The sequence below is a fragment of the Occallatibacter sp. genome, from assembly GCF_035317045.1.
Lineage (GTDB): Bacteria > Acidobacteriota > Terriglobia > Terriglobales > Acidobacteriaceae > Telmatobacter.
In genome coordinates, this window is record NZ_DATHHT010000004.1 from 56,521 (window position 1) to 171,863 (window position 115,343).

The 115,343-nt window shown below is 58.3% G+C and carries 93 protein-coding genes, 1 tRNA gene and 1 pseudogene (2 of these 95 only partly in view); 49 read left to right on the forward strand and 46 right to left on the reverse strand.

Going from position 1 to position 115,343, the window contains the following annotated elements:
- Positions 1-1,305, reverse strand: partial view of an amidase gene (locus tag VK574_RS01845; protein WP_472798099.1) — the 5' portion only. It extends 585 nt beyond the left edge of the window; the window shows 1,305 of its 1,890 coding nt (coding positions 1-1,305); the start codon lies at positions 1,303-1,305; its stop codon lies beyond the left edge, outside the window.
- A 74-nt stretch (positions 1,306-1,379) separates the two neighbouring features.
- A complete protein-coding gene (locus tag VK574_RS01850) occupies positions 1,380-2,894 on the reverse strand; it encodes a glycoside hydrolase family 32 protein (protein ID WP_472798100.1) in 1,515 nt (504 codons plus the stop codon).
- Positions 2,895-3,041: 147 nt separating this feature from the next.
- Here VK574_RS01850 and VK574_RS01855 point away from each other — a divergent pair, with 147 nt between their 5' ends.
- Positions 3,042-3,341 (forward strand): hypothetical protein, encoded by a 300-nt coding sequence (locus VK574_RS01855; protein ID WP_472798101.1) that lies wholly within the window; start codon positions 3,042-3,044, stop codon positions 3,339-3,341.
- Between the two features lie 52 nt (positions 3,342-3,393).
- On the opposite strand, the gene VK574_RS01860 is transcribed toward VK574_RS01855, so the two are convergent.
- Positions 3,394-5,037: an alpha-L-fucosidase gene (locus tag VK574_RS01860; RefSeq protein ID WP_472798102.1), complete on the reverse strand. Its 1,644-nt coding sequence runs from the start codon at positions 5,035-5,037 to the stop codon at positions 3,394-3,396.
- A gap of 116 nt (positions 5,038-5,153) precedes the next feature.
- On the opposite strand from VK574_RS01860, the gene VK574_RS01865 reads away from it, so the two are divergent.
- The 4 genes from VK574_RS01865 to VK574_RS01880 all read left to right on the forward strand — a co-directional run bounded on the left by VK574_RS01865 (position 5,154) and on the right by VK574_RS01880 (position 7,562).
- A complete protein-coding gene (locus VK574_RS01865) occupies positions 5,154-5,531 on the forward strand; it encodes an ArsR/SmtB family transcription factor (RefSeq protein WP_472798103.1) in 378 nt (125 codons plus the stop codon).
- Complete coding sequence (locus VK574_RS01870; RefSeq protein ID WP_472798104.1) at positions 5,528-5,989, forward strand: SRPBCC family protein; 462 nt, start codon at positions 5,528-5,530, stop codon at positions 5,987-5,989. Before VK574_RS01865 ends, VK574_RS01870 begins: the two co-directional genes overlap by 4 nt.
- Positions 5,990-6,039: 50 nt before the next feature.
- A complete protein-coding gene (locus VK574_RS01875; RefSeq protein WP_472798105.1) occupies positions 6,040-6,579 on the forward strand; it encodes a DinB family protein in 540 nt (179 codons plus the stop codon).
- Positions 6,580-6,749: 170 nt separating this feature from the next.
- The gene (locus VK574_RS01880) at positions 6,750-7,562 is read left to right on the forward strand and encodes a DUF899 domain-containing protein (RefSeq protein ID WP_472798106.1); all 813 of its coding nucleotides are present in this window, start codon (positions 6,750-6,752) and stop codon (positions 7,560-7,562) included.
- A gap of 102 nt (positions 7,563-7,664) precedes the next feature.
- On the opposite strand, the gene VK574_RS01885 is transcribed toward VK574_RS01880, so the two are convergent.
- The gene (locus VK574_RS01885; RefSeq protein ID WP_472798107.1) at positions 7,665-10,532 is read right to left on the reverse strand and encodes a glycoside hydrolase family 31 protein; all 2,868 of its coding nucleotides are present in this window, start codon (positions 10,530-10,532) and stop codon (positions 7,665-7,667) included.
- Positions 10,533-10,739: 207 nt separating this feature from the next.
- Here VK574_RS01885 and VK574_RS01890 point away from each other — a divergent pair, with 207 nt between their 5' ends.
- Entirely contained in the window at positions 10,740-13,214 is a 2,475-nt protein-coding gene (locus VK574_RS01890; protein ID WP_472798108.1) for an ABC transporter permease, read from the forward strand.
- 245 nt (positions 13,215-13,459) lie between these two features.
- Complete coding sequence (locus tag VK574_RS01895) at positions 13,460-14,854, forward strand: alpha-L-fucosidase (protein WP_472798109.1); 1,395 nt, start codon at positions 13,460-13,462, stop codon at positions 14,852-14,854.
- Here VK574_RS01895 and VK574_RS01900 read toward each other — a convergent pair.
- The 3 genes from VK574_RS01900 to VK574_RS01910 form a co-directional block, all read right to left on the reverse strand.
- Complete coding sequence (locus VK574_RS01900) at positions 14,851-15,642, reverse strand: DeoR/GlpR family DNA-binding transcription regulator (RefSeq protein WP_472798110.1); 792 nt, start codon at positions 15,640-15,642, stop codon at positions 14,851-14,853. The genes VK574_RS01895 and VK574_RS01900 overlap by 4 nt on opposite strands.
- 39 nt (positions 15,643-15,681) lie before the next feature.
- The gene (locus tag VK574_RS01905; protein ID WP_472798111.1) at positions 15,682-16,443 is read right to left on the reverse strand and encodes a copper homeostasis protein CutC; all 762 of its coding nucleotides are present in this window, start codon (positions 16,441-16,443) and stop codon (positions 15,682-15,684) included.
- 122 nt (positions 16,444-16,565) lie between these two features.
- Complete coding sequence (locus VK574_RS01910; protein WP_472798112.1) at positions 16,566-19,958, reverse strand: TonB-dependent receptor; 3,393 nt, start codon at positions 19,956-19,958, stop codon at positions 16,566-16,568.
- Between the two features lie 285 nt (positions 19,959-20,243).
- On the opposite strand from VK574_RS01910, the gene VK574_RS01915 reads away from it, so the two are divergent.
- The gene (locus VK574_RS01915) at positions 20,244-21,953 is read left to right on the forward strand and encodes a peptide-N4-asparagine amidase (RefSeq protein WP_472798113.1); all 1,710 of its coding nucleotides are present in this window, start codon (positions 20,244-20,246) and stop codon (positions 21,951-21,953) included.
- 75 nt (positions 21,954-22,028) lie between these two features.
- Here VK574_RS01915 and VK574_RS01920 read toward each other — a convergent pair whose 3' ends face one another.
- Together VK574_RS01920 and gyrB are read right to left on the reverse strand one after the other, a co-directional pair.
- A complete protein-coding gene (locus tag VK574_RS01920; protein ID WP_472798114.1) occupies positions 22,029-22,823 on the reverse strand; it encodes a hypothetical protein in 795 nt (264 codons plus the stop codon).
- Positions 22,824-22,955: 132 nt separating this feature from the next.
- On the reverse strand, positions 22,956-25,532 hold the full coding sequence (gene gyrB, locus VK574_RS01925; RefSeq protein WP_472798115.1) for a DNA topoisomerase (ATP-hydrolyzing) subunit B: 2,577 nt from the start codon (positions 25,530-25,532) through the stop codon (positions 22,956-22,958).
- A 681-nt stretch (positions 25,533-26,213) separates the two neighbouring features.
- Here gyrB and VK574_RS01930 point away from each other — a divergent pair.
- The 3 genes and pseudogenes from VK574_RS01930 to VK574_RS01940 all read left to right on the forward strand — a co-directional run bounded on the left by VK574_RS01930 (position 26,214) and on the right by VK574_RS01940 (position 27,699).
- Entirely contained in the window at positions 26,214-27,059 is an 846-nt protein-coding gene (locus VK574_RS01930) for a hypothetical protein (protein WP_472798116.1), read from the forward strand.
- 155 nt (positions 27,060-27,214) lie between these two features.
- Positions 27,215-27,358: pseudogene (locus tag VK574_RS01935) on the forward strand (MEDS domain-containing protein); the annotation flags it as partial.
- 44 nt (positions 27,359-27,402) lie between these two features.
- The gene (locus VK574_RS01940) at positions 27,403-27,699 is read left to right on the forward strand and encodes a hypothetical protein (protein ID WP_472798319.1); all 297 of its coding nucleotides are present in this window, start codon (positions 27,403-27,405) and stop codon (positions 27,697-27,699) included.
- 81 nt (positions 27,700-27,780) lie between these two features.
- Here VK574_RS01940 and rpmA read toward each other — a convergent pair whose 3' ends face one another.
- From rpmA to trhA, 5 genes are all read right to left on the reverse strand, one after another.
- Positions 27,781-28,044 carry a 50S ribosomal protein L27 gene (gene rpmA / locus VK574_RS01945; RefSeq protein ID WP_472798117.1) on the reverse strand — a complete coding sequence of 88 codons (264 nt, stop codon included), beginning with the start codon at positions 28,042-28,044 and terminating at the stop codon, positions 27,781-27,783.
- Positions 28,045-28,077: 33 nt separating this feature from the next.
- Complete coding sequence (gene rplU, locus VK574_RS01950) at positions 28,078-28,404, reverse strand: 50S ribosomal protein L21 (RefSeq protein WP_472798118.1); 327 nt, start codon at positions 28,402-28,404, stop codon at positions 28,078-28,080.
- 353 nt (positions 28,405-28,757) lie between these two features.
- Positions 28,758-31,538: a GH36-type glycosyl hydrolase domain-containing protein gene (locus VK574_RS01955; RefSeq protein WP_472798119.1), complete on the reverse strand. Its 2,781-nt coding sequence runs from the start codon at positions 31,536-31,538 to the stop codon at positions 28,758-28,760.
- Between the two features lie 122 nt (positions 31,539-31,660).
- The gene (locus VK574_RS01960) at positions 31,661-32,023 is read right to left on the reverse strand and encodes a hypothetical protein (RefSeq protein ID WP_472798120.1); all 363 of its coding nucleotides are present in this window, start codon (positions 32,021-32,023) and stop codon (positions 31,661-31,663) included.
- A 127-nt stretch (positions 32,024-32,150) separates the two neighbouring features.
- Positions 32,151-32,789, reverse strand: a complete 639-nt coding sequence (gene trhA / locus VK574_RS01965) for a PAQR family membrane homeostasis protein TrhA (protein WP_472798121.1) — start codon at positions 32,787-32,789, stop codon at positions 32,151-32,153.
- 271 nt (positions 32,790-33,060) lie between these two features.
- Between trhA and VK574_RS01970 the strand changes: the two genes are divergently transcribed.
- Positions 33,061-33,498 carry a hypothetical protein gene (locus VK574_RS01970; protein ID WP_472798122.1) on the forward strand — a complete coding sequence of 146 codons (438 nt, stop codon included), beginning with the start codon at positions 33,061-33,063 and terminating at the stop codon, positions 33,496-33,498.
- Between the two features lie 120 nt (positions 33,499-33,618).
- Positions 33,619-34,107, forward strand: a complete 489-nt coding sequence (locus tag VK574_RS01975; protein WP_472798123.1) for a hypothetical protein — start codon at positions 33,619-33,621, stop codon at positions 34,105-34,107.
- A gap of 34 nt (positions 34,108-34,141) precedes the next feature.
- Here VK574_RS01975 and VK574_RS01980 read toward each other — a convergent pair whose 3' ends face one another.
- Positions 34,142-36,889, reverse strand: a complete 2,748-nt coding sequence (locus tag VK574_RS01980; protein WP_472798124.1) for a GH116 family glycosyl hydrolase — start codon at positions 36,887-36,889, stop codon at positions 34,142-34,144.
- Positions 36,890-37,233: 344 nt separating this feature from the next.
- Between VK574_RS01980 and VK574_RS01985 the strand changes: the two genes are divergently transcribed.
- From VK574_RS01985 to VK574_RS01995, 3 genes are all read left to right on the forward strand, one after another.
- Positions 37,234-38,490 carry a hypothetical protein gene (locus VK574_RS01985; RefSeq protein WP_472798125.1) on the forward strand — a complete coding sequence of 419 codons (1,257 nt, stop codon included), beginning with the start codon at positions 37,234-37,236 and terminating at the stop codon, positions 38,488-38,490.
- 64 nt (positions 38,491-38,554) lie between these two features.
- Entirely contained in the window at positions 38,555-40,417 is a 1,863-nt protein-coding gene (locus VK574_RS01990; protein ID WP_472798126.1) for a VWA domain-containing protein, read from the forward strand.
- A 165-nt stretch (positions 40,418-40,582) separates the two neighbouring features.
- Positions 40,583-40,657, forward strand: a tRNA-Phe gene (locus tag VK574_RS01995).
- A gap of 166 nt (positions 40,658-40,823) precedes the next feature.
- Here the strand turns inward: VK574_RS01995 and VK574_RS02000 are convergent.
- Genes VK574_RS02000 through VK574_RS02015 form a run of 4 tightly spaced genes read right to left on the reverse strand, consistent with a single transcriptional unit; the run spans position 40,824 to position 45,133 of the window.
- Positions 40,824-41,042, reverse strand: coding sequence for a hypothetical protein (locus VK574_RS02000; RefSeq protein ID WP_472798127.1), 219 nt, complete (start codon positions 41,040-41,042; stop codon positions 40,824-40,826).
- Positions 41,043-41,052: 10 nt separating this feature from the next.
- Entirely contained in the window at positions 41,053-42,054 is a 1,002-nt protein-coding gene (locus tag VK574_RS02005) for an FAD binding domain-containing protein (protein WP_472798128.1), read from the reverse strand.
- On the reverse strand, positions 42,051-44,459 hold the full coding sequence (locus VK574_RS02010) for a xanthine dehydrogenase family protein molybdopterin-binding subunit (RefSeq protein ID WP_472798129.1): 2,409 nt from the start codon (positions 44,457-44,459) through the stop codon (positions 42,051-42,053). The genes VK574_RS02005 and VK574_RS02010 overlap by 4 nt, the downstream gene beginning before the upstream one ends.
- An 11-nt stretch (positions 44,460-44,470) precedes the next feature.
- Positions 44,471-45,133, reverse strand: coding sequence for a (2Fe-2S)-binding protein (locus VK574_RS02015; protein WP_472798130.1), 663 nt, complete (start codon positions 45,131-45,133; stop codon positions 44,471-44,473).
- Between the two features lie 419 nt (positions 45,134-45,552).
- On the opposite strand from VK574_RS02015, the gene VK574_RS02020 reads away from it, so the two are divergent.
- Together VK574_RS02020 and VK574_RS02025 are read left to right on the forward strand one after the other, a co-directional pair.
- Entirely contained in the window at positions 45,553-47,295 is a 1,743-nt protein-coding gene (locus VK574_RS02020) for a GMC family oxidoreductase (RefSeq protein ID WP_472798131.1), read from the forward strand.
- Between the two features lie 3 nt (positions 47,296-47,298).
- Positions 47,299-47,898: a gluconate 2-dehydrogenase subunit 3 family protein gene (locus VK574_RS02025; RefSeq protein WP_472798132.1), complete on the forward strand. Its 600-nt coding sequence runs from the start codon at positions 47,299-47,301 to the stop codon at positions 47,896-47,898.
- Between the two features lie 62 nt (positions 47,899-47,960).
- On the opposite strand, the gene VK574_RS02030 is transcribed toward VK574_RS02025, so the two are convergent.
- The gene (locus VK574_RS02030) at positions 47,961-48,605 is read right to left on the reverse strand and encodes a dihydrofolate reductase family protein (RefSeq protein ID WP_472798133.1); all 645 of its coding nucleotides are present in this window, start codon (positions 48,603-48,605) and stop codon (positions 47,961-47,963) included.
- A gap of 148 nt (positions 48,606-48,753) precedes the next feature.
- On the opposite strand from VK574_RS02030, the gene VK574_RS02035 reads away from it, so the two are divergent.
- The gene (locus tag VK574_RS02035) at positions 48,754-49,194 is read left to right on the forward strand and encodes a TOBE domain-containing protein (protein ID WP_472798134.1); all 441 of its coding nucleotides are present in this window, start codon (positions 48,754-48,756) and stop codon (positions 49,192-49,194) included.
- Here the strand turns inward: VK574_RS02035 and VK574_RS02040 are convergent, their stop codons facing one another.
- A complete protein-coding gene (locus VK574_RS02040; protein ID WP_472798135.1) occupies positions 49,195-49,743 on the reverse strand; it encodes a hypothetical protein in 549 nt (182 codons plus the stop codon).
- Positions 49,744-49,845: 102 nt separating this feature from the next.
- On the opposite strand from VK574_RS02040, the gene VK574_RS02045 reads away from it, so the two are divergent.
- The gene (locus tag VK574_RS02045) at positions 49,846-50,274 is read left to right on the forward strand and encodes a TOBE domain-containing protein (protein ID WP_472798136.1); all 429 of its coding nucleotides are present in this window, start codon (positions 49,846-49,848) and stop codon (positions 50,272-50,274) included.
- A gap of 252 nt (positions 50,275-50,526) precedes the next feature.
- Entirely contained in the window at positions 50,527-53,652 is a 3,126-nt protein-coding gene (locus tag VK574_RS02050) for a TonB-dependent receptor (RefSeq protein ID WP_472798137.1), read from the forward strand.
- 28 nt (positions 53,653-53,680) lie between these two features.
- On the opposite strand, the gene VK574_RS02055 is transcribed toward VK574_RS02050, so the two are convergent.
- The 3 genes from VK574_RS02055 to VK574_RS02065 all read right to left on the reverse strand — a co-directional run bounded on the left by VK574_RS02055 (position 53,681) and on the right by VK574_RS02065 (position 60,282).
- Positions 53,681-54,268, reverse strand: coding sequence for a c-type cytochrome (locus tag VK574_RS02055; protein WP_472798138.1), 588 nt, complete (start codon positions 54,266-54,268; stop codon positions 53,681-53,683).
- 216 nt (positions 54,269-54,484) lie between these two features.
- On the reverse strand, positions 54,485-56,014 hold the full coding sequence (locus VK574_RS02060; RefSeq protein WP_472798139.1) for a carboxylesterase/lipase family protein: 1,530 nt from the start codon (positions 56,012-56,014) through the stop codon (positions 54,485-54,487).
- A 383-nt stretch (positions 56,015-56,397) separates the two neighbouring features.
- Positions 56,398-60,282: an Ig-like domain repeat protein gene (locus VK574_RS02065; protein WP_472798140.1), complete on the reverse strand. Its 3,885-nt coding sequence runs from the start codon at positions 60,280-60,282 to the stop codon at positions 56,398-56,400.
- Positions 60,283-61,006: 724 nt separating this feature from the next.
- On the opposite strand from VK574_RS02065, the gene VK574_RS02070 reads away from it, so the two are divergent.
- Positions 61,007-61,219 carry a hypothetical protein gene (locus tag VK574_RS02070; RefSeq protein ID WP_472798141.1) on the forward strand — a complete coding sequence of 71 codons (213 nt, stop codon included), beginning with the start codon at positions 61,007-61,009 and terminating at the stop codon, positions 61,217-61,219.
- A 102-nt stretch (positions 61,220-61,321) separates the two neighbouring features.
- On the opposite strand, the gene VK574_RS02075 is transcribed toward VK574_RS02070, so the two are convergent.
- The 3 genes from VK574_RS02075 to VK574_RS02085 form a co-directional block, all read right to left on the reverse strand.
- Entirely contained in the window at positions 61,322-63,865 is a 2,544-nt protein-coding gene (locus tag VK574_RS02075; protein WP_472798142.1) for a zinc-dependent metalloprotease, read from the reverse strand.
- A gap of 67 nt (positions 63,866-63,932) precedes the next feature.
- Entirely contained in the window at positions 63,933-64,763 is an 831-nt protein-coding gene (kduI, locus tag VK574_RS02080) for a 5-dehydro-4-deoxy-D-glucuronate isomerase (protein WP_472798143.1), read from the reverse strand.
- 182 nt (positions 64,764-64,945) lie between these two features.
- Positions 64,946-65,836 (reverse strand): metallophosphoesterase, encoded by an 891-nt coding sequence (locus VK574_RS02085; protein ID WP_472798144.1) that lies wholly within the window; start codon positions 65,834-65,836, stop codon positions 64,946-64,948.
- Positions 65,837-66,108: 272 nt separating this feature from the next.
- On the opposite strand from VK574_RS02085, the gene VK574_RS02090 reads away from it, so the two are divergent.
- The 3 genes from VK574_RS02090 to VK574_RS02100 are packed head-to-tail and all read left to right on the forward strand — an operon-like array spanning position 66,109 to position 70,413.
- Entirely contained in the window at positions 66,109-67,752 is a 1,644-nt protein-coding gene (locus VK574_RS02090; RefSeq protein ID WP_472798145.1) for an adenosine deaminase family protein, read from the forward strand.
- A 54-nt stretch (positions 67,753-67,806) separates the two neighbouring features.
- Complete coding sequence (locus tag VK574_RS02095) at positions 67,807-69,006, forward strand: threonine synthase (RefSeq protein ID WP_472798146.1); 1,200 nt, start codon at positions 67,807-67,809, stop codon at positions 69,004-69,006.
- A 6-nt stretch (positions 69,007-69,012) separates the two neighbouring features.
- Positions 69,013-70,413 carry a dicarboxylate/amino acid:cation symporter gene (locus VK574_RS02100; RefSeq protein WP_472798147.1) on the forward strand — a complete coding sequence of 467 codons (1,401 nt, stop codon included), beginning with the start codon at positions 69,013-69,015 and terminating at the stop codon, positions 70,411-70,413.
- On the opposite strand, the gene VK574_RS02105 is transcribed toward VK574_RS02100, so the two are convergent.
- The 3 genes from VK574_RS02105 to VK574_RS02115 form a co-directional block, all read right to left on the reverse strand.
- Positions 70,379-70,693, reverse strand: coding sequence for a hypothetical protein (locus VK574_RS02105; RefSeq protein WP_472798148.1), 315 nt, complete (start codon positions 70,691-70,693; stop codon positions 70,379-70,381). The two genes, VK574_RS02100 and VK574_RS02105, sit on opposite strands and share 35 nt — an antisense overlap.
- A 101-nt stretch (positions 70,694-70,794) precedes the next feature.
- Positions 70,795-71,841 (reverse strand): HAAS signaling domain-containing protein, encoded by a 1,047-nt coding sequence (locus tag VK574_RS02110; RefSeq protein WP_472798149.1) that lies wholly within the window; start codon positions 71,839-71,841, stop codon positions 70,795-70,797.
- Positions 71,842-71,851: 10 nt separating this feature from the next.
- Entirely contained in the window at positions 71,852-72,208 is a 357-nt protein-coding gene (locus VK574_RS02115; protein ID WP_472798150.1) for a PadR family transcriptional regulator, read from the reverse strand.
- Positions 72,209-72,319: 111 nt separating this feature from the next.
- On the opposite strand from VK574_RS02115, the gene VK574_RS02120 reads away from it, so the two are divergent.
- From VK574_RS02120 to VK574_RS02130, 3 genes are all read left to right on the forward strand, one after another.
- Positions 72,320-72,856, forward strand: a complete 537-nt coding sequence (locus VK574_RS02120) for an MmcQ/YjbR family DNA-binding protein (RefSeq protein WP_472798151.1) — start codon at positions 72,320-72,322, stop codon at positions 72,854-72,856.
- 189 nt (positions 72,857-73,045) lie between these two features.
- The gene (locus VK574_RS02125; protein WP_472798152.1) at positions 73,046-73,237 is read left to right on the forward strand and encodes a hypothetical protein; all 192 of its coding nucleotides are present in this window, start codon (positions 73,046-73,048) and stop codon (positions 73,235-73,237) included.
- Between the two features lie 554 nt (positions 73,238-73,791).
- Positions 73,792-74,406 (forward strand): outer membrane beta-barrel protein, encoded by a 615-nt coding sequence (locus tag VK574_RS02130; RefSeq protein WP_472798153.1) that lies wholly within the window; start codon positions 73,792-73,794, stop codon positions 74,404-74,406.
- A 281-nt stretch (positions 74,407-74,687) separates the two neighbouring features.
- On the opposite strand, the gene VK574_RS02135 is transcribed toward VK574_RS02130, so the two are convergent.
- Entirely contained in the window at positions 74,688-75,506 is an 819-nt protein-coding gene (locus tag VK574_RS02135) for an ankyrin repeat domain-containing protein (protein WP_472798154.1), read from the reverse strand.
- An 894-nt stretch (positions 75,507-76,400) separates the two neighbouring features.
- Here VK574_RS02135 and VK574_RS02140 point away from each other — a divergent pair.
- The 7 genes from VK574_RS02140 to VK574_RS02170 all read left to right on the forward strand — a co-directional run bounded on the left by VK574_RS02140 (position 76,401) and on the right by VK574_RS02170 (position 81,911).
- Positions 76,401-77,201, forward strand: coding sequence for an SDR family NAD(P)-dependent oxidoreductase (locus VK574_RS02140; RefSeq protein WP_472798155.1), 801 nt, complete (start codon positions 76,401-76,403; stop codon positions 77,199-77,201).
- A gap of 165 nt (positions 77,202-77,366) precedes the next feature.
- A complete protein-coding gene (locus VK574_RS02145) occupies positions 77,367-78,191 on the forward strand; it encodes a hypothetical protein (protein WP_472798156.1) in 825 nt (274 codons plus the stop codon).
- An 89-nt stretch (positions 78,192-78,280) separates the two neighbouring features.
- Complete coding sequence (gene fabZ, locus VK574_RS02150) at positions 78,281-78,877, forward strand: 3-hydroxyacyl-ACP dehydratase FabZ (RefSeq protein ID WP_472798157.1); 597 nt, start codon at positions 78,281-78,283, stop codon at positions 78,875-78,877.
- Complete coding sequence (gene lpxA, locus VK574_RS02155; RefSeq protein WP_472798158.1) at positions 78,874-79,644, forward strand: acyl-ACP--UDP-N-acetylglucosamine O-acyltransferase; 771 nt, start codon at positions 78,874-78,876, stop codon at positions 79,642-79,644. Before fabZ ends, lpxA begins: the two co-directional genes overlap by 4 nt.
- Before the next feature lie 2 nt (positions 79,645-79,646).
- Entirely contained in the window at positions 79,647-80,543 is an 897-nt protein-coding gene (locus VK574_RS02160) for an LpxI family protein (protein ID WP_472798159.1), read from the forward strand.
- A 200-nt stretch (positions 80,544-80,743) separates the two neighbouring features.
- Positions 80,744-81,292, forward strand: coding sequence for a peroxiredoxin (locus VK574_RS02165; protein ID WP_472798160.1), 549 nt, complete (start codon positions 80,744-80,746; stop codon positions 81,290-81,292).
- Positions 81,293-81,461: 169 nt separating this feature from the next.
- Positions 81,462-81,911: a DinB family protein gene (locus tag VK574_RS02170; RefSeq protein WP_472798161.1), complete on the forward strand. Its 450-nt coding sequence runs from the start codon at positions 81,462-81,464 to the stop codon at positions 81,909-81,911.
- 271 nt (positions 81,912-82,182) lie between these two features.
- Here the strand turns inward: VK574_RS02170 and VK574_RS02175 are convergent, their stop codons facing one another.
- Positions 82,183-82,758, reverse strand: a complete 576-nt coding sequence (locus VK574_RS02175) for a hypothetical protein (RefSeq protein ID WP_472798162.1) — start codon at positions 82,756-82,758, stop codon at positions 82,183-82,185.
- 145 nt (positions 82,759-82,903) lie between these two features.
- The gene (locus VK574_RS02180; RefSeq protein WP_472798163.1) at positions 82,904-84,793 is read right to left on the reverse strand and encodes a lytic transglycosylase domain-containing protein; all 1,890 of its coding nucleotides are present in this window, start codon (positions 84,791-84,793) and stop codon (positions 82,904-82,906) included.
- 138 nt (positions 84,794-84,931) lie between these two features.
- Between VK574_RS02180 and lepA the strand changes: the two genes are divergently transcribed.
- Complete coding sequence (gene lepA / locus VK574_RS02185; RefSeq protein WP_472798164.1) at positions 84,932-86,743, forward strand: translation elongation factor 4; 1,812 nt, start codon at positions 84,932-84,934, stop codon at positions 86,741-86,743.
- 396 nt (positions 86,744-87,139) lie between these two features.
- On the opposite strand, the gene VK574_RS02190 is transcribed toward lepA, so the two are convergent.
- The 3 genes from VK574_RS02190 to bamA all read right to left on the reverse strand — a co-directional run bounded on the left by VK574_RS02190 (position 87,140) and on the right by bamA (position 92,124).
- The gene (locus tag VK574_RS02190; RefSeq protein ID WP_472798165.1) at positions 87,140-87,805 is read right to left on the reverse strand and encodes an OmpH/Skp family outer membrane protein; all 666 of its coding nucleotides are present in this window, start codon (positions 87,803-87,805) and stop codon (positions 87,140-87,142) included.
- A gap of 323 nt (positions 87,806-88,128) precedes the next feature.
- A complete protein-coding gene (locus tag VK574_RS02195) occupies positions 88,129-88,788 on the reverse strand; it encodes an OmpH/Skp family outer membrane protein (RefSeq protein WP_472798166.1) in 660 nt (219 codons plus the stop codon).
- A gap of 360 nt (positions 88,789-89,148) precedes the next feature.
- Complete coding sequence (gene bamA, locus VK574_RS02200; RefSeq protein ID WP_472798167.1) at positions 89,149-92,124, reverse strand: outer membrane protein assembly factor BamA; 2,976 nt, start codon at positions 92,122-92,124, stop codon at positions 89,149-89,151.
- 485 nt (positions 92,125-92,609) lie between these two features.
- On the opposite strand from bamA, the gene VK574_RS02205 reads away from it, so the two are divergent.
- Genes VK574_RS02205 through VK574_RS02215 form a run of 3 tightly spaced genes read left to right on the forward strand, consistent with a single transcriptional unit; the run spans position 92,610 to position 94,525 of the window.
- Positions 92,610-93,119, forward strand: coding sequence for a glutathione peroxidase (locus VK574_RS02205; protein ID WP_472798168.1), 510 nt, complete (start codon positions 92,610-92,612; stop codon positions 93,117-93,119).
- A 30-nt stretch (positions 93,120-93,149) separates the two neighbouring features.
- The gene (locus VK574_RS02210) at positions 93,150-93,563 is read left to right on the forward strand and encodes a DoxX family protein (RefSeq protein WP_472798169.1); all 414 of its coding nucleotides are present in this window, start codon (positions 93,150-93,152) and stop codon (positions 93,561-93,563) included.
- A 44-nt stretch (positions 93,564-93,607) separates the two neighbouring features.
- A complete protein-coding gene (locus VK574_RS02215) occupies positions 93,608-94,525 on the forward strand; it encodes a 5'-3' exonuclease (protein ID WP_472798170.1) in 918 nt (305 codons plus the stop codon).
- A gap of 40 nt (positions 94,526-94,565) precedes the next feature.
- Here VK574_RS02215 and VK574_RS02220 read toward each other — a convergent pair whose 3' ends face one another.
- From VK574_RS02220 to VK574_RS02230, 3 genes are all read right to left on the reverse strand, one after another.
- On the reverse strand, positions 94,566-95,387 hold the full coding sequence (locus VK574_RS02220) for a DODA-type extradiol aromatic ring-opening family dioxygenase (RefSeq protein ID WP_472798171.1): 822 nt from the start codon (positions 95,385-95,387) through the stop codon (positions 94,566-94,568).
- Positions 95,388-95,543: 156 nt separating this feature from the next.
- Complete coding sequence (locus VK574_RS02225) at positions 95,544-95,978, reverse strand: hypothetical protein (RefSeq protein WP_472798172.1); 435 nt, start codon at positions 95,976-95,978, stop codon at positions 95,544-95,546.
- Positions 95,979-95,992: 14 nt separating this feature from the next.
- On the reverse strand, positions 95,993-96,439 hold the full coding sequence (locus VK574_RS02230; protein WP_472798173.1) for a hypothetical protein: 447 nt from the start codon (positions 96,437-96,439) through the stop codon (positions 95,993-95,995).
- Positions 96,440-96,610: 171 nt separating this feature from the next.
- On the opposite strand from VK574_RS02230, the gene VK574_RS02235 reads away from it, so the two are divergent.
- Both VK574_RS02235 and VK574_RS02240 read left to right on the forward strand, forming a co-directional pair.
- On the forward strand, positions 96,611-97,222 hold the full coding sequence (locus VK574_RS02235; protein WP_472798174.1) for an RNA polymerase sigma factor: 612 nt from the start codon (positions 96,611-96,613) through the stop codon (positions 97,220-97,222).
- On the forward strand, positions 97,219-97,608 hold the full coding sequence (locus VK574_RS02240; protein WP_472798175.1) for a hypothetical protein: 390 nt from the start codon (positions 97,219-97,221) through the stop codon (positions 97,606-97,608). Before VK574_RS02235 ends, VK574_RS02240 begins: the two co-directional genes overlap by 4 nt.
- Before the next feature lie 3 nt (positions 97,609-97,611).
- On the opposite strand, the gene VK574_RS02245 is transcribed toward VK574_RS02240, so the two are convergent.
- Positions 97,612-98,325 carry an SIMPL domain-containing protein gene (locus VK574_RS02245; RefSeq protein WP_472798176.1) on the reverse strand — a complete coding sequence of 238 codons (714 nt, stop codon included), beginning with the start codon at positions 98,323-98,325 and terminating at the stop codon, positions 97,612-97,614.
- Between the two features lie 69 nt (positions 98,326-98,394).
- Positions 98,395-99,453: an anthranilate phosphoribosyltransferase gene (gene trpD, locus VK574_RS02250; RefSeq protein ID WP_472798177.1), complete on the reverse strand. Its 1,059-nt coding sequence runs from the start codon at positions 99,451-99,453 to the stop codon at positions 98,395-98,397.
- A gap of 189 nt (positions 99,454-99,642) precedes the next feature.
- Between trpD and sucC the strand changes: the two genes are divergently transcribed.
- Both sucC and sucD read left to right on the forward strand, forming a co-directional pair.
- A complete protein-coding gene (gene sucC, locus VK574_RS02255) occupies positions 99,643-100,821 on the forward strand; it encodes an ADP-forming succinate--CoA ligase subunit beta (protein ID WP_472798178.1) in 1,179 nt (392 codons plus the stop codon).
- A complete protein-coding gene (gene sucD / locus VK574_RS02260; protein WP_472798179.1) occupies positions 100,821-101,696 on the forward strand; it encodes a succinate--CoA ligase subunit alpha in 876 nt (291 codons plus the stop codon). The genes sucC and sucD overlap by 1 nt, the downstream gene beginning before the upstream one ends.
- Before the next feature lie 265 nt (positions 101,697-101,961).
- On the opposite strand, the gene VK574_RS02265 is transcribed toward sucD, so the two are convergent.
- The gene (locus VK574_RS02265; protein WP_472798180.1) at positions 101,962-104,034 is read right to left on the reverse strand and encodes a M13 family metallopeptidase; all 2,073 of its coding nucleotides are present in this window, start codon (positions 104,032-104,034) and stop codon (positions 101,962-101,964) included.
- 92 nt (positions 104,035-104,126) lie between these two features.
- On the opposite strand from VK574_RS02265, the gene ndk reads away from it, so the two are divergent.
- Both ndk and VK574_RS02275 read left to right on the forward strand, forming a co-directional pair.
- Positions 104,127-104,543 carry a nucleoside-diphosphate kinase gene (ndk, locus tag VK574_RS02270; RefSeq protein ID WP_472798181.1) on the forward strand — a complete coding sequence of 139 codons (417 nt, stop codon included), beginning with the start codon at positions 104,127-104,129 and terminating at the stop codon, positions 104,541-104,543.
- 78 nt (positions 104,544-104,621) lie between these two features.
- Positions 104,622-105,419, forward strand: coding sequence for a hypothetical protein (locus VK574_RS02275; RefSeq protein ID WP_472798182.1), 798 nt, complete (start codon positions 104,622-104,624; stop codon positions 105,417-105,419).
- A gap of 54 nt (positions 105,420-105,473) precedes the next feature.
- Here VK574_RS02275 and VK574_RS02280 read toward each other — a convergent pair whose 3' ends face one another.
- From VK574_RS02280 to VK574_RS02295, 4 genes are all read right to left on the reverse strand, one after another.
- Positions 105,474-106,142 carry a YceH family protein gene (locus VK574_RS02280; RefSeq protein WP_472798183.1) on the reverse strand — a complete coding sequence of 223 codons (669 nt, stop codon included), beginning with the start codon at positions 106,140-106,142 and terminating at the stop codon, positions 105,474-105,476.
- A 90-nt stretch (positions 106,143-106,232) separates the two neighbouring features.
- Positions 106,233-109,346, reverse strand: a complete 3,114-nt coding sequence (locus tag VK574_RS02285) for an efflux RND transporter permease subunit (RefSeq protein ID WP_472798184.1) — start codon at positions 109,344-109,346, stop codon at positions 106,233-106,235.
- The gene (locus tag VK574_RS02290; RefSeq protein WP_472798185.1) at positions 109,346-110,611 is read right to left on the reverse strand and encodes an efflux RND transporter periplasmic adaptor subunit; all 1,266 of its coding nucleotides are present in this window, start codon (positions 110,609-110,611) and stop codon (positions 109,346-109,348) included. The genes VK574_RS02285 and VK574_RS02290 overlap by 1 nt, the downstream gene beginning before the upstream one ends.
- Before the next feature lie 70 nt (positions 110,612-110,681).
- A complete protein-coding gene (locus tag VK574_RS02295) occupies positions 110,682-112,112 on the reverse strand; it encodes a TolC family protein (RefSeq protein WP_472798186.1) in 1,431 nt (476 codons plus the stop codon).
- Between the two features lie 83 nt (positions 112,113-112,195).
- Between VK574_RS02295 and VK574_RS02300 the strand changes: the two genes are divergently transcribed.
- The 4 genes from VK574_RS02300 to VK574_RS02315 all read left to right on the forward strand — a co-directional run.
- A complete protein-coding gene (locus VK574_RS02300; protein WP_472798187.1) occupies positions 112,196-113,182 on the forward strand; it encodes an aldo/keto reductase in 987 nt (328 codons plus the stop codon).
- 77 nt (positions 113,183-113,259) lie between these two features.
- The gene (locus VK574_RS02305) at positions 113,260-113,868 is read left to right on the forward strand and encodes a Jag family protein (protein WP_472798188.1); all 609 of its coding nucleotides are present in this window, start codon (positions 113,260-113,262) and stop codon (positions 113,866-113,868) included.
- A 24-nt stretch (positions 113,869-113,892) separates the two neighbouring features.
- Positions 113,893-114,987 carry a nucleoside hydrolase gene (locus VK574_RS02310; RefSeq protein ID WP_472798189.1) on the forward strand — a complete coding sequence of 365 codons (1,095 nt, stop codon included), beginning with the start codon at positions 113,893-113,895 and terminating at the stop codon, positions 114,985-114,987.
- Positions 114,988-115,030: 43 nt separating this feature from the next.
- On the forward strand, positions 115,031-115,343 hold the 5' portion of the coding sequence (locus VK574_RS02315) for a VOC family protein (RefSeq protein ID WP_472798190.1). The gene runs 89 nt beyond the window's last position; 313 of the gene's 402 nt are visible here — the first part of the coding sequence; its start codon is at positions 115,031-115,033; its stop codon lies beyond the right edge, outside the window.

A 115,343-nucleotide genomic window follows, 5' to 3' on the forward strand; every position in this document is an offset into this window, starting at 1 on the left:
AGCTCGGCCGGCTGTGCGCGCGGCGTCCCGCTTCTCGCGTTCAGCTTTCTGTTCCTCGGTTTCCCCAGATGGCGGTGGAGGAAGCTTGAAGGGAGGCGGCTGGTCGAAATCGCTCTGGAGATAGCCGACGCGGAAGGATTTCAGATCTGGTCTCGATACCCAATTGAAACGCGCGGGATAGGCGGAACGGTCCTCTCCGTCAGGTCCGTGGATGACGCTAAGCACGAGCGCACAATCTTCGGCGGAGCGAGCGATGGGGCCAAGTTTGTCCATCGTCCAGCTGAGTGCCATGGAGCCGGTGCGGGGGACAAAACCGAAGCTGGGGCGCAGGCCGGTGGCTCCGCAGCGTGTGCACGGGGAACTGATTGAGCCCAGTGTTTCCGAACCGATGGCAAAAGCGACGCATCCGGCAGCCACAGAACTCGCGGCCCCGGCTGAGGAGCCGCTGGAGCCTTGTGTGGGATTCCAGGGATTGCGCGTCTGGCCGCCGAACCACTTGTCGCCCATGGCTAGCGCACCGAGGGTAAGTTTTGCGACGAGCACGGCTCCGGCTGCATCGAGCCGCTTGACCACGGTTGCGTCTTCGTCGAAGGTCTGATGCTCAAAACCGCCGGCTCCCCAGGTTGTGGGGTAGCCTTTGACGGCGAGCAGGTCTTTCGCACCCCAGGGGATGCCGTGAAGCGGGCCGCGATATTTGCCAGCGGCGATTTCGGCGTCGGCCTGTTTTGCCTGCGCGAGCGCGCGCTCTTCGGTGAGCGTGATGACGAAGTGCAACTTGGGGTCGTATCGCTTGAGGCGGGCGATGTACATCTGCGTAAGAGCGAGCGAGGTGATTTTTCGCCCTGAAATGAACGTAGCGAGTTCGCGAATGGTAGCAAAGGCCAGTTGTTCGATCGGAGGCGCTTCCGGTCCATCGACAAGACCAAATACAGGTAGAGCCGTTCCACTCAACGTCTCGTTCTCGCATGGCACGAGTGGTTGTGGAGGCGGAGGCTGCGGATGAAAAACGTAGGCAGGCGCAACGGAGTTGGGCAGTTTCAATTTGCGGATGGCTTTAAAAGAGCCGTTCTGATCGACGAGGCCATCGATCATCATCTTCTTCTGTTCGTCGGTAAAGGGACCAATGCCAGCCATGATTGCGGCCTGGTCCACCATGTCTGGAGTAATCTTCGGAGGCTTTGACTGGTCTGTGTCCGGCGATTCCTGGGCCTGGGAGGCGAGCGTGTAGAGAACTCCGGGGAAAAGAGCAGAAGTGATGCCGGCGCGGCTGCAGGCAGCGAGAAAACCTCGGCGGTCCAGGGGCATTGAAGTGTCCTTGTCAGATGGGGAATGGTGCTTCGCCAACTATAACCGAGCGACTCCGGGATGGGAGGCGATTGTCAGGTAGTCATTCGATCAGTGGAGATGGCCGCGAGTGGCCATTGCGTGAATTTGAGACTTGTTCCCATTATGAGTTCGATTTGGAGTTCAGTTTTGCTGGGGGCCGCATTATATACGCGGCTGATGACGCATTCACGGCCAGCGATGAATGTCTCGATCACCGATGCATCCATGAACATGCGCAGCGCGTCGTCGGATTTGAGTTGGGAGGGAAGCGCAAACTTCGCGGTGCCGCAGGTGATGAGATGGGCGGAAGCATCGACCAGCAACTCCCAGGCCACGGCGCCCTGCGTGACAAGACGGATTGCGATCTTCGATTTCGCATCGCCGAGAGGGAAATGCAGTTCTCTGCGTAAGGTTGCGAGGGTCTCCTTCAGGGGAGAGCCGGGTTGCAGTGTTGACGACTCTTCAGCGCCGCGCAGAGTTTCGACTTCGACAGCCGGGTTCATCTCGAGTTCGCCATCGCTGTTCACGGTGAGAACACGCGGGAGCGACATAGCACCGGACCATCCGGCGGCGGCGAACTGCGCTTCGGGGCGCGTCTCGCGAATCCATCCCCAGAGGATGCGGCGATTGTCTGGTGCGAGGAAACTCTTCGGAGCGTAAAAGGCAGAGCCTTGATCGAGTACTCCGGTGCGCATGGAGAGGTAGCGGTGGCGGAGCGCGTCATATTCACCGGTTGTCCAATAGACCTGGTTCTCGGTGGAGTAGAGCAGGCAGTGGTGGCCATTGATGGAAAAGAAGTCGGGGCACTCCCACATTTCACCGCTGTCGCAGGGGTTGACGGCGATTTTGCCGTTTGGTTTTCCCTGGACGAGTTTGTGCATGTACTCCCAGTGGCGCAGATCGTGGGAGCGATAGAGCAGGACGCAACCGCCAATGCCGCGTTCGCCGGAACCTATGCCCAGATACCAGTCGTCGCCTTCCTGCCACGGGCAGGGATCGCGGAAGCCGGTGACGTAGAGGCCTTGCGGCGGTGTTGCGATAATGGGCGTCTCCAGCTTCTTCCAATGGAGCAGCTGGTCGTCTTCAGCGGTGGCGAGCATCTGCGTTTCCCGGAGCTTGTCGTTGCCATCGTGAATCGTGGTCTCGGATGGCGGTGCATTCTGCACGCCGGTGTAGATGAAGGTGGGCTTGCCGTCGAACACGACCGCCGATCCACTGAAGCAACCTTCGCTGTCAGGGCCGCTGGGGGTGGGTGCAAGCGCGATGGGCTGGTGATGCCAGTGCACCATGTCAGTGCTGATGGCGTGGCCCCAGTGCATGTCGCCCCAGACGGCAGCATGCGGATTGAGCTGATAGAAAAGGTGGTATTGTCCCTTCCACCAGATAGGGCCGTTGGGGTCGTTCATCCAGTTGTGCGGAGGCAGCAGGTGGTACTCAGGCCGGAGAGGATCGTGCGCAATGTCTGCAACCGGTACTGAGAACGCGGCGCTTTGCACGCGGCTTAGCAGCAGACTGCTTGCCGTACCTAATCCAAATGACTTCAAGAACTGACGGCGATGGTGCTTCATCCGGCAGAGTCTCCCCTGCAACTATAACGCCGCGCACGGTGCCGAAAGTTTCTCAATTGCAGCGCAACAGTTCCGCCGATGAGGTGTTTTAACGGGAGAAGCACTTCACCGTGGTGTCGGGTGCTGATTTGTATTCGAGGGTCCATTATGCGTAAAGCACTTGCACTTGCTCTACTGACTGTTCCGCTTGTACTGGCCGGCTGCGCCGATCACGAGAGGGCATACTACTCGGCGCCGTACGCTCCCGCGCAGGAACGATTTGGAGACCGCGGGTTTCACGATGGATTGGAAGCAGGCCGACACGACATGTCGAAAGGCTGGAGGCCTGATGCAGATCGGCACGGCGACTTTCGCAATCCACCAGTACCGAGAGGCGCGGTGGATGAATACCGTCACGGCTTTCACGAAGGGTACGAACGTGCATTTCGCGGCAATGGTTACCGGTAGACATTGACCGCGCGGGCGGCGAGCCTGCCTGAGCCCGGGCTCGCCGCGTGATTCATTTTGCCGTCAGCTTCAACGTGTAGGCGTATTTGCATTGCGCTCCTGAAGGGAGCGTGGCTTCGAGCGCGTCTGAAGTCTGATTAAAGTTGACCTTCTCAGATGAGCCGAGCAACTCAACGTTGCCGATGGCTATGGAACCGCCCTCGTGCGCGCTACCAAGCGTGTGGATGGTCACCTTTCCGTCGGTAGGACAGGCCATTCCGATGGCGTAGACGGTTTTGCCTTTTGCGGTAAAGCGGAAGTCGGCGGGCGTGTACGACTTCACATCGGTATCGTGGAAGGCTCCGCCTTTCACCTGTGTTGGTCCTTCTCCGAAGGTCTTCCACGGGGTGGTGGCGTAGATGGCTTCACCATTGACTTTGAGCCATGCGCCCATCTCAAGCAGCGTGTTGCGGATTTCATCGGGGACGGTGCCGTCGGAGCGGGGGCCGAAGTTGAGCAGCAGGTTGCCGTTCTTGCTGACGATGTCGACGAGTTGATGCACGAGGAATTCGGGCGACTTGAAAGTGTCGTGTTCGACGTATCCCCACGAGCCGTTGCTGATGGAGGTGTCTGTCTGCCAGTGATCGGCGATGATGTGATCCTGCTGGCCACGTTCGAAGTCGCGCGTGCCGGACTTCCAGTTGAGGGAGTAATCCTTGAAATCGACAACGCCGGTGTAGCCGTGAGCTGCGGCGAAGTTGTAGTAGAGGGCTGTGAATTCAGTGACGGCGCGGCGGAAGGTTGGATGCTCGATCCACCAGTCGAAGTAGACAATCTCGGGCTTGTACTTTTCGACGAGCTCGGTATCGCGGGCCAGCCAGTCGCGTGTCCAGGCATCGCTGACCCATGTCCAGTCGTTGTAGAGGCCGTGAGCGTCGCCGGGTGCGGCGAACCACTGATGCGCAGGGCCGTAGAGTGATGCGTATTTAGGATCGTTGACGTCGGAGCGCGTGGTGCGGCCGAAGGAGTAGAAGAAGTTGTGCTCGGCGCGGTGCGAACTGAGTCCGAAATGCAGACCCTCTGCGCGCACGGCTGTGGCGATTTCGGCGAGTGTATCGCGCTTCGGTCCCATTTTCACGACCGTCCAATCGGAGAGGTGTGAGTCGTACATCGAGAAGCCGTCGTGATGCTCGGCTACGGGAACGACATACTGCGCGCCTGAAGCTTTGAAGAGCTTCGCCCATTCGGTGGCGTTGAAGTGTTCGGCGCGGAAGAAGGGAATCAGATCCTTGTAACCCTTCGCGTCGTCGCCATTCGCGAAGTGATCTTTGAAGTTTTTGTAGGCGCCGTTCTTTTCGTCGTACATGTTGCGCGGGTACCACTCATTCTCGGCAGCGGGAACGGAATAGACACCCCAGTGAATGAAGATGCCGAATTTCGCGTCCTTGTACCACTGCGGCTGTTGATACTTGATGAGCGTGGCCCAATCGGGACGATAGGGACCGTCGTGCGCCTGGCGGTCGGCTTCGGCGAGAAGGCGATTACGCTCCGCGTCGTATTTGCTGACCGACTGCTGCCATTCGCGATCGATTTGCTCGGCGGATTTTACGTCCTGCGTGGGGGCAAGAGGATCCGGGCTCTGCGTGGGAGCCTGGGCAAAGAGAAGAGGGAAGGCAACAGAAAGAAATGCAGGCAGAAGAAAATGGCGGATTTTCATACGCGGGAATCGTAATTGATTGGGAATCACGCTGCAAACGCTTTCAATTCATGAGCAAGGAGAGGCTTGAATTTCTCCTTGACATATGCCCATATAGGTATATATTAATTTTCATCATGGCTCGAGCGGCAACAACCTCGGATGCGTTCAATGCAGTAGCGGAGCCGCGGCGGCGAGAGATCTTGCTGCTGCTGGCGGACCGTGAGCACTCGGTGAATGAGATTGTGGCCGTACTTCGTGTCGACCAGCCTTCGGTATCGAAGCATCTGCGCGTGCTGCGGGACGTAGGGCTGGTGCGCATGCGGTGCAACGGACGGCAGAAGTTTTACAGGACTAATGCGGAAGGCATTCGGCCGTTGCACGAATGGGCGTCGGAGTTCGAACGCTACTGGAGCCACCAGTTGAATCGTGTGAAGGAGCGGGCTGAGAAGCTTGCGGCCGCCCGCAGGGATACCGAAACAGGCAAAACCCAAGACACAAAGGAGGATCAATGATCGTAAACGCAACAACAGCTATTGAGGATCTGAACCTGCTCGTGGAGCAGGAGATTCATGTGCACGCATCGCTGGAGGACACGTTCGCCGCGCTGCTGGAACAACTTGGCCCCGGGAACGAAGGCAGAGTGGACACCCCGATGCCGATGGTATTGGAGGCGTGGCCGGGAGGCCGGTGGTATCGCGACCTAGGCAACGACAACGGACATTTTTGGGCGCACGTGCAGGCCATCAAGCGGCCCACACTGCTGGAATTTTGCGGACCCCTGATGATGTCGCACCCGGTGGCCAACAACGTGCAGTACAGGCTGAGTGAAGAGCCGGGTGGAACGCTGATCAAATTTCGTCACACCGGTTTCGGGCTGGTCCAGGAAGATCATCGGAAAGGCGTCGTCGGTGGTTGGAGCCACATCCACGGAAAAGTACGCGAGCGTGCAGAAGGTTCGCTCTCAAAATAACTCTGAACTGCCAGACAAACAGATTTCCCCCAGGACACAAGGAGGTCCCCATGTCGATTACACAAACAGCTATTGCCGATTCCATCGCGCAGGTGCTTCTCGATGAGTTTGAGACGCAGGCGCCGATTACGCGCCGGTTTCTTGAGCGGCTTCCGGAAGACAAGCTCACCTGGAAGCCGCATGAAAAGTCGATGACGGCAGGCCAACTGGCGTACCACATCGCGTCTACACCTGGCGGTGTTGTCCGCTTCGTGCAAACCAGCCCGGCGCAGGCACCGGACTTTGCAACGTTTCCGCAGCCGGCGAGCACGGGCGACATCCTGCAGAAATTCGACGAAAGTGTTGCAGCGGTCCGCGAGATGCTTCCTGCTATCGACGATGCGGCGATGAACGAAACCTGGCGGCTGATGGCGGGAGGGAAGGAAGTGCTTGCGCAGCCCCGCTGGCAGTTCTTGCGCGACGTGATGTTCAGCCACGTCTACCAGCATCGCGGCCAATTCGGCGTGTACCTGCGCATCCTGAATGCCCCGGTGCCTGCGAGCTGGGGACCGAGCGCGGACGAGCCACCGCTGTTCATGCAGCGGGCTTGATCCGGATCGGCGAGGAGGAGCCAATGTGCCCGTTCTGCCTGCTACCGCTGCCGTGGTGGCAGCGAGCGCCTCCGGGACCGGCGGCGTTGCAGCGCTCTTCACCGGCAAGCTGTTGCGGAGAGCGAGTCGAAAAACTTTCACGAATATTACCAGCACGAGGGAGGTTCAACATGGCAACGATGACAACGGCCCCGAAGCTGTCGAAGGTGGTATCGCACAGCGAATGGATTGAAGCGCGCACGGAGTTTCTCGCGAAAGAGAAGGAATTTACCCGGCTCCGCGATGAACTAAGCCGGCAGCGCCGCGAATTGCCGTGGGAGAAGATTGAGAAGGATTATGTATTTGAAGGGCCCCGCGGCAAAGAAGCGCTCGCCGAACTATTCGACGGGCGGAGCCAGCTGATTGTCTATCACTTCATGCTCGGGCCGGGATGGGCGGCGGGGTGCCCGAGCTGCTCTTACCTCTCCGATCATTTCGACGGAATGACGAATCACCTGGCGCATCGTGATGTAACGCTGGCGGTGGTTTCGCGCGCTCCGTATGCGGAGATCGATGCGTTCAAGAAGCGCATGGGATGGAAATTCCACTGGGCCTCGTCGTTTGGTTCGGACTTCAATTATGACTATCACGTCTCGGCAACACCGGCGGAAAAGGGAACCGGGATGGTTGACTACAACTACACAGTCATGGAGTTTCCGAGCGATGAACGGCCGGGAGCGAGCGTCTTCGTCAAAGATGCGGACGGCCAGATATACCACACGTATTCGACCTATGCACGTGGGCTCGACATCCTGGTTGGGACTTATAACTTTCTTGACCTTGTGCCGAAGGGGCGGGATGAGAATGGACTGGCCTTTTCGATGGCGTGGGTTCGTCACCATGACAAGTATGATGGCGGATACTTTGTCGATCCTAGGGCCGAATATGTGCAACCCGCGATGGCAAAACAAGGCTCATGTTGCGGTGGAGAGCACCACGGGTAAATTGATTCGTTCGAACGAGCGGGTGCAGCCAAGGGATCGCGAAGATTCAGCGGGGCGGTGGGATGATACCTGTCCATCGCCCCGCTGTATTTGCTTTCACCGCTACTTGCCGGCGTCGCTGGCCAATTTCTGGGCGCGGGCTAGGGCGTCGGTGCGTTTCTGTGTCTCGGCCTTCATGTCGATTGGGCCGGCATCATGCCGCGGTGGGTGCTGCGCGTACTCGTCCATGCGTTTTTGCCCTTCGGCGACCACAGTACTGACGGCTGCCAAAGCTTTCGGCATCACTTCGTGGAAGTGCGCGACCTCTTTCTGCGCGAGTTCGGGATGATAGCCGAGGCGGTCTCCAGTTTGCATTGCATCGATTAAGACGTCAGGCGGAGTGGCCACGGGCGGAGTCATGTTGAGCGCGTTGTAGGTTTCACGCAAGCGTGCCATCGCACCATTGAAGCCATCGATCTCATTGCGGCGTGCGGTGAGGCCGCCTGCGCGACGGACTTCGATTGTGACTTTCGAGGACGTGCTCAGATGCTCAACAGGAATGATGGTCGTGAGAGTATTGCCTTCAAAGGTCCAGCCGGGCCTGCATCGTGTGCAGGCAGTGGCGACTGGATTCACCGCGGCTCCATTCACCGTGACGTAAGCCGGGGGCCAGTCTGCAGGAAGTCTCAGCGTGTAGCCACGGTCTTTTAGCATGCCGGAAAAGCTGCCTTCCACCGGTCCTATCTCAACACGCAGCGTGTCGCCGGTTTGCGTGGCCTTAATCGGCGTGCGCGTGAAAATGTCGTGTTGATACTCTTCAGCGATGCCGTTGTCTTCGTAGAGCGTATAGCTGGAACTGGCGCCGGGTTCGAGCGGCCACACGTTGACGATGAGCGGATCGACGGGCTTTTCGCCGGTGTAGATCATCTGGGGCTGCATGGGCACAATAGCACCAGCCTTGAGATACACCGGTGTCTGGTCGATCGAGAAGTTGCGATCCACGGATGTTGGTCCGGTGAAGTGTTTGCCCGTCGGCCGTTCGATCCACTCCCCCTTGGGGAGCCAGACCTTCTCTGTCGCGAGGCCCGAGGTTTTGTCGCCCGCCGTTACAACGGGTGAAACCAGCATCTGGTCGCCGAAGAGATATTCATTTTTGTTGTCGTAGGCTTCGCTGGCATCAGGCCAGTCGTAGTAAAGCGGCCGCAGAAAGGCAATGCCGGTATCGTAGGTGCGACGCGCCTCAGTGTAGATGTAGGGCTGCAAAGCATAGCGCAACTGAAAGGTTGCACGAAGAATCGACGAGTAGGGCTCAGGATAGGCCCAGATGCGGCGCTCCGATTCCGGATTCTTGGTGGTATGGGTGCGCAGGATGGGACTGAATGCACCGAACTCGACCCAGCGGGTGAACAATTCCGGCTCGACCGCGCCGGGCATGTGTCCGCCGATGTCGTGGCTCCAGTAGGCATACCCTACGTTCGCAGCAGTTGCGGTGAACCACGGCTGGAAGGCGAGCGAATCCCAGACAGAGACGGTGTCGCCGGAGAAACCAATCTGATAGCGATGGTTGCCGAGGCCGCCCCAGCGATGGAAGAGAATGGGACGCCTGCCTTCGCGTTCCTGATCGGTGAAGTGCACGTAGTTAATCCACCAGGTTGGCGTTACACCGGCCATCTTCGTGTTCTGTTCCTGTTGCCAGTCCAACCACCAGAAGTCGATGCCCTGCTTCTCGAGGGGATGGAGAACGAGATTGAAGTAATTTTCGGCGAACCTCTTGTTGGTGATGTCGTAGGGAATGAACTGCTTTGTGGCGGGATCCATGCCCATGGCTTTGGCCATCGCCGGGTAACTACTTTCCCAAGGCTGAATGCCGGAGGCGGGATGTATGTTCAGGCTGGTCTTGAGGTGATTTGCATGAAGCCGATCCAGGAACAATTCGGGATAGGGGAAGAGCACGTTGTTCCAGGTGTAGCCGCTCCATCCGAGAAAATGTTTCGACTGATCCATGTTGTTTTTGTCGCCCTCGCCCATGGCCTGGAGTTGATCTTTGCTAGTGTGCCATCCCATGTCGATGACGAAGACGTCGAGGGGCGTTGAGTTCTCGTGGAAGTCATGAATGATTTCCTCGATCTCCTGGTCGCTGTAATCCCAGTATCGGGACCACCATGTGCCAAAGGCGAAGCGCGGCGGCAACGGGATGCGACCGGCGACACGGACGTAGTCGCTGAGGGTCTTGCGGTAGTCATGGCCGTAGCCAAAGAAGTACCAGTCCTGACGCTCGCCGGCGGGGCGCTCGATTACCCAGGGCCATGGGCTCTTCTCGCCTTCTCTGAAGTTGAAGTTTGCTGAATCGAAGAGAGGCCGTGTGGAGTCGTCTACAAGTGCCCAGCCGGAGCGGGACACGAGGCCCTGCTCGATGGGTTCGCGCGTTTTGGAGCCGAGCGCGCCGTCTAGTGTTCGCGTTGTGCCCTGCAGGTTTTCAGTGTCGGTCAACCCCGGATGCCAAGCTACCGGCTTGCCATCGACTGTGAGTTCGATCTTGAGGTTATCGGCGGTAAAGGCGCCTTTCGAGTCCGGTGTTCCATCGACCGTGTATGAGAGTTCAAGCGCGTCGGTTTTGATTTGAAGAACTCCGACTTTGCCTGCGTACTCAATTCTCTGTGTAAACTTCGGTACGGGCAGGCGGCGATTGATGAACACGAACGACGCGTGATTTTCAAATTTGCCGTCCGCGGCCCACTCCATGCGGATCAACTGTGGCGTGAGAACGGTGAATCTTGCATTGCCAGAAACAACAAAGGCCTTTGGATCGGCCACTGGATCATCGATGGCCTCCCGCGGTACGCGCTGCATGGTTGCCGGTGCTGCTGTTTGCACGAGCGGCTGATCCTGCGGATGCGACCTCGCTTCCGGCTGAGGCGCCTGCGCTGATATCCCGATGGTTGAACTGACGACGAACCCGATTGCGGCGAAGTGAAGCAAAGAAGTACGCACGGATTTCTCCTTGTTGTTAGTCCATGGGAAGGCTACCACCGGGAGCCGGAAAGCGTGATCCCAGGCGAGGAGCCTCGAGGCGGTGATGGACGGGTTGGAGTAAAACCACATTGGTTTGCGGGGTCGAGTTTTTTGGGATGACGGGCAGCGTTGGTTGCTCTACGATCTCTGAATGCGGATCCGGTTGGGCCCTCATAAGGAAAACCAATGCATACCATCCTCAAGGACGTTCGCTTAGCGCTCCGGCAGTTGCGCAAATCTCCCGGCTTTACGCTGACGGTTGTCCTGACGTTGGCGCTGGGGATTGGCGCCACCACGGCAGTGTTTTCGCTTGTAGAAGGCATTCTGCTCCGGCCCTTTTCGTTTCCAAATCCGGACAGGCTGGTGATTCTGGGCGATCACATCGGCAACGGCGTGAACACGCCGGTAACGGCGCGCGACATTGGCACGTATGCGAGATCTTCTAGTGCATTTTCCTCGATGGGAGGATATGCACTCAGCACCTATGAACTGTCGGGTGGGCAGTTTCCTGAGGAGATTTCGGGCGCGAGGATGACTGCGAGTACGCTCGCTACCCTTGGCGTTCAACCGCAGCTTGGACGCGTTTTCAACCAGCAGGAGGACGACGGGCACCAACCGGTCGCGATCATCAGCGATGCGCTCTGGCAAAATCGCTGTCATCGGGATCCGCAGGTGCTCGGCAGTGCGATTGAGCTCGATCGCAAGGCGTACTCGATTATCGGGGTGATGCCGCGAAGCTTCGAATTTCCTCTCGACGCGGGGAGGCTGAACGAGGCGCAGTTATGGGTGCCGCTGAGCCTGACGCTAGATGAGCTTTCCGATCAGGCGGCAGGATTTTTCGGATATCACATCGTGGCGCGTCTCAGAGACGGCGTGACCTTCGCGGCTGCGGCGCAAGATGCGGACCGTGTGGCCCACGAAATCATGCGCAACTTCCCGGCGACGATGACCCAAATCCGCATTCGCGGAGATGTTACTCCCCTGCATGATTACGCAGTTGGCGAGACGAAGCCCATTCTGCGCGCTTTGTTCGTCGCCGTCGCAGTAGTCCTGCTTATTGCATGTGTGAATGTCGCGGTGTTGCTGCTGGTGCGGGCGATTCGCCGGCGCCGCGAATCGGCGATGCGTCTGGCGCTGGGTGCGCGGGCGTCCACCATCATTCGCGAATCGATGGTTGAGGGCCTTGTGCTGAGCACTGCGGGTGCGATGCTCGGCTTTGTGCTGGCGGCAATCGCGGTTCTCACTTCGCTTGGATTCTTGCCGGATTCGATTGCACGTGTTGATTCCGTTTCCATCGATGGTGGCGTTGCGTTTTTCGCGCTCGCTCTTGCGATTGTGAGCGGGATTGTTTCGAGCATGGCTCCGGCATTCGCCGCGGTGAGGGCCAATATTACCGATACGTTGAAAGATGGCGCGCGGTCTGGTTCCGGCGGCAGGACTCATGCGTGGCTTCGATCCAGTCTGATTGCAGCGGAGATTGCCATCGCCCTGGTTTTGCTGACGACCTGCGGCGCTTTCCTGCGCAGCTACCAGAAGATGCTCGCTGTCGATCCGGGATTCAGGCCCGATCGCGTCCTGGTGGCTGGATTCCAACTGCCGCTGGACGAATACAGGACCTACTCCGCGGCCGACAGCTTCAACCGCGAGGTTGTCGAGCGGTTGTCGAGCAAGCCGGGAGTTGCCGGAGTCGGCATCAGCAACCTCGTTCCAGGAGCTGATTCGTTCGGGCGAGCGGCGTACACCATCGAAGGCCAACGCACGGAGGGATGGAAGCTGCAATTCGCAGTATTCGGCTCAGTGTATGGTGACTACTTCAAGTCATTGGGAATCGGGCTGCTGGAGGGGCGAACCTTTAACGAAGGGGATCGTGCCGACGCGCCGCTGGTGGCCATCGTGAACCGTTCCATGGCCGATCACTACTGGCCGGGCCACAATGCGGTTGGAAAGCGCATGCATGTGGGCAATCCGAAGAAGGGACTGCCATGGGCAACGATTGTGGGCGTTGTGGCGAATACCAAGATGGGTTCGCCGGACACTCCCGATGAGGATCAATGGTACGTGCCGATGGAGCAGCCGGAGATTCTCTATGGCGCCGATCCATCGGCCGATCTTGTGAATCCGACCGGCGGATATATCACTGTTCGCTCGGCGCTGCCGGCGGATCAGATTATCCAGACAGTACGCGAAACGGTTGCCGGCATCGATGCTCTGCTTCCTTTGCAACAGGTGCAGTCGATGTCGGCGGTGCTCGAGAATGTGGAGGCACCGCGCCGCTTCAACACAGACCTGATCACCGTGTTTGCTCTCGGCGCCCTTGTGCTCGCGATTACTGGTATCTACGCCGTGGTCGCGTTTTCGATCTCAATCCGCGCGCAGGAAATCGCAATTCGCATGGCATTGGGAGCGCAGCGCGGCAATATTGCGCGGCTGGTTCTGCTCGCCGGGGCAAAGCTTGCGTTGATCGGTTGCGGTGTCGGACTGGTTGGGTCTTTTGCCATTTCGCACATCGTGAGCGCATTTCTTTTCAATGTCAGTGCTACAGATCCGCTGATTTATCTCGGAAGCGTGCTCGTGATGATCGCGGTGGCATTGCTCGCATCCACGTTGCCGGCGGTTCGCGCTGCTTCCGCAGATCCCGTGGATGCGTTGCGCGCAGTCTAGAGTGAATCGCCAGGTTCTGGGGAAATCGAATTGAAATGCAACGCTGCGATCGGACTCGCGCATGACAGCGCGTCGACGGCCAGCGAGAGTCGGCTGCACCTGTGGTTGCCATCAAGCGATTCGTCTCACGGTCTACGACGAGCAGGCTCATCAGTCCCGCAGTAGCCATCTCTTCCGCGACGGTGCGACAGGTTTCGTCAGAAAAGACATAGGATTGATCTATTAAGGGGTTAAAGGAGCACTCAATGGATCTGGGAACAGGGAAGTGGGCGAGGTTTGCATGGCTTCTTCTTGCGATGGCCGGCATTGGATCGATATCGGCAGCGCAGGATTCGGCCGGAGACATTCGGCCTGCTCCTTATCAGGTGGCGTGGCAGGACTTGGAATTCGGCGTCATCCTGCACTTCTCCACCAACACATTTCTTGATCGCGAATGGGGCGATGGTACGGCGAGTCCCTCGGTCTTCAATCCCGCACAGTTTGATCCCGACCAATGGATGAAGGCGATTCGCGATTCGGGTGCGAAGTATGTGGTGCTGGTTGCAAAGCATCATGATGGTTTTTGCCTGTGGCCGACCGAACAAACGAACTATAGCGTAAAGAGCAGCCCGTGGAAGGACGGCAAGGGAGACGTAGTTGGCGACGTTGCCCGGGCGGCGCGGAAGTACGGGCTCAAATTCGGGGTTTATCTTTCGCCGTGGGATCGGCACGAGCCGCGCTACAAGGATTCTGCGGAGTACGACAAGTATTACAACGCGGAGTTGGAAGAACTGGCGCAAAATTACGGCGATCTGGTTGAGTTCTGGCTGGATGGAGCGGGCAGCGCCGGACACGTCTACGACTTCAAGAAGATTATCGAGACGCTGCGAACTTATCAGCCCGATACGGTTGTTTTCGCGGATACTGGCTTATTTGAATACGGCGACGCGCGCTGGGTGGGGAACGAGGCTGGCGTTGTTGACTATGAGAATTGGAACGTCATCGATCGTCACGGCTACCGGCGCTGGCGACCTGTGGAGGCCGATACTCCGCTGCGCAACTTGCACTGGTTCTGGCATCCGAATGACGAATCTTCGCTGAAAAGTCTCGACACGCTGCTCGACACGTACGACAAGACTGTGGGTCGCGGAGCACAGCTGATGCTGGGCGTTGCGCCGGACAATCGCGGGCTGCTGCCGGACTCGGATGTGAAGCGGTTGGAAGATTTCGGCACGGCGCTCCGCAAGCGAGCAGAAAACAATCTTGCCCTGCGGCAACATCGCGGCAGCCCGGGATTTGAGGCGGCGCTTGATGGGAATCCTGATACGTTCTGGTCTTCGCCTTCCGGCTCGAATAGTTTTGGAGAAGAGATCGACTTCGAACGGCCCATCACGTTTGATCATGCGCTCACGATGGAGTGGCTGAACGATGGCCAGCACATCCAGAAATACGCGATTGAAGTCTGGAGCGATTCCGACAAGGCGTGGAAGCGAATCGCAGAGGGCCAGGCAATCGGCCACGAGAAGATTGATGAATTTCCGCGGGTGACGGCGCAGCGCGTTCGGCTGAATATTCTTTCGAGTACGTCGGAGTCGCATATCCGGGAGTTTCAGTTGTACGACTGGGGCGCTCAAAAGCAGGCAGCAAACCCTCCGCGCTAGACGGCCATGATTTTTACGCCGGCCGCGGAGAATGCGCGTGTGGCTTCTTCCGAGATGCCGTTGTCCGTAATCAATAGATCAATGTCGTTTGTGGGGCAGACGACGGCGGGACTTACGCGGCCCACTTTGCTCGAGTCGGCCACCACGACGATCTGGCGAGCCTGACGGGCCATGGCGCGAAACACGGCTGCTTCGTCGGGCTGAATGAGGGTTGCGCCGTGTTCGGCGTCGACTCCTGTCGCGCTCAGAAACAGGCGATCCATCACTACCACCGCAAGAGCCTCGATCGCCGCGGGACCAACGAGGGAGAATGCCCCGGCCCAGCGCAAATTGCCTCCGGTGAGCATGGTCTGCAGGCGGGCGGTCGAGCTCAGTTCCATCCCGATATTCACGGCATTGGTGACGATCTGAATGTTCTTCCGGTGCAGGAGCTGTCGGGCAACCAGCGTGGTTGTGGTGCCTGCCGCAAAGCCGATGGTTTCGTTTTCCTGGATGAGGGCCGCCGCGGCGCGGGCGATGCGCTGCTTCTCCGCAGCAAACCGGTCTTCGCGAACCTGGAACGAGGCATCGAAGCGAAAGGGCTCGTAGACAGCGTTGCCGCTTCCCGCCAGCATGGCGCCGCCGTGCGTGCGGGTGACCAGGCCATGGCTTTCAAGTCGAACCAGGTCGCGACGGATACTTGCGGGCGAGGTTCCGAGCGTCGACGTGAGTTCGTCGACAGAGGCTTTGCCCTGATTCAGCAGCAGCCGCAAAATCTCTTTGGCTCGTTTATCTGTCTTGGATGACATAGCGGTACGCAGTGAGGGACGATCGGATTGAAACCTGCGTTATTGTAAGCGGGCGCCCGGCTTGGCTTCCACAGCAATTGCATCGAGAGCTGACTTGAAGGCGCGCACATCGTGTTCGAGGACGCGAAAACTCTTGTGGCTGTTGAGTCGCGCTCCGAACTCCGCACCTCCGTCGGAGGGCTTTGATTCCACGTCTTTACTGAGGGAGGTGTGAACCTCGCGAACGCCCGTCATCAGAGCGACGGTGCGCACATTTGAAGCGCGAATGCCGCCGCCAGCCATGATCCCTATCCGACCACCGGCTTTCTGAAGTAGCTGTGCGATCTTCGTTGCGCCCCGCATGGCATCGGGTTTGCCGCCGGAGGTGAGGATGCGATCGGCTCCGCAGGCGATCACGTCTTCCAGAGCCCGATCCATGTCTCTGGCCAGATCGAACGCGCGATGAAAGGTGACCTGAAGCGGGCGCGCAATCTCGATCAATTGGCGCATGCGCGTAATGTCAACGGCGCCGGCCTCGGTGAGTATGCCGAGGACAACGCCGTCGACCTTGCGTGCCTTTGCCTCAAGAATGTCCTTGTGCATGACATCCAGTTCAGGATCGGAGTACACAAAGTCGCCGCCGCGCGGGCGAATAATCACGAATACATCGATTTTGACTGCTGAGCGCACCGCGCTGATGAGGCCGGTGCTCGGCGTAATACCGCCTTCGCTAAGAGCGCTGCAAAGTTCAATACGCTTTGCACCGCCCGTGGCTGCAGCGATCGCCGATTCAACCGAATCGACACAGATTTCCAGGTTCATGACAAGTGTGCCTATTTTCCCAAGTCAGCAGTTCACTTGAAAACAGGTTGGAGCAGTTGAATTCGAGGACAAGTGCAAGAGTTCACACCGGCTGCTGCGGAAAGCGCGCGACAGCCGGCAGGTTAGAAGGAGTACTTGAGCGAGAACTGCAGATGGCGCTCTGTGGATCGAATTGCATTCTGTTGCGCAATCTGCCCCCAGCTGGAGTTGTCAATGTTTGTGCCGGGATTTCCGTAGCTGACGATGTTGAACGCATTGAAGGCATCGAACTGAAATCCGACAAAGTGCTCACCAATTATTCGGAAGTCCTTAATGATCGACATGTCAACGTCATGAAATCCTGGTCCGCGGACTGAGCCGTTGCCCGAGGTACCGAAGGTGTTCTGCGGCGGATCCTGAAAAGCTGATTGTGGGTTTGGAGAGCCATCTGCCAGGAACGGCTGCGCGGAAGGATCATCACCAAACCACTGGTTGATGGTCCGATGATGGATGCGAAGCGGAAGAACCAGGTTTGCGCGCTCCTGGCCGTAGCTCTGCACGTTGCTGCTCACGTTCGTGGTGACCGTGTCCGGGAAACCGGTATAAGAGATGCCCGCCGCCGTCAGTTTCCAACCGCCAAGGGTCTCATCGAACACGCGACCTGAGCTAGCAAGATATTTTCTCCCATGTCCGAATGGCAGCGCATAGGCCACGGTGCCGGAGAAATTGTGCTTGATGTCATACCCCGCCGGACCATAATCTGCACCGCTGTCGTAGTAGTTCGAGAAGCCAGGATCTGCGTTGTAGCCGGAGACGTTCAGCCCGTAGTTGCCCACGGCATTCGTCATTGACTTTGAATAGGTGTAATTCAGAGTGTATTCAAGTCCAGAATGTGAAAGCCGCTGCCGCAAAACAGCTTGAAGCCCGTTGTAGTTCATCTTCGCGCGGGATTCAGTTACCAGAAGGCCGTTGGAGCAGATTTGCGTGGCTGCGGCCGTCTGGCAACCGATGTACTGGTTGTTGTAGAAGGGCGCGGAGGTCGGGTCGTTTGGCGTCTTCCACTGGTTCAGGTTGCCGTAGTCCTCAATGTGTTGGCCGCTCTCACCCACGTAAGCGACCTGCAGTGAGAGCAACCGCGTGAGCGCATACTCCAGCGTGAGGTTGTAGTTGTGAATGTAAGCGGGCTGCATGTTCTGCGGATATACGTTATAGGTGCCGCCGCTGGAAGCTGTCTGATTGAAGGCATTTTGCGTGGTGAGCGGGGCAGGAACATCGCTCCCTGACGGTTGGGAGAGATTGAAATTAATAGCCTGGATGAACGGTGTCATCGAGGTAAGGCGCTGGTTAGAGGAGTTGCCTTCGAAGAAGCTGGTGCCGCTGTAACCACCGCGCACAACAAACAAGTTGTTGACCTGGTAGGCGAAACCGAGTCGCGGCATAATCTGGTGAAAACTCCAGTCATAGCATCCGCGATTCTTGCAGAGCCCGGCTCCCGCAGGCGCTCCCGCAGGGATCCGGTGCGCATAAATCAGCTGGCCGCTCGCTTCGTCGATGTTGCCGGTCTTGTTGTTCTGTTCAACCCACGGCTCGTCCAGCTCATAGCGGAAGCCGTAGCTGACGGTCAGGTTCGATTTCAGCTTGAAATCGTCATTAAGATATGTGCCCACGCGCCACTGTCTCTGCCCCACATTCACACTGGCCAGCGTAGCGGAGACGCCGCTGACGCGCCCGAGCAGAAAGTCCGCGCCGCCGTAACCGCCTACCTGCGTGTCGGAGTCCTTTGTGTAGTTGCCGTTGTACGTCAGCGAACCTAGATAGCCTGAGTTGTTCGCTGTTGGATAGTTGTTCTGGTAGCGTAACCACGACGTGCCGAACGTAAAGTAGTGACGGCCTTTCTGCCAGCTTAGCGCGTCAATGTAGCTGTAGGTATTGTCGATCAATCCACCCCCGAAGACGGGGTTGCCGCCGGCAAAGATGCCTCCACCGATGCTCTGGTATGTGTAGCCAGGCAGCGATTGGCCGGGAAAGGTTATCCCCACCTTCTGGTCGCCGCTTGTTCCAAACTGTCCGGTCGAATCCACCGAGAAGTTCGTCGCCCATACCGTGCGCGTAAATCCGATGCGTGCAGAGTTCACCAGAGATGGGGAGAAGGTATGTACCCAGTTTGCGCCGGTCAGCTTGGTGGGATAGAGATTCGGGCCGTTGAAGCTGATCGGCAGTACCGGCGTGGTTCCGTCGTATGCGGTTGACATCGCATAAAAGCCGCTGAGCTTGTCGCGCGAACTCATGCCGTAGTCGATTTTGATGTCGCCCTGGTTGTTCGCCTTGAAGTTCCTCGTGTGAGCCTGGTAGTTATTTGCTGCAATGCCATCGGTCGGAGTCGCATTAGGCGCGGGATACAATGTGGGGTTCGCAATCAGGAACGCGGCAACCGGATTCAAAATCGGCACGCCCTGGTTGTTCGCGTACGGCGCGTTGTTGTTCAGAGGGTCATACAGCTGAATCGGAGTCGACCCGGTCAACAACTCGGAGAAATCGCCGGTCCGCATTTTTGCGGTCAACACACTCTCCGTGCCGATTCCGCCTTTGTGATACCGCGAACCCAGGTAATCGACGAAGAAGAAGAGCTTGTTATGCAGAATCGGACCGCCGAAGGTGCCACCGAACTGATCCTGCGAAAACGGATTGATCGCTGTGCCTGAATTGTTGTTCTGCCACGAGTTCGCGTTCAGTCGAAAGTCCTGCACATAGCCGTACGCCGATCCGTGAAATTGGTTGGTGCCACTCTTGAGCACGCTCACTACTCCCGCGCCATTCACATTGCCAAATTCGGCCGGTGTGTTTGCAGTGAGCACCTTCACTTCGGCGAGCGAAGCAGGAGCAGGGCTGTAGGCAATCTCGTTGTTGAAGGTCTCGTTCATGTCGATCCCCTCAAGCGTGTAGTTATTGGCCTGTGCGCGGTTCCCGTTCATGTTCACGGAATCGCTGTAGTAGGTGTCGCGCTCTATCTGAGTTGTACCCGTGTTTCCGTAGGTGCTCGTTGCGCCCGGCACGTAGAGAGTGAGCGCGCTGAAATCAAGCCCGTTCAGCGGAAAGTTCGAGATCGTGTTCTCGGTGAAGGTGCTGCTCACGGTGTAATCGGCCGTGTCCAGGATAGGGGCAGCGGCGGAAATCTCGACTGAAGCTGATTCCCCGCCGACGGTGAGTGCCACATTGAACTTGGCGGTCTGAAGCACTTCCAGAGTGAACTCCGCCACATGGGCTGTCTTGAAGCCCTTGGCCTGAACTGTGATGCTGTAATGTCCGGGGGACAAAAATCGGATAGTGTAGGCGCCGGCGGAATCCGTTGTGCCTGGGCTCTCCACTCCCGTATCGACGTTTTGCGCCAACACTCGCGCGCCTGCAACAACCGCTCCGCTCTGATCGGTCACCTCGCCGGTGATGGTGCCGGTCACGGTTTGGCCATGGATGACAGGCACGCACGCAAGCAGAGCAAGCGCGCACCCCACGATAATCCCGAAAAATCTATTTCTCATTGAGACCTCACATGAAAGTTGGTGCAGATGTTGGGGCATATGCCTCTGTCGATCATTTCGAGCCGGGAACTATCCGACGACGTCGATGACCGCGCCGACGGAGTGCGATGAGTTGGCCTGCTTTGCGAACGGCCAATTCTCAGCCGTGGAGCAAATCTACATCTAAATGATCATATTGTCCATGAATTTGATCGGTATGAGCATTTTGTGGAGATAAATTGTCATTTTGCGTGCTATATTTGGCGGCATCTTCGCAAGTCCTGGAAGGAAACCAATCCCATGAAAATGACTTCTTCCCCCACGTTCGGCAGGACCGCGACCGCCGCGGCGCTTGTTTTCGCGTTTGCTGCACTTGCATCAGCGCAGGTTGTAACTCTGCCGACGACGCCGCAGATTGGATCATCCAACCCCATCACCGCCGCGCCGCTGGTGTCGCGTCCCACAACCAAGCCGTGCGTCGTTCCGCTCTTTCAGAATCTCGCTTTTGCCGACTTCACCCCGAAAACTTTCAACTACACTCCGCCTTCGGCCTGTCCCGGACCGTGGGCCAAAGTTGTGTTCACGGCAGACTTTACGGTGACCGCCGGACGGCAATTCGACCGCACTGCCGCGTTCTACCTGGGACACGCCAGCATCTTCTACGGCACCACGGCCGAGCCCCGCAGTGCGCTGAGTCCGTCGTGGCACGTGGAGCACGATGTAACCGACCTGACTGCCCTGTTTGAAATGGCACAAACTGGCGAGGCGAATATTGGCAACTTCGTTGGTGTCTCTGGTGGCGTGACCTACAACGGGATCATCTACGCTAACGCGGCTTTGGAGTTCTATCCTGTGTCGTGGAACGATCCGGCGCCTTTGACTGCGGATGTGGTTGTGCCGGTGAATGGCGGTGGAGGCGACGCCGGAACGCTGAACACCACGACCGATACGATCAGCCAGACGCTGAATTTGCCGACGAATGTGGAGCGCGTTTACCTCGACGTGATTGCGCAGAGCCAAAGCGGCGATGAGTTCTGGTACTTCTGCGTGCCCAACGATCAGACGTCAAACCTTGAGAGCTGCGGCAACACCGCATTCCGCGAGACCGAGATCTGGATCGACGGCAAACCGGCGGGCGTTGCGCCGGTGTATCCGTGGATCTATACCGGCGGAATCGATCCCTACCTGTGGGAACCGATCCCGGGGGTGCAGACACTTGACTTCAAGCCATACCGTGTCGATCTGACGCCATTTGCCGGAGTTCTGTCGGATGGCAGCGCGCACACCGTCGCGGTGAGTGTGTACAACGCCGACAGCTACTTTCTCGCTACTGCGAATCTTCTCGTTTTCGAGGACCGCGGAGCGAAGACGGTCACGGGCGGCCTTCTGACCAACAGTCTCACGGAACCGAATCCAGTGGTCCAGGAAAACATTGTCGCCGGCGCGGGTTCAACGTTCACCGGTTCAGTTACGGTCGGATCGAATCGGAGCTTTACCATCAGCGGATATGTGAACACGTCGCACGGACGTGTTGAAACGACGGTCGACCAAACGGTGCACTTCGAGAGTAAGCAGGAGTTTGACGTGAACGCGAACACCGACGTTCAAAATGCGCAGCAGACTTCGACACTTGACTCGCGGGTAACGACGAAAGGCGGCGTCCTTGCGGGCACAGTGGAGAGACATTTCTCATACCCGCTGAGCATCGACTTCGCGTTCATCGTGAATTCCGACGGCAGCTTCAGCCAGACCACGACAAGTGATCAGCAGGACCTGGTGCACGAACTGCAGAATCCGCACGGATCGAAAGCGATGATCAGCGACCTAAGCAATCACGTGCACGCAACCGACACACTCAAGTGGGATACAAACGGCAACCTCCTCGGGCCGATGGGGGCGCATACTACGCAGACCTATCGCCTGCAGGAACCATCGCGCGGTTGCTACGACCGCACCATCACGGCGGAAAACCAGAAACTGGTTTCCGTCAGCAACGGCCCCGGCTGCAGCCGGTGAGAGTTAAACGTACGCAACAACTCAAGAGGCGACCCCATTCAGAGTTCGCCTCGCGTCACCTCAAAACGTTTGTTCCTAGCGGGTCTGCAACTGCGGTTGATCCGGCTGCTTCTGCTGGGTGATGTGAACGGAATGATCGAGCGTAAAGGTCAGCAGGCTCTCGGCAGGGAGCACAATTTGCTTATTGCCGGTGAAGGCGGTTCCGGCGGTACCTGCGCCTCCGCCTGCGAGAGCGCCGATGGCAGCACCTTTGCCGCCGCCGGCGATTCCACCGATCAGTGCGCCTACGCCTGCGCCTCCGCCAATAAAGCCTGCGGAGCGCTTACCTTTGCCCTGCTCAGCACGAGAAATAGAGCTTGTAGCGACCGGATAGCTGCCCCACCTGGTATGGACTCGTTCCAGCTTGATCGAGAGCAACGCTCCACCTTTGAAGCGTCCTAACGGCTTGGCGTCGACTACCGTTCCCTCCGCGCGCGCGCCCTTCGGGATCACGACGTCGCCGTCTTTTCTGACATCGTTGGCAACCGTGGCGCTGAAGGAGTCGCCCGGTTGTGAAATCTTCGAACCCAGATCGGTGTCAAGCCGAACGCGAATGGCGGTACCGCTCGGAAGTGTGATGACGGCGGGTGGCGGGGGCGGTGCCGGTGCGGCTGCCTGCTGGCCTGCGGTGGCTCCGGACGGGGCAGGCGCAGCTGGTTGCATGGCCGATGGCTCGCCCGAGGCCGGTTGTCCGGCGGCGGGCTGCGAAGTTGCAGTGGGTGAGTTGGCCTGATTTGCCGGCGGAGCGGTGCTGGATTTGCATCCGGCAAAGGAGAGGGTGATTGCAAGAGTGGCTGATGCGCAGAGAACAAAAGTGGAACGGATCTTCATGATGCAGACTCCTTTTCCTTAGGGGACTTCTCGGAACAAAGAAACCGGCAACAAGGAACTTCAGGATCCCGCGGGAACGATGATACCGCCCCGCGGCAATCCGTGAGAACTGCAGAAGGAGGAGGTGTAGGTTTAGATGTCCAGGTTCTTGACGTCGAGCGCATTGTCTTCAATAAATTTGCGGCGCGCTTCAACGTCTTCGCCCATGAGCGTGGTAAAGATCGCCTCTGTTTCGGCGATATCCTCGAGCCTGACCTGCAGCAACGTTCGCCGGTCGGGATCCATTGTGGTTTCCCAAAGCTGCGGCGCGGTCATTTCACCAAGGCCCTTGTAACGCTGCACATCGTACTCCTTCTTGCCCTGTTCAACGATGTAGGTGAACAGCTCACGAGCGGTTGCCTTCTCGACAGGATCGTGCGGGACGCGCGATGCACGCCGGGCCGCTTTCGCCTCTGCCTTCACCTTGGCCGGCGTCTGGCCCTCCTCGAATTCGGTGCCTTCGAGTTCTTCGGCCGCAGACTCTTGAGTTGCCTTCACAGCGTACTCGATCAGGAATGGCGGCTCGAGGTACTGGCTGATCTGCGAATACTTCGACATCATCTGGCGAAACTCGGGACTTGAAGCCAGAGTCCAGTCAACGCAGCGCGAGGCACCCTGGGAGTCGGTGTAGCAAACCGACCAGGTGTGGTGCTCATCGTCTTCCACCGGCTTGCTGATCTTGATTCCCAGATCGCCAGAAATCTCGACGAGCTGGTCGTGGAGTTGCGCGAGCTTCACGGGAACTTCGTTTCCATTTTTCGAAGTGAAGTCGGCGCGGTGGGTCAGCTCAGCGCGCGCGATCAATTCCGTGAGCTTCTCGTTGCGAATACGCTTGTCCACTTTTTCGACAAAGGCAAGGTACTCATTGAGGTAGCCCATGAACCGCGTAAGCTCGGGGCCATCAATGTGGCTGGCGTTTTCGCCATGCCGAACGATCATGCCTTCTGAAGCGCGCTTGATGGCCACACGATTCAGCTCACGCTCGTCCTTCACGTACTGTTCCGACCGGCCCTTCTTGATTTTGAACAAGGGCGGCTGCGCGATGTAGATGTTTCCACGCTTGATCAGATCCGTCATGTGTCGGAAGAAGAAAGTGAGCAGCAGGGTGCGGATGTGCGAGCCATCGACATCGGCGTCGGTCATCAGGATGATCTTGCCGTAGCGAATCTTCGTTGGGTCGAAGTCGTCCTTGCCGATGCCACAACCCAGCGCCGTGATCATGGCGCGGATTTCCTCGTGCCCGAGCATCTTGTCGTAGCGCGCCTTCTCCACGTTCAGGATCTTGCCCTTGAGCGGAAGAATTGCCTGGAAGCGACGATCGCGTCCCTGCTTGGCGGTTCCGCCTGCGCTCTCACCCTCGACGAGATAGAGTTCGCAGCGATCGGGGTTGCGCTCAGAGCAGTCTGCCAGCTTGCCGGGCAGTCCACCGCCATCCAGTGCACCCTTGCGCCGTGTGAGGTCGCGCGCCTTGCGCGCAGCCTCACGCGCGCGGGCGGCTTCAATTGCCTTGTTGATGATTTTGCGGGCAATCGGCGGATTCTGTTCGAGGAACATGCCGAGGCGTTCGTTGACGAAAGCCTGCACGGTTCCAGCGATATCGGAGTTGAGCTTGCCCTTGGTCTGGCCTTCAAACTGCGGCTGGGATAGTTTCACGCTCACAACCGCTACGAGACCTTCGCGAACGTCGTCGCCACTCAGGTTTTCCTTTACGTCCTTGAACAATCCCAGCTGCTGGCCAATGGCGTTTATGGTGCGCGTCAAGGCTGTGCGGAATCCCGAGAGATGCGTGCCGCCGTCCACAGTGTTGATGTTGTTGGCAAAGCTGAAGACGGATTCGGAATAGCCGTCGTTGTATTGAACAGCGATTTCGATTTCAACGTTATCGCGCTGTGCTTCCATCACGATCGGCTTCTCATGCAGAACCGACTTGCCGCGATTGAGGTGCTTTACGAACTCCGCGATGCCGCCAGCGTAGCGAAACTCAGTGCGGCGGGCCTCGCCGGTTTTGGGATCGGAGGTGCGCTCGTCGGTCAGCGTGATTTCGAGCCCTTTATTGAGGAAGGCGAGTTCGCGCAGCCGCTGCGCCAGCGTGTCGTAGTTGTATTCGGTAGCGGTGAAGATCGATTTGTCGGGCAGGAAGTGAACCTTGGTGCCGCGCCGCTTCGAGGTGCCCGCCATGCGCAATTCGCTAGTGGCGGCGCCGCAGCTGAAATCCATCTCCCAGGTGTGGTCATCGCGCCAAATCTCGACATTCAATTCCTGGCTGAGAGCGTTAACGCAGCTCACGCCAACGCCATGCAGTCCACCGGACACTTTGTAGTTGGAGGAATCGAACTTTCCTCCTGCATTCAGCTTGGTGAGCACAACTTGCACAGCGGGCATCTGCTCGCCGTTGGCCAGCGTCATCATGTCGACGGGAATACCTCGGCCATCGTCGACGACGGTGATCGAGTTGTCGACATGGATGGTGACGTCGATTTTTTTCGCATAACCGGCGAGGGCTTCGTCGACGGAGTTGTCTACTACTTCGTAAACAAGATGATGGAGGCCCATCTCCCCGGTCGAGCCAATGTACATGGCGGGACGGAGTCTTACATGCTCCATGCCCTCCAGGACGGTAATGTCTTCGCCGGTGTACTTGCCGTTCAGATCACGTGGTTCAGTCGCCATATTTTTCCATTCGCAGAATGTTCGCCTTCGGCGGTCTTGAGTCGGACCGGTCCGGGCGTGAGTCCGGACCGCAATTTAGGGGATTAACCGCTTGAAACACGAGGGTTTTGTGAGCACTCTGCCTGTATGAATTTTACCATGCGGAGCCGTGCAAAATCGCCGCCGCTGAGGCCTATTACGAGTGCGCAGGCGTAGTAACCAAATTGAGTACTTCAGGGTAGATTACTGAAGAATAATGTTACTTTTGTCACTTACCAGGGCGATACTTTCGATGTAGTTGAAAAAGCTGGACTTAGTCCGGCATTTGCACTACCATAAAAGTGCTAGTAATCCAACATTTTGTTTTGACTTTTCTATGAGGGGGTAACCAAATATGAAACTCGCTTTCCGCGTTTTTGTCCTGTCTGTCGTCGTCGCCGGTGCCGCCGCTGCCTCCGTTTCTTCGAGCCCGAAGCATCTACTTTCGAGCCACCAGTCGGCCACAGCCGGACTGCCGGTTCCGACGTGCGGACCTGGCATGGGATGCACTACCACAACCAGGTAGTCCCATACCGCTTAGCACCAAAGTGCTACACGGCGGGTGCAAGTTTTCATTTGAATCCAAAGGCTGCAAAGACTATTCTGAGAGAACCCTCAGAATGGAAAGGGCCTTGCATGCCTTTGGACTTCACGATATCGCTAATGAGCGTGGTTGAATGCGCTCTCTGGGCAACTCTGGGCTTTCTGTTTTGGAAGAAGGGATTGCAGAAGCGATTTCCCGCATTGAGCGTATACCTCGCTTTGCGCGTCGTCACAACGCCCGTACTTCTTGGGTTGCTTTATGTTCAGGCGCAACCTTGGGGCCGCCAGTATTTCCCATTTTATTTCTACCCCTACTGGGCGGTTTATATCGCAAGCGCGATTACTCTGTTCTTCGTCACGCTCGAAATCTTCCGTTCTGTGCTTTCCGCGTTTTCCGGCCTTATGCGCCTCGGCACCGTTGTCTTCCGCTGGGTCGCACTTGTTTCGGCGGTAGCGAGTCTCGGATCGATCTCCTACACGCACCCTAATGTGTCGTTGATTCCTGACTTCGCTCTCGCGTTGATGCGTTCGGTGAGTATTCTCGAACTCTGCCTGTTGGCGTTCCTTGGGCTGTGCATTAATGCTCTCCAGCTTTCCTTCAAGGATCTCGCAGTTGGTTTTGGTCTCGGCTTCGGTTTCATGTCGGCCAACGATCTGATCTTTGCAGCGTTGATCCCCGGCAATTCGTCACTGAACGCGCCACAACAGATCGCCTATGAGGCGGTGATTCTCCTTTCCGTCGGAATGTGGGTGGTCTATTGTGGAATGCCTGAGCGTGTGCGCAAGCCCGTGGTCATGCCGGCGAACTCAACGATTTACCGTTGGAATGAAATTGCCTCTGCACTGGGACACGGCACGAAAGTTGCCGTACAACAGCCGGCCAACGGCTTCTTCCTCACCGACGTGGAGCGCGTGGTAGAGAAGGTATTGACGCGTAATCTGCAAGGCAACGAATCGAAATCGTAAACCTGGTTGAATTCGTAGAACGGAATGGGCCGAACCTTTGGGTTTGGCCCGTTCTTTTTTGCTGAAGCCAAACCGGTGAAACATTACATCCAAAGAAGACGCAGGCAAACGCTGTAATTTTTTGGTTCGCATGGAACAACAAATTCCCCGCCTACTTGGTCGCCGCGGGCGTCGACGTCGCGGAAGAGTCGGCCAAAAAGCGTCTCGTACTCTCGTCTGATCGCGATCATCTGATCGATGGCTGCCGATTTGACCTGGAGGAGATGATGCGGAGCCTGCAGGATGCTCTGAAGGAGGCGCTGGATGCCGGTTTCGCGGGGCTGTGGACGACGGGCGACATGACATGGGAAGTCGTCCCGACAAAGACTTCTCAAAGCTCCTGGAGTACGAGTGTCGGCTCGAAGAGTTTATCCGTGAACACCCGCAGATCGGCGACGTCTACCAATATCACATCGAAACCATGCCACGAAAAATTTTGCGGGATGGCGTCGTCTCTCACCCTTCGATCTTTATTAATCAGACGCTGTCAATGATCAATCCGATTTACCGCCATTCGGCATCGATTGCCAACGCACAATCCGGGGCGCCGGAACTGGATTCATTCATTCATCGCATCCTGGAGCCGCAAATCCTGGCTTAGGCTTCGTTTTTCGTGAGTCACCGGAGAAAATACGAAGGCCACGGCGAACCGTGGCCTCGAATGCTCAGGTTTGAGCTGATCTTATTCGGCTGCGACAGGCTCGACGGAGGCATAGCGCCCGCGGTTGCCATGATCGGTGAACTTCACGCGACCTGTAACCTTGGCGAAGAGCGTGTCATCTGAGCCGATGCCGACGTTGGTGCCGGGCTTGATCTTTGTGCCGCGCTGACGCATGATGATGGATCCGCCGGTAACGAGCTGCCCGCCAAAGGCTTTCACGCCTAGCCGCTGTGCATTGGAATCGCGTCCGTTTGTGGAGCTGCCTCCACCCTTTTTGTGTGCCATTGCCTTGGTCCCCTTCTAGATCTTTTTGTCCGCTTACTTCTCAGCGGTATAGGTAACGCCATCGGCCTCGATCGCCTTGATGCGCACCTCGGTAAAGTTCTGCCGGTGCCCCTGCATCTTCTTGTACTGTTTTTTCCGCTTCAAATGGAAGACGAGGATCTTGTCGCCGCGGCCCTGTCCGACAACTTCGGCCGTCACCTTGGCGGCAGACGGCTTGGTCACGCTTCCTGCTTCGCCGCTGAAGGCGAGCACGTCGCTGAACTCAACCGTGTTGTTGTCAGAAGCCACGGACTCGATCTTGACTACATCGCCTGGCGCGACCCGATATTGCTTACCACCGGTGCGTATGACCGCAAACATAAACCCTCCAGAGCGTGATCGCGCCGCGGCGGAATCTGCTCTAAGAAATCAAAAGAATTCGGGCGGAAACTTCCAGTCCGCGGTACGCTCGAGCGCCGAAAACCCTGTGGGCGAGCGGTTGGCTCCGCAGCGACAGGCAGGAATCGCCAAACTAGAGTAGTTTACCGGGTTTGCGGGGCGGGGTCAATGCGAGCTCCAAGGATTCACGGCGATCGGTGGTCATCGTAGTTCTCTCAGAACCGGCGGAGTGCCGTCCCATTTGCGGCGACGACCCCGGAAGAGCGGACGCTCACCTCGGGAACTATATCGCTGCTCCTCAGCAGTTTAGAGCGAAGATGGCCTAAGACAGGTTCTTATGCCCTGACCAGAGCCCAGCGCATGGGTTTTGTGGGTGTGCTTGTCCCGGTAATCTCAATCGTCCAGTTTTGTGCGTTCTGGATGGGAAGCCGTTTTCCGTTCGCCTCAATATGCGAGAGTTTGCCCGCTGATTCTTTCGGAATGGCGATGCGAACGGTCCACTTTCCCGCCCGGGCTGGGGCATACCACCCTTCATAACCTCCATTGGACTTCACGACGCCTACCAGCGGCGAGTCGAAGCGATACGAATCCAACGGCAATGCCAGATTCAAACTCAGCCCTTCCGGGGTGAACTCCAGTCCCAACAGCTTGCTGGCGGAATAAAGAGAACACGCGTGCGAGTGGAGATTGAAAACGGGAAAGTCGGTGCCGTGAAAGAAAGGCTCGTTGGCTGCGCCGCCGGGATGCTTGTTCAGCGGAGAGTTATATGAGTCATTGCCGCTCCACACGCCATACCAGATGTCCGGATAAGCATCGGCGTGCGTTGCAAGCGAATTTCTCTTCCACTCCTCCCACGCCATCGCAGGATCAACGCCCATGAGCGCCCAGACGAGGATCTGATTGAGGGAGGGCCAGATGGCTCCCATTTCCAGGGTACCGACATTCGTTCCGCTCTTATCACGCATGTCGGGCCCATCGCTCATCTGGGCCCCTCCCAGGGGACCTCGCCGCAAGAGGTCATTCATAGTTCGCACGAGTTCGCGGCTCTGCGCGTCTGTAGTTGCACCTGCCAGCATGGCCCATGGTTGTGGCTCGATCCATAATGTCGATTCTCCGAGCCAGCCGAGTGTCGGTCCGAGCCACGCCCGTTTGAACCACCGTCCGTTCCATTGCGCGCGGGTTGCCTCGCGATGTCTGTCCGCACTCACTCGAAGCTCTCTCGCCAGACTTGCATCACCGCCGACGAAGTCGAGCATGCGCGCGTATTCGTCAAAGACCCAGGCTGCCATCGCGGAGTTCAAGACGCTTTCGCTGGTATCGATGCATTCCTTGAACGCCTTCTGCGCCCAGGTATAGATGAGCCCGTCGTTCCAGTCGTCCACCTTCATGCGCATGACGCCGTGTTGTCCGACGCCGACATCGTTCACCTGGTGTCGATAGCAGCGTTCGAGCAGATTGCGGACGCTGTCGGTGCTGTCCGCGGTCGCCGACAAGCGCGCAGGAATTTTTTCGTGCAGGAAATCGATGTCGCGCGTCGCCAGCACATACTCGCTGACGGTCCACAGCAACCACTGCGGAAGATCGCTGGCATTGTCGGATGCCATGGGCGCCACGACGCCATGTCCGACGATTCCGTAGGGAAGGGAACCGTCGTCGCGCACTTCCTTTAGGGTGTAACGCATGACGCTGCGCACAATTTCAGGATCGCTGAAAAGGAAGGGGAGACTGTGCTGCAGCGGATCGCGCGGCGCGCCCTGGAATCCCATCGTGTATTGATAGAAGCCGTTCTGATTCAGAATGTGCTCGCCGAAGAAGTCGTCGAAGGTCTGGCTGCTGCGGAGGTAGTAGTGATTCCATGTTGACTCGCGCTTCACCCACGGTTCTGCCGGGACATCGAAGCGCATGCCTTTCTGTTTCCATGTCCGGCTTGACTCCGACAGAATGGTGTCCGCACCCTTCTCGTACTTTGCGATGAGGGCATCGAGCGTGAAGCCCTCCGGAAGATAGCCGTACAAGAATCGAATCGTGCGACTCTGTTGCGGAGCGAGTTGCAGTGTGCGTTCGAGCAGAAGGCACGTATGTTTTTCACCCGTGTCGAGCTTTCCATCGAGGGGCTGCTTTAAGCCAGTGGGATTTGATGGGCCACCCGCGCCGAAGAAGGTAGCGGCATCGGAACTGGATCCGCTCACCGGGCCATCGAGCGAAACAAGGAATGTCTGGGGCAGATCGAGACTTTCGAATTCAGTACCGGGCCTCAGTTCCGCAACCGGCGCGATAAATCCGTTGGGGTTTGCGCGCAGATTTGCCTTTGCGCGCTCCCACGCAGTTTCTTCCTGAGGCGATCGACCCTCGAAATGCTTTGACTCAAGCAAGCCTTTGCTTCCATCGATCTGCGTGACGCGATGGCTGAATCGTCTGCCAAGATCGCGGCGGAGCTTTGTCTGGGTGCCAATCCCGGTCATCGATTCGATGGCAGCTCGATACGAAAACTGATACGGCTGGCATCCCCAATACTCCAGCCAGCGCACGGTGACGGCGGCGTCTGTGTGATTGGTCAGAGTTGCTTGTGAAATCAGTACAGGATCGTCGCCGAATGGCGCCGAGATCACCTGGTCGATGGAATATTTCGTGCCCCGCACTTTCTTGCGGTAATAACCCACGCCAAAGATCCGCTCAAACGCGGCGTTGCTCCCGTCGTAACAGGTGGTCAGCGTTTCTTCACCGTCTGTGAGATAACCCAGCCCGCCACCGAATTGGTGGGTCTCAGGATCGATGTCGTTCAGGAATTTCGGGCAGCCCTCATCCTGGCGAACGCGCACATGGCCGTAGTTGGAGGCAAGAGCGATGATTCGATCGTTGCCGACCTGGTGGACGTGTTCGGTCGGAGTCAGGACTCCGGACTGAACCTGCGTGACAGCCCGGGGATCTGTCGTTTGATTGCAGGTGTACTGGAAGGCGGGCAGTCCGAATTCATCCTCGATCCAAGCGCCAAAGCTGCTCGATCCGTATGCATTCTCGCGCGCACTTGCGGCGTGCCAGAACTCCGCGCCTCCGAGCTTGCTGGAAAGTGCGACTCCCAGAGATCCTCGCAAGAACTCCCTACGTGTTGCTTCCATCTACCGCCCTCTCGACGCAGACATAGTGGCCGACACGCGATTGTAGACGGTGCCGGCCAAGGTCTGCGAACCCGCGAGGTTCGCATCTCAAGATCGGGAACGGTGGTTTTGAAAACGCCTGATTACGACCGCTGCGCGGCGTGCCCCTTGAAGCGGAAATTTCCTGCCTTCACGCGGCGTTGGAACGGATCGCCGTCAGACTCTGTGGGCAACGGAGCGGGGACATCGAGAAAGGAGTAACCTCCCGCGGGCTCAGCTGCTTCGTGCGCTTCGGCTGATATCTCCTGTACATCTTGCGGGGTTTCGATGGATGCGGAAGAATGGGTTTCCTGGGCTGGGTCTTTCGTGGCAAATACGGGCTGCAGCGCGGTGACGAGGTTCTCAACCAGTTTCTTGCGGGCACTCAAGCGTTCGAATGTCTGGGAAATCAGCGTCAAATCTTCGACGGCTTTGTCGTATGCCTTGCGATAGGGATCAGGTGTCATGATCTCGTTCACTCCACGCGAAGTGTAGCATCGGAAATCCTGCAAAAATCAAAGGTCCAATTGCCAGTCCCACCCAAAAGTAATGTGTGATGACTTGTTGCGGTACAAAAGGCAGTCCGGCCCGTTCTCAGGCGTGCGGCACGACGTAAAGCAGGATGGCAAAATAGTGCGCTACGCTTCCGGCAAGTACGAATAAATGCCATGCAGCCTGGAAGTAAGGAATACGATCGAACGCGAAAAACACGACGCCGAAGGTGTAAGCGATGCCACCTGCGCCGAGCCACATCAGGCCCTGGGGACTGAGGGCATGCATCAATGGCCGGGCCGCGAAGACTACAACCCAACCCTGAAAGAGGTAGACAGCGGCGGAAGCGGCCGCAAACCGTCCGACGGCGAAGCTTTTGAAGATGACGCCAGCGATCGCGAGGGTCCATACGATCCCGAACAGAGTCCACCCGACCGGCCCACGAAGCGAAACCAGCGTAAAGGGCGTGTAGGTTCCGGCAATGAGCAGATAGATGGCGCCGTGATCGAGCACATGAAACACATGGCGCGCGCGCGTTCGCACCAGGGAGTGATAGAACGTGGAGCAGAGGTAGACGAGCACAAGCGTCCCTGCAAAGATCGAGCAGCTGACTACAACCCAGGATGAGCCGCGCGAACTGGCCACGATAAGATAGCCGGCACCTGCAATCGCAAGTAGCGCGCCCACGCCATGCGTAATCGCGTTGGCCAGAATGTCGCCGAGGCGGAAATGGGTGTGCACTGCTTGATGATAGCTCTGCGAGCGGAGGGTGGCATGTGATGGCTTCGTTCGGATGAAGCGAATATTCCAGCAAGGTGTTTCGTCCCCACGGCTATACTTGTGACTCAAAACCATCTGCTTTTCCGGGGGAACGAGAATGCGCCCGGTTACTTATCCTCGACGTCTGAAAGCAAGGTCTGCGATATGGTTCTCCGGCTTAGCTTTTGCGCTGCCCCTCGGAACGCTTCACTCTGAATCCGGAAGCCTAGCGGCACAATCGACAGCAGCGGCGATGAATCCTGCCGTCTCGGATACTTTGGCGAACGGACCAATATGGTGGCACCTTGTCCCGGCAAACATCCAGGATAGCCGTACCCACACGACGAGTCTGTACCACACAAATAACGCGATTGATCTTATGATTCCAGAGGGTTGGAAAGTCGTGGGACAAATGGATTGGCCGGCGCAAGGGGGGAGCCCTTCTCTAAAGTTTGATGTCGATTCGCCCGATGGTCTGGTCAGCCTCGGCTACCTGGGGCGTGACTCGTGGAGTTGGAGTGACGACGCAAACACGCGTGCGACCTTGCAGGCCAAAGGTGACAAGGTCGAGCCTTTGCCGCCGACTCTGGCAGCAGATTATCTGCGGACCGTGCTGTTGCCCAAGTTGCGGCCGAACGCCCAGGTGATTGCGATCGAGCCCCTACCGAACGTGACTGAACGCCTTACCTAGGATTTGCAAGGCACGAACATCGGCGCACAAACCAACGCGGAACAAACTCACACCGCTATTCCAAAAAGCACCGGCGATGCTGCGCGAGCACACATTGCCTATCTGCAGGATGGAGTACCAGTGGAAGAATGGGTCAACATTGCTGTTGAGCATCTGCAGCAGCACGCTGACAATACTCCGCCACCGACGCCTGGTGGAACGTTCCAGCTTTACGTTGGTCCGAGCGGTCCCATGATCGACACGTTCATGGTTGTCGAGTGTGACATTTTTCGCGCTCCGGGGGGAAAACTTGATCAATACAGCTCGATCTTAGCCACAGTCCTTCGAAACTGGGGCCAGGACTCAACATGGACTTCGATGGTGTCTGACGAGTATTGGCATGGCGAGTTTGACGACCTGGTCATCTACTTTTCCGGCGGCTACCTGGTAGAGAGCCAGTTTCTCTTTCACGCGGCTGAGGGAGGGAAATATGTAGGGTCAAGTTTCAAATACGCCTGGACAAACGACAAGGGAAGTGAGCTTGTGGTGACCGACACTGCGGATTTCAACCCTAATGGAAAAGTAGGAACAACAAGCTGGATACAACTCAAGTCTGCTAACGGTCAATGAGCTTTAAAAGATATGTATGTATCGAGCTGTAGGGCTAGATGGATTTGGTTGCCGGCGCGTTGATCCGGGCGGTGATGCTCCAATCAATCGAGCGGGTGCCCTCTGCGTCTGTGAATTGCAACTTCTCGATCAGCAATTCGCCTTCGATCATGTTGACCGAAACGGTGTGCCCCTCGAGGGTAATGGTGCCGTAACCGGACGCGGTGGAGAAGAAGCTGACAAACGGATGCACCTTGAGCTTCGGTCCAAAATGCAACGTCTTGTCGACGGCGGAGTAGCGGAAGCCGGAAAGAGCGCCAACCAGCGCGAAACTCGACATGGCGCGTGCGTACCAGTTACCGCACTCGTATTCATTCCATGGATTGCGCGTGCGTCCGTCATAACGGCTTCGCAAGGCCTTGACGATGGTGAGGCCTTCGTCAGCGAATCCTTCATGTATAAGGTGGGATGCTACCTGATATTCAATTCCCGTCCATACTTCATCGGAGTAGACGAAGGGGAGCGTGGGCTTATTGCCCCGCGGCCAACTGCAAAGAAGCAGGCCGGGCTCGTGGCCCATCGCGTAGCCGGGGCGCTGTGCGTTGGCGTGCTGGCTCAGGTCGGCTTTAAAGTTGTTGCGGAAGATGGACTGCAGGGTGGAGCGGATATTCTTCTCGGCGAGCGGCGTGTCGATGCCGTAGAGGCTCGCCATCCATGCCCCGATGACGCCGTCGGATAAGCACCCTGAGCCATATTGATACTTCGGTCCCTCACGCTTCAGCAGTTGTTGCATCTCGCTGCTCTTGTCATCCACGTGGGCGATGGGCTTTGCAAACGACTGATCGTGAAGCTCCTGAAACTCGACCGTCTGCTGGAAGTAGTCGCCATTGAAGAGCGTCTCATCCATGAACTTCGCGGAGCGCTGCGCAAGATCGCCGTAGAGCGCCGCATCTGCGGATTCACCAGCGGCAGTCGCCATCTGCGCCATCGCGGAAAGGGCTCCGAGATAGATGCTGGTGCACATGCCATCGGGTCCCCAGAACTCAATGTCGTAGGTGTTGTGGTGGGGCTCGAACAAAGCGCCGCGATGCTCCGGATCCCACGTGGCAATACCGTAGTCGATGCTGCGCTTGGCCAGCGGGTACATGCGCTTCAGCCATGTCGCATCACCGGAGATCTGCCAGTCGCGAAAGACTTTCATGATGCCGCCGAGTTGGCCGTCGGCTGCGGCGGGGCCGGTGTGATCGACAGGGCCTTCGGGAATCGCACCACGGAAATTCACATGTCCGCGATCGTCCATGGAGCGCACGAGTTCCAAATCGCGCAGGGTACGTTCGAGTTGGGGAAAGAGATGCGGCAGGGCCTGCGCGTAGTTCCAGACATGCGTGCACGATCCGTGGCAGCAGCCAGCGTCGGGAAAGCAGCCTTCCCATCCCCACACGTTTCCGTTGGCCTCGCGAAGAACGGTGGGCGCCTTGAGGATCGCGAGGTTGGCTGAGACAGCATCAAGCACGTAAGCAGGAAACGTGGAACCGAAGACCGCGTTCTTGAACTGGATGGTCCGGGTGCGGAGTGTTGCGTAATTCTGCTCAACATACGCAGCCACATCACGTGCATCTTTCCATTGCGTGGAGTAATACGGATGCCAGGGCGGTGGCGCATCGGCCGGTACAGTCCGGCAGCCCGCCGGCCCTTCAATCACGGCTGCGTTCTGCGCAGGGGAGATTCCGCCTTCGCGCAGATAGCAGTTGGGGAAGTGCCAGGTGATCAAGATAGGGTAGGTTCGCGACTCGCCGGTGCCGAGATGTCCTTCCAGCAGAATGGAAGCGCCGTTGCGGCCAGCATTGTCGACGGTGTTGGATCCATCGTTCGGGGTGAAGGCGCCGGTCGAGACTTCGCGCCAAATTGCCGAAAGGGAGTCGAATTCCCAGCCGGGGCTGCGCAGCCACATCGTTTTGATCCGGGGTTTGGCGCCAATAGCCGTGAGCGTGGCACTGCCATAAGCCTCGGCGTTGGGCGCCTCGCGATTGAAGAGAAAGGCACCCTTACCGGCGATAACGGCATTGGCGCTCGCAGCCTGATCTGGACGGCAACCGGGCGCAAGGTGCGACAGGTGGTAAGAGAATTCGTAGTCGACAGAGCGCGAGGATGTGTTGTGCAATGTGTATTCAAGAATCGCGCAGGGAATGCCCGAGTTCTTGTCGTCCAGGGGAATGAGTGGGTTCCAGGCGATCAGAGAAACGTCCAGCGGAATTGAAGCGTCGGCGAAGCGAATTTCGGCGAACGGGAATTCTCCACGGAAGTTGCATTTCTCGAAGCGGGGAAACCCTTCGGACCCTCCGCGGCGCAAGCCCTGTCCTTGCAATCCCTGGTCGAAGATCTTGAACGGTGGAAAGGGACCTTCCACCAGCTTGGTAACTGGTGCTGGTCCTTTGATATACAAGACAGCAAATCCAGCTTCAGGCGAGTTGGAGGTAAATCCTGCGGGCAGTGCCGTCGTCTCGGGCCTTGTACGGATAGAAAAATCCTGCAATCCGCCTGATCCGTTAATGCAGATGCAACCGGCGCCGAGGCCGCCGATGGGCATGGCCACTTGCGTAGCTCGGTCCCCGCTGAAAGTTCGCTGTGGGCCTGGCTGGAAGAGCTCTGTCGACGAGAAGGGAAGCGATTCGCGGTCGAAAGGTCCGGCTGCCGGGGCTTCGTTTGTCGCAGAAGCGGCATCGCAGGTAGTAGCAGGTACCGCGGCGGCCAGGGCCGCGGTGGAACCCGCAACGAGGAATTCGCGGCGAGTTGGCTTTTTCACGGACATAAAGCTTTGGCGCTAAAGCTGTTGAAAGGGTAACACCGGCCGGGCAAAGCCGACCGCTTCACAACATTTCTGAGACAATTCGCAACCATAATTGCGCTAAAATCAAGGGCTAACGCGGAACCCGGATCACACAGACTGTGAAGATAACATACGATCCGCGCGAGCTGCCGGGAATAGCGACCCCGAAGGAACCGGAGATGGCTCGTCCCTCCTGGAAATGCCGAGACGCTCGTTCCCGAGTGCGGCTCGGGACGTTTGACGCCATGCGTGAGCCTTCAAGTCGGACGACAAGCGCGCGCTCCAGTATGCAAAGACGACCCGGCTCGGTGAGATTTCTGGTGTGCGCGGCAATCCTGGCAGGGCTAGTCATGCCGTCGTATGCGGCCGAGAAGATGACGGTGAGTGAGCTTGAACAAATTATTGCTCAGCACGCGGCGCAGCCCCACGAAGCGGCAAAGAAGCACACCCCCGCTGCCTCAGATGAGATTCCCGATATCGTCAATGGGGACTTGCTGCAGCAACTCGATCAGGACGACGAGTTGCTTCCGCGACTTGCAGGCATCGAGCTGACCGAGCGGCTGAGCACTCTCAAGATGTATCAGCTGATTGGGAAGTACAACCTGGGCATACACACGCAACAAGCGCTGGAGCAGTTGGCCGACCGCGCGGCGCTCAAGAATCTGCCCACGGGCGAACTGCTGCACCGACCGTCTCCTGATGCGGAGGCGCAGCAGACAATGCTGAAGAAGGCGCGCGCCTATGTGCTCGGAGAGCTGTCGCATCTGCCAAACTTCGTGGCAAGCGAAACCACAACGCGATTCGACAACTCCCCCGTGATGCTGAAGTACTTTCAGGCTACGACGGATCAGGCAGGCTTTCATCGCGTGGGAACCGTGCAGGGGCAGATTTCGTTTCAAGATGGAAAGGAAGTGACAGATGGCGCACGCGGCCCCGGAGAAGCCAAGCGCAAGGACATTGGCCTGGAGAGCCGTGGCGAATTTGGAACCGAGGCGGCAGTGGTCTTGATGGACATCGAAAAGGGAACTGTGGTGTTCGATCACTGGGAGCAGTCGATGGTGGGCCCGGCAGCGGTCTATCTCTATTCGGTTCCGCGGGAATCCTCTCACTACGAGGTCGCTGACGCGTGTCAGGACCATGTTTCGTTTCATGACACCCCTGCGTACCACGGCGAGATCGCCCTGGATCCAAAGGCGGGAGCGATTTTGCGCATGACTCTCGAAGCGGAATCGAGGTCCAACGATCCGGTATCGCATGTTGCGAGCGTTGTGGAATATGGTCCGGTTGTGCTAGGGAATCGCCGCTCGATCTGCCCCTTGCGCAGTTTGACGTTCATGGTTGAAGAAGCGAACGGTTGTTCGCACGGGAATCACAAACTGGATAAGCCGGTCGCGATGATCAATCAGACGATCTTTTCCAACTACCATCGCTTTGGTTCGAACGCGACCATGATTTTTGACGAGGCGCAGAACGGGCGAGCCACGCCGGAAGGTACGCATGGAAAGGCGGCGCCCGGCGCAGAGAAGGGCTTACCGGTTGGTCCGGCGCCGAGCGGCCAGAATCGGCGACCGGATTAGAAGATATGCCGGGACGGCAGCATAATGAAGGTGCTAGTCTTTCCGTGCGTTGGAGGGTCCTCATATGAAGCTCATCCACCTGGGTATTGCTGCATTGGCAGCCGCACTTGCAACCTCGTCGATGGGTCAGAGCACCGATGCGGCAACCAGCACGCCACAATCCACGCTGAAGGTGAACAGCCGGGCGGTGCTGGTAGACGTGGTTGTGACTGACAGCAAGGGCAACCCGGTGAAGGGATTGAAGCAGGATGACTTCAAGGTGCTGGAACAGGGAAAGCCGCAGAATGTCGGATATTTTGAAGAACACGGCGCCGACTCGTTGGCGCGCAGCGGCGAAAACAGGGCCTTCCCGCAGCTGCCGCCCAACGTGTTTACCAATTTCTCGCCGCTGCCGACTCCCCCAGCCGTAAATGTTCTGCTGCTCGATGCACTCAACACCCCCATGAACGACCAGATGTATTTGAAGAAAGCGGCGCAGCGTTATCTCAAGACTCTAAAGCCGGGAACGCGTCTGGCCATCTTTACGATGTCGATGAGGTTGAGTTTTATCCAGGGTTTCTCTGATGATCCAGCCGTCCTCGCCACCGCGATGGGCTACCGGAAGAACGACAAGTCAGAACCGGCCATTCTGCTGCAATCGCAAGGCGAATCCGACGCGCAGAATACCGTGGTCGAGATGATGGTTGCGATGGAACAGGCTGGCGGGAATAACATCGTGTTCACCGTACCACCTCAGACCATCGAGGCGTTTCAGCAGTTCATGCAGGAGACGCGTTACGCGCAGGACAGCGATCGCGAATATCGGACGCTGCAGAATCTGAATCAGCTTGCTGCATTTCTCGGATCGTTTCCCGGCCGCAAGAATGTGATCTGGATGTCAGGTGCGTTCCCCGTAGAGTTGTTTGGGCAGACCTCGATGCGCTTTGACGATTCCATCAATCAGACAATCAATCTACTTTCCGCGGCACGCGTGGCGATTTATCCAGTCGATGTGCGGGGCACGAATGTTCCAACCTACTACACCGCTGAAAACTCGCTCGATCCGACGATCACGTCTGCTCCGCAACTTCTGGGACCCCCGCCCGGAGTGACGGCGGATGCTCCCAATGCCGGACAGGGCGGCTTTGCTGGCGGCTTGCAAGACGAGAGCCAGGCGAAGAACTCAAGCAATTCCGCGATGGATATGCTGGCCAGCCTGACTGGCGGCAAGGCCTTCTACAACCAAAACGACCTCTCGGGAATCATTGGAAAGGTTTCAGATCACAGTTCGGATTTCTACACGATTTCGTATTCTCCGACCAATTCGAAGATGGATGGCGGTTTTCGAAAAATCGAAGTGAAGATCGGGGACGGGGAACATTACGCGCTGTCGTATCGCCGTGGATACTTTGCCCGTGATCAGGATTTGCCGGGAGCCGCTCAGACCCGTCAGGATCAAGCGGAGCAGCAAGCATCGCAAAATCCGACAAGGATCGATCCGCTCGAACCTTTCATGGTTTTTGGAATGCCGCAGTCTGAGCAGATTCTCTACAAGACGCTGATTCAGCCGATGCCGCAGAAGGCCGATGCAAGGCCGTCGCTGAAGGGGCCAACGGATCGTTATTCCGTCGATTTCGCGCTCGATTTGGATGACTTGCACCTGAAGCTGGCACCCGATGGGTCCCGCAAGGGCAAGCTAAACCTGTCGATGATCCTTTATGACAGATATGGACAGGTCACGAGCAGGGAAGACCACCTGGTCGATCTCAGCATCAAGCCCGACGTCTATCCGGTCTTCCAGAAGACAGGGGTTCAGATGCATGGCGAAATACAGGTTCCGAAGGGACAATACTGGCTGCGCACAGGGGTTTATGACCAGGTGTCGCGCAAGGTGGGAACGATGGAGATTCCGCTGAGTTCCGTCAAGGAAAGCGTCGCCAGCAAGTAGCTGTGTTGCAAGGATCGAGATTCGGGGCCGACCACGGTTTGGCGCGCCCGATTGTCAGTTGGTATACTACCCAAGTCGTTGCAGCGCACTGTTCGTGGAGCCGCCCACCCTTCTCCGGCCAAGCCGGATTCCCGCGCAGGAAATGCAACTGAAAGTCTGCACTGAGGCCAGGTAGCTCAGTGGTAGAGCGCGGCCCTGAAAAGGCCGGCGTCGGCGGTTCAATCCCGTCCCTGGCCACCATCCTTTTCCATGCATTCCCACGTTAAAACTTGAAGCAACTCTAATTTTGCGCAAGACTTTTCTTCAGCGCTGGTCTCATCATTATCTGTCGGGGTACCAGTGCGAAAACGGAACAAGGACGGCGGCTGCTCTTTGGCAAAGCCATCGCACTGTTAAGTGACTGGTTCTAATCCTCCGCCTCATAGCATTTGCGCCCTGGCACACAGCGGGCAAGATGCACGTAGTTCTCATCGGGCCCTGCGGGACTCAGGGTGTGCAGGCACCAATAGCTTGAAGATGTGTGCACGCCGGGAAGCCAGGACTCTGCGTCGGTCGGAATGGAGCCGTACGGATTCTTGGTTCGCAGGCACTGGCAGGGAAGCGGTTTTGTATCGGCTGTGTTCATAAGGTACCTCCTAGCCCGCCGCGCTCGGGTCGCGGTCCATTTGCCCAGCAGCCAGCAGGACGGTGCGATAGATGGCGACCGGGAAGAGTTGTACTTTGTAGGCGTTCATCGAAAGCGGCTGCACATTGGTCATAGCCGCTTTGCCCGCGGCCCGCGCCACTTCTTCATTAATCGTCTTGCCGGCGAGCAGAGCTTCTGCCTCCACCGAGCGGCGCACCACTGGAGATGCCGCGCCCATGGTGATCACGGCTTTGCGGCAGACGTTGCCGTCCATCTCCAGCACCACGCCCGCATCGGCAATCGCCCAATCAAAGCTCTCCTTCTCACCATATTTCTGATAAGCGGAGCGCGTGCCCGGCGCGGGCTTGGGAATCGTGATGGCGGTGAGCAATTCGTCGGGTTCGACAACGTTGAACTTCGTGGGATTCGCATCGGGCTCGACGTAGAGGTCCTTGATTGCGAGCGTCCGCTTGCCCTTCTTCGCGGATTCCAACTCGACCGAAGCGCTCAGCGCCAGCAGCGCCACGGCAGCCGATGACGGAGCGACCGCGGGGCACGTGCCGTAATCCATGATGGCGTGATACTGGTTGAGCCCCGCGATTGCGAAGCAGAACTCCTTGCCTTTCCTGATGCATTGGAAGTCCGCCGAACGGAAGTACCAGCATTGAACCGGTTGCAGCAGATTGCCGCCCACCGTCGCCATATTTCGTAAATGAGGTGTGGCCGCGTGTCCGCATGCGTCCGAGAGAATCTGATACTTCTCTCGAATCAGAGGATGGTCGCTGATCTCAGCGAGCGTGGTAAGCGCGCCAATCGTCAGTCCCTTCTCCGTCTCATGAATTCCGCGCAGCGAAGGGATGTTGCGGATATTCACAAGCTTTGTCGGCTGGATCGTGCCGTTCTTCATTCGTCCCAGAAGATCGACACCGCCGGCCTTGACGACCGCACCGTCTTTCAACTGCGATAATGCCGCGTCAACCGTGGTGCAATTCGTGAGCGCAAAGCTGTTCATGCCAAACTCCTCCCCGGCACAGGCTGATTCAGCGCGGCCAGAACCACCGCGGGCGTCATCGGCGTCTGGCGAATGCGCACGCCGATTGCGTTATAAACAGCGTTGCCAATTGCGGCTCCAATTGAAACGACGCCGGCTGCCTCGCCGATTCCCGATGCATCCGTGGAACTCTGGCCGATATATGCCTCCACAAGCCGCACATCAATCTCGGGTGTCTCGCGCGATCCGGTGATCTTGTATTGCTCCAGGTTCGGATTCACCATCAGGCCGTAATCCGGATCGAGCAGACGGTTTTCAAATAGCGTGTACGAGATGCCTTGCAGAACCCCGCCATTAATCTGGCTGATCACGTGCCCCGGATTCATCGGGCGTCCGCAATCGTGCACGGAGAGGACGCGCTTGACATGAATCCGGCCGATCTCGGCGTCAACTTCAACCTCCGCAACGTCGACACCGCCGTAGGTCAGATACTTGCTGCGATCGTAGTCCGGTACGCGTTTGGATTGGACCGCGATCTGATCGGTCTTCATTTTGGCGGCGGCTCGTTTGAAGCTGACAGGCTGCATCTTGCCCGACTTGCTGCGAACCTCTCCGTCCACCAGTTCCAGATCCTCGCCGGTCGTGCCGAATGCAGGAGCGACCTCCTCCAGAAATTTCTGTGAAGCCTGCCATGCCGCGTCCCGCACCGCAGGCGTGAGCGAAAGCGTGGTCATGCTGCCGCCGGAACTGGGACCCACCGGGTAATTCGTATCGCCCACTTTCACCGAAATCTTCTCCGGTGGCACGCCGAACTGCTCCGCCATGATCTGGGCCATCACAGTTTTGATGCCGGAACCGATGTCCTGCACAGCGGAGAGTACTTCGACCGATCCATCCTTGTGGACGCGTACCTCAGCGGCAGAATCCATGTTCACGAAGCGATACCACACCGACTGCGCGAATCCAACGCCACGCTTGATGGGACCGCGATCCGAATTGGCCACGGGATTTCGAGATTTCCAGAGCGCGCTCTCGCGAACGACCTGGCGCTCAACTTTGCGCACCGGATGCGTGTCGATCCGCTCACGCAAATCGAGCGGATCAAGATTGAGCTTCACCGCAAGGTCGTCGATTGTCTGCTCCAGCGCGAAAGCTCCTGGCGGATGTCCAGGCGCGCGCATAGCCGCACCCGGACCCGCATTGGTGAATACGTCATTCTCCTCGGTGTGGAGCGAGGCGTACTTGTAGAGGTTCGAAGCGGGACCCGCACATCCCGCCCCGGTTCCGCAACCGGCGGTGCCGTAGCTGACCAGGTGAACGGCAGTGAGCGTGCCATCCTTCTTTGCGCCGATGCGCAGCATCTGGTCGGAACTGGGGCGATTGCCGACAGAGAGATGCTCTTCCTCGCGATCGAGCATCAGGCGGACCGGTGCTCCCGTCTTTTTTGATAAAGCCGCCGCGACCACGCCGGGATTGCCTGCTCCAAACTTCGCTCCGAATCCTCCGCCCATGAACTCGGTGAGTACGCGAATCTGTGTCATGGGAATCTTGAAGAATCCTGCTAGTTCTTCGCGCACGCTGGAAACCGCCTGGGTCGAAGCCCAGACCGTCAACATCTCCGGCTTCCAATCCGCGACCACGCCGTGCGTCTCCAGCGCAGAATGTGTCTGCACTTGCGTCACGTAGTGCCCTTCTACAACGACATCGGCGTCACGCAAGCCCTGCTCTGTATCCGCAACCTTGCGGATGGAAGGCCCATGCACATTGCCGGTTTGCGGAACTCCGTGCGGGCCACCGCCGCCACCCGCGGTACCTCCCTGGTCGGCGGCGCCGGGGTAGACCAGCGGCGCATCTGCAGCGCGTGCCCGGTCGAGGTCTACGACAAAGGGAAGTGGTTCGTACTTCACTTTCACCAGCGCGGCCGCTTCTTCCGCTGCGTTGGGACTGATGGCTGCGACGGCGGCGATCGGCTGCCCTGCGTAGCGCACCACGGGATAATTTGCCTTCTCAAGCGCCGGATCACGCAATGAAGCATTGCCCAGCACATGCTCGATCACGTGCACGGCGCGAATCCCTGGATGGCTCTCTGCCGCGGAAGTATCGACGGAGACGACCTTCGCATGAGGAACGTTGGCATTCACAAATTTCGCATAGAGCATTCCCGGGAGTTGCACGTCGGACGTGTAACGTGCGCGGCCTGTAGCTTTGGCATAACCGTCCCACCGCTCGGGGGATTTTCCGACGTATTTCAGGTCCTTGTTGATCGGCCAGACGGGAGGCTCTGTGGCAGGTACCTCGCGCGGTTCATCGCGAAGCGTGTAGTCCGGCACGCCGACCGGCATGTTCACGGTCGTCTTGTCGGATTTTCCACTCGCTGCGGCCCCTGGTTGCTGGAGCATCGATTCCTCATTCCAATGAGTCGGCATGATCTCCTCCGTTAAGCCTTCCGCGTGTTGCCAGCCGCTTCGAGGGTTGCGGCAAAAATCTTGGGATACGTCCCGCAGCGGCATAAATTTCCTGAAATCGCGTGGCGCACATCCGACTCGGTGGGATGGGGATTCTGTTTGAGCAGCGCCGCGCAGCTCATCACCATGCCCGGCGTGCAGAAGCCGCATTGCATGGCATCGTGTTTCACAAACGCGGCCTGCAAGGGATGCGGTTCACCGTCGACGGAAATTCCTTCAATCGTTGTCACCTCGTGACCGATTGCATCCATCGCCAGTGTCATGCAGCTGTTCACCGGCATCTTGTCCAGCCAGACGGTACAGCCTGAACAGGCACCTCGGTCGCAAATGACCTTGGTCCCGGTCAGTCCGAGATTGATCCGAAGAGCCTCGGCCAAGGTGGTGCGCGGCTCGATCTCCAGGCTTTGCTCTTTGCCGTTGATCTTGAGGCGAACGGGAACTGGACCGGGACCTAGTTCAGTCACACCCGGGTCGGCTGCGGCTGCAGTTTCACGGCTGAATGCCTGAACTCCATCCAGCAAGGCGGTTCCGGCAGCAGTCAATCCAGCGCCCTTCAGAAAGCCCCGGCGGCTGATGCCGTGATTTTCATCTTGATTCTCTGGTAAAGAGCGGGGTGATTTCGTGGGATCGGACATTGACTCCTCCCGAGGACTTTCAGGATTAGGCACCTGGGATGCAGGCGGCTGGTCGGATCGGATTAATGGCACATCTTTCGGAAACAAAACTGCCGACGCAAAAACTATAGCTCCTGACGAGCCGTAACGCACGCGGAATTCGGCAGATCGGCAGAATTTAGCAAAATTGCGACATGATCGTGAGACGCGAGCAGATTTCAGTTCTGATCAGACTCTCCTTTCGCTCCCAACAAAGCCAAAATCTTCTGAAGAAAGGAGAAACAGGTCGCATGCGCAAACCGCCAGAAGATATATTGGTCCATTGCTGGTCTGGAAGAGCGGGAGTGTTTTTGAGTTTCGAAAACTGAGAATTCGCAAGGACCAAAGGCCAGAAGGTGAGGAAACCCTTCGCTCGCACATTTCTTCACCGGAGGGAATCGATGCTGCAATTGAATCCGCTCAGAAAAGTGTATGACGTCTGCATCATCGGTTCTGGCGCGGGCGGCGGCACCGCTGCGAAGGTACTCACGGAAGGCGGGCTGAATGTCGTGATGCTCGAGGCCGGACCGCGGCTGAACCCGGATAAGGATTTCAAAGAGCATGTGTGGCCATATCAGCTTCCTCATCGCGGCGTCGGGGTTGGTGGCAAACAGAGTGGAATAGGCAACGAATTCATGGCGCCCAATGGATTTTGGGAAATTGAAGGCGAGCCATACACGACCGCACCTGGCTCATCGTTTCGCTGGTTCCGGTCACGCATCGAGGGAGGCCGCACAAACCATTGGGGACGCATCGCTCTCCGATTTGGACCAGCTGACTTTCGTGCCCACTCCTCCGACGGAATCGGCGACGACTGGCCCATCACTTACGAGGAACTCGCGCCTTACTACGACAAGGTCGAATCCTACATCGGCGTGTTTGGCTCCAAGGAGAATATCCCCAATGCTCCGGACGGTGTGTTCATGCCGCCACCGAAGCCGCGCTGCACTGAGACCCTTGTAAAGAAGGCCTGCGACAAGCTGAATATCACGTGCATCCCATCGCGCCTTGCCATTCTTACCAAGCCGCTGAATGATCGTGATCCCTGCCACTACTGTGCTCAGTGCGGTCGCGGCTGCAGAACCGCTTCGAATTTCAGCTCCAGCCAGGTGATGATTCCGCCAGCAGTGGCAACTGGCCGCCTGACGATGATTGTCAATGCAATGGCCTGCGAAATTGTGATGGGCGCCAACGGCAAAGTCGAAGCGGTCGCATACATCGACAAATCCACAAAGAGCGAACAGCGCGTCTACGCCAAATCCGTCGTTGTCGCAGCGAGTGCCTGCGAGTCCGCGCGTCTCCTGTTGAATTCGCGTTCGCAGAGTTTCCCCGCCGGGCTTGCGAATTCCTCAGGAGTCATAGGCCGCTATTTGACAGACTCAGTCGGCAGCGATCTGACCGGATACTTCCCTCAACTCGAAAAAATGCCAGTGCACAACCACGACGGCGTTGGCGGAATGCACATGTACATGCCATGGTGGCGTTTTGGGAAAAAGAACGATTTCCTCCGCGGCTACCACATCGAGTTTGGGGGCGGACGCGACATGCCCGGTGTGGGCGGCTTCGACTATGTTTGCGAAGAACAGGAAGGCTACGGCGTCAGCCTGAAACAGAAGTGTCGCAGTTCCTACGGCACATTCATCGGATTTAGCGGGCGCGGCGAGATGATCCCCAATGAAAATTCTTTCTGCGAACTCGACCCCGAAGTGAAAGACAAGTGGGGCATCCCCGTATTGCGCTTTCACTGGCAATGGGGCGACAACGAAACCAGGATGGCTGCGGATATGCAGCAGACTTTCCGCTCCATCATCGAGGCTGCCGGCGGAACCGTTATCGCCGGCACTCGGAGACATCCCCAGAAGAGCAGCGCCGGTGCGAGCAACGCGCTCGAACAGCAGCCGGTCGGACACATCTCTGAGGGCGGCGCTATCATTCACGAACTCGGCACAGTACGCATGGGCAGCGACCCAAAAACCTCTGCGCTGAACAAGAACTGCCAGGCACACGACGTCAAGAATCTCTTTGTCGCTGATGCCGCTCCGTTCGTAACAAATGCTGATAAGAACCCCACTCTGACCATCATGGCGCTGTCGTGGAAGACATCGGAATACTTGCTCGACCAAGCCAAGAAAGGAGAGCTATAGCCAATGGCCGCGGATACCCTGTCTCGTCGCACAATCTTGAAGTCTCTTACCATCGGAGCCGTGGCGGGTTCCGTACTGCGTGTGATCCCACTCGAAGCTGCCGAGTATGCACACACCATGATTGCGTTAGAGAAAACGGATGCCAAAACCGGAGCGTACACCGCAAAGGTCTTCGACGCTCAACAATATAAGACTCTGCAACTGCTATGCGAGACCCTATTTCCTGCGGACGCGGACTCTGGCGGCGCAATCGAAGCCGGGGCACCGGAATTCATCGACCTGCTCACCAGCGAGAATGAGGAATACAAAGCCAAGTTGACAGGCGGCTTGAAGTGGCTCGATTCCACCTGCGCGACCCGCTTTAGCAAGGCCTACCTGGATTGCACACCCCAGCAGCAAAAAGAAATCCTTGACCTCATCGCCTATCGCAAGAATTCGGAACAGGATGAAAGCCTCCGTGAGCCGGTAGATTTTTTCTCCTTCCTGCGCAATTTCACTGCAGACGGATTCTTCACCAGCAAGATCGGGATCAAGTATCTCGGATACAAGGGCAACACCTACCTCACCGAGTTCCCTGGATGCCCGCCAGTTCCCGACGTATAAATCCAAGTTGTCGGATGGTCGCAGCCTGTAAGTGTTCTTTCGCTTCGCCAATATCTCTGTGCTCAGGCTCTCTTCAGCACGAGATGGGTCGCGTAGTCCGTAGCCTTGCGATCGGTTACTGAGAATCCAAGCGCATGCAAGTCCAGACCTTCAAACAGCGGTTCACCTTCGCCGAGGAGAACGGGCGACAACGCGAGGTGAAGCGAGTCAATGAGTCCAGTTTTGAGATACTGGCGCACCGTCGACACGCCACCACCGATCTTGACGTCTTTACTGCCGGCGGCTTCCTTCGCGAGAGCAAGTGCCTCCTCGATTCCCTCGGTGACAAAGTAGAAAGTGGTTCCACCTTCCATAACGATGGGCTCATGCTGGTAGTGCGTGAGAATGAAGGTTGGCGCGTGGTAAGGCGGATTGTCGCCCCACCAGCCCTTCCATGGGTTGTCAAGCCACGGGCCACGCACGGGACCGAACATGTTGCGGCCGAGAATGAAGGCGCCAAAATTCTCCATCGCCCCGCGTGCGAACTCATCGTCGAGATCGATTGCGCCGCCCTCCTGTTCGTGCATCGCGCGGAATGTCTTTGTCCGAAAGAACCACTGAAAAATTTCGGTCCCACGTTTCCCTAACGGATCACTGAGGCTCTGCTCAATGCCCGCGCTGAAACCGTCCAACGAAACACCAAATCCCGCCACGCGGACTCTCGACATGAATGCTTCTCCTCTCAAAATGTTTAGCTGCAAGCACGCAAACTGGCAACCGGACCGACTCAACACAACTGGGCTGGCTGACCCCTCCAGCGTTACAATCTAGAATTCTTGCAGGCAGTCGACGTGCCGAGTTTCAACTATTAGTTCGATGCTGGAGGTCAATGCAATGAAGGTCAGTGCTCGCAATATCCTTCCTGGGATTGTCAAGCTCATCACAAAAGGTGCCGTGAATGCAGAGATTGTTCTCGCCTTACGCGGCGGCGAAACCGTTGTTGCTGTCATTACGAACTCGAGCGTTGAAAGACTTGGCTTGCAGATTGGGACCGACGCATTCGTAATTATCAAGGCGTCAGAAGTAATGGTAGGTAAGGATTTGGAGAGCGCAAGACTCAGCGCGCGCAATATCCTCGCCGGGAAAGTAGTTGAACTCCAGGACGGTGCGGTAAACAGCGAGGTCGGAATTCAATTACCTGGTGGCACAATGCTCATCGCGTCAATCACCAAAGAGAGTGTACGCTCGCTCAATTTGAAGCAGGGCGATGCAGTGAGCGCGATCGTAAAGGCATCCCACGTGATGGTGGGGGTGTGACTACGGTTTGACGTCAATCACAGTAATGGATGTGAGGTTGCGAACCCATCGCGCGGGGCGCTTTTCTTCGGTTGAAATCATCTTGAAGACGCCGTCTTTCCCGAGTTTCTGCCCATCAACCGAATCAGCGACGATCACGTCCCCTGTGTGGATCGAAGGGTCGACCTCAGCGAGCGCAAACAGCACGCTGTAGTGATCCGTACCCTCGGCAATGACACCGATTAAAAACAGCTTGCCTCGAACGTTCTCTCCAAGTGGTACGCCCACCTTCCCGAGCAAGTCAGCCAAGGGTACACCGGAGTACGTCTCATTGGCTTTGGTGTGATGGTTGTAGACAGACACAGTTTTGTGCGGCATCGAGGCAACGTCTTGTGGCGTGAAGGTCATCGACTTCCCGTCCACCGCTCTAATCGTCAACTCGGTCGATGGAACGGTGGGACGGGAATGATCCATGTCCTGCGCAACGGCATCTACCTGCGCAACGAAAAGGACGACTGAAGCAATCGAAACCAGGAACGCATGGGAGAATGAGTGGAACCGGCGATTCATAGCGACATTCTAGCGTGAGGAGATGACCGGATCCTCTGATCGGCAAAACGGTGGGCCTTTTTTCTCAAGATCTCACACGGGAAAGTGCTAAAAGATTAATCCATGGCCAACCAGAAACAAATGATGACACCGCGGGAAGCTTCCCGCATTCTGGGAATAAGTTATCCCACGATCAAGAACTGGATATTGTCCGGGAGACTGAAAACCATCAAGACGCCTGGAGGACACCATCGCGTATCGTTCGGAAGCCTCAAACCGTTCCTCGACCAGGATGCTCTCAAGTCCGACACGAAGTCCCGCAAGCGCTATCGGCGCGTAAGTGGAAGAAATCAACTTGCCGGGAAAGTCGTCAGCGTCAGAGTCGAGGGGCTGTTGGCAGAGGTCATCCTGGCAATCGGAGACGCTCAGATTACCGCGATCATCACCGCGGCGGCGGTCCGTGAACTGGGCTTGAAAAAAGGCGACACAGCTGCTGCTCTAATCAAGTCAACCGACGTCATGATTGAACGCTTGGACGGCGAATTGCGCTAGTTCGCTGCGGACCTGTTGACGATACGAATCGAAATATATAAATTCGATAATACCGGCGGGCCCGACAAGCCCCTCCCCCACGCTGTTGTTCGAACACGGTTGAGCATAGCCCGCCGGCGCCTCGCCAAATCCAGCCGTCCTGGAGATTGAATGCTCAGGCACCACGCTCTTCGATTTGCCTTTTGGCTTTTGCTTGCAATCTGTTCAACGGGCCTGAACGCTGTTTCCGCATTCGGCCAAGTCTCTGCGAGCTTGTCCGGCCGAATCACGGATCCAACCGGGGCTGCAATTCCGACAGCCACCGCGACCGCAACCAATATCGAAACAGGACTCTCGCGAACCGCACTCACCAATGCGTCGGGCTGGTACCAACTTCTGGAATTGCCGGTTGGACGGTATGAAGTTCACGCCAGTAAGGCGGGATTTGCCGATGAGATACGCCAGGGAGTCTTTCTGGTCGTTGGTCAGGATGCAAATGCCGACCTCGCTCTCCAGGTCGGACAGATCAAACAGCAGATCACTGTCAACGAGAATGTCCCCATCGTCAACTCATCCACTCAGGAGATTTCGGGCTTGGTAGGAGAGCAGCAGGTGAGAGACCTCCCGCTCAACGGTCGCAGCTACGATCTTTTGCTTACGCTTAATCCTGGTATCGTCAACTTCACATCGCAGAAGACCGGCGGGATCGGCGTGTCGAATTCAAGCACGGGAAACAACTTTGCGGTTTCTGGAAACCGCCCTCAGCAAAACCTGTTTCTGTTGAATGGAATCGAGTTCACTGGCGCTGCAGAAAATAACATGCAACCGGGCGGTCCGAGTCAACAGTTGTTAGGCGTGGAAGCAGTCCGGGAATTCAACGTGCTCCGCGATTCCTACGGTGCCGAATATGGTAAGCGGCCTGGTGCGCAGGTAATCATCGTCACGCAGTCAGGCACGAATCAGTTGCACGGTTCGGTCTATGAGTATTTGCGCAACAATGCGCTCGATGCTCCGAACTACTTCGATCAAGGATCGGCGCCACCCTTCCAGCGTAATCAGTTCGGAGCCGCACTTGGCGGCCCCTTGAAGAGGGACAAAGCATTCCTGTTCGGAAACTATGAAGGCTTCAGGCAGAACCTGCACCAAACCTCGGTCGCATTTGTGCCCGATTTGGCTTCGCGAGCGGCAGCCGCGCCCAGCGTAGCGCCGCTTCTGAACCTCTGGGTCACTCCCTCTCCGAACGCGCCTGACTTTAACGGAATCGCCCAAGTTTTCGGCAGCCCTCTTCAGACGATCCGCGAGGACTTTGGAACGGCTCGGTTCGACCTTCCATTCTCACCCGGAGACACACTCTCTGCGGTGTACACCATCGACGACGGTGGCGACGTCACTGCGACGACCGCCAATCCCTACAGCACCGACATCCTGAATCTCCGCGAGCAAGTGATTAGCCTTGATGAAACGCATGTTTTCTCTCCGTATCTGAACAACGTCGCCCGCGTGGGCTATTCGCGTGCCGCCTATTTCTTTACGGGAGAGCCCACTCCGGGCACTCCCGCCACTCAAGTTCCTGGTTTCGTCAGCGGACGCCAAATTGGCGCTGTGGTAGTTGGCGGGAGCGCCGCGTCCAATCCGCAGGCGCAGATCGGACTGGCTGGAAGCAATAACGGCAGCAATCTGCCCATTGTGCGGAACATCTATACCTATGAGGATCGCCTAACCTTGTCGCATGGCCCGCACCAATGGAGTTTCGGTGCGTGGTTTCAGAACTTCCAATCCAACGAAACAATCAATCTGAGCCAATTTGGTCAGGCCACCTTCACCAGCCTGCAAACATTTCTCACTGGAACGACGAGCAGCTTCCTCTATAGCCCCGCGCCCACCGAGATGAATTGGCGTGCTCTTTTTGGTGCGGTGTACGCGCAAGACGTGATTCACATGAATCCGAAACTGACGCTTAGTCTTGGCTTTCGTGGCGAGTTCTCTACTGGCTGGAACGAGGCTCACGACCGCGCCGCGAATTACACGTTCACCAACGGAGTTATTTCCAGCCAGCCGCATATCGGCCACAGTGCTTTCACTGAAAACAATGCCAAGTTTCTCGCCCAGCCACGAGTTGGTCTTGCATGGAGTCCACGGAAGGATAAGACGGTTGTCCGCGCAGGATTAGGTATGTACAACCAGCTGCTTGACGATCTTGGATATCGGATGGATCAGAATGCGCCTTTCAATCCGACATACAGCATTGCTGCACTTCCGGTTTCGAGCCTGCCGATTAACCCCACGGCTCCGACGCCCGCCAAGGCACTTCTCGTACCCGGTGGTGTTCAGCCCGACGCCAAGATGCCCACTCTTATTTCGTATTCGTTGAGACTTGAGCAGGAACTTACTCCGAATACGTCGCTCACGTTGGGATATGTCGGATCCCATGGATATCATCAGCTCATCGGCATTGACGGCAATCCGTCTGTCCCGACAATCTGCCCCGCATCCCCCTGTCCGGCCGCGTATCCGGCAAGTTTCCCCGACGCGCTGGCCAATGCGGCGATCCCGGCTGGATCTTTCTACATCCCAGCGGGGACGCCGAAGGCAAATCCGTCCATCGCCAATACGTGGACGTGGTTTTCCAAAGGGAACAGCAACTACAACGCGCTCCAGGTCGATGTGAATCATCGCTTCAGCCATGATCTGACCCTTCGCGGGGTGTACACGTGGTCAAAGGCCCTCGACAACGGCGATTCTCTGAATGCGACTACAGCGGGAAACGCGCCCGGCCTTGCCTCAAATCCCTACGACCTGCACGCCGATTGGGGACTGGCCACATATGATGTCCGGAATATTGGTGTCGTCAGTGCTGTCTACTCGTTGCCCTTTGGACACGGTAAATCCTTCAGTCACGATATGCACGGATTCGCGAATGGCGCGATCAGCGGATGGTCTGTGAACAGCATCGTCACACTTCAGTCGGGATTTCCGATGACTCCGCAACTCAGCTACAACCCCTCAAACGATGGCGACACCCGCAATCCGGTGAGACCATTTGTGAATCCTGACTTCCACGGGCCCATCACTCTTGGCAAGCCTGGACAGTGGTTCAATCCAAGCGCGTTTCTGGCGCCTCCGGCCAACAGTGGATTCTGGGGCAACCTGGGGAGAGACACCTTGAAGGGTCCAGGTTTGGGAACGTGGGATTTTTCCACCTTCAAAGACACCAGAATTCATGAGCGTACCGAAGTCGAATTTCGGGCTGAACTCTTCAACCTGCTCAACCGCGCCAACTTTAATACTCCGAACCTGATCGCATTTACGCCGACCGGTGTGTCGGGCACGGCTGGCGCCATTACAAGCACATCGACGACTTCCCGGCAAGTGCAATTTGCCTTGAAGCTTCTCTGGTAGGAAGCCTGCCTGGGCATCGAGAGAAGACTCAGTGCCCGGACATATCCATGCGCTTGTCTTTTGTTGCGGGCTTCGCTCCCGCATCTGCAGAAACCGCCGCTCCGGGTTCGGCCGCAGCAGTCTTCCAGGCAGCCAGGACGTGTGGCGGCAACTTATCCATGTTGCTCAAAAAGGTAGTCACCTGCCACATTTCTGATTCCTTGAGACTCGTCTTCCACCCTGGCATCCCACTTAGACGCACCCCGTGCTGGATGATGTAAAAGTTCTGATTCTCCGGCATGTCTGGCGCATCCTCAACGAATTGGGGTGCGCGCGGATAGAACGAATCGCCAAACGGAGAATGGCTGTGAGAGATATCGCCATGGCAACCCGCGCAATCGGATTGATAAATCTTCATGCCGGCAAGCAGGTTTTCCTCGTTGAGCTGAATGGGATTCTTCACATCGGGTGCGCGCCGATCTACTGAAGCATCCAGAGCCGGCATGGCAAGCTTCGTCTCCAGCGAACCTGGCTCGGTGTCCGCGCGAGGGTCGACAAATCCAAAGCGCACATAGCAAAACACCACCAGCAAAACCAAAACGACCGCGGTCAGAAATCCAACGAGAAACCTGATCATTTGGAGTCTCCATTCAAGGGACTTTGGCCAGAAGCCGATTCACTGTTCGATCCCCGTGAATCGGTCGTCGAACGCCGTAGCCGTCGCGCCACCAACGTTCGCGATACCGCTGGGCATTCATTGTTTGATGCGGCGTCGCGGCCTCTGGCATGGGGCACTGTCCATTATCGAGCATTTCCGGCCACAAGCGAAAAGCAACTCCAAAACGAGCTCACTTCACCGTGCTGCAAACGGCTTGCCGCGCACTGTTGAGTAGACTGAGTCGAATGCAGTCAAGCCATGTATGTTCGCGACTCCACCGACGGTGACGGGATCGGCGAGGTATTGGACCTTGCTTTCAGTGTTGATGAATGCTGGCCACATGGGAAGCCCAGCGCCGTTCGGATCGCCCGTCTTGGCGAAGTTCACCCAATAGTTTGATATCTCGCCAGCCAATTTCCGATCTCCCGCGCTCCATTTCCAGGGCGCCTGGTCAAGATGGTCAAAGACATACCAGAGCTCGGCGAAATGGCTCGCGCCCCAACCCGCATAAAAAGAGCCAGCGGGGAACGGTGGCTTCTGTCGAAAAGAGTAGTAAAAGACAGCACGCTTGCCAGTTCCTGCTTGTAACCTCGCCCAAGCCCACATGTCCCAGCCAAAGCGAAGATCGCGCTCGAGGCCGAGCTGCGCCTGCTGCGCCTCTTCGTCGGTTGTGTGAGGGTATGCCGCAATTAGCGCTGGGGGAAGCTGGCCAACTCTATGCTCCAGATCGCTAGAGAAAGTCGCGGCCGTCTCGTGGGAGACATCCACCATCGCACGCGCCTCGTCGGCGTTCGAGCCGATCAGCAGTGGGACATCGTTTTGCTGTCCCGAAGCAAATGTCTCGTATGGAGAGGCGGGAAGAACATACGGTTCGATCACCGCATGAACGATGCCTCCTGCATTCCCTGTAAGTTGGCTCGCGGGCAGCCGACGCAACTCCTTGAGCGAGGGCGCTCCCACCGAGACTGCGTACTTCCCTCCGTCGCGTTCTGCATTGGCCAAAAGGAACTGTGGTCCGAGCTGCAACGGCTCGAACAGGCCGCCGCTCTCGCCGATGGCGCGCTGGAACGAGCCCTTCCCAAGGGGCGAGGCCATGAGGATGCTCACCGATATTGAACCCGAGGATTGACCCGCAACGGTCACGCAGTCCGGATCGCCGCCAAAGGCTGCAATGTTTTTATGCACCCACTCAAGTGCAGCGATCTGGTCCATCAGGCCGTAGTTCCCCGACGAGTGGTGCGGGGACTCCTGTGTCAGCTCAGGAAGCGCAAGAAAGCCCAGCGGGCCAAGTCGATAGGCGATGGTGACAACGATGACGCCTTTGTGTGCAAGCTCGTCACCCCAGTACAAGGGCATCGATGCCGATCCGTTGATATATCCGCCGCCATAGATCCAGACGATCACCGGCAGACGATCATGCGGGCCACTGGCCGGTGTCCAGATATTTAAGTAGAGGCAATCCTCGCTTACCTCTGGCGGCGCCTCGCCCGGCATCGACACACCAACTTGCATGCACGCAGGCGCAAACGCATCCGCTTTGCGCGTCCCAGTCCATGGTGCGACAGGCATCGGTGGGCGCCAACGCAGGTCGCCGACCGGCGCGGCGGCGAAGGGAACTCCTTTATAGACACTCAAGCCGTTCGCGCTGACCCCGGATATCGCTCCGGAATCCGTCAAGACTTGTTGCGAGATGCCGGCGGCGGACAGACTTGCCGCCGCTGCCACCAAACATGCGAGTTTCCATTGATTCTGCAACGGGTCCTTCTTCTTGGAGTTCTTTCGTAGAGGGCGGGATAGTTGTTTCTCAAACCTCTGCATGGTGGGCGGGCAAAGCCGGAGGCTCCATCTTGAATCTCTGCGTGCATGCTACCGACATCCTGGTGCATTCGCGCTGAGCAATATTGCTCAAGTTTCCAGCAATTGGAAGTCAGAACCCTAGACTCTGGTGATCCTTAGACACGGCTGATGCCACAATTGTGCTCGCATGCACATGCTGCGCTTCATACGGAAGGAATTTGAGGAATCGACTCACTTGCATTTGGAACAAAGGCGAATTCGATCGAAGGGGAAATCGCCGCAAGCTGGCCAATGTTCCCTGTGCGGGTTGCTTATTGGACCAACACCACAACTTGGGCTGCGGTGACGATCTGGCTGGCACCGGTGCCGGTAGTAGCATTCACGATGAAGTTATAGGATCCGGGAGAAGTGCCGGCGTCGATAACTTTACCTCCGCTTCCGCTGGGGCTGCCGCCGCCACCTCCGCATGCACCAAGACCGCACAGGACGGCAAGAGAGATGAGTACGAGCCACGCCTTACTCCTGCGACGCGCCAAAGGAATGCAGATGAGCAGGATTCCGGCCAAGGCGATGGGACGGAAGCCGTTGATGATTCCAGGATTCTCCTCGGCGGCGGCGGTCGTCGGAGCGGTCGTTGAGACGTTCATCGTGACGGCAACGGCGGATCCATTCACGTTGATTTGGATTGACGATCCAGAAGTCGCTCCGCTGCTGAGCGCACACTTGCTCTCGGGGGCGGAGGCTACGCAGGAAAGGGTCACAGCACCGGAGAAATTGTTATTAGGGGTGACAGAAAGCGTCGTGGTTCCGGATTGTCCCGGGCTGGGGATGTTGATATTGCCGGTGGGTGCGACGCTTACCGGACCAGCAACATTGATCGTGTCTCCGAACACAGTCTGGACAGGCAGGTAGTTGGAATCCCCCGAATAAGAGAAGTTGAGGCTGTGGGACCCCGTGGTAGTGAAGGTGTAGGTTGTGGATACAGTAAGAAGCTGGCCAGCGGAGGACGTCGTGATGGGAGCCTGGATCAGGTTGCTGCCGTCGTAGAACGTGAACGTCCCGGTGGGCTCGACGCCGAACTGCGAGCCTGTGATGTTGGCCGTGGGAGAGACGGTTTGGCCGACTGCAGCGGTGGGCGTGCCCCATCCCCATCCAAGAATGAGGGGCTGCGCCTTGGTGACGTTGACCGGTACGGTAGGACTGGTGGAAGCGGCGTAGTTTCCGTCGCCTGAATACTGCGCGAAGAGTGTGTGGCTTCCGACACTCGTAAAGGCTGCTTCTGACTGAGCGTCAGCCCAGGCAAAGGGAGTGCTGGTATTGGTCGGTTGATATCCGCTGCTTTCGTAGACGGGGACTGGACTTCCAACTGGAGAGCCATCGACAAAGAACTGGAAGGTGCCGGTGGGAGCGGCACCATTGCTCTGCGTGCTGATGTCGACGTCTACCTGGTTGTAGTTGCCGTAGTCCACTGTCAGCGGGCCGACAGCCGCGCTCGCTGTCGTGGGTGCCTTGTTGATGACGAAGCTGGTGGACGCCTTGTTGGAGGCATAGCTGGGATCGCCGGGATACGTGACCGTGATGGCGTAGTTGCCTGGTGTCAGCGGCTGGGTTTCTGCCATGCCCTGGTTGTTGAGAGCGAGACTGACGCTATCTAGAGCGGTGCCGGGAGCCGCGAGCGTGATGGATCCTGTGGGGCAACTGGCAGTGTGATTCGAACACGTGCTCGAGATTCCGCCGATGGAGTAGGTCGCGGCAGCGTTGCCGATGTCCGCACGGAAGAGTGTCCAACCGGAACCGTATGTTCCCCCGGTGGCAGAGCGGGAATCGATGTTGCCGTTGATGTTGATGGCGATGAGATTGGCAAAGATCTTGCTCTGTTCCGCGGCGACGACAACGGGAACGGTATTGGAATAACTGCCGCCGTAGGCGGTATCGCCGCCATAGTGGGCCATCACACTGTAGCTGCCGCCGGGCAGCAACTGCGTGGAACCGGTGATCGCTCCGCCGGCGAGTTTGAAGGAGGCGAAGCCAGGATCGCCGGGCTGACCGGGACTGGCCATAAGCGCGACGTCGCCGGTGGCGACCGCAGGGGCGACCTGGATTCCCACCGGGACCGATGAACCGTGCTGCACATTGACGGCAGTGCCTCCGTTGAGTGTGAGGTTCGTGGATGAAGGCGAGAACGAGATCTTGCTCCAGTTGTTGACGAAAGAGGCTGCATCGATGGAACCGAGGCCGGTGGCGAGATCGAAGCCAGAGGCAGTGTCATATCCCGAAAGGACTCCGTAGGCGTCAGAGGGGGTGGTGGTCTTGCAGCCGGAAGAGCCGGTGACACAGGGCATGGCAATGGTAGTGCCGGCGGGAACGTCGTGGAAGGCTGCGGGTTGCTGCGCGGCAAGCTTGTAGAGGACCAAGCCACCGACGCCCTGGGGTGATCCAGTTTTCTGATTCACCATTGCCATGATTCCAGCGAATGCTGGAGCCGAGACCGACGTACCACCGAAGCCCACGTTCGGGTTCTGGCAGTCGTTGTTGAGGTAGTTCTGGCAAACGAGATAGTAACTACCAAGAAAGCCATTGCTCGCGAAGAGGGAAACGTCGGGGAGATCGCGTGCGTTGTCAGCGGGAGTGGAGGTCTGCCACGTGGGCTTGAGCCAGGATGAGCTTTTGCCGCCGCTGCCCCCGGTCGAATTGAGAAAACCGTTGAAGGCTGTGTTGTTGCAGTTTTGTTCGACCGAGGCGGCGCCTCCCTGAAGTTGCTGGAGAAGGCCGTTGGTGCAGGAGTCGTTCCATGTGGTTTCGGGAATGTAGCCTTTCGCTGATGCGTGCGTGACTGGATCGTTGGTGACGTTCCAGTAGGTGGTCCAGGTCTGGTTTTGGTTGAAGTCGGTACCCCCGACAGCCGTATTGAAGGGACTCGATGCAATCCCATTTACCGCGAGTCCATTTTTGGCTACGGTCGAGGGATTGTCGCAGCCGGCGGCACCATTGTCGCCGGTAGAAACCACCGCGGTGATTCCCTGCGCCGCGGCCTGCTCCCACAAAGTGCCGTAAAACTGTACTCCCGCTGTCCCCATGCCGGCTTCGCACTGGCCGTAACTTTGGCTCAGGACCGGGGCGAGATTGTTATCCACGATATAGAGCGCGGAGAGATCAACGCCGTCAGTGGTTTCGGTGGAAGCGGAGATTACGAGGTTGATGGTGGCGCCGGGCGCGACGGCACCGGACCATTGCGTGTCGATGTCTGCTTCCGACTCGTCTTCGTTGATACCGGGACTGACGCCATTGTAGGTGCGCACAAGAGTCGGCTTGGGAGCGTGGATTCCGTCGAGGGCGTAGACCTGCCAAAAGGTGGTCGTGTCTCCGGGATCGATGTCGGTGCGTGCGACGATGGCAATATTCTGGCCGGCTCCGGTGATCGGAGTGGGTGTGGCATCCCACAAAGGAAGCACGTCGTAGATAGTCGCGAAGTCGAAAGGAACAAGCGGGTAGTAGTTTCCTTGTCCGTTATTGAATGTGTACTGAGGCTGCAGCTGTTCGAGGGACGAGTTCCCCTGGGGAGGGTGCTGGAGCACGGGAGCATTGGAGGGCTCGCGCCGGAAGCTGTGCAGGGAATCGATTCCAGCGATGACGGGAGAAAGAGCAGCAGGCACGGTGGGATCGGAGATGTTGGCCCAGTGATCTGCTCCGTTGACCGTAAATCTATGAATGGGAGCTCCGAAGGCTGCCTTGATGTCGCCAGCGGTACCGGAGAACTCAAGGAACATGCGACCAGTGCTGACGTCAGTGACTTGGAGACGGTTTTGCAAGAGCCATTGCGTGAGAGCGGTAATATCGCTCTCAGCGGCTCCGAATCGTTCGCCGAATTCCTGCGGCGTGAGCCACCGATGGTAATCGGGAGAGGACTGCGACTGCTGGTTCTCGATCAGAGAGCGCAGAGCCGCTTCGCGCTGGGGGCTGCGCTTCAGCACGAGCAGAAGGCGATGCAGCATGAGATCGGATGGAGCTTCGCCTTGATCGTATTGGGCCCGCGCGAGAGGATGAACGTTTCCGATCAGCCGAATGCGATTTGCATTGTTGACCGGTTGGGTGATCAAGGCAGGCGCGGACTGCGCGAAGAGAGAGGACTGCGCGCCGGAAACGAATGCGGTGATAATGACCAGGGCAATAAGAGAAGTACGAAGTGCAGCAGGCATGAGCGATCCCCAAAGAAAATATGTTCATCTCAGGCATTCCTCGATCGCTTTCTGAATGCCCCAAAATTTGCATGACGACCTGCATTTGAGAATTCCGGCCAGTCAGATCACCGACGAAGTCAATTCGCAAGTGCAGTGAAGTTTGATTGGCCGAATCATACAACAAAAGTGGGTCCGCGAGGGATAACTCCTTGCACAAAGAGTGAAACCATAGGCCAGAGGATTTTTAGTTTAGTGGGCGCTGACCTCGGCGGTAGAGCGGCGGCCTGTTAAGCAGCGAGACGTCAGTTCGAATCTGACTCCCGGAGCCAAACTGTTTTGCATCGTTCCCGGTTCGTTCAACTGTTGAGGACTGCACGTTCTGAATGTGCAGATGAGGGTTAATCGTGGATCACGTTTTAGTGGGTTCGACTCCATCCCTTTCCTCCAACAAACTAATATGTGGGCCTGTAGCTTCAGTTGGTAGAGCGCGCATTTGAAATCCGGAGGTCGAGAGCTCAATATTCTCCAGGTCCACCAAGTCGCGGCTTCGTAGCTCAGAGGGTAGAGCATCAAATTGAAGGCGTGCGTGTCGGATTCGCGCTCTTGCACACAATGTTAGGCATTCAAGAAAGGGACGCGCAGACGTTATAAGACACAGGCTCTAACTCGAATGCGCTCAACAACAAAACGGCCCTGGAAAACCGATATAGCACCCAGTGTGAGGAGTTATAATTAGAACATTATGTATGCCACCTCAAATCCCGACCTTGTGAATGAGCTTCGATACGCCCTTGACGTGATGGAAGAGTACTCGCACCTTGGCCTGGACAACGAAGCAGCCGGCAAACTCAGGGGAATCCTCGTTCGCCGCATCAATGAGGCTGAATCTGCACTCTCTTGCCGCCCCGCTGCTCCCGTTCGCTTCCCTGTGGAAGATACGAAGGTCCTGGCCTAGAAGCCTATCGACTTCCTCGAGCGCATTAGTTGCCGTCGAATACCAGATGACGCTTGCCGGTCTGCCTTTTTCGCAGAGCTAAGGCCGGCTCGTCGTGGACTCCTATTGGAGATTGGTGTCGGGCTGGAGAGCTTCATCGTCATCGCCGATCGGCATACCCGGAGGAGCCTCGATGGGCTTCTCTGGGACAAACTTGTCGGGGTCATGTGTGAATCGCTCGACGCGATCGATTAACGCTGCGCGGTGAATAGCTTCGGCAGTATCCTGCGGCATCGGAGTCGAAGTCCACTGCTTGAGCAAGTCGCGCATGTGCCAGCTAGCGATGGCGCGTGCCTGGCTCGAGGCGGCGGGATTGACTGCCAGCGCCAGCATCGCTTCGACGGCGCGAACCTCGACGGCGCGCTCCACTTCTGATGACATGCTGTGTCCTGCTTCGGGGCGTTCAGCGACAGTGGATGAAACTGCCTCCAGAATGCTGCGGAGCGATGGAGATGCAGGAACTCTCATGTGGTACTCGATCAGGCGGCTTGCCCGCGCTGGATCGAGAAGCACGCCAAGGGTCAGATCGGCCGCAGATTCGGCGGCGGCGATCGGATCGAAGGTGAGCCCGGTGTGGGAGGGAAAGGACTCCTGTGTGCGCGGATAACCGGGAGGGACCGGTGGCAGAATCTTGAGAATCGAGTCCGGCAGGGTCAGCGTCTCCGGCTTGAGCGTCTTGAGGACCTCGTCAAGCGCCTTGCGTTGTTGCACCGGATCAAAAATCGAAGGATCGGGGAGACCGTCGCCCCGCAGGTTGTAGCGATAATCGAGTCCGCCGATCTCCTTGATAGCTGCCTCGGTTTGATAACGGTGAAACAGGTAAAGCGGGACGAGTGTCTTTTCCAACTCGGCCATGGGCGTGCCCGGCTTGATGGCATTCTCGCCAAAATGCTTTAATGCCGCTGCTCGAACGGACAGGACGCGCTCAAGTTCCTCGGCGGGGTCGGCGCCGTTGTCCCACAGGTGAGCGTGCGGATGCGCAGAGCCGAACGGACGCGCGTCTTCATCGGTGATGAAGATCTGCCCTGCATGGTCGGCATCGGAGAGAATTTTGTCGAGCGCAATCTGCTGCTCGTCGGCAGTCAGTTTCGGAGCAAATTCCCGATAGCCATAGTTGATGGACACCTTGTCCCAGTCGCCGATTTCGGTTGCATACGCATGAGAGACGTCGACATGTCCACTGCTGTCGAGCTTCATGTAGGGATGCGGGTAATCCATCACGCTGTCGCTCTGCGAAACCATCGAGGCGGCAAAGTTGTGCGCGAGACCGAGCGTGTGCCCCGTTTCATGCGCCGATAGCTGCCGGATACGCGCGAGCACCATCTGCAGCATCGGATTGGCGGCCGGGTCGGCGGTGTCCTTAGGTGAACCGTAGGGCGACAGGAGCGCCTCGGCGATCATGTAGTCCTGGCGCGCTCGCAGCGAACCGAGGGTGACGTTGCCCTTGATAATCTCTCCGGTGCGCGGATCCACGACCGCTGCGCCATAACTCCAGCCACGGGTATAACGATGAACCCACTGGATGATGTTGTAGCGGACGTCCATCGGGTCGGCGTCCTCAGGGAGAAGATCGACGCGAAACGTTCCCTTCGCCCATCCTGCTGCCTGAAAGGCCTGATCCCACCAGCGTGCGCCTTCGAGCAACGCGGTCCGAACCGGCTCAGGCGCACCACGATCCACGTAGTACTGAATCGGCGTCACGGCCTTGCACTCCGTGGTGCAATTCGGGTCCTGCTTGATCAGCCGATGGTGGATGATGAAGAGCTGATCGAGCGGATCGCCGAGCGGTGCCGTGTAGTCGCGATAGCCGGTCGGGAAGTAGCCGGCGCGGGGATTGAAGCGGCGCGATACGAATCCCGGCTGAGGCAGTTCGATGAACGAGGTTCGCTCCCGGACCGTCATGGCGTGCGGGTCCGGCGTGACGTTGCGGACATACTCGCCCTTGGGCGGTGCGTCGGTGGTGAATGTGAGCTCTGCTTCTACCTCAGTGTTCTTTGGAAAAGCTTTTGTGTCGTCGAGAGCGATGGCCGACCGCGCAGCCTCGACGCGGTATGAGCCCTGTTTCAAATTCGTCAGCCTGTCGGCGATTCCGTGGCCGTCGTGCAGAAAGAAATCCGTTCCATCGACAAGCACGGTTCCATCCGGCGACTCGGCGGCAACACTGAATCCCCACAGGATCGACTGGGCGAATGACTGCTTCACCGCAAGTTGTTCAGCGGGGTCGCTGCTCGACGCGCGGAAGGCCAGGTTGGGTTGAACGAGCAACACCTTGGGGCCGCTGCGTTCAAAATAGACGAGGCGGCCCTCCGAGATCTGTCCGCGATCGAGGCTGAGATCATTCGAACCGGTTCCGAATGGAAGGGAAGTTACATAAACGATGTCGGGTGACTTTCTGTCAGGGCCGAGATGTTGGATCTCAAAATAGAGCTTGCCGGTCCTGGCATCCCAGTCGAGCGGAATCAGTCCGTCGAAGTGCTTCATGCCGGCGATTTTTTCCTGAACCGTGGGCGGTGCCGCCGGCTCCCCGGCTGGGGCCGCGGGCTTGGCGCCTTGCGCAGAAGCGAGAATTAGAAAAATGAGCAGGGCAAGAATGGGAAGCTTGGCCATGTTTCCTTCTATCACGGCTCGGCGCGGTGGCGGAGAGATTTCAAATCAAGCGAGAGACGGTGTTGGCTTAGAGCATGTCCTCAATTTTTACGGGGTCCATGTCCGCGTAATCCTGGTTTTCGCCGCCCATGCCCCAGCAGAACTTATATGCCTGGGTGCCGGCACCGGCGTGAAGTGACCACCCTGGTGAGACCGCAACCTCGCGATCAGACATCACGATGTGGCGGGTCTCCTCCGGCGGCCCCATGAAATGGAAGACACGCGCAGTCTCTGCCACGTCGAAGTAGCAATAGACCTCGGAGCGGCGCATGTGCCGGTGTGCAGGCATCGTGTTCCAGGTGCTTCCCTCGTGCAGGTGTGTCACACCCATCACGAGCTGGCAGCTCTTTGCGCCCCCAGCGTGGATGTACTTGTAAATCGTGCGGCGATTGCTTTGAGCGGAGCTTCCCTGGTCTGCTGGTTGAGCGCACTCACGTTTGACCAGCGTGACGGGATGGGCCGTGTGGGCGGGATAGCTGAGGATGTAGAAGACGGCAGGAGGTTCCTTTGACTTGGATTCGAAGAGGATCTCGGGATTGTCGCGGCCGATGTAAATCAAGTCAAGGTTATTAAGCGGATACGTCGAGTTACCCACGTGAACCAGGCCCTCGCCCCCGACGTTCAGCGCACCGAGTTCGCGCCGCTCCGTGAAGAACTTTGCGCGCAACTCTGGGGTGGCGTTCAGGAGTATCGGTCCATCCGTGGGCACCGCGAAGCCGACGACCGCTCGGTCAAGATCCACGTAGGTCAAGTGAATCTCTCCGGGACGCGCATGATTGTCGATCAGAAAGGATTCTCGAAGCTCCCGAGTTGTCATGCGCGGAAAACGGACAGGGTCCGCAAGCAAAAGTGTCTTCATGGAATTGCACGACTCAAGCGAGGAATTCGCATATTTCCAGGAACTAGCACTTCCGGTCTATCACAGCCGGCATTGAACTCCATAGGAATAGTTTAGGCGCTGTTCCGGCCAGCGGGATCGCCATTGCTTCGAAAGCAGGAATAACACCAGGGGCCTTAGTAAGCCGAGAAGTTTCGTGAGGTTCAGATGGAATGGAGCGTGAAGAGAGTGATTTCGGGACGGCAATTGAAGCGAAAGGGGGCTCCCACGCTGCCGATGCCGCGGTTCACGTAGAGTTGCGTCGTCCCCAATTGGAAGAGTCCCTCAACGTATTTGCGTCCGCCGGGTGGAAGCCACAAAGGGCCGAGGACCGGCAATCGCACCTGGCCGCCATGGGTGTGCCCGCTCAGAACCAGGGAGACGGCCTGACCTGCCGGCTGCTTGCGCAACTGATCGACATAGTCCGGCGCATGACACATCAGGATGATCGGTTCGTTGGCCACGTCTCGAATTCGGGAAGGAATCGCCTGGTCGGGGTCCGGTTGTCCATCGCACGGATCATCGAGCCCCGAAAGCCAGATCCTGCTTTCCCCGCGCTCAATGGGCACATACGCGTTGCGAAGCACGGTCATGCCGTGGAACTTCAGGGCTTCGCCAACGTGTTCCTCGCCAGCCCAGATATCATGATTGCCAAAAATGGCATATCGCTGCTTGCACTGGAGACTGCTAAGCATTTTGCCGCATTGCCAGGCCGCGTCGACAGTTAGCTTCGCAGGCAAGACCTGCGCGGTGACATAGTCGCCCGTAAGCAAAACCATGTCCGGATTGGCCCGGTTGACCGCATCGATGGCTTCCCGCAGCAGAAACGGCTCGGTGAACTCGTCCAGGTGGATGTCGCTGAGTTGCGCAATGGTCAAGCCGTCAAATTCAGCCGAAAGCCCGCGGATTCCGATGTCTTTTTTGACAACCTCAAGCCAATGCCGCTCGAATTCGCCTGCATAGAGGGCGAGGCCGCCTGCGCCACAGAGAGCTCCCTTGAGAAAAGACCGTCTTGAAACAACCTGCTCATTCAAGCCAGCCACGGATGATGCCATGTATTTTTGACCGATCTTAGATTTTTCGGAGTGAATCTAGGAGAAGCTGATTTGTTCCAAGCAGATTGGCATTCCCGCAAGTTCGATCTCATTTTGTTAGATGCAGGATTCAAGAAGAGTGTATGTCGAGCCGCGAGATAGGCCGTACACCATTCGTGGGATTCTCAATTCCAGGTCCTGAATCCCGCTGAACTCGAGGAGTTGCAGCAAAGGCGCTGCTGGAAGAATGGAAGTGCGAACCTCGTAATGACCCCTTACACTGGAGTGCAACCATGCGTTTGTCACCATTAAAGCTGTTCGAGTTGGCTTCCATCGCGCTGACTGCACTCGTTTTTTCAGCTCACACAGCCGATCTTTGGGCCGCTGTGCCTGAAACTGGCGCAACGAAAGCGGCGGTTCCCGTGGCGAGCACGGCGGACAGCCGTACATCGCGGGCTTACCAGGCTGCAGTTCGTGAAGGGCCGCTGGCGGTTCAGGCCTTTCTCGCTGATTTTCCGAAAGGCGCGGATCTGCATTTTCATCTCGGCGCTGGGGTATATGCGGAGACGCTGATCCGCGTGGCCGCTGAAGACAAGGTTTGTATTGATCCCGCGAAGTTGGAGTTCGCACGCAATGAACAGGGCAAGACCGTAAATGAACCATGCATGCCACCATTGGTACCTGCGAGCGAATTGAATGGAAGTACCCTGACACCAGCACAACAGGGGCTGTATGACAGAGTCATCAACGCGTTTTCGATGCGCAACTTTGTGCCGACGCCTGGCTATAGCGGGCACGATCAGTTCTTCTCGACCTTCGATCGTTTTGGCGGGCTCGACAAAATCCATACGGGTCAGTGGATCGATGAAATCACGCGCCGTGCCGATTCTGAGAACAATCAGTATCTCGAGTTGATGGAAACCCCGTCCTTCGGACATGCCGCGCGGATTGCGCACGAGGTGGGATTCCATCCGGACCTTGCACAGACGCGGCAGGCGCTGCTTGATCGTGGTCTGAGGGATGAAATCGCCGCTGATCGTGCGGATGTAAAGGCGGCCATCGAGTCACGCAATCAAATCCAGCATTGCGGAACCCCGCAGGCTGTGAGTGCATGTCGGGTGCAGGTGCGTTTCATTTACCAGGTTCTGCGCGCGTTCTCGCCGGAGCAGGTATTCGCGCAGACACTGCTGGGCTTCGAAACGGTGCAACAGGCGATCGAGCAAGGATCAGACGATTGGGTCGGCATCAACTTCGTGCAGCCGGAAGATTATATGGTGGCGATGCGCGACTACACGTTGCACATGAAGATGGTGGAGTATCTGCACAGTCTTTATCCAAAGGTGCATATCACCCTGCATGCGGGCGAACTGGCGCCGGGAATGGTGCCGCCCGAGGGCATGAAGTTTCACATTCGCCAGGCTGTGGAACTCGGACATGCTGAGCGCATCGGGCATGGTGTTGATGCGATGTATGAGGATGATGCTCAAGGCCTGCTGAAAGAGTTGGCGAGGAAGCATGTCATGGTCGAGATCAACCTGAGCTCGAATGAGGGCATTCTCGGGATCACTGGCGAACATCACCCGTTCCAGTACTATCGCGCCGCGCATGTGCCGGTGGCCCTCTCGACAGATGACCAGGGCGTGAGCCGCATCAATCTTACTCATGAATATGTGCGAGCCGCGAATGACTATCATCTGAGCTACGCAGATCTGAAGCAGCTGGCGCGCACCGGAATGGAACACAATTTTCTGCCCGGAGAAAGCCTGTGGGCTGCGCCCGATGTCTTCACTGCGCCAGCTGTTGCATGCAGGGGGCAGATTCTCGGCGGATCGAAACCTTCAGCGGGGTGCAAGAGTTTTCTCGATGCCAATGAGAAAGCGGCGGCGCAGTGGGAATTGGAAAGGCGCTTCCGCGAGTTCGAAGCGAAGTTCCAATAGAATTCCGCGCAGCACATACTCACCCGCTAATCTGTATGTGGAGTCTTCGATTCGATGCCGCCCATTACTTATCTTGAATGCTCGCGCTGCCATGCGCACACCTCAGCCGAAACACCGCAGACCGTCTGCCAGCAATGTAAAACACAGCCTGCCGGATCGCTTTTCGTTCGTTATGACCTCTCTCATCTCAAAGGGAGCAAAGCGCCCGATGTGATTGGAAAGGGCGCAGAGGGACCATGGGCGGGGATGTGGCGCTATCGTTCGGTGCTGCCCGACGTAACTCCTGTGACGCTCGGCGAGGGATGGACGCCGATGCTGAAGAGCACACGGCACTGTGGAGCATACGTAAAGGAAGAGGGCGCCAATCCGACGGGCACATTCAAGGCGCGCGGATTGGCAATGGCAGTTACGATGGCGAAGCATTATGGCTTGGGCAAACTCGCCGTGCCTTCGGCAGGGAATGCGGCAGGCGCGCTCGCGGCTTATGCCGCCGCAGCAGGGATTGAAGCGCACATCTTCATGCCGCTCGATGTGCCATTTGCCAACTACGTGGAGGCGATTGCCTATGGCGCGCATGTGGAACTGGTCAACGGGTTGATATCCGACTGCGCACGTATTGTCCAGGAGCGGAAGCAGCAGGAGGGATGGTTCGATATCTCAACGCTGAAGGAGCCATTTCGCGTCGAGGGCAAAAAGACGATGGGCTACGAACTGGTGGAGCAACTGGGCTGGGAGTACCCCGATGCAGTTTTCTATCCAACCGGCGGAGGCGTCGGCCTGATCGGGATGTGGAAGGCGTTCGAGGAGATGGAAGAACTCGGTTGGGTGCGACCGGGCAAACGGCCGAAGATGATCGCGGTGCAGTCGTCGGGATGTGCGCCGGTGGTGCGTGCCTATGACGATGGTGCGAAGGTAAGCACGATGTGGCAGGACGCAGCGACGTTCGCTGCAGGACTGCGTGTGCCGAAGCCCTATGGAGACTCAATCATCCTCGACATTGTGCGCGCGTCCGACGGGCTTGCGATGGCGGTCAGTGATGACGAAATCCTCGCATCGATTCTCGACTGGGCGCGAAACGAGGGCATCTTCCTTTCGCCGGAAGGGGCGAGCGTGACTGCCGCTTACGACAAGCTGCTCGCGAATGGATATCTGAGGCCGAGTGATCGCGTCGTGCTCTTCAACACCGGGGCAGGGCTCAAGTACACAGACGTGACGGCGGAAGCAATGAAGCTGAAGCGTCCGGCGGCGCAATAGATCTCGATGACAAGTTCGACGACAACGCGCGCCACTAGCACAGACCGGATTGCACAAGCTTTCGCTGCGGCGGGCGTACTGCTTCTGGTTGCCGGCATCGCGCTTTCGTTGGCGCACTTTCTCGCCGCGGGTGAGACGCTTCGCTGGATCGGCGTTGCGTGCTTTCTCGTGTTCGCGTATCGCAAGCCATCGTTGATGGTGTGGACGTTCTTCGCGATGATAGCGGGAGTCGAGCTCGGACTTGACGCACCACACGTGGCGGCGCAGGTGCGACTGCCTGGTGACCTGTTTCTACGCCTGATCAGGATGATCGTCGCTCCGTTGTTGTTTGCGACAATCACAACAGGGATTGCAGGCCATAACGAATTGCGCTCGGTGGGCCGTGTCGCCATCAAGGCGTTGATACTTTTCGAGGTCGTCACGACACTTGGCTTGATTATCGGTGTTGTTGCCATGAATCTCTCGGGGGCGGGCTGGGGCGTCGTGATTCCCGCATCGCTGGAAGGTGCGGCTCCAGTGGCGGCACAGGCTCCGCAGACGTGGCAGCAGATTGTGCTGAACCTCTTCCCAGAAAACATCGCGCAGGCTGTGGCGCAGAATCAGATTCTTCAGGTTGCGATTTTTTCCATTCTCTTCGGCTCGGCGCTGGCCATGCTGCCGGACAAGAAGCGAGCGCCGCTGGTTTCGGTGCTGCAATCGCTCGCCGATGTGATGTTCCAATTGACGCGGATCGTCATGTACCTTGCGCCACTGGCTGCTGGTGCCGCGATGGCGTACACCGTCGGCAGCACCGGTCTTGCGACACTTCTGCCGTTGGCGAAGCTGGTTGTGACTTACTACATCGCACTGACGGCGTTCGCGCTGCTCGTGATGATTCCGGTCCTTGCATTGTTTCGAGTTCCGCTGGGCAGGTTTATCCGCGCAGTCGGCGAACCTGCGGCGATTGGGTTTGCGACAACGACTTCGGAGGCTGCACTTCCTTTGGCGATGGAGCGCATGGAGGAGTTCGGCGTGCCGCGGTGGATTGTTTCGTTTGTCATTCCCACGGGCTATAGCTTCAACATGACGGGTGGCAGCGTATATCTCTCGATGGCGGCGGTTTTCGTGGCGCAGGCTGCGGGCATTCATCTCACGTTTGGCCGCGAGCTTGCAGTGGTGCTTGTCTTGATGGCGGCGAGCAAGGGGATTGCCGGTGTGCCGCGTGCGTCGCTGGTTGTCCTACTGGCAACGGCGAGCGCCGTTCATTTGCCGACTGCGCCCATTCTGCTGATTCTTGGCGTCGACACGCTGATGGACATGGGCAGGACGATGATGAATGTCGTCGGCAATTGCATGGCAGCCGCCGTGATCGGCAAGACGGAAGGCACGCTCCTCACTTCCCGACCTGCTGATGAGTTGCAGGTATAACGAGCGAGGCCGATGTGACCGAGGGTGACGCGTCGCAACCCTGGTTCACAAGGTGTGCGCAGAGTCCTGCAGGCAGGCGCACAACGTGTATTGTCGTTCCCGCGATCAAGAGAACAGTTGTCTGGTCCTTTGCTCCGACGATCTCGTAGCCTATCGTGAGGGCATGGGCGCGGACCTTCTCGTGCCGATGGGATATTGGTGCATGGACAATCGCCACGAAAGTCATACCCAGAATCACGCCAAGCAGTAGAGAGTTGAAGTACGTAGTCAGACGGCGCATAAATCCTCCAATGCGGGCGCCCTCGTCCGCGAGTGATAAAGCGGTATCCAATGGAGCGCGGCCAGTGACATCAGCCGCGCGATGGCTGAAACAAGGGAGGTCTACTCCGCCGCCAGGCGAGCGCGGCGGGCCTCCCAGGCCCACTTGCCTACATCAAAGATGAGCTGCAACAGGACGATGGCGCAGATCACGACGAAGGCGTAGTGGATTCCGTTGTTGATCTGGTCGAGGTTCTGGCCGTAGCGCGCCTGATCGAGTGCGGGATTCTTGAGTGAGACGTAGATGTGGCCAGGAGCCATGAGCAGGATCACGACCGGAATGAGCCCGAAAACCTTGAGGACGATCTGCTGAAGGCGGCCGGGCTGCTGCCATGTGTTGCGTACGAGGTCGACGCATCTCGAGACGATCTGCACGATGTTAAGGGCGATGATCCACCAGAAGAATGTCCACCATGCCGGCGATAGCTCGTATGGCATGACCTTCAGAAAAACAACGCCAGGTCCGAGCATCAGGAAGGGATGGCTCGGGATGAGGAGCAGGTACACCAGGAACAGGGAGGAGAAGATGATTTCAGCGACTGCCTGAGCGAACGAGCGGCGCTTGCCCGGCCGGTTGCTGTCTTTCTCGAGCGGCGGCAACGTACTGGGATTCCAGTTTTTTGTGACGCCGGTGGAGATGCCGGTGGACGTCGGAAAGGAGTTTGGATACCGCGCTCTGAAGAAGTCGAGGGCCACGAAGACGAGGGTGATCCAAGCCGCGGTCTGGATGAGGATGCCCGGCATGCGCAGGAGAGACTCGAAGATGGCCCTGGCGCCAGGCGATGTGAGAGGGGTGACGACGACAGTCACAATCATGCAGATAACGAACGCCCACAGCATGGTGAGTCGCAGCACGTACAGATACATCGGGAAGAGCGTGGGACCGATGAGGAATTGCTGCGGCTGATAGCGCGAAGCAACAAGCATGGGATGGCCCATCTTGCGGAGAAGGTCTTCCATTTCGCCCTGGGTGAGCGGACGACCGAGCTCTGACTCTTTGTCTTCGATCTGCGACTCCATGTTGGCCCGCAGTTCGGCGATGATGTCGTCCTGGCGGCGAGCCGGCAGGTATTTTCTTACGGCTTGGAGATAACGGTCGAGAAGGTCCATGGCTGTTTCCTTACTTGCTGCTCTGGGATTCAGGGTTTTCGAAGATGCGGTTTATAGAAGCGTTGATGGTTTGCCATTCGTCCAGCAGCTGGGCGAGGATCTGTTCGCCCTCCGGTGAAAGGTGATAAAAGCGCTTGTTTCGCTTGTCTTCCTCGCGCCACTGGCTTACCAGCAGGCCTTGTGTTTCGAGGCGGCGAAGAAGCGGGTAGAGCGTGCTTTCATCGATCTCGAGGCCTCGTTCGGCGAGGTCCTTGCGGAGCGTGTAGCCGTAATGCTCCTGGCGAAGCTGAGCCAGGACGGCGAGCGTGAGGCTTCCGCGGCGAAGCTCGAGACGAAGGCTTTCAAAGAGGTTTTCAGCTACGGTCATTGCTGTGCCTCATATACTGTACTTCACATACTGTATGACAACTAGTGTATGGCGTCAAGTAGATTTTTTGGGATTTTTTGCACAGTTTCACAGGGGCTTAGAATTTCGGGCATGGATAACGAACGCATCCGGGCGATCTGCATGGCGCTGCCGCATGTGGCGGAGACGGTGAACTGGGGCCATCACTTGGTGTATTGGGCAGGGGATCGCGATATTGGTGGCAAGATGTTTGCCATGACGGATTTAGACGGGACCGGCACCGGGGTGCTGTGGTTTCACTGCGGGTCCGAACGGTTCTACGAATTGCTTGAAGTGGACGGCATCATTCCTTCGCCGTACATGGCAAAGGCCTATTGGGTGACGCTGGTGCGGTGGGATGCGCTGCGGCCGAGGCAGATTGAGGAAGAACTGCGCATGGCGCATGCGCTGATCTTTGAAAAGTTGCCGCAGCGGGTGAAGACTTTGCTGGCATTGTCGGAGAAGGAGCGTAAGAAGGCAATCGGCGAACGCAAGCGAGGGCGGAAGTTGCCTGCGAAAGTTGTCAAGAGTGCGAGTTCCAGTCGCGGAAGGTCTGCGGTCTCCCATGTCTCAAAATCGAGACATGGGGCACCCGGCGATAGAGGCAAGAGTAAAAAGACGGCGGGTTAGCATCTGGATGTTCCCAGTTCTCGCATTCGAGACTTTTGGGCTCCCAGAGATCGTGCTTGTCACACTCATGACGCAAAAGACGGTCATTAATGGGGCACCAGCACTGTATCGAGTCGCTGCTTTTCGCTGTATGGAACTGGAGCTGCCGAATGAACGTATGGTTTGGTGATCGAGTTTGAGGTAGATGTCATGGCGAAATTTCTTTTGTTTTGCATTCTCCTGGTTCTGTGCTGGCCGCTCGCTTTGCTGGCGGTGATTGCGTATCCGTTTGTGTGGCTGCTGCTGCTGCCGTTCCGGATCGTCGGAATTGCGGTGGGTGGAGTGCTCGAACTGGTGAGCGCGATTATCTTTCTGCCGGTGCGGATGGTGCGGGCAATCTGACCCGCAACAACTTCCAGCGATATGGTAAGCAATGCGCCCACCCGGTCCGTTCCCACTACTTGGGGGGGATCCTCCCCCCCATACTCTGTAAATAAAATTGCCGTTTTCATGGACTTAGAGCGAAGTGTCGCCGCAAGGTCCTCTTTCTGAATATCGTTAGCCGTAGAGTCTTCTGGCCAAAAGGCTTGCGGGCCGTTCCGGAGTTTCACCGTTCCGCAACGCTGGTGCACGCGCTGGGAACCACACGTGTGGTTCGCAATCAATCTTCATTATGCGCCAACCGGTTGAAATTACCTGCAAACACAGAGCGGATAATTTTTCGTTTTGAATCATATAGTTAGGACGAGTGTACGGTGGGGCGCTGTTGACAAGTTCAGGCACGCAGGCTGGAACTCGAGGGGCGTTGCCGGCATATCGGCATCATCGTTCTTTGGTTTCTTTACCCGGACGCTGATTCCCGGAGTTTCGCGTCCAAGAGAGAATCAGAAGTTCGTTTCCTGGGCTCATTCCGCTTTCAGACATCCCGAGGAAGCGCAAATCATACGGAGGCCATTATGCGAGCAAGATGGACGTGGTGCGTGATGCTGTGTGCAGGGCTGGCGCTTGCCAGTGCCGTTGCGGTGGAGGCGCAGACCGATGTGGCGCTGAGCGTGTACGGGGCATTTCATGGAACGACGAATGGGAATGGAACGATCCAGAGTCCCGCGAACTCGGCGGGCGGAATGATCGAGGTGCGGCACATCTCGAATCCGCTGGTGGGGTGGGAGGCGACGTACTCCTACAACCGGGACAACCAGGTTTATAGTTCGGCCTGTGCCGTCATTACGTGCACCTCGATAGCTCCGCAGGCAGTCTCTGCCAATGCGCATGAGATTAGCGGAGACTGGATCGCATCGGTGCACATCGCGAACCTGAGGCCGTTTGGACTTGCCGGCGTTGGCCTACTGTTCAATCAGCCGACGGGCAGGCAGAGCAATACAACCAGCGAAACCAAGCCGGTTTTCGTATATGGCGCGGGGTTGGATTGGGGTGTATTTCCGCATCTCGGATTGCGGTTTCAATATCGCGGCAATCTCTACAAGGCGCCGGATCTGACGCGGCTTTACACGTCGACGAACGCATTCACGCATACGTCGGAGCCGATGATCGGAGCGTATATCCGGTTCTAGGTGTGGTTTTCGGCGCCGAAAATGACGCGTGATTTCGGTCGGCCCTCCGGGGGGAAGGGCATTGTGCGGGGTAGCGTCCCAGGGTTTCGCTGCGCTTCACCCTGGGCTATTTTCGCGTAGTCCCTACGGGACTGGGTGAGGGGGCAGGGCGCAATTCGATGCGAATTACTTTGTCGTGTGATCTCCTGGCCCTGCCCTGACAAGTTAGGACGGGGCACCCACATGTCGTCTGATGTCGTGACCCGCCCTACCCAAGTTGCACACAAGTTCCGAGGCGAGGTTTATTCGTGTGCGCCGTGCTTCTTGAGGAGGCTGACGGCGGAATCCAGGTTTGCCTGCATGGCGTAGGCCAGGGGCCGCTGCTGGGCCTGGTCCACCGCATTGACGTCGGCGCCTTTGTCGACGAGCAGACCGACAGTGCTTTCAAAACCGAGTCGAAGAGCGCAGTCGAGAATGGTGTCGCCGTATGTGTCGGGGGTGTTGGGATTGGCGCCGTGATCGAGAAGGAATTTCGCGTCGTCCTTTTGATTGCGCATGATGGCCCAGAAGAGCGGAGTAGCGCCGCTGGCAGCGCGGGCGTTGACGTCGGCTCCATGGGCGACAAGGAGCTGCATCACCTTGTTGTGGCTCGTGGCAAATTCGGCGAGGTCGAGAGGCGTGTAGCCGTCCTTCAAATCCTTCGAGGTCACTCCCTGGGTATTGAGTTCATTGGTCGTGTTGACGGCCTGGGAGTGGAGGAGGATCACGGGATCCTGATGGTTGTTGGTGGAGAACTCTTTGCCCAGATCGTCGGGGATGAAGGGCGGGTAGTTGTTTTTGAGATTCACGTTGGCGCCGGCGTCGATGAGGGCCTGCGCGACGGCGAGCTGGCCGTGCAGAGCGGCCTGGTGCAGAGGAGTGTCGCCGTTCTTATCCTTGTCGTTGACAAGCCTGGGATCGGAGGCGAGGAGTTCCTTGACCTTTTTGACGTCGCCTTTGCGCGCTGCGTCCTGGATAGGGCCGCAGAAGGCTGGAGTGGCGATGGTGAGAGTTGCGAATGCAAGTGCGACGGCGCACACAAGGCGCCTGGAAATAGAAGAGCGAATGATCAACGTTTTCATTTTTGAATTCTCTCCGAGCGAGATGACCGGCAGGTTCTACCTTTTGGCGGACGTGCCACGACCATCGTGCGGCCGGGGCACACTTCTAGAGACGGGAGAAAGCGGGCTGGGGTCGCATGCGATTTGCGGAAGGTGGATGGAACCATTGCCACGAGAGGGCGGGGCAGGTTGTTGATCGACCAGTAGCGTCAGAGTAGGCGGTGATTGGATCGGAACTCAATTTCGCGAATCAGTTCGTTCCCCGTACAGCCATTTGCGCTCAAAGTAGGCCATTCCCAACGCGCCGAGACAAAGACAATTTCGGCGAAGGATGTTTTGGCTCTGCTTGTCGGACGAAAGGTATCTGTTATCCAGAACGGGAGCGTCGGAATCATGTAGGTGCAAATCCGATAACAGCAGAGAAGGATCGTCAGAAACATCGCGTGCGCCAGCAAAACCTGTGACCTTGTGCGTACATTATTTCGGGAGAAGATGAAGGGTCCATCTTTGGCGAATTCGAGCCAAAAGACGAAGGCAGAGTAGACCACAGCAATGACGACAAACAGCGCCCAGGAGAAATAGCGCAATGATTGGGCGGGATCAATGTTTCTCGTAGTTCGCTCATTGGCGATCAAAACGAACAGCCCAATTGTCGGCACGCTCTTCGCCTCTCCGTCAACAGCAGAGTTGAGTGCAATTCTAAGGCAGCACGCCCGTTGCGGTCGGTTTGTGGCCTATCGTCAATTACTTTTTGGTAAATGCTGGCGGGGGCGGAATCATCTGGTACTGGCCCACCGGTCACATGAGACGACGTAATGAAGGCCATGACTGCGAGCTCTGGTTTCCAGCTTCCCGATGGAGGTGGAACGGTTGGCTGCCTCGACAGCAAATCGACAGATCGTCTAACTTGGCCTTATGGCTGGTGTGTCGTTGGTGTTGGACGGGAAGGTGGCGCTGATCACGGGCGGGTCGCGCGGGATCGGCGCGGAGACGGTGCGGCTTTTTGCTGCTGCCGGGGCGCGCGTGGTGTTCAGCTACCGGCAGGCGAAGGAGCAGGCACTCGCATTGATGGGCGAGTGTGGAGGGCCGGTTCGGTGTGTTGCGATTGAGCAGGATTTGCGATCGCCGTCGGATGGGCGTGCGCTGGTGGGTGCGGCAGTAAAGGCCTTTGGGCGGCTGGATGCGCTGGTGGTCAATCATGGGGTGTGGCCGGCGGAGGATGCGCCGATCGAGCTGATGACCGAGGAGCAGTGGCGCAGTACGATTGCCGTGAATCTGGACTCGGTATTCGGGCTGGTGCAGGGGGCGGTGACACAGATGCAGTTGCAGGGGCCTCCGGCGACGGGTGATGACGGAACGAAGGGGCATATTGTGCTGATCAGTTCAACGGCGGGGCAGCGAGGCGAGGCCATGCACGCGGACTACGCCGTGACGAAAGGCGCGCTGATCAGTCTGACAAAGAGCCTGTCGACGGAGTTGGCGCCGCGTGGAATCATGGTGAACTGCGTGGCTCCGGGATGGGTGGCGACGGACATGTCGGCGGGAACGCTGGGAGATCCGGCGCTGGGTGGACGGATCCGGGCGGGGATTCCGGTGGGGCGCGTGGCCACAACGACAGAGATTGCGGGGCCGGTACTGTTTTTGTGTACGCCGCTGGCGGGGTTCATCTCCGGCGAGGTGGTGAATGTGAATGGAGGAGCGGTGCTGGTGGGGTGAGACAGTGGACGGTGAAACAGTGGACAGTGAAATGGTGAATTAGTGAACAGTGGACAGTGGACAGTGGACAGTGAACAGTGAACTGTGGACAGTGAACAGTGGACAGTGAACGGTGAACAGTGGTCAGTGATGCGGCCAGATAATTTGGGATCAGGGAGAAAGTAAATGCGGAAGGGATTGGCGGTGGGGCTGGCTTTGGGGTTGCTGGCGATGCCGCTTGGGGTGTGGGCGCAGGCGGACGATGCGGGTGCGAAGCCTCCAGCGCAGGCGATGGATGTATCCGGCGAGAAGAACGCGGCGAAGGCACGCGCGGCTCTGGACGCGATGGTGAAGGCGCTGGGCGGCGATGCGTGGCTGAACCTGAAGAACGTCGAGCGTGAGGGGCATATCGCGGCGTTCTTTCATGGCGAGCCGGATGTGGGTACGACCCTATTCTGGGAGTTTCACGTGTGGCCCGATCATGATCGGATGGAGTACACGAAGCATCGCGATGTGGTGCAGTTTTATATCGCGCAGAAGGGGACCGAGGTCACATATCGAGGCGCGAAACCCCTGCCGCAGGAGCAGGTGGATGACTTTATGCGGCGTCGAGCGCACTCGATTGAGATGGCGGTGAAAGTGTGGCTGAAGGATCCGAAGACGATCCTGGTATATGAAGGGCAACGCATGGCGGAGCGGCACATGGCGGACCAGGTGACGATGATCTCTCCGGAGAATGAGGCGATCACGATCCAGATGGATGTGCAGACGCACCTGCCTCTGTCGCGGAGTTTCCAGTGGCGCGACCCGGTGTACAAGGACAAGAACACGGATGTGGAGGAGTACGCGGACTACCACGACGTGGAGGGGTTTCCGACCGCGTACTCGATTACGCGGGTGCACAACGACGACACGGTTCGGCAGTTGTATATCGACAAGGTGCATTACAACCAGGATCTGCCGGCGGAGTTCTGGGATGTTAGTGCAGTGGCGAGGAAGATCAAGAAATAAGCTTCTAGCTGTCAGCCTCTAGCTTCCAGCTCCCGAGTGCCGGTCGTACTGTGGCGGTATCAATCGGATGGATTTGTGCTTTCCCACCCTTGCTGCGCAAGGATGGGGCACCCCATTTCAATGAAGTCAGCTTCGCTATAATCCTCGGGGAGTGCGTGGTTCGTTTTTTGCGCGCTTTGTGGAGCCTGAGCATGACGTTCGACATCCAGGAGATCCTGGAGTTTCTTCCGCACCGCTACCCCTTTTTGCTGATCGACAGGATCACGGAGTTCGAGCCGACCAAGCGCCTGGTGGCGATCAAGAATGTGACCATTAACGAGCCGTTTTTCCAGGGACATTTTCCCGGATATCCGATCATGCCGGGCGTGCTGGTGGTGGAGGCGATGGCGCAGGCGGGCGGCATTATCATGCTGCACGAGATCGAGGATCGGCAAACCAAGCTGGTGGTGTTCACGGGAATTGAGCGCGCCAAGTTTCGCCGGCCGGTGACGCCGGGCGACCAGTTGCGGATTGAAGTGGATGTGCTGTCGTTCAGGTCGCGAGCGGGGAAGATTCATGGGCGTGCGACGGTGGATGGCAAGCTGGCCTGCGAGGCGACGCTGACCTGTGCGGTAGTGACGCGGGAGCGCGAGCGGAAGGCGCATGGAGACAGCCCCAGCGAGGCGGCGGCTCCGGAGGCGGAGTGAGTATCCATCCCAGCGCGGTGGTCGCCGAGGGGGCGGTGGTTCCCGACTCTTGCGAGGTGGGTCCGTTCTCGACGATCGGGCCGGATGTGGTGCTGGGCGAAGACTGCCGGCTGATTTCGCACGTGGTGCTGGATGGGCGGACACATATTGGGGCACGGAATGTGTTTCATCCGTTCTGCGCTGTGGGTGTGTCGCCGCAGGATTTGAAATATGGCGGGGAGCCGACGCAGTGCGAAATAGGAGATGACAATACGATTCGCGAGAGCGTGACCATCAGCCGCGGGACCGCGAAGGGCGGCGGCATTACACGCGTGGGCTCGAAGAACCTGCTGATGACGGCGGTACACATTGGGCACGACTGCATCGTGGGCAATGGATGCATTCTGGCGAATGCGGCGACGCTCGCGGGACATGTGATCATCGAGGATTTCGCGACCGTGGGTGCGTTCAGCCCGGTACACCAGTTCTGCACGGTGGGGAAGTATTCGTTTATCGGCGGCGGAACGATTGTGACGCAGGACGTTTTGCCGTTTTCAAAGACCTCGGCGCGGCGCGAGAACAAGGCATTCGGCGTGAACAGCATTGGGCTGGAGAGGCGGGGTTTCAGTCTGGAACGGATCAAGTCGCTGCAGAAGGCCTTTCGGCTGTTGTTGGTGTCGAAGCTGAACACGACGCAGGCTCTCGAGAAGATTCGGGAACTGGAGGGCGAGGATGTGGCGCTGCTGGTGAGGTTTATCGAGCGCAGTGAGCGCGGGGTCATCAAGTAGATATGAAGCTTGGGCTGATTGCGGGCAACGGACGGTTTCCGTTTTTGCTGCTGGATGCGGCGCGGGCGCAGGGGTACTCGGTGACCGTGGCGGCGATTCGGGAGGAGACGGAGCCGGAGATCAACGATCGGGCGGCGGTGGACCCGAAGATTACGGTGCACTGGCTTTCGCTGGGGGAGCTGTCGCGGCTGATCGAGGTGTTTCACAAGGAAGATGTAAAGTCCGCGGTAATGGCGGGGCAGGTGAAGCACAAGCAGATCTTTTCAAGCATCAGGCCGGACTGGCGGCTGGCGAAACTGCTGCTGAATCTGCGCACTCGCAATACAGACATGTTGCTGGGTGCAGTGGCGAAGGTGCTGGCGGATGAGGGCATCGAACTGATGAGTTCTACGCAGTTTCTGGAGCCACTGCTGGCCGAGGAGGGCGTTCTGACTGAGGTTTCAGGAGGCCGTGCTCCAACTGAGGACGAGCGGAAGAATATCGAGTACGGGCTGGGCGTGGCTCGGGAGCTGGCGGGGTTCGATATCGGGCAGACCGTGGTGGTGGCGGCGCAGGCGTGCGTGGCAGTGGAGGCAATGGAAGGCACGGACGCGACGATCGAGCGCGCTGGGTTGCTGATGAAGTCGCTCGAGGAGGATGCTGATGCGCCTGCTTCTACTCTTGAGCGCCGATTGACCGTTGTTAAGGTCGCGAAGCCGAACCAGGATATGCGGTTCGATGTGCCGGTGATCGGGATGAAGACCATCGAAACCATGGTTCAGGCGGGGGCGAGTTGTCTATCGGTGGAGGCGGGGCGGACGCTACTGTTCGATCGCGAGGCGTTGCTGAAGCGGGCGGCGGAGGCGGGGATCGCGGTCGTGGCTACGCCACGACAGGGACATAGGGACGCAGGGACATAGGGACTCAGACAACAAGAGCGTAGGGAGGACAGGCGCGGGGGCTTTGCCTGCAGACCTTTTGATGACAATTCTGCCGGGGGTCTGGAACTATACTGGCCGGGTGTGTGGCGTCCCTATGTTGATCCGCCACGTCTTATGAATGCGGTGTGTGAGCCCGGATTCTGAGGTTTGATCCCCGTTTTTTGAACAGGAGGTTACAGATGAAGAAGACGATTCTGATTGGTTTTGCCGCGGCGATTGCGCTGTCGGTTTGTCTGGTGACGGTGCGGGCGGCAGATGATACACAAACGATGCCCTCTGTTGGGCAGATGGCGCCCACGTTTACCCTGCCATCGCAGGATGGAAACCAGGTTGCGCTGGACAGTTTTCACGGCAAGTGGGTGGTGCTGTACTTCTACCCGAAGGACATGACGCAAGGCTGCACCATCGAGGCGCACAACTTCCAGCGCGACCAGGCGAAATATGACGCCGTGAATGCCGCCATTGTTGGTGTGAGCGTGGATACGCCGGACAGCCACAAGCAGTTCTGCACCAAGGAAGGGCTGACGTTCAAGCTGCTGGCTGATCCTGAGCACAAAGTTGTGGATCAGTACGGCTCGCTGGGGCACTTTGGCAACATGACGATCGCAATGCGGAATACCTTCCTTATCGATCCGAAGGGAAAGATCGTGAAGGTGTGGACGAAGGTCAATCCGCAGGTTCACTCGGAAGAAGTGCTGGCGGCGATCGCAGAAGCACAGAAGGGGTAACTGAGAGCTTTCGGCTGTCCGCCATCAGCTTCTAGCTAATCCCAGGTCTCAAAATCAAGATCTCCCACCCCATCGACGAAGACGTGTCGATGGGGACCCCGGACCTGGGGCACCCAGATTCATAGAGCACGGATCAGCAAGGCATCAAAACCTGAACAAAAGAGCGCGCATGAGCGAAGTGGCGGAGAAATTTCGCGCGGGGCTGGATGAGGTGCATCGGGCGCTGATTGCGGTGCCGGAGACGCTGGCGGATGTGCCGTGGCGTGATGGCGGGTGGACGCGGAAGCAGATCGTAGGCCACCTGCTGGATTCCGCGACGAACAATCGCCAGCGGTTTGTGCGGGCGATGAGTGAAGGCTTTTTCAATGGGCGGAATTATGAGCAGGATGCCTGGGTAGCTGCGCATGGCTATGCCGATCAGACGTGGGAAACGCTGCTTGGGTGGTGGGAAGCAGAACACGAGATCCTGATGGCCGTTGTGGATCGGATTCCCGCCGAGCGACTCGAGGCCCCATGCGTGATGGATGCGGATACTCCGGTGACGCTGCGGTTCCTGATTGAGGACTATGTGACGCATCAGCGGTGGCATTTGAAGCAGCTGCTGGCGACGAGCTCCTAGTCTGGACGCGAAACCCAGCAAGGTTGGGGTCGTGCTTTCCCACCCATGCTTCGGATGGATGGGGCACCCGGCATTTGGCCGCTAGCCTTCGCGACCATGGGTCTGCCGGCGGCGGCTATCGAGAATCTAGCTTTCCCTCCCTTGCTTTGCAAGGATGGGGCACCCAGGGCTCATTGGCGCGATCGGATAGAAAACTGCAAGTACAGACGCAAAAATGCCCGGCGGGATGCCGGGCATTTTTGCTTGCCTTTTGAAGATTGCGATTGCCAGCTTACTTCTTTTTCTTGGCAGTCTTCTTGGTTGCCTTCTTGACTGTCTTCTTCGCCGCCTTCTTTGCAGGAGCTTTCTTCGCTGCTGCCTTCTTGGCGGGCGCCTTTTTTGCTGCTTTTTTAACGGCCAACTTTTTACCTCTTTTTGTGGTTTTGCCGGCGCGCTTTCCCGCCGCGGACTTTTTCGCCGCGGCCTTTCCGCCCTTAGCGCCAGCGGTTTTCTTGGCGGACTTTTTTGCGGCCTTTTTGGCCGGAGCTTTTTTGGCAGCTTTCTTCGCTGCCTTCTTGGCTGCCTTCTTGGCTGCTTTCTTGGCCGGGGCCTTTTTGGCCGGGGCGGGAGCAGCAGCTTTCTTGGCGGGCGCTTTCTTGGCGGTCTTCTTCGGCGCCGGAATGGGTATCGCTTCCACGATAATTACGCCCTCTTCGACAATACCCTCGTCATCGTCGGAGGAGGTAAGCACGGTTGAGGTTTCCACCTCGTCGTCCTCTTCCATCTCATCGTGATCGGCGCTCATCTCTGCCGGTTCCAAGTTTGGATTACCGTCATTCATTGCGTACATCTTGATCACTTCGTCCATCCGATTGCCTCCAGCGGATTGCCGCTGCCCATGTGGGATTTCGCATCTCTGCGTTGCGGACAAATCATCTCCGCATGCGGAGCCATTCTACCAACAACCCTGAAAGAAAAGCTATCAAAAGAGGTGAAGAGAAATGCGCATGGAATTATTTTTGCGCATGCGAGGATGGTTTTGCGTGCGACGGGCGCTTCGTGGAACCCGCGCTGTGCGCGCGTTTCGACGCTGTCGCCTTGCCGGTGTGAGTTGTGTGGCTGGTATGGGAGGAGGATGTCTTTGCATGAGAGCTGTGGGCGCCGGAAGAAGACTCGCCGGCCGGGGGAGTGGCATTGGCGATTTCGTGGGCGCTGCCAGCCTGGGCCTTTCCGTGACGGCTGTGGCTGATGCTGGCGCGGGCGAGGGTAGGTTCGGCAACGTGAAGACGGCGGCCTGCCGCGATTTTGATGCCGGAGGCGGGGAGCTTGTTCCAGCGACGGAGCTGGGTAAGGGAGATGCCGAAGCGGTCAGCGACGGACACCAGGGAATCGCCACGGCGGGTGGTGTAGTAGACGGCGTGTGCGGACGGGGTAGCGGAGGGAGCCACGGGCACGACAAGCTCTTCGATGCCATCGAGTTTTGAGGTTTCGCTGAGCTGGTTGACGTCGGCGAGCTCGCCGAGGGATACGCGGTAGGTGTGGGCGATGGCGGCGAGCGTGTCGTCGGGCGTGACCTTGTGATAGCGCCAGGAGTTGCGCTTGCTCGCGGGGATGGCGGCGATCTTTTCCTGGAAAAGGGAGGCGGTGCCGGCGGGAAGGCGAAGGTCAAAGGCGGTGTCTGGTGGAGTGACGAGCCGCAACAGGCTGGGGTTCAGGGCAATGAGCTCGTCGATTGGTGCGCCAACAATGTCAGAGACCAGACGGAGGTCGGCGGAGTAGTTGATGGTGACCGTATCCGTAACGACAGGCGGGTCGAGCGTGATGTCGTCGAAGCCGTACTGTGTGGGGTGGTTGGCGATGATGATGGCGGCAAGGATTTCCGGGACGTAGTTCTTGGTTTCGCCGGGAAGATTGTTGCGCTTGTAGAGCTCCCAGAAATCCGCGTAGCCGGTTTTCTGGACCGCATGCTGAATGTTGCCGGTACCCCAGTCGTATCCCGCCATGGAGAGATACCAGTCGCCGAGCTGCGCGTAGATGTACTTCATGTAGCGGGCGTAGGCGCGGGTGGATTTCTCCGGATCGAAGCGCTCGTCGACATAGCTGTTGCGGGTGAGGCCATAGTTGCCGTGGGGCATGAACTGCCACATGCCGCCGGCACGGGAGCGGGCGTTGACGGCGCGGGGCTGGAAGCCGGATTCGGCAACAGCGAGATAGATGAGGTCCTGCGGAACACCCTCCTCGCTCATGACGCGCTGAATCATTGCCCGGTAGCGGCCGGCGCGCTGGAAGGAGTGAAGCAGCGTGTTGTGACCTTTGGTGGTGTTGGCGAAGAAGTTGATGTAGGCGGCAACGTAATCGTTGACGACGAGGGGAAGATCGGACTTGGTGGTGGCGAGGTCGGCGTTGGCCTTGGCCACGATATTGGGGTCGACGACGAAGGTGACGTCGCTTGCGGCCTCGGCAGGAGTGTCTTCGGTCTTGGGGGTAAAGCCGTTGCCCTGCTTGAGCGCTTCCGTTTCGAGGACGTTGATCTGGTCGACGATGTGGTCGAATTCATCCTGCAGTGCCGGGGTCGATTTGATATCGATGCCACTGGTGAGCATGAGGTCGACTGCATTGTCGAAGTTGGAACGGGCTTCAGGCAGGTTGCCGCGTTTATAGGCAGCATCGCCGAGAGCGTAGGCCTTCTCGACTTGCTCGATGAGCGCCTGCACGCGCTGTTGGGACGCACTGGGCTGTGGCGGCGGCACTGGAGCCGGAGCCTGCTGGGGAGCAGGAGCAGAGAGAGCGGGTGCGAACGCCTGGGCGGCAGGAGTAGCGGATGCCAGGGGTCTTGGGGGATCGCATCCTGACAACGACACGGCCAGCGTGAGAGCCAGCGCGGCGCAACCCAGACTACTCATGCGATTCAAAATCATGCGCAACAGTTGATGCTGTGACAACATTACCCCGAAGGACGGAAGGCACTACGCCGATGATAAGCTATGACCTAGAGACATCGCTGACTTTCGTAATGTTCCTGCAGTGATTTGCTACCCCTGATGGACGTAAAATTCCTCCGCAATTTCGCAATTATTGCCCATATCGACCATGGGAAGTCGACGCTGAGCGACCGTCTGCTTGAATTGACGGGCTCGGTGACCGGTCGTGAGATGCAGGCGCAGATTCTTGATGCGATGGACCTGGAGCGCGAGCGCGGTATCACGATCAAGGCACACGCGGTGCGGATGATGTACAAGGCGCGCAATGGGGAGACCTACCAGCTCAATCTCATTGACACGCCGGGGCACGTGGACTTCAGCTACGAAGTTTCGCGATCGCTGGCTTCGTGCGAGGGCGCACTGCTGGTGGTGGATGCGACCCAGGGCGTGGAGGCGCAGACGCTGGCGAATGCGTATCTGGCTATCAACCACGGGCTGGACATTATTCCGGTAATCAACAAGATCGATCTGCCGTCGGCCGACATTGTGCGCACGCAGGAAGCTATCGAAATGGCCGTGGGGCTGGACGCGACTGACGCGATCCCGGTGAGTGCGAAGACCGGGCAGGGCGTGGATGAGGTATTGGAGGCGATTGTGCACCGGCTGCCTCCGCCGACCGGAGACCCGGACGCTCCGCTGCAGGCGCTGATTTTCGATTCGTGGTTCGATGCGTATCGCGGCGTGATCGTGCTGGTGCGCGTAATGCAAGGGACGATGCGCAAGGGGCAGCGGATCCGGCTGATGTCGAACGGGAAATCGTTTGAAGTTGAGTCGATGGGCGTGCTGATGCCGAAGCCGGTGGAGATTGCGCAGCTTTCGGCGGGCGAGGTGGGTTTCTTCGCGGCGACCATCAAGACGGTGAGCGACACGCGCATTGGCGACACGGTAACGGAAGAAGAGCGGCCCGCGACAGAACAGTTGCCGGGATTTGAAGACATCAAGCCGATGGTCTTCGCCGGACTCTACACTGTGGATTCGCACGAACACACGCTGCTGAGGGATGCACTGGAGAAGCTTCGGCTGAATGATTCGTCCTTCTTTTTTGAGCCGGAAAGCTCTGTGGCGCTGGGTTTTGGATTTCGTTGCGGATTTCTCGGGTTGCTGCACATGGAGATCATCCAGGAGCGGCTGGAGCGCGAGTACGAGCTGGACCTGATTACGACTGCTCCGGGAGTGCGTTATCACATCACGTTGACGGATGGCTCGGTGCTGGAGGTCGACAATCCTTCGCGCTGGCCGGAGCCGACCAACATCGATGCGATCCGCGAGCCGGTCATCACGGCGAAGATTCTGACCAATGAAGAGTATGTCGGCGGGATTTTCAAGCTGGTGGAGGAGAAGCGCGGGAAGCAGATGAATTTCGAGTACGTTACGCCGACCCGCGTGCTGCTGACGTATGAACTGCCGCTGAACGAGATCGTGCTGGATTTCTACGACCGCTTGAAGTCAATCTCGCGCGGGTATGCGTCGCTGGATTACGCGCTGGCGGGCGAGTGGGAATCGCCGATGGTGAAGCTGGACATTCTGGTTTCGGGCGAGCCGGTGGATGCGCTGTCGATTATCGTGCACCGGGACTTTGCGTACGAGCGAGGCAAGGCGCTTGTCTCGAAGATGCGGGAGCTGATTCCGCGGCAGCAATTCGAGGTGGCGATCCAGGCGGCAATCGGGGCCAAGGTGGTGGCGCGGGAGACGGTGAGTCCGCTGCGAAAGAACGTCCTGGCCAAGTGCTATGGCGGCGATATCTCCAGAAAACGAAAGCTTTTGGAGAAACAGAAGGAAGGCAAAAAGCGGATGAAACGCATCGGAAAAGTCGACATTCCGCAGGAAGCTTTTCTGGCGGTGCTGCGGGTGGGGGAAGACCAGCAGAAGTAACTCTCCGATGGTGACTTCGCTCACATCGCTGTCATCAATCATTCATGGGGAATTGTGGAAAGCTCCGTGCTGGCGCGGCTCGGGGTTTGAAGACACTTACAATGCGGGCCTGGCGGGGATAGTGCGTGCTTGTGATAGATAAATAAGGGGCTTCCTAGATTTATCAGAGCAGGTAGTTATTGGCAAGTGGGAAAAAGCGGCTTATTTTATGGATTGTTCGGCACGAAATCCACATTTTTTTCCACAGATGGGTCGATGAGATTTCGCAAGCAAAAGGGCTACCGGGAATTGCAGGGATTCAGATTGAAGTGGATGTGAAAAGGCCCCGAAATCCGGGGCCTTTTCACGTCGACGGAATAATCTTAGTTGAACCCAGGTGACGCTTTTCGGCGCCGGCTACTGAGGAGTGGTGGGCCTTGGAGCTGCCGGCTTGGGAGCCGACGGGAGCGGGGCTGTGCCTGAAGCCGACGGCGGCGGAGCGGGAACGCCCGATTTCACGTTATAGGCATCGATGATCGCCTTGGTGATATTGGTGGAATCGGTGGCGAAGAGAACCGGGCTCTGTTGCTGGGCCACATCGAGGACAAGGGTGTATCCGCGCTGCTTGGCGTAGTCGTTCAGAACGTCGTACACCTTCGACGCGAGAGAGCTGTAAAGCTCCTGCATCTCGTTTTGCATGTCGTTCTGGTCGTCTTCGGCGCTGCGCTGAAGCTGCTTTTTCTTGTCATCGATGGTCTTGGCGCGTGCCGCGCGCTCGTCTTCGCTGAGCTTGTCGCCCTGCGCCTGGAGCTGTTTGGTAAGCGTGTCGATTTCGTCGTTAAGCGACTTGAGTTGCGCCTGCTTGGGCTGGTACTTCCGCTGCAGGTCGGCAAAGCTGCGCTGGCCCTCGTTGGTCTGCGCGACGGCGACCTGGAACGCGATGACTGCGATCCTGGCCGGGCCGGCAGGGGCAGCAGAAGCTGCGGCTGCGGTGCCGGGAGCGGGAGCGGACGGCGTTTGGGCGGTGGCGCTGAGGGCAAGGCCTGAGGCCAATATGAGAACTAATGCAACAGAGTGCTTCATTCGGCTTGAAAACTCCTTAGGAATTCCTGGGGCTGTCCGCGCATTCGAGGTTGAAAGGCAAACCGATGCTCTCACTGCGCGCACCCTCTGAGAACCTCGCGACAAACTTTCTCGAAGGACTTCCATTAGACGTTTGGAAGGACGAGAAAAGAAGCGGACGGAAACATCAGCAGGAACTAGAAGGATTATAGGGGTGCGGAGTAGGGGGGTCAAACGGCAGAGCAGGGGAATTAGGGAATAGGGACCAGGGACCAGGGGACGGCTGGAGAAGCGAGAAGGCCTCGCGCGATGGCGAGGCCTTTTGGTGAATGGAGCATTTCTGGTTAGTGGCCGGCGGGCGACTTGGGGGTTGCACTCTTGGCGGGAGCAGAAGCCGCTCCGTGCGTGGCAGCAGGGGCGGCGGTGTGCTCGGGTGCCGGGATACCTGACTTGACGTTATAGGCTTCGACGACCGCCTTGGTGATATCAACCGCGGGGTTGGCGTAGATGACGACTGGGAGCTGCTGGTTGCCGCCGTCGAGCACTACGGTGAATCCGCGTTCCTTGGCATAAGCTTCCAGGGTCTCGTCGAACTTGCCGGCTACGGCGGCGAAGGTCTGCTGCATGTCCTGCTGATAGTCGGTTTGTGCGTCTTCGCCGGCGCGCTTCATGTCTTTCTGCTTGTCGTCGAGAAGCTTGGCCTTGGTGGCACGATCGGCGTCGGTCAGGGTTGCAGACTGGGCCTGAAGTTCCTTCTGGAGCGAAGTGATCTGATCGTTGAGGGTCTTGAGCTCCTGTTTCTTGGGCTCATATTTCTTCTGCAGGTCAGCGAAGCGGCGCTGAAAATCGTTGGTCTGTGCGACGGCTTCCTGGAAGCCGATGACGGCGATTTTTGCCGGTCCCGCGGGCGCGGTGGTTACGGCTGCGGCGGGGGCCGCCTGTGCGCCGGCATTCATGGCGAGGCAGGAAGCCAGTGCGGCTATGGTCATAAAAATGCGTTTCATGTGGATCGATTACTCCTTGAAATCCCTGGAAGGCAGCCCTGCAGCCAATTTGGCGCAAAGACGAACCTGTGCCTCCTGAGCAACCTTCATTCGTCTTTTCGTTTGAGGGCTCCGCGACAGTTGAAGCAGAGGTAAAAAGACGCGGACGGAGACGTCAGCAGGAACTAGCAAGGATTATATGAGGGGCGAGGGAGGGGGTCAAACCGGGAGATGCAGGGAAGAGGGAATGAGGGAACAGGGAATGAAAGTTGGGGACATAGGGACCAGGACCGAGGGACCAGGGGCCACGGAATAGGAGTGGAAGACAGGAAGGCCGCTCGCAATGAGCGGCCTTCGTTTGGGGTTGATTGCGGAAAGCAGCTAGAACGTGGTGGACACGCTCAGGCGGAAGGTTTTGCGTGGTTCGCGGAAGAGACTCTGCGCGCCAAACCCCTGGATGGTCTGCTGATAGGTGTAGTCGCCCGCGCCGCCCGGCGGGAACATATCGCGGGTGATGAGTTCGGCGGTGCAGCTCTGCACCTTGGCGCCGAGGACCACGTCGTTGCAAAATGGCCGCTCGTAGAGACGGAGCGGGTTCCACGCGTAGTAGAGACGGAATGGCGCGTTGATGACGGGCATGATGATGGAGAACTCGCCGCCAAGAGACATGCGGGGGACAACGTTGGTGCCAAGCACAGGCCGGATATCGCGCTGGAAGCCGACCTGCGAACCGGGGATGCCGCCCTGGCAGGAACCGTTGTTATAGACCGGGCAGCCATAGAGCGGAGCGGTAAGAGATGCAAAGCCTTCGGGGCTCTGCTTGAGCTGACCACGGTTGGTTACGACGTCCATGCCGAAATCGTCGAAGAGGGCAAACATCGCTGAGCCGACGATGGGAATGCGGTATTCCAGGTTGCTGGTCAGGTTGGTGTCGCCTCCGATGGAGACGACGCCGTATACGGGAATGGGAACCGCGATGCACTGGTTCAGCTGCGGATTGTTGGGGTCGCGCGGTACGCACGAGCCATCAGGATTGGTGAGCTGCACGGTCTGGCGCGTGGGCACATAACCGTAGGGCGTGGCGCTGCGCACGTCGAAGCCGCGCAATTCGGCGTCGCCGCCGGCGTAGAAACGGCTGTTTGGAGGCGCCACGTCGCCCCCGAATCCCTGGATATAGCCGAGCTGTGCCTTAAAGGCGAGCACGTTGTGTCCATTGGGATTGGGGGTAAGGTAGCGGATGGACCGGTAGCTCTTAATGGCCACAAGGGGCGAGAAGTAGCGAACGTTGCCCCAGATGCCGGCAGCCTGCAATGCCGCCGTGAACTCCATGCCGGTACGTGGACGCACGGGGTTGTTGACGGTGTTGTAGGTATAGGTGAGCGAAGCCTGGCTGGTGACGATGCCGGCCAGCGCGTTCGAGCCCTGAATGCCCGAACGGAAGCTGATGGTCTGGAAGTACGTTTGCGAAGCCGTGCTGAACGCGGTGATGTTGGCGCGGGAGAGCGAGTAGGTGAAACCTACGCGCTGAAAGGCATGACGACGGAGCGGGTAGTTCAGCGAGAAATTCAACCCGGTTGAAGCCTGGTTGTAATTCTGCGTGAGGGACTGCTGCGCGGAAGTCAGGTTGAGAGCCGCGCCACTCGTGGTCTGGTAGGACTTCGCGGCATTGAAGTCGGACTTGTTGTTGTAGATCTGGAAGCCCACATTGAGCGGCTTGTTGCGCACGTAGGGCTGCGAGAAGCCGAAGAGGAACTGGCGGCTTACGTTGCCGATGTTGCCCTGCACGCTTAGCGTTTCACCCAGGCCGAGGAAGTTGTTGGTCTGGTAGTTGACGCCCAGGAAGGCGCCAGAGAGTCCGCTGACGCCGCCGTTGAGGCCGATCGAGTTCTTGCCCTTCTCCTTGACTTTCAGTAGAAGGTCGACGGTGCCGGCTTCGGCATTCTGGTGCGCCTCCGAATCCTGGTCGACCTTGAGGGGATCGAAGTATTCGAGCTGGTTGAGGCGCAGCAGGCTGTACTCCCAGAGCTGGGAGTTGTAGACCTGGCCTTCGTCGAGAAGCAGCTCGCGGCGGATGACGCGGTCGCGGGTAATAGTGTTGCCCTCGAACTCAATGCGCGAGACATAGAACTGCTTGCCTTCATCGATATCGATCTGAAGCGAGACGGTGTGTTTCTGCTCGTCGTAGACGGGCTTGGGGATGGCGCCGAAGTTGATGTAGCCGAGCTGGCCGTAGGCCTTCTTCAGATTTTCGAGTCCCTTGCCGACGAGGGTGGCGTTGAACCATTCGCCATCCTTGAGCGCGAAGGTGGAACGCAGAGCCTTGGTGTTGTTGAGGTGGACATTGCCGGTAAAGGTGATGGACCCGAGGCGGTAACGCGCTCCCTCTTCAATCGGCATCAGGATATCGATGCGCTTGCCACGGTTAGGCCGGAAGGTAAACCAGTTCAGGCCACCTTCGTCGCGAATCTGGGTGCGGGGCGCCTCGACGGCTGCGTTGGCGTAGCCCTTGTCGCGATAGGCGAAGCGGACGCGCTCAGTGTCTTCGTCAAGCTTGGACGCGTCGAATGTGCGAGAAAAGAGATTTTCAAAAATGACCGAATAGGGAATGCCGACGGGCTTCAAATTCTTCATCGAGCGGCGCAACTGCAGGCTGCCGATGTGCTGGTTGCCGGTGAACTTGATCTGGCCGACTTTGACCGTCGGGCCTTCCTTGATGCCGAAGTTGATCTGCACCGACGCGGGAGGAATTCTCTTGACGTCGGTTTTGACGCTGGCGAACTGGTGGCCATGCTCGGCGAGGAGTTCCTTGAGGACGGTCTCGGCGCGCTTGACCTTGGTGGGATCGTATTGGCCCTCGACGGAGAGGCCAACCTTTTCCTTCTTGAACCGGTCGAGGATATCGGAAGTCGAGACGGAACTGTTGCCCTTGTAATTGATCTCACGGATGGTGGGGCGTTCCACGACGAAGACGTCAAGGATGACTCCCTTCGCCGTGTCTTCGCGCTCGATCCGGAGGTTTTCGAAGTAACCGGTATTCCAGAGGGAGTTGAAGTCTCGTTCGATGGAGACCGGATCGTAGGTATCACCCTGATGGGTGAACATGCGGGCGAGGATGGTCTCCTTGGGAATGCGGCGATTGCCGATGACCCGAATGGATTCGATGGTCTGCGGTTGCTGGGCGAGAACGGCGCCGGCCGAGAAGGCCAGAAACAGCACCAGAAGCATCCGGGAAAACAGGAAAGGGATCCGCAAATTGCGGTCAAAAAAGTCGTGCTTGATCTTCACCGGGCTGGAGTCCTGCGGCGAGCACAAGTACTGGTGCGGTCCAAGGTAAGGCTTCACGGGAAGAATATGCACACCCTCACTGCGTAAGTTCTGTTACAGCCTCTAGGAAAGATTGATTTTACCATCTCAAAGACGGTGTCTTCTGACCGCAACCGCCTCATCGAAAACGCTGATGAAGCGCCCGGCTCGGAAACCGAAACCTTCCCACATTCTCTGCCGCGCCTACGAAAACCTCACAGACGAGTAACTGTCCGCGAGATCCTCGCTATTCACGTCATTCGGGACACCGGGCATATTGCGACACAGATGACGAGGAGAGGATGCGGAGGAAACAGAACTTCGATCCGGCAGCCCATCTCATCGCCAACCGCTTGCTCATTCAGGTCCTAGATCAGTTTACCGGACCGGAATGGGCTCGATAGCCCCTTCAAATCGTCTCGCGGAAGAAGACTTGTCTGCGAGAGACTCTTGAATGACTGAATATAGGCGAATGCACGATCTTTAGACGCACGCGCCATCAACATGACATCCTCAAAGCGGCAGAGATTGAGGAGAAAATGGCAGAAACTTCGACAACGGTGTACGAGTTTTCGGCGGAGACGCTGGAGGGTCGCGCTGTAAGCCTGGCGGAGTTCAAGGGCAGAGTGCTGCTGATTGTGAATACGGCCAGCCAGTGCGGATTTACCCCGCAGTATGCCGGCCTGGAGACGCTTTATCGGACGTATCAGGAGCGCGGGCTGGAGGTACTGGGGTTTCCATGCAACCAGTTTGGCGGGCAGGAGCCGGGGACGGCCGCCGAGATCAGCAGTTTCTGCAAGAAGAACTACAGGGTGACCTTTCCCCTGTTTGCGAAGATTGATGTGAACGGTGACAAGGCGCACCCGCTATATCGGTTTCTGAAAAAAGAAAAGCCGGGATTGCTGGGGCCGCTCGGAGGCGGTGCGATCAAGTGGAACTTCACGAAGTTCCTGGTCGACCGGAACGGGAACGTGGCGGCGCGGTACGCCTCCACCACCAAACCGGAGAGCTTGGCGAAGGACATTGAAAAACTGCTGGAGAACAGGTAGGCGAGGAGAATTGTGCGCAAAAACCTTCCAATGATTCTGATTCGGGTGATCGTGGGAGTTGTGTTTCTGACCGAGGGGATTTTGAAGTTTGTCTACCCGGGGGAACTCGGTGCGGGACGTTTCGCGCACATCGGTCTGCCGTTTCCGCATGTGCTGGCGCCCTGCGTCGGGGCAGTGGAGATTGCGGCGGGCGGAGCGCTGATTCTGGGCGTCTATGCGGGCGACGCGGCACTGCTGCTGCTTGTCGTGATTCTGACCGCAATCGTCACGACCAAGGTGCCCATCCTGCTGGGGCATCCGCTGGGGCGGTTTGCGCCGGCCAGGCTCGACCACTATGGGGTGCTGAGCTTCATCCACGAGGCGCGGACAGATTTGTCGATGCTGTTTGGGCTGGTGGCAATTCTGCTGGACGGTGGGATGAGGCTTGGATTGAAGAAGCGATAGGCGCGCGGTGAATGCTGTGAGTCGGCTTGATGCGGAGAGTGGCGTTGAAAGTCTACCTGGTTGACGGTACCTACGAGCTGTTTCGGCACTACTTTGCAGTGCCCAAGGCGCGGGACGCCAAGGGCCGCGAAGTGGGTGCGGTGCGCGGCGTGCTGGCATCGCTGCTGGCCATGATGCGCGGCGGCGTCGAGTACGTCGGGGTGGCGACCGATCACGTTATCGAGTCGTTCCGTAACGATCTCTGGGAAGACTACAAAACCGGAGAGGGTGTAGAGCCCGATCTGCTCGCGCAGTTTCCGTTGCTTGAAGAGGTTTTGAGCACCGCCGGTATCGTGGTGTGGCCGATGGTGGAGTTTGAGGCTGATGATGCTCTTGCGTCGGCTGCCGCACTTTCGCTCAAAGACAGCCGAGTGGAGCAGGTAGCCATCTGCACACCCGACAAGGATCTCGCCCAATGCGTCCAGGGTTCGCGCGTGGTGCAGCTGGTTCGGCGGACTGGGATCACTGTGGACGAAGCCGGTGTGATCGCCAAGTTCGGCGTGGCACCCGAATCGATTCCAGACTATCTGGCGCTGGTGGGCGACTCAGCCGATGGCTATCCGGGGCTGCCGGGGTGGGGAGCGAAGTCGACCGCTGCCGTGCTGGCAAAATTCGGGCACATCGAGTTGATCCCGGAATCGGCGCGGGACTGGCATGTGAGTGTTGTAAATGCGGGTTCGTTGGCAGACACGCTGGTGCGGGATCGTGCGCGCGCATTGCTGTTCAGAACGCTCGCCACGCTCAGGAGCGACATACCTCTGTTCGAAAGCGTGGATCGCCTGCGGTGGAACGGGCCGACGTCGAAGTTTGACGAGATCGGGCGCTTGCTCGACAAGGCTGTAACCGAGAAGAAGTCGAAGCCGGCCGGCGATAAAGCGCCAACCCGCAACCGGGGTGGGGCCGGGAAGACGCAGAAAGCCTGAAGCGTGAGCGGTATTCCTGCGGGATTCTCGGATGCTGGAATTATCCGTCGAAGCGATAGGCGCTGATCTTTGCGCCGGAGAAGACGCGCTTGCCGGGTGCCACGCCGCCGGCACCGGCAGCGACCATTAGCGGCATCAAGTGCTCCTCGCGCGGGTGCGCGTAGGCGGCAAATGGAGCTTCGCGCCATTTGGAAAGCGATGCATCACGTTCCGGCGCGGGCGATTCGACGGCTGCGGTAAGCCAGGTATCGAAGGCGCGGGCGCGCTCTGGTGTCTCCGGGTGAAGGTAGACGCGAAGATTGTGGAAGCTCATGCCGCTGGCGATGATGAGGACGCCCTCGTCGCGCAGGGGAGCGATCGCACGGCCGGCGGCGATGTGCAGCGCAGGGTCCAGCGAGAGATTCAGCGATAAGGTGACGACAGGAATATCCGCCTTCGGAAATGCCACCTTGAGTGGAACAAAAACACCGTGGTCGTAGCCACGATTGAAGCTGGCAGCGGCCGGGAGGCCGGATTTGCGCAAAAGGCCGACTACTCTTTCAGCAAGCGCCGGATCGCCGGGTGCCGGCCAGGTGAGCCGGTAGGTGTGTGGGGGGAAACCGGAGTAGTCGAAGATGAGCTCGGGTTTGGCTGCGGCGCTGGCGGTGAAGGCCGGCTCCTCCCAGTGGCCGCTGATGACCAGGAGAGCTTTGGGCGGCGCGGGAAGTGAAGCTGCAACCGACTCAAGGAAGCGCTGGGTGGCGTGCCATGTATCGGCCGGCCCCCAGGTCCAATCCATGAAAAAACAGGGACCTCCGCCGTGGGGAAGGAAGATAGCTGGCTGACGTTGGGGATTGGCGGACAAGGGAACTGCCTCCGACACTCGCGACCGAGTCTGCCGGCCGAAAGTTATTTGTTTCAACAACTATCTGATGCATCGAAAGACAGATGGGATTCAAGAAGTGGCTTTCCTGAGGGGAGCGAGGAACGTCACGAGCGTGCGAGGTCTGGCGTGTCGCGAGTGTTTTTGGGCAGTCGATTATTGATGGGCGATTTGCGGGAGCATGCTGATACGGAAGCATGCGAACTGGAGGATGGCGAAGAGGGCGGAGAGCGCCGAGCGACGCCAACTCCAGCGCAGATGCCAAAGACACTGAACGAGGCCGATGGTGCTTGCGATTCCGATGACAACGGTCATTGCGATCTCGACTGCCGAAAAGTGACCAGAGATGACGTGAGCCCATCCGAGCAAGAACAGCCAGATGAAGATCATGCAGAAGAGCCAGAAGAGGAAGCAGGGAAGAGCGCACCAGCGGCTGAACTCGCGCGAATTGAAACCGGCAACGATGGGAACCCAGAGCGGAAGCGTTTGCACCTCGTGGCGCAGTGAGCCGTGACTCACTGCGCCAACGACGTAGAGCGCGACCAGAACTGCCAGGCAGCACCAGCCGATTGTCTTGAGATTCCGCGTCATGGCGAGATTCACCTCTACTGGATTGGAGAGGCCAGGAAGTAGACGTAGATCAGCATGGCAGCGCCGACGAAGGCCGGCACCAGCCCGACGAGGAATGGGACTCCGCGCTCGTGGCCGGTCAAAACGGACATGAAAATGACCATGGCGATGCCGACGCCGAGAGTGATGATGCCGCCGATCTTCAAGCCTTCGATTTTCTTGATTTGCTCCTGACGGCTTTCTTCGCGGAGCAACTCGACGGCGGCCTTGGCTCCGTCCCCAGAGGACTCGGAGAGGCGCCGAAAGGTTTCGGCCCTGTAGAACGCTTCGCGCTCCTTGCGGCGGTGATCCATCCAAGTCGTCAAGGGCAAAAAGATGCCGAAAAGGGCAACCGCGCCGACAGCGAGAAAGAGCCAGAGACCGTAGTTGGAAAAGACCTCTGTTTCCGGTCCCCCGATTAACTGAAGTACGAGGTGCATCATAGAATCCTCCTGGTTGGCTGAAGCCGCCTTGTTTCCATTCGTACGGTGGGACAAGGTGCGATGCCAGACGGTTGCATTTTGTTTGGGGTATGCCAGCCCACGGCGACACTCCGGTAGAAAATGCAACCGGGTGGAGCGGACTGGTGTCCCACAGCGCAGAGAGTAGCGGAAGTGATTACGAATGCCGAGAACGCGAGCATTGAACGAGGCGGCGAGGCTGACCTGGCCGATGTGGAGCGCGTGCTCGGCGGGGATGTGAATGCGTTTGAAGGCATCGTGCGCAGGTGGCAGGGGCCGCTGGTGAATATGGCATGGCGGTACTGCCGCGATCGCGGGCGTGCGGAAGAGATGGCGCAGGAGGCGCTGGTCCGTGCATGGCGTGGGCTGGCGCAGTGGCGGCGCGAAGGCAGTTTTTCGACGTGGCTGTTCGCACTGGCGGCGAATGTGTTTCGCTCGGAGCTGAAGCGGTTTCCGACAATGGATGTGCGGATTGAAGATGCGCCGGAACCGTCGCGAGGAGCGGCACAAATGACTGACCTGGCGATGAAACAAAGCTCGGATTTAGTCAGGCGGGCGGTGCTGGCGCTGCCGATGCGCTATCGCGAACCGGTTATTCTGTTCTACTTTCACGAGATGGATGTGAGCGCGGCGGCACGCACCCTGGGGATGCCGGAAGGCACGGTGAAAGCGCGGCTGGCGAGAGCGCGGGCGTTGTTGAAGCGGCGGTTTCCGCATCTCGAAGATGAGCAGGCGGCAATGGTTCACGCCGAAAGGGAGGCATGATGATGGAGCCGGCAAAGCGAGCGAATCTTGATCGGATCATGGCGGCGGAAGAGGAGTTGGCGCCGTCGTCGGGGTTTGTTTCCGCAGTGATGGAGCGCGTGCGGGAAGAAGCAGCCGCGCCGGAACCTATTCCTTTTCCGTGGAAGCGGGCGTTGCCGGGTGCGGTGGTCGCCGTCGGTGGTTTGGCGTGGCTGGGGGTGGAGGTAGCGCGGCAAGGGCTGAACGGATTGCCGAATTTGGGCTCACCCGTTGCGCTGTGGGCGCATATGCCGCAACAGATGGTGGCCACGCTCGAGAGTGCCGGCTGGCTTGCGGCGGCGTTGGGCGCGTCGTTGCTGTCGTGGTTGCTGGCTCGCCGAATGGTGGGGCGGGGCGGGCTGATCTAGCGGTTACTCGATGGCGAAGACGGCGTAGACGGTGGCTTCTTCGCTTACCTGGTGCGGTTCGATGGAGAGCGGCGGGGCAGGCGGAGCCGCGGCGGTCTTCATCGCGAAGCCGAACATTGGCCTTGGAGTTTGGGGAGCTGACATCTGATTGTTGACGTAGATCAGTGCGCCCAGTCGGACTCCCATCCCTTTCGCAAGCACGTCTGCATTCTGCTTTGCACGCGTGGCGGCGCGGTCTAGCGCCTGGGATTCAAGGGCGGGCACGTCTTTCACCGTCCAGTCGATTTCCCCGCTGCTGGTGGCGCCGGCGGTGACGGCGATGTCGAGAATCTCCGCGGCTCGCTCGGGCGCAACCTTCACGGTCCACTGCTGGTGAAGTACGAATTTGTGTTGCTTGTTGGAGAAGTCGCGATCGAGGTACTGCGATTCGCTGCGGATCGAGGTCTCAGGAATTCCCGCCTGCTTGACAGCGGCGATGATGGCGTTTGAGGCGCGCGCTCCATCGGCATAGGCCGCCTTGGCATCTTCGGGTCCCGTGTCGAAGCCGATGTGCAGGATGGCGAGATCGGGTTCGACCGACACCGTTTCTGTAGCAGCGACGCTGAGCGTGCGATTGCTGGAATCGACTTTCATTTGCGGCTGCGTCGTTTGTTGAGCGCCGGCTGACAAGGTTGCGAAGAGAATTGACGCGGCGACAAGTGCCAGATTGAACTTCATGATGTTCTCCTTACGCAAAACAATTCGAGCCAGCAGTCCGCCGCTCGCTACTAAAGGAACGGAGAGCGGCTACTTTCTTGCGTGCTTTTCGCCGAATATGCGGAGCTTTGCCAGGGTGGCGGCGGCCTGGCCGGAGTCGATGGCCTCGGCGCCGAGAGCTACACCTTCTTTGAGATCGCCGGCGAGGCCAGCGGCAACGAGCGTGGCGGCGGCATTGAGCAGGACAATATCGCGGCGGGCCCCGGGGATGCCGGTGAGCACATCGTAGAGCAGCGCCTTGTTGGTCTCGACGTCGCCGCCGGTAAAGTCGGCGAGGGCTGCGCGGGGCAGGCCGGCCATTTCCGGCGTGACGCGGGCGGCTCTGAGGGTGGGTTCGTCTCCTGGCTCCGCTTCGATGATGCGGGCGACTACTGACTCACCTGTAGTCGTGAGCTCGTCGATGCCGTCGGTTCCATGCACAACAAAAGCGCGCTTCGATCCGAGAGCCAGGAGCGCGCGTCCTACCAGGAGAACCCGGCTGGGCGCGAGAACTCCGACGACCTGGATGCGGGCATGCGCGGGATTGGTGAGCGGTCCACAGAGATTGAGGATGGTGCGGAAGCCGAGCGCGCGGCGCAGAGGGCCGAGGGTTTTCATGGCCGGGTGATAGAGAGGCGCGTAAAGGAAGACGAAGTCGGTTTCACGCAGGCACTCGACTGCGAGTTCCGGCGAGAGATCAATGGGAACGCCGAGTGCTTCGAGGACGTCGGCCGCTCCGCAAAGCGATGTAACCGCGCGATTGCCATGCTTGGCGACCTTGGCGCCGGCGGCAGCAGCAACCAATGCAGCGCCGCAGGAGATGTTGAAGGTGAGCGGGCCGCCGCCACCGGTGCCGACGCAGTCGACGAGTTCAGCACGCTCTTCGTCGGTGAGTGGGACGGGGACGCACTGTTCGCGCATAACGTCGACGAAGCCGGCAAGTTCGGGGGCTTGTTCGCCGCGAGTAGCCAGGACGGTGAGCAGTGCGGCAGTTTCAACTTCGGGAACCTGGCCGGAGAGTATCTGGCGGAGCACATCGGCAGCCTGCTCGCGGGTGAGTTGTGCTCCATCTTCGGCGAGGGGCTTGAGAAGGGTCTTCAGCGAATCCATATCTCTCAATATGGTAATTGCACTGCCAATTCACTCGGCCAATAGCCGAAACGACCGGCCGTCGTTGCGGGTGGTTCGTGCCGCAAGATAGTATTTGGGTACCGCTGGCACGATCGCGCTGATCGGTATCTTTGTTGTTCAAAGCTGGTTTCCCGGAAATTCTCAGCGGACGTGGCGGTCCCTACCAACATGAAAATTCACGAGTATCAGGCAAAAGAAATCCTGGCAAAGTATGGCGTTGCCGTGCCCAAGGGCGAAATGGCGAACACGCCGGAAGAAGCGGCCGCAGTGGCGCGCAAATTATTTGCCGAGGGCGCCAATGGCGTGGTGGTGAAGGCACAGATTCACGCTGGTGGCCGCGGCAAGGGCGGCGGCGTGAAGGTGGCAAAGAATCGCGATGAGGCCGAGACACATGTGAAGAACATTCTCGGCATGCAACTCGTGACGCATCAGACTGGACCCGCGGGACAGAAGGTGCAGCGGCTGTTGATCGAGGAGACGGCGGCCATCGATCGCGAGCTGTATCTCGGCATCGTGCTCGATCGCGCGACGGGCAAGCTGGTCTACATGGCTTCGCAGGCGGGCGGCATGGAAATTGAAGAAGTCGCCGCAAAAACGCCGGAGGCCATCTTCAAAGAGGCAATCGATCCGGCGGTGGGATTCGGCGCATGGCAGGCGCGCAAGCTGGCTTTTGCGCTCGGGCTGAAGCCCACGCAGATCAATGCAGCCGTTGCATTTCTGCAGAGCCTCTACAAGGCGTTCATGGATACCGACGCATCGCTGATCGAGATCAATCCGTTTATCACGACGAAGGATGACAAGCTGTTCGCGCTCGACGCGAAGATCACATTCGACGACAACGCGCTCTTTCGCCACGCGGACATTAAGGCACTGCGCGATACGGCTGAGGAAGATCCGCTGGAAGTGGAAGCGAGCAAGTACGCGCTGAACTACATCAAGCTCGACGGCACCATTGCCTGCATGGTGAACGGCGCTGGCCTGGCGATGGCGACGATGGACATTATTCAATACGCCGGCGGGAGTCCTGCAAATTTCCTCGACGTGGGCGGGGGCGCTACGCAAGAACAGATTGAGCACGCGTTCGAAATTCTGCTGTCGGATGCACATGTGAAGGCGATCTTCATCAATATTTTTGGTGGCATTCTGCGCGTCGATCGGCTGGCAACAGGTGTTGTGGCCGCGGCGAAGAAACTGAATGTGAAGGTGCCGATTGTGCTGCGGCTTGAGGGCACGAACGTCGAAGAGGGCCGCAAGATTCTTGCGGAGTCGGGATTGAATTTTCAGGTTGGCGCAACGATGAAGGAGGCCGCCGAATTGGTTGTGGCCGCCGCGAAAGGGGTTAAGTAATGTCGGTCTTGGTCGATAATGATACGCGGCTCATCGTGCAGGGCATCACTGGAAAAGAAGGAACGTTTCATGCGCTGGGGTGCGCGGAGTACGGCACCAAGGTTGTGGGTGGCGTGACTCCGGGCAAGGGTGGAACGAAGCATGAGGGCTGGCCGGTGTTCAACACGGTGGCCGATGCGGTGAAGGAGACAGGCGCGAATGCAACGATGATTTTTGTGCCGCCGCCGTTTGCCGCCGATGCGATTCTCGAGGCCGAGGACGCGGGCATTCCGCTGATTGTTTGCATCACCGAGGGCATTCCTACGCTGGACATGGTGAAGGTGTGGGCGAAGCTGAAGAATTCAAAGTCGCGGCTGATCGGGCCGAATTGCCCAGGGGTGATTTCGCCGGGCAAGGCGAAAATCGGCATCATGCCGGGGCGGATTCACAAGGAAGGCAATGTGGGTATCGTGTCACGCTCGGGAACGCTGACGTATGAAGCGGTGCATCAGCTGACGCAGCGCGGAATCGGTCAATCGACCGCGATCGGCATTGGCGGCGATCCGATTATCGGAACAACGCATATCGATGCGATGCGGCTGCTGAATGAAGATCCGGGCACCGAGGCGATCATCATGATTGGCGAGATCGGCGGTACCAACGAAGAAGCGGCGGCAGAGTATGTGAAGCAGCACGTGAAGAAGCCGGTCGTCGGATTCATCGCAGGACAGACTGCGCCTCCCGGCCGGCGCATGGGTCATGCCGGCGCCATCATTTCAGGCGGGCAGGGAACCGCTGCAGACAAAATGAAGGCGATGACTGCGGCGGGGATTCATGTTGTTGTGTCGCCGGCAGAGATTGGGGCAACGCTGGCGAAGGTGATTGGAAAAGGTTAGCTCTCAGCTTTCAACCGTCAGCTATCAGCCAAAACAGAAGGCCCGCCGCGATGGTGGGCCTTTGTGTTTGGGTAGAAATCTTCCAGGGGTTAAAACCCCACATCTTTCCATCCGTTTGCGGCACGACTGAAGTCGTGCCCTGACGGATTGCGGCAACTCAACATGTTAGCTGAGAATTGAAGGCTGATCGCTGACAGCTGAGAGCTAATGACTGATAGCTGAAAGCTGACGGCTGAGAGCTAACGACTAAGCCGATAGCTGCTTGTTACCAGATGCGGCAGGGTTTCGCGCTGACCATCTTGTCGTTTGGTTTGCAGCTGAAGCTTTTCGCGAACTCCGGCAAATCCTGCAGGATGGAGTTGGTTCGATACTCGTCAGGCGCGTGGGGATCGCCTTGGGCCTGATTTCGTAACTGCTCGGGACGAGTGTCCGTGCACCACTGCTGCGCATAGGCGATCCAAAAGCGCTGTTCGGGCGTGTAACCGTCGGTCTTGGCTGCCATGTCAAGATGCTCTGCCTGGGCTTTGTCCTGCCAGGCGACCCACGCTAGCCACAGGCCACCGAGGTCGGCGAGATTCTCGCCGAGGGTGAGCTTGCCGTTGAGGTGTACGCCCGGAACCGCCTCGATGGCGTCATACTGATCGACCATGCATTGCGCCTTCTGCGTGAACTTGGCTTCGTCGTCCTTGGTCCACCAATCCTTCAGATTGCCGTCCTTATCGTATTGCCGACCCTGATCATCGAACCCGTGTGTAAGCTCGTGACCGATGGTGGAGCCCATGTCGCCATAATTCGCGGCGTCGTCTTCCTTGTCGCTGAAAAAGGGAGGTTGGAAGTACCCGGCGGGGAAGTTGACGTTATTTTGCTGCGAGCTGTAGTAGGCGTTGACGGTGGGCGGTGACATGGACCACTCGCCCTTGTCGACGGACTTGCCGATTTTGGCCAGGTCGCGCTTCTGGTTGAAGTCGTGCACGCGCTCCTGGTTGCCGAGCGAATCGCCACGCATGATGTTCAATGTGGAATAGTCGCGCCACTTGTCGGGATAGCCGATCTTGTTCATGACAGTCTTGAGCTTTTCCTTCGCCTGGACCTTGGTAGTCGGGCTCATCCAGTCGAGCGCGTCAATGTCCTTGGCCATGGCCTGCTCGATGGCGAGTGTCATCTCGAGGGCTTGCTGTTTTTCGGCTGGCGGGAAGTACTTGGCGACGTAGACCTGTCCCAGCGCCTCGCCCATCTCGCGGTCAATGCGGCTGGTGCAGCGCTTCCAGCGTTCCTGCTCCTTCTCAGCGCCGTTGAGAATGTGCGCGTAGAAATTCCAGGATTCGGTTTCAAAGGCCTCGGGCATGCTGGTGCCGGCATAGGAGTGGAGCAGGTGCCAGCGGAGATAGGCCTTGATCTGGTCCGGCGACAAGTCCGCAACGATCGCGTTGAATTCAGCGAAATATTTTGGCTCGCCATCGTTCGCCTTGCCGGTGGAGGGAGCGTGCACAGCCGCAACGTAGTTCGGCAACGAAAAATTCGTGAGCGATTTACCGAAGGTGACAACGTCTGTGGGGTGGTTCAGATTTTGCGGGTCGCGCCGCTGAGTGATAGTGAGCGATGCCTTGGCGAGGCGGGTTTCGATGGCCATCACCGTATCAGCATCTTTTGAGGCCTGCGCATCGGGCTCGCCTGCGAGGACAAACATCTTGCGAACGTGATCGACATACTGTTTGCGCTGTTCGATCGATTTGGGATCAGTGCGGAAGTAGTAGTCGCGCTCGGGCAGGCCAAGACCGCCTGCTCCGTAGTAGCTGATGACCTGGCTCGCGTCGGCAAAGTCCTGGCGAGAGCCCATGCCGAAAAATGCGTTGACGCCAATGTTGTGCAGATGGCCCAGCAATGCCGGCAATTCAGCAGATGACTTGAGTGAGGCGACGCGATCCAGCTCCGGCTGCAGAGGGGCAATGTCCGCCTTGTTTATGGCCGCCGTATCCATGCAGCTCGCGTATTCGTCGCCGATCTTCTGCTCGTTGGGTGTGCGGTTCGGATCGGGTTTTGAAACGTCTTCGAGGATTTGACGGAGGTGAAGGCGATTGAGTTCGTAGAGCTCGGTGAAGCGGCCGTAGGAGGTCTCGTCGGGAGGCAGCGGGTTGCGCTTGAACCAGCCGTTGCAACTATAGCGGTAGAAGTTTTCGCAGGGGTCGACGGCTTTGTCGATCAGCGAGGAATCGAAGACACGCAATTCGCGCGAGGTCTGCGCCGATTCAGGCTGACTTTGGCTCAGTGCGGGTGCAGCGGCGAGAAGAGCAACGAGGGCAAGGCCGGAGAGAGGGAAGGCGGCGGCTAAGCGTGACATGGCGAAACTGTAGCAGATTGGGGTCGAGTTGGTCGCCGGATGTGACCAGTACAATAGTGGACGGGATAAAGCCGATTTAGAGGAGCAATCGAGTGGCGCAGCGGACGTTCAGCATTGTTAAACCAGACGCGGTTAGCAAGGGATATGCGGGGGCTATTCTGGCCGAGATTGAAAAGGCCGGATTCAAGCTTGTGTCGATTCGCAAGCAGACAATTTCGAAGGATCAGGCGAAGGGTTTTTATCACGTGCATGCGGCACGGCCATTCTTCAACGACCTGTGCGAGTTCATGTCATCAGGGCCGATTTTTCTGATGGTGCTGGAGAAGGACAACGCGATTGCCGATCTGCGCAAGCTGATGGGCGCTACCAATCCAGCGAATGCGGAAGATGGAACCATCCGCAAGAAGTTCGCAGAATCGATCCAGGAGAATGCGATTCACGGATCGGATGCGGCGGAGACGGCGGCGTTCGAGATCGGGTATTGGTTCGCGGGGTATGAGCTGCTCTGAAGATTGTCGCGCCAAGACCGGACGGAGTGGAGAGTCCTGGCACGTGTGAGCCGGAGCAGGGTTACAGATGAGGACAACTTGAAACGCATCCTGGTTGTGCTCCCCGTCTTGATCCTTGTTCTCTTTTCAGTTGTCCGGGCTCTTGGTCAGAGCACGGATCCACCGCCGGACGAACTGCTCGCCAGAGCGCGGGCGAGCTTTGCCACATTCAATTCTGCATTGCCAAGTATTGATTGCGATGAGTCGATCCGTTCTTTTGAGGATCAAAACGGCAAGACCACGAACGAGCAAAGGGCAACCTCGTTGATCTGGGTGCGGCGACAGGAAGGGAACGCGAAGGAACCATTCCGGGAAGAGCGAGAGTTTCGATCGGTGAATGGCAAGACTTATCCGCCAGGAACGAAGCTCAAGAATCCATTTTCTCTGCTGGTCAACGGGGCCTTCGGGGAAGACTTCCGCTGGCTTCTTTCCGAGGATGCTGTTTTGTGCAACCGTTACGAGGTCCTGAACTACAGAGGCGGACTTGCGCTCAAGGTCTCATTTGGTGAGAGTGCGTTGAAAACTGACACATGCGCCAAGTTGCCGACACCGGGTGTGGCGACCTTTTGGCTGGATCGCGGGACGTGGCAACTCATGCGAGCCGAATTCTATTATCCAAAGGATGGCCTGCGAAAATTCAAGGGCTTCAGCATCAATACCGATTTCGGAGTAACGCCCTTCGGTGGGAAGTTCTATGTGATTCCGACCAAAGTATCGGCTACTTTGGGCCAAGCATCGGGCAACGACCTGTTGGTTTATAGCGCCGAATACAGCAACTGCCACAAATTCGACGCGACGATGCGAATTCTTCCCGACACGATTGAGACGCAGCGCTGAACTTCCGAGGCGGCCCAATGACTCTCGCTCACTGTTGAATCTGAGCTCACATTCTCAGTCACCGAAAAGACTATCGATCTTACGCTTCAATTCGGCGACTTCGCGCATCAGTTCGGCGACATCTGATTCCAGTTGCGCGAGGCGGTCATTCTGCTCCGGTCCGGCTGCCGGGTTTTGAGGCGCGGCCTGCAAAGCCGTGGGCATCTGAATTGATTCAACAGGGCCCGAAAGCAGATGCGCGTAGCGCGCTTCCTTGGTGCCGGGTTGACGCGGAAGAACAGCAACCAGGGCCGGCTCTCGTTCCATCAATTTTTGCAGGCCGGCGAGTACATCAGTGATCTCGCCAAACTCGTGAAGCCTCTCGGTGCGGCCGCGGAGTTCGCCAGGCGTCTGCGGACCGCGCAGCAGCAACACACATATCAGAGCGGTTTCAGCACGGCTGAAGTTGAATGCCTCGCCAAGCCAGTGCTCGTATTTGGTTACGCGACCTTCGGCGGAGCGGGCACGGCCTGCGAGCTCCTTGTTTTCGAGGCCATGTAAAGCCTGGCGTGCGTCGTCTTCGTCGACAACCATTACCGGCTCGCGGTTCGAGCGTTGATTGCAGGCGTTGATCAGCGCGTTCAGGGTAAGCGGGTAGTACTCCGGCGTCGTGACTTCTTTTTCGACGAGGGCTCCCAGGACGCGCGCTTCGGCAGCGGTGAGCTTGATGGGCTCGGTAACCATGGGTCTATTGTGACAGAACAGTGATCAGCGAACAGTGGTCAGTGAACAGCGTTCAGGCGAGGCCGGTTCTCTGTTCAGCTCTCACTGTAGTCACGCCGCTTTTTCATGCAGTGGGCGGTTCTTTGTCAGCAGGAAGTAGACGACGGGCGTTACCACCAGACTCAGCACCATGGAAACGGCGAGGCCGCCAATTACGGCGATGGCGAGGGGCTGCAGCATCTGCGATCCTGCGCCGAGTGCGAAGGCCAGGGGCAGCATGCCGCACACAGCGGCGATGGCGGTCATCACGATGGGCCGCAGGCGGCGCTGCGCGGCGTGCATCATGGCTTCGGCGGCGGAAACGCCTTCGGCACGAAACTTCTCGTCGGCATCGAGCAGCAGGATACCGTTCTTGGCGACGATGCCGATCACCATGATCAATCCCATGAACGACGCCACATTGAACGTGGTGCGTGTGATGAGCAGGGCAAGGATGACGCCGGAGATCGATAGCACAGACGAAGTGAGAATGGCAATCGGAGCAGGGAAGTTGCGGAACTCGGCAAGCAGGACACCGAAGACCAGCGCCAGCGCCAGCAGGAGCACTTTAAGAAGATCGTGGAACGATTTCTGCTGCTCCTCGTAGGTGCCGCCGTAGGTGACGCGGACAGAGGGCGGCAGATGCAGCCCCTTCACGGTCTGCTGTACTTTGGCCATCGCGGTGCCGAGGTCTGAGCCTTCGAGGCGCCCGGTGACGACAACCATCCTTTGCAGGTTTTCGCGGTGAATCTCATTTTGCGGCGGCAATTGCTGGATGGTTGCGAGTGAACCGAGCGTGGCAGTGTGTCCTGAAGCGCTATTGAAGACCGTGTTCTCGATGGTATCGAGCGACTTGCGGTGGTCGTCGCCCAGTCGAATCCTGACGGTGTACGGGCGGCCGTTGGCGATCAGTGAATCGTTAGTTGGCAGGCCGTCGAGGATCGACGTTGCATCTTCGGCGACTTCAGTCGGTGTAAAGCCCAGGCGCGCTGCGACGGTAGGGTCGACCTGGAAGTTGGTTGCTGGTCCGCTGAGGGTATTCTCGATGCCGTTCTCCACGTCCACCACGCCTTGGATCTTGCCGATGGCATCGCCGACTCTCGGGCCGAGTTGCGTCAACATGGCCTCGTCGTCGGAGAAGAGCTTGATCTGGATGGGCTCAGGTGCATTTGATAGATCGTTGATCATGTCCTGCAGCACCTGGGTGAATTCAACGTCGAGTTCGGGTTCGGTGGATTTGATTTGTTGGCGCACATCCTCCATGACGTCGTCGATGGCGCGGCTCCGCTTCGACTTGAGTTTGACCGTGAAGTCGCCGGTGTTAGCTTCGGTGACCGCAGCAAGTCCCATTTGCAGGCCGGTGCGGCGCGAGGTGCTTTCGACTTCGGGTGTGTCGTGCAGGATGCGCTCGACGTGCTGGAGGACGCGATTGGTTTCGGCGAGCGAACTTCCCGCGGGCATGATGTAGTCGAGAATGAATCCGCCCTCGTCCATTTCCGGCAGTAAGTCCGAGCCTAGATTCCTATATCCGATATAGGTTGCGATCACGAGCAACAGGCACGCGACGCCGAGCCATAGCGGCTTGGCGAGTGCCCAATCGAGCACGCGATGATGAACCTTGAGCACGCGGCCCATAAAGCGGCCGGTGGTGTGTTCTTTATGCTCCCGTGCATCGCCGCTGCGATCACGCAGGAGTGCGAGGCTGAGTCCGGGCGTCCAGGTCAACGCCAGCATGAGGGAGGTCAGCAGCGACGCAGCCATCGTGATGGCTAACGCGCGAAAGAAGCTTCCCGTCACGCCGCTGACGGAGATGAGCGGCAGAAAAACGACTACTGGCGTGATGGTAGAACCGATGAGGGGGACGGTGATTTCGCTGAGCGCCTTGCGTACAGCACTGGCACGGGGTTCGCCGTTGTCACGATGCATCACGATGTTCTCGACGACGACAATGGCGTCATCGATCACGAGGCCGATAGCGGCGGCGAGTCCACCGAGTGTCATCAGGTTGAAGCTTTGGCCGATTGCCCAGAGTACGAGGACTGTGACCGCTACGGTGACTGGGATAACGAGGCCCGCGATGAGCGACGAGGTCCAGTCGCGCAGGAAAAGAAAAAGGATAATGCAGGCGAGTACGAGCCCGATGAAGATGGCGTCGCGCACGCTGGAGATGCTGTCGCGCACAAGTTGCGACTGGTCGTAGAAGGGCTCGAGCTTTACACCTTGCGGCACCTTCTGTCGCAATTGGTCGATTTCCGCACCTACTGCGTCGGCGACGGCAACGGTATTGGATGAGGGCTGTCGAGCAATGTTGAGCAGCACGGCATTTTTGCCGTTCGCCGTCACCGTTGTGTAGACAGGAAGCGTCGAAGGCGCGACCGTTGCAACGTCGGCAACCCGCACCGGCGCGCCGGCGGCTGTCGTCTTCACGACGAGTTCGCGCAGCCCTTCGACGTCGTGCACCTGTGCGCCCACGAGGCCGAGAATCAACTGATGATTGGCTTCGTAGAGACCGGGCGAATCGATAATGTTCGAGGCCTGGATGGCGTTGACGAGATCGGTAACGGTGATGCCATCGGACGCAAGGAGAGGGAGATTCGGCGTCACGCCAAACTCCGGCACCTGTCCACCCTGCACGGTGACGGTGCTGACACCGAGAACCCGATTGAGCGGCGGCTTCAGGTCGTAGGTTGCCAGTTCCCAAAGCTGTGTTTGCGGTACTGTGTCGGAAGTGAGGCTGTAGCCGAGAATTGGAAATGTGGCAAAGGTAAGCCGATTGGTGGTGATGTGCGCGGTCGATGGCAGTGTCTGTTCGACTTTGCCGAGAGCCGCATCGGTAAGCTGGAGCGCCTGGAACATGTCGGTGTTCCAGTCGAAGAACAGGCTCACTTCGGCCGATCCTCGGCTGGTATTGGAACGCACGGTGACGAGGCCCGGGACGGAGTTGACCGCATCCTCAACCGGCCGCGTGATGGTGACTTCCATCTGCTCCACGGGCATGACGCCGTTGTCGATGCCGATCACAACACGCGGGAAATTTGTGTCGGGAAAGACGGAGATGGGCACCTGCAACGAGGCGTAGATTCCCGCGAGCGTGAGTACGGCGGCAAAAAAGAAGATCGGCCGAGTGAAGTGGGAGAGCCAGAACGCGTCGTCCTTCGATGCGGGAACTTGGGTAGAGGTCGACATCAGTCCTTGTCGCCTCCCTTGCCGGCTGCGGGCTTGGCGTCGTCATCGTCGGCGGGTCCCACCTTTACCTTGGCTCCTTCGTCGAGTCCATACGAGCCGTTGGTGATTACCATGTCGGCTGTCGAAAGGCCTTTCGTGATTTGAACGTCGTCGCCATCCTGGATGCCGACCTCGACCGCCTTCTTGTGTGCGGCGCCATCCGTGCCGACGACCATTACGGACTTCGATCCATCCTGCGCGGTGAGGATCGACGAGACGGGAACCTTCAGCGCCTGTTCGACAGTCCTTCCGGTGATGGAGACCTTGACCGGGGTGCCGACTTTGAGCGCGCCCTTTTTGTTGTCGACCTTGAGCCAGATTTCGAGCGTGGTGCTGCCGGGGTCGAGAGCGGGACTGATCAACGTGACCTTGGCATCCACGGGATCCTTGATACCGGGCACAACAAGGGACGCTCCATCGCCGATCTTCATCTGCTGCGCCAGGTTCTGTGCGATGTGAGCCTTGGCGAGCAGTGACGAGGTTTCCATTACAGTGATCAGCGGTGCGCCCGCGGCCGGAGTTTCACCGGCGTAAAGTGACCGGTCAGTGACGAAACCGTTGATCGGACTGCGAATCTCGGTGTAGCCAACCTGGGCGGTTGCGTTCTTGTATTTGCCTTCAGCGGAGGTGAGCTGGCCCTGCGCCGACTTCAGCTCTGCGTCGCGATTGACGCTGCGCATGGACTCAAGATGCTTGGCAGCCGTGTCGTAGGCGGCTTGCGCCTGCACCAGCGCGGCTTGCGCGGTATCAAGATCGCGGCCCGGAATGGCCCCTTCAGCAAAGAGCTGCTTGCGGCTGTTCACGATGCTGGTGTTCAGATCGAGATTAGCGTGGGCCTGCGCGTAGTCGAGCTCGGCCTTCTGCACATCTTCAGGCACCTGCGCCTTGGTAGCCGTTGCGTATGCGGCTTGCGCGGCTTCGTAGGAGCCCCTGTTGTCCTGTGCGGTGGCAGCGAGATCGGCATTTTCAAGCACCGCCAGCAGCTCGCCTTCCTTCACCCGCGCACCGCGCTGGACATAGAACTTTTTAACCGGAGCGGCGATCTTGGGAACGATGGCGGCCTGCGCCAGCGGCGCAAGAATGGCGTCGGCGGTGATGTGGTCCGAGATCGATCCCTGCTCAGGATGCTCGGCCTGCACTGTGATTTCCGTAGCGGGCGCCTCTTCTTTCTTGCAGCCCGCTGCCAGCAGTGTCGTGATCAGAACAAGGAAAAAAAGCTCGTGCATATGCCGAGCAACAGTATTCCTGCTGTTGCCGTGAAGAGGGTCAGTGATTCGAAACGCTTCGTTCATGGGTTCACATGGTTCCCGTCAGAGTTTGCAATGCTGCCAGCGCCGATTCGTAACGGACGCGCCCGTCTTCACGCGCATTCTGCGTCGTGATGAACGCTGTTTGTGCATCGACAACTTCGAGCACAGTGGATTCGCCGCCGGTGTAACGCAGCCTGGTAAGGCGCAGGCTTTCGCCGGCAGTCGAAACGCTCAAGTCGAGCGAAGCGAGCTGATCACGCGCGGCCTGGGCTTCGGCGTAAGCTTCATCGAGTTGGGCGATGAGCCGGCGCTGTGTTGCCGTGAGCGCCACCTTGGCCGCATCGCGCCTGATCTCGTTCTGCTTCACCTTGTGCTCTGTGGCGAGCCAGTCCCACACGGGAATATCGAGTGTGATCGAAGCGGAATAGCCCAGATTATTTACCCCTTCGGGCCCCTTCACGGCGAACTGCGGTGCGTCGATGCCGTAGGTGTAGTTGAGGCCGAGGCCAGGCAGATACGCGGCGCGCGCCGACAGAACATCCGCGTCGCTCACGCGGACAGTGGCCAGCGCACTCTTGAGTTCGGCGTTGTTTTTGGCGGCGAGCTGGTCGACGTCCGCACGGGATGCCAAGGGCCGCGGAGCATCGGGCACGCTGATGGAGTAACGCGTGCGCGGATCAGGGAAGAGCAGCACGGCCAGTTCAAGGCGAGCCTTGTCGGCGTTGATTTTTGCGTCAGAGAGATCGCGGTCACGCTGTTGCTGCTCGAGCTGCGCCTTCACGGTGTCGGCATGCGCGGCTTCGCGTACCTGTTCTCGCTGGCCGGTGAGCTTCACGAAGTCATCGGCCTCTGCTTTGGCGCGTTCAGCAATGGCGAGTTTTTTATTTGCGGCGGCAAGTCCGTAATAGAGGCCGGTAACGGTGGAAACGAGCCCGCGACGTGCGATCTCCAACTCGGCAGAGGCAACAGCCGCGGCGGCATCGGCGCGGCGCAGGCCCGAGATCTGCGCCAGTCCAATATCTTCGTTGATGACGGCTTGGCTGGCGTATTCGCGAACCGCGTTGTTCGCTATGAAGATTGGCGAAGGCTGCGCGCTGACGCCCTGGCCCGCCTGGTTGGTGAGACCGTTGGGCTGGGTGTAGAGAGCCTGGTTCTGATAGGTGACGCTGGGCAGCAAGCCGGCGCGGGCGATGCCGCGATCGAGGCCGGCGACCTTGCTGTCGGCCAGCGCCGTGGCATAAGTTGGCTCGCTGGATTGCGCCCGCTTCAAGGCCTCATCCAGCGTGATCAGGACCGGCTGTGCGGTTGAAGCAGAGTCCGGTTGGGCGGCTTGCACCGTGGTCTGCGCCGATGTTGCAACTGTAGAGAGAGCGAATGCGGCGAGAAGAGAGGCGCACAGTATTCGAGAGAGAGCGGCACGTTTAGGACCGCGATAGGGATGGGGACCGATCTGCACAGGAAGACAGGATAGCGACATAACCTTAATTTCACCTTAGCCCTGCATGAAACCGATGCATTTGTTGACAGCTGTGTCGCCTTGCGCGCTTAAGATGTTTTTGCATGGAAACCACGAAAGTTGCGGGGGCTGAAGTTTCTCGTATCGGCCTGGGAACCTGGGCCATCGGCGGTTCAGAGTGGGGTGCGGTGGCCGAGGATGCGGCGATTGCAACCTGTTTGAGCGCCGTTGAACGCGGCATCAACCTCATCGACACGGCGCCGATCTACGGTCGCGGCCGCGCCGAGGAGATCGTCTGCAAGGTCATGCGCGCGCATGGCCGTCGCGATGCATTCTTTATTGCCACCAAGGCGGGCCTCGAGTGGAACGAGCGAGGGGTGTTTGCCAACTCTACGCCGGCACGGCTGCGGCGGGAGATTGAGGACAGCCTGCGCCGTCTCGGCACCGACTACATCGACCTGTATCAGATCCATTGGCCCGACACGCTCGTGCCCATGGCCGAAGTTGCCGGCATTCTCTCGGGATTCCAACGAGAAGGCAAGGTGCGCGCACTCGGCGTCAGCAATTTCAGCGTGGCGCAGATGGAGGAGTTTCGCAGTGTTGTTCCATTGGCCTCGGACCAGCCGCCTTACAACATCTTCGAGCGTGATATCGATCCCGAAACCCTGCCGTGGTGCGCGGCGAACAATGTGGGGGTGCTCACCTACAGTTCGCTTTGCCGCAGCATGCTGGGCGGGCGTGTGCGTCGCGGCATGACATTTGAGGCCGGAGACATTCGCGCCGTCGATCCCAAGTTTCAGGAGCCGAGGTTCGGTCAATATATGACAGCAGTCGAGCGGTTGACGGTGCTGGCCCGGACTCGCTTCGGCAAATCGGTTGCGCAGTTGTCGGTGCGATGGGTCCTGGACCGGCCGGGCATTTCCGTGGCCCTGTGGGGAGCCAAGCGGCCCGATCAGCTTGACGCGGTTGCGGGCGTGATGGGCTGGCGGCTGGATACGAATACGATAGAAGAGATTGATCGCATTGTCGCCGAAAGTGTTACAGATCCGGTGGGGCCGGAGTATCTGACGCCGCTGGTACGCAAAGTTTGAGCAAGGTTGCAGTGTGTGCCCGGCGTCGAAGAATTCCGCACCCGCCACCCCGGCCAATTCTGCGATACTAAATCGTTATGCCAATCGACGACCTGCAGCAGGCTGCACAGAAAATTGCCGGATTTCTTGCTTCCCTTAACAAGCTTGGCGGAATGCGATTGAAATATCGTATTACCGCGGGAGACGGCGCGCGCGATCCGCAAGGACTGGAGGCGCGGCAGATCTATGTGGAACTGGGCGGACCGGATGTTCCGCTGGTGACGCAGCACAATGGCGAACTGCTGAGGGCGCTTGAAACAATTGCCGCGCAAATGCTGCGCCTGGAGCAGCGCGAGAACGACCTGGTCAGCTTCGATGCGGGCAACTTCAAGGCACTGCGCGCGCAGGAATTGCGCCTCCAGGCCGAAGTGGCCGCCGACAAGGTCATCCGCACTGGAGTGCCCTTTGCCTTTGCACCCATGAATAGCCGCGAGCGACGTCTGCTGCATATGTCCTTCCGCGATATCGAAGGCGTGGAGACGGCAAGCTCCGGCGAGGGACAGGATCGTTTTCTCGCGGTCTTTCCCGCCGGCAAGACCGATCTGCCCGTGACGCCCCCCACCAGGCCTCAGAGCTTCGATCGCGGCGGTGGGCGCGAGCGTGGCGGCCGTGATCGGGATCGCGGGGGACGCGATCGGCGGCGGTAGGCCGATGGGTCAGAATACGGAAAAATGAAGACTGCAATTTCTCTGCTGATTGCCTTCGCGGCGCTTGTGTGCTCCGCGCAAAAGCGGCTGGTCCTCATTGACCAGGACGGCTCCGGCCCGGGCGGATCGAACCAGATGGCGATGCTCGTGCTGCTGCAGGCGCCGCAGGTCGAGGTACTCGGCATCACCATGGTGACCGGGAATGCCTGGCGCGATGAAGAGACGCTGCACACGCTGCGCATGCTCGAATTGACGGGCCACTCCAACATTGCCGTCGCCAAAGGCGCGGTTTATCCGCTGGTGCGCACGGAGTGCGAGACGCTGCTCTCGTCGGCAATCGACGGCAAGGTGACCTGGCTGGGCGCGTGGGGACAGGGGCCGATGACGCTCGTCGAGGGCAAAGGCGGCGTCATTCCGATTGCGCCCGATAAGCTCGACAAGCATGGTCCTTATGCGATTCCACCGCTGCCCGAGGGCATGCCCGCGCTTAAGCCGATCGACGAAGATGCGGCGCATTTTCTCATTCGCCAAGTGCATGCGCATCCGCACCAGGTAACGATTTATGCGGCTGGTCCGCTGACCAATATCGCGCTGGCTGTCTCAATCGATCCTGATTTTGCAGAGCTGACGGAGGGCATCGTGATCATGGGGGGCAGCTTGAATCCGCAGACCGATGATCCGGAATTCGCGACTAGCCCGCGGCACGAATTCAACTTCTGGTTTGATCCGGAAGCCGCGCACATCGTGCTGCGCGCTGCGTGGCCGCGCATCGACGTGACGACCGTGGACGTCTCCATCAAGGCGCCATTCACACAAGAAATGCTCGATGAGATTTCCAAATCGCAGTCGCCCACGGCGAAGTACATCGCAGCATGGAGTCAGAATCGCTACTACCTGTGGGATGAGTTGGCAGCCTGCGCATGGCTCGATCCGACCATTATTACGAAAGAGACGGTTGAGTATATGGACATCGACCTGAGCCACGGACCGAGCTATGGTGATACGCTCACGTGGACCGAGAAACTGAAGCCGCAAACCGGCGTGCGTCTTGTTCACGCTCAACTCGATCTCGATCTTCCACGCTTCCTGAAGTTGTTTATCGAGTTAATGTCGCGATAGGGTAGGATTCCTCTGCGGATTGCGATCCGCCTGGGGGTGGCGAATGGCGGCAGATTCAATTCTCGGTGGTCAGAAGCTGGTCGCATTTGCGCCCACCATCGATCCTGAAAGGGCGCGAGCATTTTATGAAGGCGTACTCGGGCTGCGTCTTGTGGCGGATGAGAAGCCGTTTGCGCTGGTCTTCGACGCGAACGGAACGATGCTGCGCGTAACTACGGTGCCTGAACTGAAGCCCGATTCGTTTACCGTGCTTGGTTGGGATGTCGACGACATTGAAGGGACGGTTGATCGTCTCGTCAGCGCAGGCGTTGTGTTCAATCGTTACAAGGGAGTGAACGATGGCGATCCACGCGGCA

Coding starts and splice junctions, on each gene's coding strand:
- VK574_RS01850 (WP_472798100.1), bottom strand. CDS start 2,894: ATGAAGCACCATCGCCGTCAGTTCTTGAAGTCATTTGGATTAGGTACG.
- VK574_RS01855 (WP_472798101.1), top strand. CDS start 3,042: ATGCGTAAAGCACTTGCACTTGCTCTACTGACTGTTCCGCTTGTACTG.
- VK574_RS01860 (WP_472798102.1), bottom strand. CDS start 5,037: ATGAAAATCCGCCATTTTCTTCTGCCTGCATTTCTTTCTGTTGCCTTC.
- VK574_RS01865 (WP_472798103.1), top strand. CDS start 5,154: ATGGCTCGAGCGGCAACAACCTCGGATGCGTTCAATGCAGTAGCGGAG.
- VK574_RS01870 (WP_472798104.1), top strand. CDS start 5,528: ATGATCGTAAACGCAACAACAGCTATTGAGGATCTGAACCTGCTCGTG.
- VK574_RS01875 (WP_472798105.1), top strand. CDS start 6,040: ATGTCGATTACACAAACAGCTATTGCCGATTCCATCGCGCAGGTGCTT.
- VK574_RS01880 (WP_472798106.1), top strand. CDS start 6,750: ATGGCAACGATGACAACGGCCCCGAAGCTGTCGAAGGTGGTATCGCAC.
- VK574_RS01890 (WP_472798108.1), top strand. CDS start 10,740: ATGCATACCATCCTCAAGGACGTTCGCTTAGCGCTCCGGCAGTTGCGC.
- VK574_RS01895 (WP_472798109.1), top strand. CDS start 13,460: ATGGATCTGGGAACAGGGAAGTGGGCGAGGTTTGCATGGCTTCTTCTT.
- VK574_RS01900 (WP_472798110.1), bottom strand. CDS start 15,642: ATGTCATCCAAGACAGATAAACGAGCCAAAGAGATTTTGCGGCTGCTG.
- VK574_RS01905 (WP_472798111.1), bottom strand. CDS start 16,443: ATGAACCTGGAAATCTGTGTCGATTCGGTTGAATCGGCGATCGCTGCA.
- VK574_RS01910 (WP_472798112.1), bottom strand. CDS start 19,958: ATGAGAAATAGATTTTTCGGGATTATCGTGGGGTGCGCGCTTGCTCTG.
- VK574_RS01915 (WP_472798113.1), top strand. CDS start 20,244: ATGACTTCTTCCCCCACGTTCGGCAGGACCGCGACCGCCGCGGCGCTT.
- VK574_RS01920 (WP_472798114.1), bottom strand. CDS start 22,823: ATGAAGATCCGTTCCACTTTTGTTCTCTGCGCATCAGCCACTCTTGCA.
- gyrB (WP_472798115.1), bottom strand. CDS start 25,532: ATGGCGACTGAACCACGTGATCTGAACGGCAAGTACACCGGCGAAGAC.
- VK574_RS01930 (WP_472798116.1), top strand. CDS start 26,214: ATGAGCGTGGTTGAATGCGCTCTCTGGGCAACTCTGGGCTTTCTGTTT.
- VK574_RS01940 (WP_472798319.1), top strand. CDS start 27,403: ATGGGAAGTCGTCCCGACAAAGACTTCTCAAAGCTCCTGGAGTACGAG.
- rpmA (WP_472798117.1), bottom strand. CDS start 28,044: ATGGCACACAAAAAGGGTGGAGGCAGCTCCACAAACGGACGCGATTCC.
- rplU (WP_472798118.1), bottom strand. CDS start 28,404: ATGTTTGCGGTCATACGCACCGGTGGTAAGCAATATCGGGTCGCGCCA.
- VK574_RS01955 (WP_472798119.1), bottom strand. CDS start 31,538: ATGGAAGCAACACGTAGGGAGTTCTTGCGAGGATCTCTGGGAGTCGCA.
- VK574_RS01960 (WP_472798120.1), bottom strand. CDS start 32,023: ATGACACCTGATCCCTATCGCAAGGCATACGACAAAGCCGTCGAAGAT.
- VK574_RS01970 (WP_472798122.1), top strand. CDS start 33,061: ATGAATCCTGCCGTCTCGGATACTTTGGCGAACGGACCAATATGGTGG.
- VK574_RS01990 (WP_472798126.1), top strand. CDS start 38,555: ATGAAGCTCATCCACCTGGGTATTGCTGCATTGGCAGCCGCACTTGCA.
- VK574_RS02000 (WP_472798127.1), bottom strand. CDS start 41,042: ATGAACACAGCCGATACAAAACCGCTTCCCTGCCAGTGCCTGCGAACC.
- VK574_RS02005 (WP_472798128.1), bottom strand. CDS start 42,054: ATGAACAGCTTTGCGCTCACGAATTGCACCACGGTTGACGCGGCATTA.
- VK574_RS02010 (WP_472798129.1), bottom strand. CDS start 44,459: ATGCCGACTCATTGGAATGAGGAATCGATGCTCCAGCAACCAGGGGCC.
- VK574_RS02015 (WP_472798130.1), bottom strand. CDS start 45,133: ATGTCCGATCCCACGAAATCACCCCGCTCTTTACCAGAGAATCAAGAT.
- VK574_RS02020 (WP_472798131.1), top strand. CDS start 45,553: ATGCTGCAATTGAATCCGCTCAGAAAAGTGTATGACGTCTGCATCATC.
- VK574_RS02025 (WP_472798132.1), top strand. CDS start 47,299: ATGGCCGCGGATACCCTGTCTCGTCGCACAATCTTGAAGTCTCTTACC.
- VK574_RS02030 (WP_472798133.1), bottom strand. CDS start 48,605: ATGTCGAGAGTCCGCGTGGCGGGATTTGGTGTTTCGTTGGACGGTTTC.
- VK574_RS02035 (WP_472798134.1), top strand. CDS start 48,754: ATGCTGGAGGTCAATGCAATGAAGGTCAGTGCTCGCAATATCCTTCCT.
- VK574_RS02040 (WP_472798135.1), bottom strand. CDS start 49,743: ATGAATCGCCGGTTCCACTCATTCTCCCATGCGTTCCTGGTTTCGATT.
- VK574_RS02045 (WP_472798136.1), top strand. CDS start 49,846: ATGGCCAACCAGAAACAAATGATGACACCGCGGGAAGCTTCCCGCATT.
- VK574_RS02055 (WP_472798138.1), bottom strand. CDS start 54,268: ATGATCAGGTTTCTCGTTGGATTTCTGACCGCGGTCGTTTTGGTTTTG.
- VK574_RS02065 (WP_472798140.1), bottom strand. CDS start 60,282: ATGCCTGCTGCACTTCGTACTTCTCTTATTGCCCTGGTCATTATCACC.
- VK574_RS02070 (WP_472798141.1), top strand. CDS start 61,007: ATGTATGCCACCTCAAATCCCGACCTTGTGAATGAGCTTCGATACGCC.
- VK574_RS02075 (WP_472798142.1), bottom strand. CDS start 63,865: ATGGCCAAGCTTCCCATTCTTGCCCTGCTCATTTTTCTAATTCTCGCT.
- kduI (WP_472798143.1), bottom strand. CDS start 64,763: ATGAAGACACTTTTGCTTGCGGACCCTGTCCGTTTTCCGCGCATGACA.
- VK574_RS02085 (WP_472798144.1), bottom strand. CDS start 65,836: ATGGCATCATCCGTGGCTGGCTTGAATGAGCAGGTTGTTTCAAGACGG.
- VK574_RS02090 (WP_472798145.1), top strand. CDS start 66,109: ATGCGTTTGTCACCATTAAAGCTGTTCGAGTTGGCTTCCATCGCGCTG.
- VK574_RS02095 (WP_472798146.1), top strand. CDS start 67,807: ATGCCGCCCATTACTTATCTTGAATGCTCGCGCTGCCATGCGCACACC.
- VK574_RS02100 (WP_472798147.1), top strand. CDS start 69,013: ATGACAAGTTCGACGACAACGCGCGCCACTAGCACAGACCGGATTGCA.
- VK574_RS02105 (WP_472798148.1), bottom strand. CDS start 70,693: ATGCGCCGTCTGACTACGTACTTCAACTCTCTACTGCTTGGCGTGATT.
- VK574_RS02110 (WP_472798149.1), bottom strand. CDS start 71,841: ATGGACCTTCTCGACCGTTATCTCCAAGCCGTAAGAAAATACCTGCCG.
- VK574_RS02115 (WP_472798150.1), bottom strand. CDS start 72,208: ATGACCGTAGCTGAAAACCTCTTTGAAAGCCTTCGTCTCGAGCTTCGC.
- VK574_RS02120 (WP_472798151.1), top strand. CDS start 72,320: ATGGATAACGAACGCATCCGGGCGATCTGCATGGCGCTGCCGCATGTG.
- VK574_RS02125 (WP_472798152.1), top strand. CDS start 73,046: ATGGCGAAATTTCTTTTGTTTTGCATTCTCCTGGTTCTGTGCTGGCCG.
- VK574_RS02130 (WP_472798153.1), top strand. CDS start 73,792: ATGCGAGCAAGATGGACGTGGTGCGTGATGCTGTGTGCAGGGCTGGCG.
- VK574_RS02135 (WP_472798154.1), bottom strand. CDS start 75,506: ATGAAAACGTTGATCATTCGCTCTTCTATTTCCAGGCGCCTTGTGTGC.
- VK574_RS02140 (WP_472798155.1), top strand. CDS start 76,401: ATGGCTGGTGTGTCGTTGGTGTTGGACGGGAAGGTGGCGCTGATCACG.
- VK574_RS02145 (WP_472798156.1), top strand. CDS start 77,367: ATGCGGAAGGGATTGGCGGTGGGGCTGGCTTTGGGGTTGCTGGCGATG.
- VK574_RS02160 (WP_472798159.1), top strand. CDS start 79,647: ATGAAGCTTGGGCTGATTGCGGGCAACGGACGGTTTCCGTTTTTGCTG.
- VK574_RS02165 (WP_472798160.1), top strand. CDS start 80,744: ATGAAGAAGACGATTCTGATTGGTTTTGCCGCGGCGATTGCGCTGTCG.
- VK574_RS02170 (WP_472798161.1), top strand. CDS start 81,462: ATGAGCGAAGTGGCGGAGAAATTTCGCGCGGGGCTGGATGAGGTGCAT.
- VK574_RS02175 (WP_472798162.1), bottom strand. CDS start 82,758: ATGGACGAAGTGATCAAGATGTACGCAATGAATGACGGTAATCCAAAC.
- VK574_RS02180 (WP_472798163.1), bottom strand. CDS start 84,793: ATGAGTAGTCTGGGTTGCGCCGCGCTGGCTCTCACGCTGGCCGTGTCG.
- lepA (WP_472798164.1), top strand. CDS start 84,932: ATGGACGTAAAATTCCTCCGCAATTTCGCAATTATTGCCCATATCGAC.
- VK574_RS02190 (WP_472798165.1), bottom strand. CDS start 87,805: ATGAAGCACTCTGTTGCATTAGTTCTCATATTGGCCTCAGGCCTTGCC.
- VK574_RS02195 (WP_472798166.1), bottom strand. CDS start 88,788: ATGAAACGCATTTTTATGACCATAGCCGCACTGGCTTCCTGCCTCGCC.
- VK574_RS02205 (WP_472798168.1), top strand. CDS start 92,610: ATGGCAGAAACTTCGACAACGGTGTACGAGTTTTCGGCGGAGACGCTG.
- VK574_RS02210 (WP_472798169.1), top strand. CDS start 93,150: ATGATTCTGATTCGGGTGATCGTGGGAGTTGTGTTTCTGACCGAGGGG.
- VK574_RS02225 (WP_472798172.1), bottom strand. CDS start 95,978: ATGACGCGGAATCTCAAGACAATCGGCTGGTGCTGCCTGGCAGTTCTG.
- VK574_RS02230 (WP_472798173.1), bottom strand. CDS start 96,439: ATGATGCACCTCGTACTTCAGTTAATCGGGGGACCGGAAACAGAGGTC.
- VK574_RS02240 (WP_472798175.1), top strand. CDS start 97,219: ATGATGATGGAGCCGGCAAAGCGAGCGAATCTTGATCGGATCATGGCG.
- VK574_RS02245 (WP_472798176.1), bottom strand. CDS start 98,325: ATGAAGTTCAATCTGGCACTTGTCGCCGCGTCAATTCTCTTCGCAACC.
- trpD (WP_472798177.1), bottom strand. CDS start 99,453: ATGGATTCGCTGAAGACCCTTCTCAAGCCCCTCGCCGAAGATGGAGCA.
- sucC (WP_472798178.1), top strand. CDS start 99,643: ATGAAAATTCACGAGTATCAGGCAAAAGAAATCCTGGCAAAGTATGGC.
- sucD (WP_472798179.1), top strand. CDS start 100,821: ATGTCGGTCTTGGTCGATAATGATACGCGGCTCATCGTGCAGGGCATC.
- VK574_RS02265 (WP_472798180.1), bottom strand. CDS start 104,034: ATGTCACGCTTAGCCGCCGCCTTCCCTCTCTCCGGCCTTGCCCTCGTT.
- VK574_RS02280 (WP_472798183.1), bottom strand. CDS start 106,142: ATGGTTACCGAGCCCATCAAGCTCACCGCTGCCGAAGCGCGCGTCCTG.
- VK574_RS02285 (WP_472798184.1), bottom strand. CDS start 109,346: ATGTCGACCTCTACCCAAGTTCCCGCATCGAAGGACGACGCGTTCTGG.
- VK574_RS02290 (WP_472798185.1), bottom strand. CDS start 110,611: ATGCACGAGCTTTTTTTCCTTGTTCTGATCACGACACTGCTGGCAGCG.
- VK574_RS02295 (WP_472798186.1), bottom strand. CDS start 112,112: ATGTCGCTATCCTGTCTTCCTGTGCAGATCGGTCCCCATCCCTATCGC.
- VK574_RS02300 (WP_472798187.1), top strand. CDS start 112,196: ATGGAAACCACGAAAGTTGCGGGGGCTGAAGTTTCTCGTATCGGCCTG.
- VK574_RS02305 (WP_472798188.1), top strand. CDS start 113,260: ATGCCAATCGACGACCTGCAGCAGGCTGCACAGAAAATTGCCGGATTT.
- VK574_RS02310 (WP_472798189.1), top strand. CDS start 113,893: ATGAAGACTGCAATTTCTCTGCTGATTGCCTTCGCGGCGCTTGTGTGC.